This is a genomic window from Halomonas icarae (assembly GCF_009901955.1).
In the GTDB taxonomy this organism is placed as follows: Bacteria; Pseudomonadota; Gammaproteobacteria; order Pseudomonadales; family Halomonadaceae; genus Halomonas; species Halomonas icarae.
Window position 1 is genome coordinate 566,880 of record NZ_WUTS01000001.1, and the last position, 115,343, is coordinate 682,222.

The window sequence follows — 115,343 nt, forward strand, 5'->3', positions numbered from 1 at the left end:
GCATCGCGGTCGAGCAGATATTGAAAGCGTGCGGCGTCGCGCAACACGGCGATTCCGCCCTCGGCAAGTCCGCGGGACAGGCTCTCCAGGGTGTGATAGGCGGGAGCACCGGCGGCGCGGCAGGCATGCTGGCCGGCGACATGGCAGCGTTCCCGCGCCGCGGGGGATACCGGCCAGCTACCGCCGGCCATTCGGCCGGTCGTGGCAGGGTAGGCGAGGGTGATGGCCACCCCCGGCGTGCCGTCGGCGAGGCGTGCGTCGCTGTGGGTGAGTGTGCCGTGGCGGAGCTCATGGCGCAGCCAGCGGTAATCGCTGGCCTGCTGGACGGTGCCTCGGGCCTGGCTGGCGGTCTGGCTGGCGCCCTGCAGGGAGCGTAAGAGGGAAAGGGTTCGCAGAATCACGGTCATGCCTCGTGGTTGACGCTGCCATCTTCCCGGGCGCGGCGACCGAAGACAAGGCCCCAAACGAACACCGCCCGGCGCAAGGCCGGGCGGTGATGTCGAACGGTGAGGCGCCGATCAGGCAGTCGCGGGCTGACCCACCAGCTCCTTGAGAGAGGCCTCGACGATATCCAGGCCCTCCTCGAGCACTTCATCCTCGATGGTGACCGGCATCAGGAAGCGAATGGTGTTGCCGAACATGCCGCAGGAGAGCAGGATCAGGCCCTTCTCCTTCGCCTTCTTGCAGAGAGCAGCGGCGAGATCGGGGGCCGGCTGACCATCCTGGCCATTGAGTTCGAAGGCGGCCATGGCGCCCAGATTGCGTGGGTGCACCACGGCGTCGAAGTCGCTGGTCCACTGGGCAAAGCGCTTGGCCAGCTTGTCGCCCAGCGCCTGGCTCTTGGCCAGGATGTTCTCTTCCTCGAACACCTCCATGACCGCCAGGGTGGCGGCGCAGGACACCGGGCTACCGGAGTAGGTGCCGCCCAGTGAGTTGCCACCGGAGGCGTCCATATGTTCGGCGGTGCCTACCACGGCGGAGATCGGCATGCCTGCGGCCATGCTCTTGGCCATGGTCATCAGGTCCGGCTTCACGCCGCTGTGCTCGATGGCGAACATCTTGCCGGTACGTCCGAAGCCACTCTGGACCTCGTCGACGATCATCAGGATGCCGTGCTCGTCACAGATCTCGCGGATCTTCTCGAGGAAGCTCTGCGGGGCGGGGTAGAAGCCGCCCTCGCCGAGCACCGGCTCGAGCACGATGGCGGCGGTATCCTTGGGGTTGGCGTCGGTCTTCAGCACCATCTTGAGGCGACGCACCGCCTCTTCCTCGCTGATGCCGTGCTCGGCCACCGGGTAGCCGGCGCGGAAGACGCAGCCCGGCATGGTGCCGAAGTCGGTGGCGTAGGGAGCGACCTTGCCGTTCATCGCCATGGTCATGAAGGTACGGCCGTGGTAGCCGCCATCGAAGCAGATGACGTTGTTGCGACCGGTGGCGGCACGCGCGATCTTGACCGCGTTTTCCAGCGCCTCGGCGCCGGAGTTGGCCAGCATCACCTTGGCCTCACCCCGCACCGGCGTGATGGCGGCGAGCTTTTCGGCCACCTTCACGTAGCCCTCGTAGGGCATCACGGTCTGACAGGTGTGCATGACCTTGTCGAGCTGGTCCTTGACCGCCTGCACCACCTTGGGGTGGCAGTGCCCGATGTTGAGCACGCCGATGCCGCCGGCGAAGTCGATGAAACGGTTGCCGTCGGCGTCCCACAGTTCGGCGTTCTTGGCGCGGTCGGCGAACTGCTCGGAGGGGCTGGCAGCACCGTTGGCGACATAGCGCTTCTTGAGCTGATTGAGTTCTGCGTTGGTCATGTTGCCTCCTGAATGTTGATCGGGCGAGCCGTTACAGGCCGCCGACACAGACGTATTTTAGTTCAGTAAATTCATCCAGGCCGTGGTGGGACCCTTCACGCCCCAGCCCTGACTCCTTGACACCGCCGAAGGGGGCCAGTTCGGTGGAGAGGATGCCCTCGTTCACCGCGACCATTCCATACTCCAGGCCTTCCATGGCATGCCAGATGCGGCGATAGTCGCTGGCATAGAAGTACGCCGCCAGGCCGAACTCGGTGGCGTTGGCCATGGCGATGGCCTGCTCATCACTTTCGAAGCGGAACACCGGTGCGAGGGGACCGAAGGTCTCCTCCCGGGCCACGGCCATCTCCTCGGTAGCATCGGCGATCACCGTGGGCTCGAAGAAGGTGCCTCCCAGAGCGTGGGGCTTGCCGCCACACATCAGGCGGCCACCCTTGTCCAGGGCGTCGGCGATATGCGCCTCGACCTTCTCTACCGCGGCAGCGTTGATCAGCGGCCCCTGCACCACGCCCTCCTCGAGGCCGCTGCCGACGCGCAGCTCGGCGACGCGAGCGGCCAGTTTATCGACAAAGGCGTCATAGACCCCGTCCTGGACCAGGAAGCGGTTGGTACAGACACAGGTCTGCCCGGAGTTGCGGTACTTGGAGGCGATGGCGCCTTCGACGGCGGCATCCAGGTCGGCGTCATCGAAGACGATGAAGGGGGCATTGCCGCCCAGCTCCATGGAGGCCTTCTTGACCGTGCCGGCGCACTGGGCCAACAGACGCTTGCCCACCGGGGTGGAACCGGTGAAGGAGATCTTGCGTACCCGTGAGTCGCCGGTCAGAACCTCGCCGACCTCGGCCGGGCGGCTGGCGGTGACCACGTTGATTACCCCGGCGGGGAAGCCGGCCAGCTCGGCCAGGCGCACCACGGCCAGGGCGGTCAGCGGCGTCGCCTCGGCGGGCTTGATGACCACCGGACAGCCGGCGGCCAGGGCCGGGGCACACTTGCGGGTGATCATCGCCAGCGGGAAGTTCCAGGGCGTGATGGCGGCGACCACACCAATGGGCTCGCGGAACACCAGGATGCGCTTGTCGACACCGTGGCTGGGGAGGGTCTCGCCGGCCACGCGCTTGGCCTCCTCGGCATAGAACTCCACGAAGGAGGCGCCGTAGGCCACTTCGCCGCGGGCCTCGGCCAGGGGCTTGCCCTGCTCCAGTGTCATCAGCCGTGCCAGGACCTCCTGGTGGTCCATGATGGCGTCGTACCAGGTGCGCAGTAGATTGGCCCGCTCCTTGGCGGTGCGCTTCCTCCAGGCCGGCCAGGCCGCATCGGCGGCGGCCACGGCTTCACGGGTAGCGTCGGCGCCAAGGTCGGGGACCTCGGTCAGCACCTCGCCACTGGCCGGGTCGGTGACCGCGTAGGATGCTTCACCGTCGCGCCACTCACCGGCGATAAAGGCCTTGGGAATCAGGATGTCGGGCAGCTCTGCCATGGGTCCTCCAGAGGGGTATGTCGACTTATTTTACGCAGTGTGCATTATTTAAAACGGATCGCCAAGCCTGCCGTGCCTCGGTACGGGGCACCAAGCGGGTCGGGAAAGGGGAAAAATGGCACGAGCCATCGGCGCCAGAGACGCTTTCCGTTACACTATGGCGCCTTGAATCATGGCGCCTCAGATCATGACGCCATGAACCTTATGGCGGCCAATGTCGGGCACGCCGTTCCACCCTGCCGCCGCGTGCGGCCCTTGCGACCCGATTTCGAGGTGAGCCTTGATCGATCTCCTGAACGCCTGGTGGGCCCAGCAGCTGGTGCTGTGTGGCTGGGCCTTCGATCCCGACCCGCTCAGCGTGTCACCCGAGGACGCCCGTGAGCGCCTGTCGACCCTGGCGGTGCCGGATCGCGGCGAGCTCGGCTGGCGACTGCTCGAGTCCCTGGACATCGGCGGTGCCGATGCCGACCCGGCGAGGCTGTTGGCGGCACTGGAACTGGCGGCCCTTGCCGGTGCCGCGGAGTGGCTGGAGCGGAATCAGGCGCGTGCCTGGGCGCACTGGCTGACGGGTGAGATCGTCGCCCATCATCGTGACCTGGATGCCTGGTTGGAGGCGCTGCGGCGAGCGCGTAGTGCCGAAGGTTGGGTGCGTGGCGACGATGGTTTCGCGGAGGCCTGTGACGCCTTGGCGGCTCTCGAGCACGAGGGGGACGGCATCACCTGGGAGCGCCTCGGCGAGTGGCTGGCGGTACATGATCGTCCCGAGGTGCTCTGGCCGAGTGACGGTGGTGCCATGGCATGGCGATTGCGCGCCGGCTTTGCCCCTGTGCTGACGCTGCCTGCCGGTGAGCATGACTGGGCGGGCGTGACCGAGTGGCTCGCTGAGGACTGGCAGGTGCATGGCCGGGACGACCTGGTTCGGGTCCTGCTGTGGCTGGGTGCCCAGGGGGATCGACAGGGCTGGGACCTCGATGCCACGCGGCTGCTGGCTCTCGATCTCGATGCGCGCCGGGCCTGGTACGAAGGACTGGAGGCGGGTGAACGGCGCTATGGTCGAACCCTGCTGATGTTCCTGGAGCAGGGAGAGCCGTTGGAGTGGGCCGCCTGGGACTGGTTGCGACTGGTCGACCTGGCCTGGTCGGGGGCGTGTCTGGGCTGGCTGCAGGACGAGGAGGCGTTGGCCTTCGCCTTGCATGCCGCCGATCTGGTGCAGCATCGCTATAGCGACTGGTCGGCGCTGGCCAGGGGGTTCCAGCGTGGTCGCAGCCTGTTCGAGGGGCGCAATCTGCTGGGTAGCTTCGAGGCCGATTGGCGGCTTCTGTTGCAGTCGCCCTTGAGCCCCTGGCGAGTGCCCTTGCAGGGCCTGGTGGATGACACCCTGATGGGGTCTGCCAGAGAGGCGATGCGTTGCTGGCGTGCCGATGCCCGGCACTGGGTGCTGGCGCTGGCATCGGTGCGTGAGCCGGAGCTTGCCGTGCGTCAAGGAGCGTCAGTGCCCGTCACGTCGGCGCGGTGTGCCGATGCGCGCAGCTACCTGGCTGAGCATCTCGACCTCTACCCCGACGAGGGAGTCGAGGCGCTGGTGCGCTACTGGCTGCCGGCCGAGGCCCATCATCTGAATCAGCTTGCCGCCGATGCCGCCCACGGGGCACTGCCGCCTGCCGAGACCCCCTTCGGACGGCCGGAGCCGGATGCCCTTGCCCAGCGTAATGCCCTGCGCCAGGCCAGCCGACATGCGGCCACCATTCATATGGCCGAGAAGTACGCCTTCTATCTGCAGATGGCCTTCGACAGTGAAGCCTTCGACGCCGAGGGCCTGGCGGCATTGGCCGAGGCGTTGCGAGGCTCGCTGTGTCGTTTCTATCCGGATGCCAGGCGCCTGCTGGAGGCCTGGATCTGCTGGGACTCGCTGCTGCCGGAGGAGGGGCAGCCGACACTCGCCCTGGAGATTCGCTGGCATCTGGAGGATCCCGGCAGCCTGTTCCACTGGCTCGACTGGCGGGTCGACGAGTGGCACGAGCCGGGCCCGCGTCCGAGGCTATCGCAGTTTACCGCGCTGTCGCTGGTGGGGCCGCTCAACAGCCCACCCTGGAGCCTGCCCCATCGCGAGAGCGAGCGTGAGGCGGTGGCCATTCGCGAGTGGGTCGATGGTCACTACGCATTGCACTCCGCCGAGGAGCTGGTCGAGTTCCTGAACTTCCTGCTGGAGAGTGGCGATCGCCAGGAGTATCAGATCAACTATGCCCCTTATACGCTCAACACGACACGCCTCGCCTCGGAGATCGCCACCCTGGAGAGCGGCGAGTGCAGCGAGGAGGAGCGCACCCATCTGCTGCGTCTGCAGCGGGTTCGCGATAACGAGGATGGCTGCAACGACACCGACCTGATCGCCTGGGATCTGGCCCAGGCGGTGGATCTGGCGGTTGCCGCCCGTCAATTGGGGTGGCTGGAGGCGGCGGACTTCGACCGGGTGCTGGAGCGAGCCCACGGCCTCGCGGCGTCTCACTACTCCGGTTGGGAGGCCTACGCTCGGGGTTTTTATGCGGGCTTCTCGTTCTTCATGGGAGAGACGCCTGAACGGGAGAGCTTCCTGGCTGGCTTGCGCCAGGCGCTGGTGGCCTGGCTCAGCGCTGCCCCCCCGTTGGCGGGTCCCTGGGCCAGCCTGGAGTTTCCCGGTGCACGGCCCCGCCACTGGGCGCCGATGCATATCGATACCCTGCCGGGCGACTCACGCCTGCTGCACTGAAGCGCGACGCGGACTCGTAGTCGCCAGCTGTGCGTTGCTGGTTTATAGTCGTGTTGTCGAATACAGGGCTCTACCTGTCGGGAGCCCCTTTATCACAGTGAGTCGCTGACAGGCTGCTATGGCAGTGCTACCGATATTGGCCGGTGGTACTGCCATAGTGTTGTTTTCGCTACCCGGCTCATGGAGGCCGGTGCAAGCGGCTCAGGGAAGAGGTTGTTGCTCTATGGCTGTCACTCCCTCCTATCGCGCCTTGCTGGTTGTCGTGTCATTGGTCGTGTTGACCGGTTGTGCCTCGACGTCTTCGCAGAGTGCGTCTCGCGATATTGGCGACCCCTATTTCGCCCGGGACCTGCCGGGACTGCCTGACGGGTGGGATCCCATGATGTCACCGGTGGACAACCCGATCCTCGAGGCGCGCCGACTCGGCAATCCGCCTCCCGCCCTGGTTCGTCAGGCCCTGCTGGCTCAGCATGATCGCTGGGAGGGCACGCCCTACCGCCTGGGTGGCACCTCCCGACATGGGGTAGACTGCTCGGCGCTGGTGCAGAATGTCTTTGCCGAGACCTTCCGGCTCTCCCTGCCGCGCACCACCGGTGAGCAGGTGCATGAGGGTCGCCCCGTCTCGCGTGACGAGCTGGCCCCGGGAGATTTGGTGTTCTTCCGTCCCCCCGGCATCTATCATCACGTCGGCATCTATATCGGCCAGGGCCGCTTCCTGCATGCTTCTTCGTCTCAAGGCGTGAGGATCTCGAGGCTGAATAACAGCTACTGGCGTCGTTACTACTGGCAGGCACGGCGTGCCTTGACGCCGAGCCATCTGGCCCAGCGACTGCTGTCCGACGTCGACGCCTGAGGGCAGGGCGCCCGACGTTCAGGAAGCCTCATGATTCAAATACGCAGTGCCGCCTGGTGGCGTGCGACCCTGGCATTGAGCCTGGGCTCGCTGCTGGTCTTCATCAATCTCTATGCCCCTCAGCCACTGCTGCCCGACCTGCGCGAGGCCCATGGTGTCTCGACCATGGTGGTAGGGCTTGTGATGTCGGTGGCGACGCTGTCGCTGGCGGCCGCGCTGCTGGTCTTCGGCCCGCTATCGGATGCCATCGGACGTGCCGGTATCATGCGATTTACTCTGCTGGCGGCGGGAGTGCTCTCCCTGGCCCTGGCCCTGGCACCCAGCTTCGAGATCCTGCTGGTGCTGCGTCTGTTGCAGGGCTTCGTGCTGGGCGGGCTGCCAGCGGTCGCCATTGCCTGGATGGGGGATGAGTTCGAGCCGGAGGCGATGCTGGCCGCGGTGGGGCTCTATATCGGCGCCAATACGCTGGGCGGCATCAGCGGTCGCGTGGTCGGAGGTGGCATGGGCGAGCTGGGAGGCAGCGCCGCCGCTTTCCTGACAGTGGGGATGATCACGCTGGTGGGGGTGGCGGTATTCTGGAAGCTGCTGCCCCCGGCGCGGGGATTCACGCCGCGGCGCTTCGAAATGCGTGCTGCCCTCGCGGATCTTCGTGGCCATCTAGGCAATCCGCTCCTGCTTTCGGCCTATCTGCTGGGTGGACTCAACTTCCTGATCTTCATCAACCAGTACAGCTACATCACCTTCCGGATGGCCGCGGCCCCCTTCAATCTGGGGTCGACCCTGCTGGGTCTGATATTTCTGACCTATCTGGGCGGCACCCTGGGCTCATCGCTCTCCGGGCGACTGGTGCGCCATCTCTCTCAGCCGGCCTGCATGATGATGGGCATCGTCATCTTCATGGCGGGTACCCTGGTCACCCTGGCCGACAGCCTGGTGCTGGTCCTGTTGGGGTTGACCCTCAATGCCTTTGGATTCTTCGTCGCCCACTCCATGGCCTCCAGCTGGGTAGGGCGCCATGCCGGGCAGGCTCGCGGCAGCGCCTCGGCGCTCTATCTGGTGTTCTACTATACCGGGGCCAGTCTCGGGGTCTTCTGGCTGGAGCCTTTCTGGAACCTGTACGACTGGAGGGGGGTGGTGCTGGCCTCCTGGCTGGTGCTGGGCGTGACGCTGACCATCACCGGCTTCCTCTGGCGACGACGACCGGATGGCAAGGTCGGCCTCTGACATGACGTTCGCCAGGTAAATTCGCCATGAGCATGTAAATTCGTCATGAAAAAGGGGCAGCCGATCGGCTGCCCCTTGTGATGCGGTAACGGTTACCGATGAGCTTAGTGCTCGTGGCCGCCCTCGCCGTGTACGTGGCCGTGCTCGACTTCCTCTTCGCTGGCTTCGCGCACCGAGGCGACCTCGACGTCGAAGTTCAGGGTCTGGCCGGCCAGAGGGTGGTTGCCGTCGACGGTGACGGTGTCGCCGCTGACCTGGGTCACGGTGACCATCAGTGGGCCGCCCTCGGTCTGGGCCTGGAACTGCATGCCGGGCTCGATGCTCTCGACACCCTGGAAGGCGTCACGCGGCACTTCCTGCACCAGCTGCTCCTGCTTCTCGCCGTAGCCCTCTGCGGGAGTCACGGTGGCATTGAGCTTGTCGCCGGCGGCGCGGCCCTCAAGCTCCTTTTCGAGGCCCGGAATGATGTTGCCGGCGCCGTGGAGGTAGGTCAGCGGCTCGCGGCCTTCCGAGCTGTCCAGCACTTCACCTGCGTCGTTGGTCAGGGTGTAGTGGAACGCGACAACGGAATTCTGCGCAATTTGCATTATTGAAGAACCTTTCGGTGAGTGCATGTCAGCGGCATGGTAACGCGACAGGCTCGATGCTGTCAGGGGGAAATGGGGCATTTTCAGGATTGGCGGCTTCATCCTGAGCCGTGTTCACTCGTGTCGGGACGCCCATTGGGTGCTTGCGTCGCCACGGTGGCGAGGCTAACCTAGCGGCCACCCGAATACCCCCATGTAACTCAATCGATGCCCGGAGACCTCCATGGCTGAAGTCGTGATCTGGTTGATAGCCTTTGCTGCGATCCTCTTTCTTTCCCTCAAGCGCTGGCCCTCGCTGAGCCGCTCCCTCGACGGCATGCTGCCCCAGCCAATGAAGACCGGCGGTGACAACAGCGTGGTCTGGAGCCTGGCCCTGGCCATGCTTGGTGCGACCGCCCTGGTGCGTCCCGTGGACGTTCTGATGACCGTCATCCTGCTGGCCCTGCTGGCACTGATTGGCGTCAAGCTGGGCAGCTGGGCCATGAACAAGGTGGATTTCCACTAAGCGTTCGCTCCAGCCGGCTACACTGGCGACTCGCCAGTGTAGCCGGTTGTTTCACCAGCTGGTTGCCCCATGAGAAAGGCCCGCGGATCGACACCGCGGGCCTTTCTTGTCAGGAGCTGATGATTCGGGTCAGCGCCACCGACCCCAAGCCATCAGTAGGGAGCGACGCTGACATTGCGTCCGCTGCCGATCAGGCGCACGCGCTGGCCGACCTGAAAGGCCTGGTCGGCCTTCTGCACCACCACGATGTTCATGCCGTCGTCACGACGAATCTCCATCTCCCAGGCGGTGACCCGGTTAGTGGACTCCTCGATCTTGCTGCCCGCCACGCTGCCGGCGATGGCGCCAGCCGCGGTAGCCAGGGTGCGACCGGAGCCGCCGCCGACCTGGTTGCCAAGCAAGCCACCGATCACGGCACCGCCGCCGGTGCCGAGGATGCCGCCTGCGCGGCTGTCGGCCTGCACCTGCACCTGACGCAGGGCCTGAATGGTGCCGAAGCGCACGGTCTGCTCGGCACCGACCTGATTGCTGCTGTAGACGTTGCCGCCCATGGAGGCGGTGTTGGCGCAACCGGTCAGGGTCAGTGCGCCGATGGCAAGTACGGGAAGAAGACGTTTCATGGGAATCATGCAAGACCTCCTGGGGCATTGATCGGGAGTTCACCGTTCGATGACACCCTGGGGTGTAAGGGAACAGTGTTCTATTAGGCCGCAGTCTACCTCGCGTTGCCATACATGGCCAGTGCCAAGCGGGTGCTTGCTGCCAATTCTAGCCCGCCAGAGGATGAGTCGCGTAGTTCTTGGCTCGGGTAACGGCGGCTTGTGGCATGGAGTCCGGGCATGAAAAAGGGGAGGCATATCGCCTCCCCTGAATCTCCTTGTGTTCAGCCGCTCAGCTGTTAACCGTCCACCCGGGCTAGAACTGGTTCATGGTGTTGTCCTTGCCACCGGCCTTGAGGGCCGCGTCGCCGTGGAAGAACTCCTTGTGGTCATCACCGATGTTGGAGCCTGCCATATCCTGATGCCTGACGGTGGCGATGCCCTCGCGGATCTCGCGGCGCTGTACGCCCTCCACGTAGGCCAGCATGCCCTCATCGCCAAAGTAGCCCTTGGCCAGGCTGTCGGTGGACAGTGCAGCGGTGTGGTAGGTTGGCAGGGTGATGAGGTGGTGGAAGATCCCGGCATCGCGAGAGGCATCGCGCTGGAAGTTGCGGGTCCACTCGTCGGCCAGCTTGGCGAGCTCGGTGTCGTCGTACTCCGGGCTCATCAGCTTGGCACGGTCGTAGGCGGAGAGGTCCTTGCCCTCTTCCTGCCAGGCATCGAATACCTGCTGGCGGAAATTCAGCGTCCAGTTGAAGGAGGGACTGTTGTTGTAGACCAGCTTGGCATCGGGCACCGCCTGGCGAATACGGTTCACCATGCCGGCAATCTGGCCGACATGGGGCTTCTCGGTCTCGATCCAGATCAGGTCGGCACCGTTCTGCAGGCTGGTGATGCAGTCCAGCACGACACGGTCTTCGCCGGTACCCGGCTTGAATTGATAGAGGCCGGAGGCCAGGCGCTTGACCTTGACCAGCCTGCCATTCTGCTTGATGACGACATCGCCGTTATTGATGTCCTCTGCCTTCTCGATGACGTCGCCATCGAGGAAGCTGTTGTACTGGTCGCCCAGATCACCCGGCTCGTTGGTCACGGCGATCTTCTGGGTCAGGCCTGCGCCCAGGGAGTCGGTACGTGCCACGATGACGCCGTCATCAACGCCGAGCTCCAGGAAGGCATAGCGAACGGCGTTGATCTTGGCCAGGAAGTCCTCATGGGGCACGGTGACCTTGCCGTCCTGGTGGCCGCACTGCTTCTCGTCGGAGACCTGGTTCTCGATCTGGATGCAGCAGGCACCCGCCTCGATCATCTGCTTGGCCAGCAGATAGGTGGCCTCGGCGTTGCCGAAACCGGCATCGATATCGGCGATGATCGGCACCACATGAGTCTCGTGGTTGTCGATCGCCTTCTCCAGTTCGCTCACCTTGGCGCTGTCACCGGCCTGCTTGGCTTCTTCAAGCGCCCGGAACAGGTGGTTGAGTTCCCAGGCATCGGCCTGGCGCAGGAAGGTATAGAGCTCCTCGATCAGACCGGATACGGAGGTCTTCTCGTGCATGGACTGGTCGGGCAGCGGGCCGAACTCGGAGCGCAGAGCGGCGACCATCCAGCCGGAGAGGTAGAGGTAGCGGCCCTTGGTGGTGCCGAAATGCTTCTTGATGGAGATCATCTTCTGTTGACCGATGAAACCGTGCCAGCAGCCAAGTGACTGGGTGTACTTGGCGCTGTCGGCATCATAGCTCGCCATGTCGTCGCGCATGATCTTCGCGGTGTACCTGGCGATGTCCAGACCGGTCTTGAAGCGGTTCTGGGCACGCATGCGAGCGGCATTCTCGGGGCTGATGTCCGCCCATTTGCCCTGCATGGCTTCACGAAGCTGGGACAGTGCCTTGATATCTTCCTGGTATGACATGGGGCCATCCTCTCTCAGGGGTGATCGCTGGGGATCGGTCGCTTGCCGGTGTTCGATGATGCTGCACCTGCGAAGTCATTGGAGTGTCATCGCTGCTGCCTTGGTCCAAGGCTGGCAAATTGGAACGAATGCAGGGGGGGGTGATGAAGAGCCCCGTCGACTTGCGCTCGTTGATTCGCCTTGTTCAGCACTATGGCCCATGACGATGCGCTGCAACAATCGCCCCTTTGGGTAAGGAAGCGTTGTAACCCGACTACACGGCGCCCCCTGGCGGGGGCTTTCCTGTAGTGATTTTTCGTTTGAACGGAGTAGAGGGCGACTCAGCGGTCGCGGAGGGAGAGACGCATGTTGCGGTGGGGGATACCGGCGTCGAGAAATTCCGGTCCGTGGGCCTCGAACCCCAGCCGGGCGTAGAAATCCAGGGCGTGGGTCTGGGCGGCCAGCGCCACGGCAGGCTGGCCTTGACGTCGTGCCGCCTCGATGGCGGCGCGCATCAGCGCGGCGCCGACCCCCTGGCCACGGGCGTTCGCAAGCACCGCCACCCGGCCGATATGGGCATCGGGCAGCAGCCGGGCGGTCCCCACGGGCAGGTCGTTCCACAAGGCCAGGAAGTGGCGGCACTCCTCATCGCGACCATCCCACTCCTCCTGCCGCGAGACGCCCTGTTCCTCGACAAAGACCTCACGGCGAATTTCGGTGGCATCGGCCCCCAGCTCATCCCAGCTGCCTTCGCGAATTTTCAGTGTTTGCTGTTGCAATATGACGACTCCTGGCGAAACGGTGCCTGCCCCTTGCCCCTTGCCCCTTGCCCCTTGCCCCTTGCTACTCCTCGAGCTCGCTCGCCCAGGCCAGGCTTCCGGCATCGAGGAGGGCGGTGAGCAGGATGTCGGCGCCTTCGTGAGCCAGTACCTCGGCATCCAGCGGCGTCTCCGAGGCGACCAGACGGGCCAGTGCAAGTTCACACTCGGCGCCGTCGCCGTCGGCGAACAGCGTGGCACGCCCCTCGCCTAGGTCCCGCCAGGCCAGGCGTGACCCCGGGCTGCGCAGTAGCTCCTCGCCCTGCTGTAGTGCGGCGACAAGCTCGGCCGGGTCGGTGGCCTCCTCATTGGGCACCAGCTGATCGACGTACTTCGGTTGGGTCATGACCCGACCGAACCACTGGGCGATACGCGCGGGATCGTCCAGGGTGTCGAGGAGGAGATGGCGCATGCGCTCGATGGCGGCGTCGTCGAGCTCGCCGGGATCGGCGGGTGGCGTCATGCCGCTGTCGGAGTAGCGCAGCGAGTCGGGGAGCTTGTCACCCAGGAAGTCGGCGAAGGAGGCCAGCGACTCGTCGGCCGAGGGGGCGCGGAAGCCCACTGAGAGGGTCAGGCAGTCGTCGGACTGGCTGACGCCATGGTGGGCCCAGCCCGGTGGCAGGTAGAGCATGTCGCCAGGCTCCAGCACCCAGTCATCACCTGGTTCCACCGTGAAGTTCTCGAGGATGCGCAGATCGATGCCGGGGATGATGGAGGCATCATCGGCGACCCGACCGCCCAGCTGCCAGCGGCGACGCCCCATGCCCTGAAGCAGGAAGACATCATACTGGTCGACGTGGGGGCCGACACTGCCGCCCGGCGGGGCGTAACTGATCATGATGTCGTCGAGGCGCCAGCGGGGCAGGAAGGTGAAGCGTTCAAGCAGCTCCGCTACCTCTGGCACATAGTGGTCCACCGCCTGCACCAGCAGGCTCCAGTCGCGGTCGGGGAGAGCCGCGAAGGTCGCATCACTGAAGGGGCCATGAGTGACCCGCCAGGGGCGTGCCTGGCCCTGATCGTCACGGCCATGCTCCTCGACCAGACGTGCTTCGATACCCTCCTCGCAGGCGAGCCCGGCCAGCTCGTCGGGCGAGAGCGGGCACTGAAAGTCGGGGAAGGCGCCGCGAATCAGCACCGGCTTCTGCTGCCAGTAGTCGCGCAGGAATTCGGTGCTGGTTAGATCGCCGAGCATGGTGAGCGGGGTCTCGGGGCTCATAGGCTTCTCGCCTGCTCGGCGGCATTGCCGATATAGGTGCCCGGGGTTAGCGCCTTGAGCTCGGCCTTCACGGGAGCGGGCAGTTCCAGTGTATCGATGAAGGCTTTGAGCCCGGCCTGGTCGATGCGCTTGCCGCGGGTCAGCTCCTTGAGCTTCTCGTAGGGCTTTTCGATGCCGTAGCGGCGCATCACCGTCTGGATCGGCTCGGCGAGCACCTCCCAGCTGGCATCGAGATCCTCGGCGAGGCGCGTCGGGTTGGCCTCGAGCTTGCCGATACCCTTGAGCGATGCCTCGTAGGCGATCAGGCCGTAGGCCAGGCCAACGCCAAGGTTCCTGAGTACCGTGGAGTCGGTGAGGTCGCGCTGCCAGCGCGAGATGGGCAGCTTCTGAGCCAGGTGGCCGAGAATCGCATTGGCGAGCCCGAGGTTGCCTTCGGAGTTCTCGAAGTCGATGGGGTTGACCTTGTGGGGCATGGTCGAGGAGCCGATCTCGCCCTCGACGGTCTTCTGCTTGAAGTAGCCCAGCGAGATATAGCCCCAGATGTCGCGATCGAAGTCGACAAGAATGGTGTTGAAGCGACACACCGCATCGAACAGCTCGGCGATATAGTCATGGGGTTCGATCTGGGTGGTGAAGGGGTTGAAGGTCAGCCCCAGGCCCTCGACGAAGGTGCGTGCGTTGGCCTGCCAGTCCACTTCGGGGTAGGTGGTCAGATGGGCGTTGTAGTTGCCCACCGCGCCGTTGATCTTGCCGAGGATCTCGACGCCTTCGATCTGCTTCAGTTGGCGGCGCAGGCGGTAGGCGACGTTGGCCATCTCCTTGCCCAGGGTGGTGGGGCTCGCCGTCTGACCGTGGGTACGCGAGAGCATCGGCAGGTCGGCATGCTCATGCGCCAGGCGGGCGATCTGGTCGGCCACCTCGTGCATGGTCGGCAGCAGGGTCTTGAGGCCGTCGCTCAGCATCACCCCGTGGGAGAGGTTGTTGATATCTTCGCTGGTACAGGCGAAGTGAACGAATTCGCTGATGGCGTGCAGCTCCGACACCTCGGCGATACGCTCCTTCAGGAAGTACTCCACCGCCTTCACGTCGTGGTTGGTGGTGCGCTCGATGGTCTTGATGCGCTCGGCATCCTCCACGGAGAAGTCGCGGATCAGCTCTTCGAGGAAGGCGGTGGCCTGGGCGGAGAGCGGCGGGACCTCGGTGATGCCGGGCTGTTCGGCCAGGCGCTGCAGCCAACGGACCTCGACGATGACACGAGCGCGAATCAGGCCGAACTCGCTGAAGTGTTCGCGCAGGCGCTCGGCCTTGGTGCCGTAACGGCCGTCGACGGGGGAGAGGGCGGTGAGAGCGGACAGGGGCAGCTGGGACTGGGCTTGCATGGGCATATTCCGATTCGTGAAGGCGTTGAGCATCGTAGGGGTGGGCGGCTCAGGCGAGCCGGTCCAGGGATTTCTTCAAGGCGCCGCGCTGAACGATCAGCTTCCAGCGTCGGCCGCCCTGCTGGTGCCACAGCAGGGCGAACCGGATGCCGGCCAGCAGGCAGGCGCGCACCCGCTCCGGCATCATGCGACTCTGCAGCAGCGAGGGGTCGCCCTGGACAACGATACGGGTCTTGAAGGTGGAGAGTGTCTCCTGGTAGGCCTCGCCGAGGCTGGCGATGACGTTCTCGTGGGTGTCGCCGAAGTGCTCGGCCTGGCCCTGGATACGGGTCAGCTTCTCGCCGAGGGCATCCATCATCGCCGTGTTCTGACGCAGCTTGTTCATCAGCAGCAGCAGTGTGAAGCCATAGCGCAGCACCACCGGGTTGGCCTGCTTGCGCCCGACCACCCCTTCGAGCGCCTCGAGGCCATGGCGCAGGTTGTTGGGGTGGCCACCGTAGATCGCTTCAAAGCTGTCGGGGTTGGTGTCCAGGGTGGCGCGGATCAGGGTGTCCCAGGCGCGGGGGTCGACCTGACCGGTGCGTGCCAGCTCGTCGACCTGGCTGGCCGCCTGGAAGACCCCGGCCAGGGCCAGGGCCTGACGTGTCGTCGGGTCATTCGGGACGCGGTGGATCGGGGTGGAGGCGCTCATGAGGCCACCTCCGCAGCGTTCCAGGCATCACGAATGACACCACCACCGAGGCAGATCTCGCCATCGTAGAGGACCAGCGACTGCCCCGGCGTCACCGCGCGCTGTGGATCATCGAACGCTACCACCACGCTGCCATCCTCCTGGCTCTGGAAGGTGCAGGGCACATCGGCCTGACGATAGCGGGTCTTGGCGGTAAGCCGGCCCTTGGTTGCCGGTGCCACGCCTGCTACCCACTCCATGGGCTCGGTGGCCAGGGTGTCGGTGTAGAGCAGCCGATGATGCTTGCCCTGAACGGCTATCAGCACGTTGCGCTCGAGGTCCTTGGCCGCCACGTACCAGGGCGCGTCGGGGTGATTGGCCAGTCCGCCGATGCCAAGTCCCTGGCGCTGACCGAGGGTGTAGTACATCAGGCCCATGTGCTCGCCGATCACCTCGCCCTCCGGGGTTTCGGTTATCCCAGGCTGCGCCGGCAGGTACTGCTGTAGGAAGTCGCGAAAGCGGCGCTCGCCGATAAAGCAGATGCCGGTCGAGTCCTTCTTGCGTGCCGTGATCAGATCGTGGCGCTCGGCGATGGCGCGCACCTCGGGCTTCTCCAGCTCACCCACCGGGAACAGGGTGCGGGCGATGGCGGCCTCGGGCACGGCGTGCAGGAAGTAGCTCTGATCCTTGTTGGGATCGAGCCCCTTGAGCAGCCGCGGGCGGTCGTCGCCGTCGAGATGACCTCGAACCTGCCCTCCACGCACATAGTGGCCGGTGGCGATCTTCTCGGCGCCGAGCATCTCGGCGTACTCCAGGAACACCTTGAACTTGATCTCGCGGTTGCAGAGGATATCTGGATTCGGTGTCCGCCCGGCCTGGTACTCGGCCAGGAAGTGCTCGAAGACGTTGTCCCAGTACTCGGCGGCGAAGTTGGCGGTGTGCAGGGGGATGCCGAGCTTCTGGCACACGGCCTCGGCGTCCGCCAGGTCCTCCTTGGCGGTGCAGTATTCGGTACCGTCGTCCTCGTCCCAGTTCTTCATGAACAGGCCTTCGACCTGGTAGCCCTGCTCGAGCAGCAGCAGAGCCGAGACGGAGGAGTCGACGCCGCCGGACATGCCGACGATCACCTTGCCTGGGGTGGCGGTCATGGGCGCCCTCGAAATCGGTGAGACATAAATGGGGCGAGATTATACCTGAATCGAGCGGGAAGCTCGAAGAGAGGCACTCCGCGCGTAGCGTGGGTCAGCGCTCGTGGATCACATCCATCGGGTAGAAACGTCCGGCCAGGGCGTCACGGATACGCCGCAGTACCAGGGGGCTTCTGAGGCGTCCCTCGCGCTCCAGCGCCTCGATCTGCTCCAGGGTCAGCCAGTGTACGGCGAGGATGGCGGGGTCGGGTTCATGTCCCATGTATGCCAGTGCCATGCCCAGGAAGGCATGGCTGTGAAAGGTTAGGCCATCCGGGGTCTCGAGGATATACATGCCCAGGTAGTCGCTGATGCCGACCCGCCAGGCGGTCTCTTCTTCCACCTCGCGCAGGGCGGCATCACGAATCCGTTCACCGTGTTCCAGGTGGCCGGCGGGCTGGTTGAACAGCGTCTGAGGCCCGCCGCGGTCTTCCTCCACCATCAGGAAGGCGCCGGCGCGTTCCACCACGCAGGCCACGGTCACATAGGGGTGCCAGCGGCTCATCGTCTGCCTCCTCGCTTGTGGCCGGGACGCCGCCCGGGAGGTCCACCACGTGGGTCGCGGGTTCGACCATGGCGGTGTCGTTTTGTCGTTGCGGCTGGGGCGTGCAGCGTCTCGCGGCGCCACTCTCCCGGCGCCAGGCCATCGAGTCGCCAGGGGCCGATGGCTACCCGCACCAGGCGCAGGGTCGGGTGGTCGACATGGGCCGTCATCCGGCGCACCTGCCGGTTGCGCCCCTCATGGATAGTCAGTTCCAGCCAGGTCGTGACGGGGTGGCGCCTGGGGTCCAGCGGTGGATCGCGTTCGGCGAGTCCGCTCTCTGCCAGGCGACGAACCTTGGCGGGCAGGGTCATGCCGTCGCCGAGCTCGACGCCCTGGCGTAGCGCCTGCAGGGCCTTGTCTCCGGGGTCACCCTCTACCTGCACGCGGTAGACCTTGGCTTGCTTGTGGCGTGGATGGCTGATGCGGTGGATTAGCTCCCCATCGTCGCTGAGCAGCAGCAATCCCTCTGAATCGTGGTCGAGACGGCCGGCGGGGTAGATTCCGGGCACGTTGATCACGTCGGCGAGGGTGGCGCGTCGCTCTCCCGATGGTGGAGCACGGTCGGTGAACTGGGAGAGCATGCGGTAGGGTTTATGGAGCAGGTACAAGTTCATGGCAGCCCCTCTGCTTTTAAGTGCCAAGTGCCGAGTGCCTGATGCCGGAAGTGGCCGGTGTCATAACGCGACGGCTCCCCTCCGCCGGAGGGCGGAAGGGAGCCGAAGCGTCATCCGCCCCATCCCTGTCGGTTCGTACCGATAGAAGGAGTAGGGCGGCGAGTCACCGTGTGACGGTAGCTCAGCCCTTGGCGACCATCGCCAGGGCCTCGTTCAGCGTCTTGCTGGGACGCATGACGGAGCGCGCCAGCTCGGCATCGGGATGATAGTAGCCCTTGATATCGACCGGCTGACCCTGCACGCCGTTGAGCTCCTCGAGGATGGTCTGCTCGTTGGCCTTGAGGGTCTCGGCCAGGCGCCCGAAGCGCTCCTTGAGGCCGGCGTCCTGGTCCTGGGCGGCCAGGGCCTCGGCCCAGTACAGCGCCAGGTAGAAGTGGCTGCCGCGGTTGTCCAGCTCGCCCACCTTGCGTGAAGGTGACTTGTTGCTCTCGAGGAACTCGCCGGTAGCCTTGTCCAGCGCATCGGCCAGCAGGGTCGCGCGCTCGTTGCCGAACTGCTTGGCGAGGTGCTCCAGGGAGGCACACAGGGCAAGGAACTCGCCGAGGCTGTCCCAGCGCAGGTGGTTCTCCTCGAGGAGCTGCTGCACATGCTTCGGTGCGGAGCCGCCGGCGCCGGTCTCGAACAGGCCGCCACCCTCCATCAGAGGAACGATGGAGAGCATCTTGGCACTGGTGCCGAGCTCGAGGATCGGGAACAGGTCGGTCAGGTAGTCACGCAGGATGTTGCCGGTCACCGAGATGGTGTCGAGGCCACGCACCACACGCTCCAGGGTGTAGCGCATGGCGCGGACCTGGGACATGATCTGGATGTCCAGGCCCTCGGTGTCGTGCTCCGCGAGGTAGGTCTTGACCTTCTTGATCAGCTCGTTCTCGTGGGGACGATAGGGGTCGAGCCAGAAGACCGCCGGCATGCCCGAGTCGCGGCAGCGGTTTACGGCGAGCTTGACCCAGTCGCGGATCGGCGCATCCTTGACCTGGCACATGCGCCAGATATCACCCTCCTCGACATTCTGGGAGAGCAGCACTTCACCGGTCTCCAGATCGGTGATGTTGGCGACACCCGCCGCCGGGACCTCGAAGGTCTTGTCGTGGGAGCCATACTCCTCCGCCTTCTGGGCCATCAGGCCGACGTTGGGCACGGTGCCCATGGTGGCCGGGTCAAAGGCGCCATGCCACTTGCAGAAGTTGATCATCTCCTGATAGATCCGGGCGAAGGTGGACTCCGGCATGACCGCCTTGACGTCCTTGAGGCGGCCGTCGGCGCCGTACATCTTGCCGCCGGCACGGATCATGGCGGGCATCGAGGCATCAACGATCACGTCACTGGGCGAGTGGAAGTTGGTGATGCCGCGTGCCGAGTCGACCATCGCAAGCTCGGGGCGCTCGTCGTGACAGGCGTGAAGGTCGCGGATGATTTCGTCGCGCTGGGCCTCGGGCAGGGTCTCGATCCTGTCGTAGAGGTTGGCCATGCCGTTGTTGACGTCGACGCCAAGCTCGTCAAACAGCTCGCCATGCTTCTCGAAGGCATCCTTGTAGAACATTCTCACGCAGTGGCCGAACACGATGGGGTGCGAGACCTTCATCATCGTCGCCTTGACGTGCAGCGAGAACATCACGCCGGTCTTGCGTGCGTCCTCGATCTCCCGCTCGTAGAACGCGAGCAGCGCCTTCTTGCTCATGAACATGCTGTCGATGACTTCACCCTCGAGCAGCGAGACGTGGGGCTTGAGCACGATGGTCTCGCCGCTCTCGGTGATCAGCTCCATCTTCACGTCACGCGCACGGTCCAGTGTCATCGACTTCTCGCCATCGTAGAAGTCGCCTCCATGCATGTGTGAGACGTGGCTGCGCGAGGCCTGGCTCCACTCACCCATATGATGGGGGTACTTGCGGGCATACTCCTTGACCGCCTTGGGAGCGCGACGGTCCGAGTTGCCCTCGCGCAGCACCGGGTTGACGGCACTGCCCATGACCCTGGCATAGCGCGCCTGGATCTCTTTCTCTTCTTCTGTGCTGGGCTCGTCCGGGTAGTCCGGGAGGGGGTAGCCCTGGCCCTGCAACTCCTTGATGGTGGCCCGAAGCTGCGGCATGGAAGCACTGATGTTGGGCAGCTTGATGATATTGGCTTCAGGGGTCTTGGCCAGGGCACCCAGTTCGGCCAGGTGATCCTCTACACGCTGCTCCTCCGCCAGATAGTCGGGGAACTGGGAGAGGACGCGGGCGGCCAGGGAGATGTCGCGGGTTTCCACTTCGATGCCGGCGGCGTCCGTGTAGGCGTCGATGATCGGCAGCAGCGAGTGGGTCGCCAGCGCAGGCGCCTCGTCGGTGAACGTGTAGATAATCTTGGGCGTTTGGGACATGGGCGTAGATCTCTCTGGTCACTGCGTTGGCGGGAAATGGGGGCATGCATTACAGGGCGCCCTCCAGTGAGGCCGGTACTCTATCATGATTGTCGACAAGTGTCCCGGCAGGCCTCCAGGCCTTGCTCGGTCAGGGGGCGGGAAGGGGCTGTGTTGACCGCACGGGTCCTGTACGCCACTCGGTAGGCTCGATGCTATACTTCGCTCTCCACTGAACCGACCAAGCGGGGAGTTCTCATGGAGTTTCAGAAGATTGTCACGCCTGACGGTGGCCAGAAGATCACCGCCAATGCCGACAACAGCCTGAATGTACCGAACGAGCCGATCATCCCGTTTATCGAGGGTGATGGCATCGGTGCCGACGTCACTCCGGCAATGATGATCGCCATCGATGCCGCCGTGCAGAAGGCCTACAACGGTGAGCGCAAGATTCACTGGATGGAGGTCTATGCCGGCGAGAAGGCCACCCGCGTCTATGATGCCGATACCTGGCTGCCGGAAGAGACGCTGGAAGCCGTCAAGGAGTATATCGTCTCCATCAAGGGGCCGCTGACGACTCCGGTGGGGGGCGGTATCCGTTCGTTGAACGTGGCACTGCGCCAGAAGCTCGACCTCTATGTCTGTCAGCGACCGGTTCGCTGGTTCGAAGGGGTGCCGAGCCCGGTGAAGCAGCCGGGCGATGTCGATATGGTCATCTTCCGCGAGAACTCCGAGGACATCTACGCCGGCATCGAGTGGAAGGCCGGGTCGCCCGAGGCCGACAAGGTGATCAGGTTCCTGCGTGAGGAGATGGGAGTCACCAATATCCGTTTCCCGGAGGAGTGCGGCATCGGGGTCAAGCCGGTCTCTGTCGAAGGCACCAAGCGTCTGGTGCGTCAGGCCCTGCAGTACACCATCGATAATGATCGCGAGTCGCTGACGCTGGTGCACAAGGGCAATATCATGAAGTTCACCGAGGGCTCCTTCAAGGACTGGGGGTATGAGCTGGCCAGGGAGGAGTTCGGTGCCGAGCTGCTCGACGGCGGCCCCTGGATGACCATGAAGAACCCCCAGACCGGCAGGGATATCGTCATCAAGGACGTGATCGCCGATGCCATGCTGCAGCAGATCCTGCTGCGCCCTGCCGAGTATGATGTGATTGCGACCCTTAACCTCAACGGTGATTACCTCTCCGACGCCCTGGCGGCGGAGGTGGGCGGTATCGGCATTGCGCCGGGCGCCAATCTCTCCGACACCACCGCCATGTTCGAGGCGACCCACGGCACCGCGCCGAAGTATGCCGGCCTGGACAAGGTCAACCCCGGATCGTTGATCCTCTCCGCGGAGATGATGCTGCGGCATATGGGCTGGGTCGAGGCCGCCGATCTGGTGCTCAAGGGTATGGAGAAGGCGATTGCCAAGGGGGAGGTGACCTATGACTTCCATCGCCTGATGGATGATGCCAAGCTTCTCAAGTGCTCCGAGTTCGGTCAGGCGGTCGCCGATAACATGTAAGGCGACCCTGCAAGGCAGGCCCCCGTCCGCCGCCTGGTGGACGGGGGCCTTGCGTTGTGCCTGACGGTTCGAGGAGGTCGATGAACCCCGCCGGCGCGGCGACGTCCAATCGTCAGGACGTTCTGTCAGGTCCGGCACAGTCGAGACGAATGATGCCCCCTATGTTTGTGCAGATGTTGGCAGTAGGAGTGCACGGCGGCATGACACGGCCCCCGGGTACCGACGAGGGTGGCGACCTGGCGGTGCAGACCGCCGATCCGCAACTGGCGACACCGCCGATGTACAAGGTGGTGTTGCACAACGATGACTTCACCCCCATGGAGTTCGTGGTGGAGGTACTGCAGTCGTTCTTCCATCTGGATAGTGAGACCGCAGTGCAGGTGATGCTGACGGTCCATACTCAGGGCAAGGCCACCTGTGGCATCTTTACACGCGATATTGCCGAAACCAAAAGTCATCAAGTCAATCAATATGCTAGAGAGTGTCAGCATCCGCTGCTGTCGGATATAGAAGCGGCGGACTGACCACCCCGGACATGGTTGCGACGGGTGTGATATCGCCTGCCGTTGGTGAGCAAGCTTGCAACGGTGGCGATTGTGCCCGATGTTGATGATGCCGGACCGACAAAGATCCGACGCAATGCCCTGGGCGGCAAGAAGGGGACTGCCATGCTGAGCAAAGAACTTGAACTGACCCTGAACACGGCCTTCACCGTGGCACGCTCGAAGCGCCACGAGTTCATGACCGTGGAGCACCTGCTGCTGGCGCTGCTCGACAACGCCTCGGCGGCTGATGTGCTGCGCGCCTGCGGGGCCAATCTCGACAAGCTGCGGTCCGACCTGCAGGACTTTATCAACTCCACGACGCCACTGATTCCCGAGGATCATGCCGATCGTGAGACCCAGCCGACGCTGGGCTTCCAGCGTGTGCTGCAGCGGGCAGTATTCCACGTGCAATCCTCCGGCAAGAGTGAGGTGACCGGCGCCAACGTGCTGGTGGCGATCTTCTCCGAGCAGGAGAGCCAGGCGGTCTATTTCCTCAAGCAGCAGAATGTGGCGCGCGTCGATGCCGTCAACTATATCGCTCACGGCATCTCGAAGGTGTCCGGCCATGACCAGGCACCGTCATCTCCCTCGTCGGAGTCGGAGGAGGCCGAGGAGGGCGGCGAGGCCGCTTCCAATCCATTGACCGGCTATGCCACCAACCTCAATGAGCAGGCTCGGATGGGCAAGATCGATCCGCTGATCGGTCGCGAGCACGAGCTGGAGAGGGTGGTCCAGATCCTTGCCCGGCGCCGCAAGAACAACCCGCTGCTGGTGGGGGAGGCGGGGGTGGGCAAGACCGCCATCGCCGAGGGATTGGCAAAGCGAATCGTCGAGGAGGACGTACCCGAGGTGATTGGTGACGCCGTGGTCTACTCCCTGGACATGGGAGCGCTTCTGGCCGGCACCAAGTATCGTGGCGATTTCGAGAAGCGCCTCAAGGCGCTGCTCGCCGAACTGCGCAAGCAGCCCAACGCCGTCCTTTTCATCGACGAGATTCATACCGTGATCGGTGCCGGGGCCGCCTCGGGCGGGGTGATGGATGCCTCCAACCTGCTCAAGCCGATGCTCTCCTCAGGTGAGCTGCGCTGCATCGGATCCACCACCTTCCAGGAGTATCGCGGCATCTTCGAGAAGGATCGAGCACTGGCCCGCCGTTTCCAGAAGGTGGATGTGCCGGCGCCGTCGGTGGAGGACACCATCCGTATCCTCAAGGGGCTGCGCTCGCGCTTCGAGGAGCATCACCAGCTCAAGTATACCGATGGTGCCCTGGAGAGTGCCGCGCGGCTGGCGGATCGTTATATCAATGACCGCCACCTGCCCGACAAGGCCATCGACGTGATCGACGAGGCGGGGGCGCATCAGCGCCTACTGCCGCCGGAGGTGAGTGTCGACTGCATCGATACCGATCAGATCGAGGCGGTGGTGGCCTCCATCGCGCGGATTCCGCCGAAGAGTGTCTCCAGCTCCGACCGCAAGCTGCTGGCGAACATCGATCGCGACCTGAAGATGCTGGTATTCGGCCAGGATGAGGCGATCGACAGTCTCGCCGCGGCGATCAAGCTGTCGCGGGCGGGTCTCAAGTCGCCCGACAAGCCGGTGGGCAGCTTCCTGTTCGCCGGACCCACCGGTGTGGGCAAGACCGAGGTCGCTCGCCAGCTCTCGCATATCATGGGGATCGAGTTGGTGCGCTTCGACATGTCGGAGTATATGGAGCGCCACACCGTGTCACGGCTGATCGGTGCTCCGCCAGGATATGTCGGCTATGACCAGGGGGGCTTGCTGACCGAGGCGATCACCAAGCAGCCGCACTGTGTGCTGCTGCTCGATGAGATCGAGAAGGCGCATCCCGAGGTCTTCAACCTTCTGCTTCAGGTGATGGACCATGGTCGACTCACCGATAACAACGGCCGCGAGGCGGATTTCCGCCATGTGATCCTGATCATGACCTCCAACGCCGGAGTCGAGCAGGCCACCCGGCGGTCCATCGGCTTCCAGACCCAGGATCACTCGACTGACGCCATGGAGGTGATCCGCAAGACCTTCTCGCCGGAGTTCCGCAACCGCCTGGATGGCATCATCCAATTCCACGCACTGCCCCCCGCGGTGGTGCGCAGTGTGGTCGACAAGTTCCTGGTGGAGCTGCAGGCCCAGCTGGACGAGAAGCGTGTTCAGCTCGATGTGGACGAGGAGGCTCGAGTGTGGCTGGCGGAGCGGGGATACGACCCGGACATGGGGGCTCGTCCCATGGCGCGCCTGATCCAGGAGAGGCTCAAGAAGCCACTGGCGGAGATGATCCTGTTCGGCGAGCTATCCGAGCACGGTGGGCTGGTCCACGTCAGCGTGGAACAGGGGGAGTTGCACCTCGATACCGAGTCGGAGATGGCCGACGCCCCATAGGCAGGAAAGACAGGCGGGCACTAGCCCGCCGTTCATCCACAACGCAGCGCCCTGTCGAGAGACGGGGCGTTGTCATGCAGGCGGCAGGGGAGGCCGAGTCGCTCGACCGCCGGTATCAGCGGGAGCGGTAGACGATGCGGCCCTTGGTCAGGTCGTAGGGAGTCAGCTCGACCTTGACCTTGTCGCCGGTGAGGATGCGGATGTAGTTCTTGCGCATCTTGCCGGAGATATGAGCGGTTACCACATGCCCGTTCTCGAGTTCGACGCGGAAGGTGGTGTTGGGAAGGGTATCGACGATCACGCCTTCCATCTCGATATGGTCTTCACGTGCCATATAGGCGATTCCTCGCTGTTGGTGGATCATGTCCTATGGCCCAAAGGGGGCATGGGAAAAGAATAGCGCGATATTGTGCCGCATGCCGGCCGGCAAGGCAAAGAATGGGTGGTTGACAACCTCAGCTGGGGATCAGCCGCTGCCAGCGGCGCCCCTCCAGACGCTCCAGCGGCTGGAAGGCCTGCTTGTAGGCCATCTTGCGGCACTCGCGGATCCAGTAACCCAGATAGAGGTGAGGGAGTTCACGCCGTCGGGACAGCTCGACAAGGCACAGGACCGCATAGGTCCCCAGGGAGCGACGCTCCAGGTCGGGGGCGGGGTCGAAGAAGGTATAGATTGCCGAGAGGCCATGCTCGAGCTGATCGAAGGCCGCTACCGCTATCAGCCGTCCCGCCAGGCGGAATTCCAGTAGTCTGGCATAGGGCTGGTCGAGCGTCAGGAAGGTGCGATACTGCTCGTGGCTTGGCGGAAACATGTCGCCATCGGCATGACGCGTACGGATATAGTCGGCATAGAGGGCATAGTGCTCGGGATCGTAGATGGCCGGTCGCAGGTGGAGACTCAGGTCATCATTGCGCCGCATCAGCCGCCGCTGGGTTCGGTTGGGCGAGAATTCCTCCACCGGAATGCGTACCGAAATACAGGCGCTGCAGCCCTCGCAATGTGGGCGATAGAGGTGGCGCCCGCTGCGCCGGAAGCCTAGCAGTGCCAGTGCGTCGTATACGCCCTGGCCCGGGGACTCCTGTGGGTCCAGGAACAGAGTGGTTGCCTCGCGCCCCTCCAGATAGCTGCAGGCGTGGGGCACGGTCAGGAAGAAACGCAGGTCCCGGGTCGGTTGTTGAGGGGTGTTGCTGCTCACGGCGGCTCTCCCTGGCGCTGGGCGGTCAGTCGGAATCGCTGGCAGGCCCGGCGAATGGGGCGAAGGACCAGCAGGCGGGCACCCAGTGATCGGGCGAGGTAACATCGCTGCCGGGGCTGCCCAGCCACTCTTCAAGATAGCCGATGAATGTTGCCCGAGCGATCTCACGGGCACCCAGTCTGGCCAGGTGGGGGGTGTGCATCTGGCAGTCGATGAGTCGGCCGCCGCCCGCGGACATCGCGTCGGCCAGCTTCACCAGGGCGACCTTGGAGGCATCGGCCGTTCGCGAGAACATCGACTCGCCGAAGAAAACCGGCCCCAGAGCGACACCATAGAGCCCGCCGACCAGGCTGCCATCGCGCCACACCTCCACCGAATGAGCCGCGCCGATGACGTGCAGGCGGGCATAGGCGGCACGCATCTCTTCGTCGATCCAGGTGCCAGGCAGCCCATCTCGAGGGGCGGCACAGGCCTCGATCACGGCGTCGAAGGCGCGGTTGGCGGTCACCGTGAAGCCGGCATTGCGTACCCGCTTGGCCAGGCTGCGAGATACCCGGATCTCGTCCGGAAACAGCACCATGCGCGGGTCCGGGCTCCACCAGAGGATAGGCTGATCGTCGCTATACCAGGGGAAGATGCCGTGTCGATAGGCGCACAGCAGCCACTCGGGAGTGAGGCTACCCCCGGCTGCCAGCAGGCCGTCGGGATCGTTCAGTGCCTCGCTCAAAGGAGGAAAGTGGACGGGCGAGGGGGGCAACCAGGGCAGCATGGGGTCGGCATCCTTGTGATCGAGATGGCAGTGTGCCGCTCACGCCGGCACCGCTCAAGCCGGGACCTCTCGAGTTCAGCCCACTGTGATGCGGCGCCTTCGCTCGGTATGATTGGTGCCACGCATTCGCACGGCGCCAGGCGTGGCGCAAGGGGGATGATTCGTTGAGTGTCGAGAAGCAGACCGCGTCGCGGGTAGACCGCGCGACCAATGCCAGAGAATCGGCGAAGCGCTTCGGGGTAAAGCTGCAAGGAGTGGCGCGTGAGGGCGTGGTGATCGTGTTGCTGGCGGTCTGCGTGTTCCTGCTGCTGGCCCTGTTCAGCTATGAGGGAAGTGATCCCGGCTGGTCACGCAGCGGGCCCGAGGAAGGCGTCGTGAACTGGATGGGACCGGTGGGTGCCTGGTTATCCGACGTGCTCTACTCCCTGTTCGGCGTCAGCGCCCTGTGGTGGCCCGGTATGCTCGGTCTCGCCGCCTGGCGCCTGTTGCGCTCCCGGCAGGCACGACTCGTCTGGGATGCCACCGCGCTGGCAGTTCGTGGTGGTGGGTTGATCCTGCTGCTGCTGGGAACGACCACTCTGGGCGCCCTGCATTTCTATCGCCCGGAGGGTCCCTTGCCCTACTCCACGGGGGGGATCCTCGGCGAAGGGCTGGTGGGAGCGTTGCTGCCCATGGTGGGTGTTGGGGGCAGCGGTCTGATGGCTCTGGTGGCGCTGCTCTGCGGCTTTCCACTGTTCACTGGGCTCTCCTGGTTCAGCGTGATGGATGAGCTGGGGCGTGGGGCCCTGCGCCTGTGGGCCTGGCTGGCAGAGCGGTTTGCCTTTACCCGCCGGGGCTCCACTTCGCCAGGCAAGCCCGAGAAGGAGGTCGCGGCGAAAGAGGAGGTCGAGGCGAGGGAAACAGCCGCTCCGGCATCCGATGCCAGTCCCGAGATGACGGATGGCAACGGCGGGCGAACGCGCTGGTGGCGCCGCTTGCTGCCGCTGTCGCGTGGTGGTCGAGTCGGCCCGACAGTCGCTACCACCTCGCGTCGTGAGCCCGGTTTGGGCGATGATGGCAGCACCGACATTCCCTGGGAGGTGCCCGAGCGTACACCATCGGCCAAGCAGCCCGGCGCCGCCTATACGTCACAGATCGCCACTCCCACGAGGTCTCGCGCACCCGTGGCCTCTGTATCCGAGGCATCTTCGCCCGAGATTTCTTCAACTGAGCCCTCTTCATCTGAACCCCAGAAATCCCGGCTCTCTTCTCCTGATCCCCATTCGTTCACCGCCCCCGAGGCGACGAGTGTGGCGAGAAGTGTGCCGAAAACAGAAGCCTGCCGTGAGCCGAAAGGCGTGCCGGAGAGTGTTCCCGAGCCCATGTTGCCCGAGGACGGGGAGCCGGCAAGGGCCTGGCAGGGACCGGCCCTGAGAGCCAGTCGCACCGATGACACGATGCCTGGCGAGTCAGCCCCGGCACCGGAAAGGTCGGCAAGAAAAGATTCGGAAAGGCATGATCCGAAAGGCCATGGTCGGGACGCCGATGGCACAGACAACAGTCGACCGGCGGGTACGGCGAGTGATAGAGCGGTGTTTGACGGCTCGACGAGTCATAGTCCGGCAAACACTAGCCCGGCGAACACTAGCCCGACAAACGAGACAGCGACGGCCGGTGGAGGCACGCCACATCGGCCCGCGCCGAAAACCCGCCAGCGGCACGAGCCGGTGCTGAGCGGTGGTCATTTCGATGGTGACGGCACGGACGATGATGAGCCGAGGCTGACCTGGGACGAGCCGGCGGTAGCCGAGGAGTCCGGGGAGTGCGCAGGCGTTGTGACCCCAGTGGCGAGTGAGGGTGCCGCTGTCTCGCAGATGGTTGAGGCCTCGGCGATGCCCCGGGATGCTGCGGCCCCACACCAGGTAGCACAGCCACCCGAGCCAGAGCCGGCGAGCGGCGATGATGAGTCGGAAGCGCCACGGGTAGCCACCGCGGAGCAGGCCAGGGACGCCGCCGAGGAGGAGGGCATGCGGCTATGGACCGTGGAGCACCTGCAGAGCCAGCGCCCAACACTGGATGATTTGCCCGAGCCCGATGGTGATCTGCCCAGCCTGCGCCTGCTGACTCCCCCGGAGCCACAGAAGCAGAACTATACCGGCGAGCAGCTGGCGGAAATGGCTGAGCTACTCGAAGTAAGGCTGCGCGAGTACGGGGTCAAGGCCGAGGTGGTGGAAACCTGGCCGGGGCCGGTAATCACACGCTTCGAGATCAAGCCGGCTGCCGGGGTAAAGGTTTCCAAGATCAGCAATCTGGCCAAGGACCTGGCACGTTCGTTGATGGTCAAGAGTGTGCGTGTGGTGGAGGTGATCCCCGGGCGGCCTACCGTCGGCATCGAGATCCCCAATCCCAACCGAGCGATGATTCGCCTGCGCGAGGTGATCGACTCAGATCGTTACCAGCAGGCCGACTCGGCGTTGACCCTGGCCCTGGGGCAGGATATTGGCGGCGGCCCTGTGGTGGCCAACCTGGGCAAGATGCCCCACCTGCTGGTGGCCGGTACCACCGGTTCGGGCAAGTCGGTAGGCGTCAACGCGATGTTGATCTCCATGCTGCTCAAGGCGACACCCGAGGAGCTGCGCCTGATCATGGTCGACCCCAAGATGCTCGAGCTCTCGGTCTATGATGGCATTCCCCATCTGCTCGCCCCGGTGGTCACCGACATGAAGGAGGCCGCCAACGCCCTGCGCTGGTGCGTGGCCGAGATGGAGCGACGCTACAAGCTGATGGCCTCCATGGGGGTGCGCAATATCGCCGGTTTCAATGCCAAGCTCGACGAGGCGGAGCGTGCCGGTGCCCAGGTGGCGGATCCCCTGTGGGAGCCGCAGCCCTGGGAGATGCATGAGAGTCCACCGGTACTCGAGAAACTGCCCTATATCGTGGTGGTGATCGACGAGTTTGCCGACATGTTCATGATTGTCGGCAAGAAGGTCGAGGAGCTGATCGCACGGCTGGCTCAGAAGGCGCGAGCCGCCGGCATTCACCTGATTCTCGCCACCCAGCGCCCCTCGGTGGATGTGGTCACCGGCCTGATCAAGGCCAACGTACCGACGCGCATGGCCTTCCAGGTCTCCTCACGGGTCGATTCGCGTACCATCCTCGACCAGGGCGGCGCCGAGAACCTGCTGGGCCATGGCGATATGCTCTATTTGCCGGCAGGCTCGGGCATGCCGTCCCGTGTCCACGGCGCCTTTGTCGATGACGATGAGGTCCATCGGGTGGTGGAGGACTGGAAGCGTCGCGGTGAGCCCGTGTATATCGAAGAGATCCTCTCCGGTGGCGTCTCCGCCGACGCCCTGGCCGGACTGGAGTCCGAAGGTGGCGACGGTGACGACGCCGAGCAGGATGCGCTCTACGATGAGGCGGTGGCCTTCGTCACCGATTCACGACGCGCCTCCATCTCGGCGGTGCAGCGTCGCTTCAAGATCGGCTATAACCGTGCCGCTCGACTGGTGGAGGCGATGGAGATGGCAGGTGTGGTCTCCACCATGGGGACCAATGGTGCCCGAGAGGTGCTGGCGCCGCCGCCGGCGGGTGACTAATCAGTGTCTGCATACGGCGACGCTGGTGTGACACCATGCAGCTATCGTGAAGGCACCGCCGGGGAGGCAACCCGGCGGCATGCCAGCGGTCTCAATGACAGGAATTCACCGGCACCGTTCAGGGAGATGCCCATGACCGTCAAGAAGAGCCTCGCCACCCTCGTCGTTGGTCTCGCCATGCCGCTATCGGCGCTGGCCAGCGAAGGCGCTGAGCGGCTCAGTCGTATACTGGAGCCGATGCAGACCTATGCGGCCACCTTCGAGCAGCAGATACTCGACGCCGGTGGTGAGCGGCTCCAGGAGGCGCGCGGAAGCATGTGGCTGTCGCGACCCGGCAGGTTCCGTTGGGAGGTAGACGCCCCTTACCAGCAGCTGGTGGTCTCTGATGGGGACGACGTGGTGCTCTATGACCCCGACCTGGAGCAGGCCACCGTGCAGGCACTCGACCAGCGTGTGACCCATACCCCGGCGCTGCTGCTCTCCGGTAGTGCCGATGAGCTGGTCGAGAGCTTCAACGTCACGCGTAGCCAACAGGGCAGCGCCGAGCGTTTTACCCTAATGCCCAGGGATCCCGATACCCTGTTCGAGGAGCTGGAGATGACCTTCCGCGGGGAGCGACTTGTAGGGCTGGAGATGACTGACAGCACGGGGCAGCGCACCGCCATTGTCTTCCGTGATGTGCGCATGAACCAGAGCATCGATGATGGCCGCTTCGCCTTCGATATCCCTGACGGGACCGATGTGATTCGCGATACCCACTAACCCGACTTCGCCAGGCCAGGAGCTGTAAGCTGGAAGAGCGTCGCTTCGCTCCTGGAAGCTTGTAGAAAGGGCCTGACACGTTTGGCAGCGAACTCATGCTGCCTTCCAGCTTCCAGCTAGGTGTCGGTGCCGTCCGCCTCGGCATCGAGCTGCTCCCGCCAGGCCATGATCTGCGCATAGCGCTTCTCCTGACCGTACTCGGTGGGCCGATAGAAGTGCTCGCGAGGCGTCGCATCCGGCCAGCAGTCGTGACTGCTGCCGGCGGGGTAGCCGTGGGGCTCTTGGTGGGCATAGCGGTATCCCTGCCCATGACCCAGGGACTCCATCAGCTTGGTGGGGGCGTTGCGCAGATAACTCGGCACCTCGAGCCGGGGCTGGCTGGCGGCAAAGGCCTTGGCCTGGTGCCAGGCCCGGTCGATGGCGTTGCTCTTGGGGGCCACGGCGAGGTGGATGGCGGCATGGGCGATGGCCCGCTGTCCCTCGTAATCCCCCAGGCGCAGATAGGCGTCCCAGGCGGCCATGACCAGCGGCAGGGCGCGGGGGTCGGCGTTTCCCACATCCTCTGAGGCGATGGCGGTCAGCCGGCGGACCACATCCAGGGGGTCGCCGCCACCCTGGATAAAGCGTGCCATGTAGAGGAGGGCGGCATCCGGACGTGAGGAGCGCACCGACTTGTGGATCGCCGACAGCAGGTCGTAGAAGTGATCGCCCTGCTTGTCGAAGGCGCTGGCCTGGTACCCCAGTACCGCTTCCAGTGCTTCCCGGCGAAGTATCTCGCTGCCCTCCGGGCCGGCCTCGGTAAAGTCGCAGGCGCTCTCCAGCAGCCCCAGGGCGCGGCGAGCGTCGCCCGCGGCGGACCGGGCGAGGACCCTGAGTACATCGGGCTCGGGCCGGATTCGGCGTGTTCCCAGGCCTCTCTCCTCGTCGTCCAGGGCGCGCTGCAGCACCTCCATCAGCTCCTCCTCGGAGAGTGATGTCAGAATGTGCACCCGGGCCCGGGAGAGCAGGGCCGAGTTGACCTCGAAGGAGGGGTTTTCCGTCGTGGCGCCGATCAGCGTCAGCAGCCCCGATTCCACGTGAGGAAGCAGTGCATCCTGCTGGCTCTTGTTGAGACGGTGGATCTCATCGAGGAACAGCAGGGTCGCCAGCCCCTGAGCCTGGCGTGCCTGGGCGCGCTCCACTACGGCCCGGATCTCCTTGACGCCGGCCATCACCGCGGAGAGATGCTCGAGATCGGCACCCGACTCGACGGCCAGGATCTCCGCCAGGGTGGTCTTCCCGGTGCCTGGCGGCCCCCACAGGATCATCGAGCGCACAAGGCCACTCTCGGCCATGCGTCGCAGTGGCTTACCGGGGCCCACCAGGGCCTGCTGGCCCACATACTCGGCGAGGCCGCGCGGGCGCATGCGCCAGGCGAGGGGGGCGTCGTCGTCGCGGTCGCTTGCGAAGAGGTCCATGGCGTCTCCTTGCGTTGATGGGGAGGGGGCAGGTCGGCGTCACTACTGCTAGAGTGGGTTAGCGTCGAGGGCGCCGAAGGGGCCTCGAGATGAACCTAGCCCCGGATGGCGTATCCAATGGAGAGTGCCTTCTCCCCAGGTTTCCTTCAGGAGGGCCCGACATGCCAATGTTGCCCCAGTTGCGTCAGGATCATGCCAATATGGCGCGCATGTTGCACGTTCTGCAGCTCAAGCAGAAGACCCTGGCGGCCGGAGAGCGCCCCAATTTTCAGCTGGTGCGCGAGGTCGTCGATTATATCCTCGATTACCAGGAGGGTTTCACTCAGCCTCTCGAAAAGGTCTGCACCGAGCGACTCATGGAGCTGGATCCTTCCAGTGTCGAGGTCACCGAACGCCTGGCTCGGGACTACCGGGCTCTGCAGTCGCGGCTCAAGCGGCTATCCAATGATATCGACATGATCCTGATGGATGCCGTGGTCCCCATGGAGCACTTCGCCGAGGATCTCAATGCCTACCTGAAGAGCCACCGTGCCTATCTTAGGGATGAGCGTGAGCGTCTGTTTCCGCTGATCCAGGAGAACTTCGATGACGCGGACCTCGAGGCCCTGGCGGCGGCGCTGCCCGAAGGCGCTCAGGCACAGGTCAAGCGCCTGGAGGAGGCCTATCCCGAGCTGTATGCCGAGCTGCGCGATGCTCCCGAGCCAGTAACCTGAATTTGGCATTCCCCTTGATAGGCCGGCCCTTGATAGGCCGGTGCTTCGGCTCATCCCCGCTGTGAGGTAGATGTGAGGTAGATGTGAGGTAGAATGGCCGGCATTTCAGCGGCCTCTCCCTTGCCATGTCCAGCCCGTTCCTGATATTTCCGCCATCACCCAGCTCCTGTTGTTGCCCCCCCGGGCGACGGGGGGGTGGCTGATGGCGGGACCGATTCTGGTGTTCGATTCCGGAGTAGGCGGACTCTCGGTCGTGGCCGCATTGCGGGCGCGGATGCCCCACGCGGCCCTGGCCTACGCCTGTGACAATGCCATGCTGCCTTATGGGCGTCGTCAGGATGCCTGGCTCGTGGAGCGTATTCTGGCGGTGTGCGAGGCGGCCGTGGCGGCCAGTCGCTGTGCGGCCCTGGTGGTGGCCTGCAATACCGCCAGCACCCTGGCGCTGGATGCCTTGCGTGAACATCTGAGGGTACCGGTGGTGGGAACGGTACCCGCCATCAAGCCGGCAGCCATGGTCAGCCGAAGTCGCCATATCGGGCTCTTGGCCACCAGTGCCACGGTAGCGCGCCCCTATACACTCCGCCTGATCGAAACCTTCGCCGCTGATTGTCGAGTCAGGCGAGTCGCGGCGGACCCCCTGGTGCGCGAGGCGGAACGTTACCTGGCCGGAGAGTTGCCCGACAGCGCTGTGATCGCCTCGGCCCTGGCCCCGCTGTGGGAGGAGCCCGAGCTCGATACCGTGGTGCTGGGCTGCACCCACTTCCCGCTGCTGCGCGATCTCCTGTCGGCCGCCGCGCCGCGTGCGGTGAGCTGGGTCGACTCCAGCGATGCCATCGCCCGGCGCACGGCCCAGGTGGCATCGGACGTGGCACTCGGGAGTGGCCCGGGGCAGAGCTTTGCCAGCGCCCCCGACATGCCCCTGGCCGGGGTCCTGTCGCGATTCGGCTTCAGCGGCCCGCGGCCACTTGCGCTTGGCTGATCATCCACGCCCAAAACGTCTTTCCCTTTCAATCATTTACATCCTTACTTATCTGGAGGCTTCGTGGCCATTCCTGTCGTCGACCCCGACCACTACGACCAGCAGCTCGAAGCGAAACGCGAGCGTATCGTCCGAGACTTTTCCCGCTTCGCACCGCCGGCACTCGAGGTCTACCCTTCGCCGCCGAGCCACTATCGCCAGCGCTGCGAGTTTCGCATCTGGCACCAGGGCGATGACCTCTTCTACGCCATGTTCGAAATTCAAGCGTCCGAGGAGGACGCCGAGAATCCCAAGAAAAGGAAGAAGACGGTCATCCGCCTGGATGACTACCCGGTCGCCAGCCGGCAGATCAACGACCTCATGCCGCGCCTGCTCGATGCCATTCGTGACAACGACCCGCTGCGCCGCCGGCTGTTTCAGGTCGAGTTCCTCACCACCCTCTCCGGCGAGGCGCTGGTGACGCTGATCTACCATCGCCAGCTGGACGACGCCTGGGAGGCCGAGGCGCGTCGTCTGCAGGAGCGCCTCGGGGTAATGATCATCGGTCGTGCCCGCAAGCAGCGCTGGGTGCTTGAGCGTGATCATGTCTGGGAGCGTCTCGAGGTGGAAGGGCGTGAGTTCGTCTATCAGCAGGTGGAGAACAGCTTTACCCAGCCCAATGCACAGATCTGCCGCTCGATGCTGGCCTGGGCGCGGGACGTGACGCGGGGCAGCGAGTCCGCAGACCTGGTGGAGCTCTACTGCGGCAACGGCAACTTCACGGTGGCGCTGGCCGAGAACTTCCGGCGCGTGCTGGCCACGGAGATCTCGCGCACCTCGGTGGCCAGCGCCAGGCAGAATCTGGCCGCCAATGGTATCGACAACGCCACCGTGGGGCGCATGTCGGCCGAGGAGTTCGCCGCGGCCTTGAGGGGAGAGAAGGGAGGGCGTCGGGTCGCCGAGTGGGCGCTCGATGACTATGCCTTCAGCACCGTGCTGGTCGACCCGCCTCGCGCCGGTCTCGACGATGCCAGCTGCCGCCAGCTGAGCGGTTATTCGCGTATCGTCTATATTTCATGCAATCCGGAGACATTGGCGAGCAATCTGGAGCGCCTGACCGAGACCCATCGAATCACGCGATTCGCGCTGTTCGACCAGTTTCCCTGGACCCACCACTGCGAGTGCGGTGTGCTGCTCGAGCGACGCGACTGACGAATCCGTGATATCTCGGCGTAATGCATTTTCGACATGCTCCATGAGCAGATCATCAAGTGACTAGGTCGCACTCCGGGTGTCGCGTAAGCTGACGACAGGGCCCCACCGGGGTCGTGTCGAACACTTCCCGGCCGCAGGAGCGGCCGCCGGTAGCCGAGGTGATGGATGCAGCACGTTGCGAATGACGAAGCCAGACAGGATCTGCTAAAGCAGCTTGATGAGCGCCTGAGCGCCAAGCTGGATGCCGCCAAGGCGGAGGCGGTAGGGGCCTTCGCCGCATACTTCTATGCTGCGGTTCCGCTGGATGACCTGGAGGATCGCCGGCTCGACGATATCTACGGCGCGACCCTCTCGGTGTGGCACTTCCTGCAGCAGTTCAACCCGGCCGAGCCCAAGGTGCGGGTCTTCAATCCGGACTTCGAGGAGCATGGCTGGCAGTCGCCGCACACCTTCGTGGCGGTGCTGCACGAGGACATGCCTTTCCTGGTCGACTCGGTGCGCATCGAGCTCAATCGCCGTGGCATGACCGTGCACGCCATCCATAATGCCGTGCTGGCGACGGAGCGGGATCGCGGCCACCGCCTGCTGTCGGTGACCTCGCCCAAGGACAGCGCGGCCCCGGCCCAGCGCGAGTCGCTGATCGTTATCGAGATCGACCGTCACTCCGATAGCGATGAGCTGCAGGAGATGCAGGCCAGCCTCGAGGAGGTGCTGGTCGATGTGCGTACCGCGGTGGCTGACTTCGACCCGATGCGTGCCAAGGTCGAGGAGGCGCTGTCGGAGCTGCGCACCTGCTGCCCGCCGCAGACGGACCCGGATGACCATGCCGAGGCAATCACCTTTCTGGAGTGGATGCTCGAGGACAATTTCACCTTCCTGGGCTATGACACCTACTCGGTGAAGGGGACGGCGGACAAGGAGACTCTCGAGAAGGAGAAGGGGAGCGAGCTTGGCGTCTTTCGTCTCGACCAGCCACGCTACCGGGAGCGTATCCGCACCGAGCTTGGCATCGAGAATGGCCACTATGTGCTGGTGCCGGAGCTGCTGACCTTCTCCAAGAGCGCCCACCACGCCAGGATTCATCGTCCCACCTATCCCGACTATATCTCCATCGATCGCTATGACGAGCAGGGGCGCCTGATCGGTGAGCATCGCTTCCTGGGGCTGTTCACGGCCACCGTCTACAACGAGTCGCCGCGCAACGTGCCGATCCTGCGGCGCAAGCTCAAGGCGGTGATGGAGATCGCCGGCTTCAGCCCCAAGGGGCACAACGGCAAGCAGCTGCTGCAGATTCTCGAGGTCTACCCCCGCGATGATCTCTTCCAGATCGATACCGAGGAGCTGGCGCAGACGGCGCTGGGAATCCTCAGCATTCGCGAGCGTCGTCGCGTCCGGTTGTTCGTGCGCGAGGATCTCCCCGGTCGCTTTTACTCCTGCCTGATCTTCGTGCCCCGGGATGTGTTCTCCACCGAGCTGCGTCTGCGCATTCAGGAGATGCTCTGCGAGGAGCTCGACGCCACCTTCGGCGATTTCAACACCTATCTCTCCGAGTCGGTGCTGGCACGCATCCAGTTTATCCTGCGCTTCAAGGGCGACCGTCCGGTCGAATACGAGATCAAGCGTCTCGAGACCAAGCTGGCCAAGCTGGCGCGCAACTGGCGTGATGATCTGCACAACGCCTGTATCGATGGCTTCGGCGAAGAGCAGGCCAACCGCCTGATGGACCGATTCCGCGATGCCTTCCCGGCCAGCTACCGCGACGACTTCAGCGCACGTACCGCGGTCTATGATCTGCACCATATTGGTGAGCTCGACGAGGGGGAGCCATTGGCGCTGTCGCTCTACCGGCTGGTGGAGGAGGAGGGCAGCGGGGTCAATCTCAAGCTGTTCCATCGTGGCGCCCCGATTCCGCTCTCCGATGTGCTGCCGATGATGGAGAACCTGGGGTTAAGGGTGCTCGGCGAGCGTCCCTACGAGATCGGCGCCCGGGATTCCAGCTACTGGATCCATGACTTCAACCTCGAGCATCACACCAGTACCGAGGTCAACCTCCAGGAGATGCGCGAGCCCTTCTGCGAGGCCTTTCTGCGTATCTGGGCAGGAGAGGCGGATAACGACGCCTTCAACCGCCTGATCATCGGCGCCAATCTCGACTGGCGTGAGGTGGCGATGCTGCGGGCCTATGCCCGCTACCTCAAGCAGATTCGCTTCGGGGTCTCTCAGGACTACATGGCCAATACCCTGGCCAGCCATCCGGAGATCACCCGCGAGCTGGTGACGCTGTTTGAGCTGCGCTTCGACCCCGCCGACCGTCCCGGCGAGGGTGAAGAGGAGGCCTGCGTAGAGCGCATTCAGCGGCTTCTCGACGATGTGGCCAGCCTCAATGATGACCAGCTGCTGCGTCGTTACATGGAGCTGATTCTGGCTACCCTGCGCACCAACTACTACCAGCGACGCGAGGATGGTGGCGTCAAGGACTATATCGCGGTCAAGCTTGAGCCCTCGAGAGTCACCGGCATGCCCAAGCCGCGTCCCGCCTTCGAGATCTTCGTCTGCTCGCCGCGGGTCGAGGGGGTACACCTGCGCGGTGGCAAGGTGGCCCGGGGCGGGCTGCGCTGGTCGGACCGCCACGAGGACTTCCGTACCGAGGTGCTGGGGCTGGTCAAGGCCCAGCAGGTCAAGAACTCGGTGATCGTGCCGGTGGGTGCCAAGGGCGGGTTTGTCTGCAAGCGGCTGCCCGAGGGCGACCGCGAGGCCTTTCAGCGCGAAGGGGTCGAGTGCTACAAGACCTTTATCCGGGCGCTGCTCGATGTGACCGACAACCTCAAGGGCGGTGACGTCGTGCCGCCGCGTGACGTGGTGCGTCATGACGGCGATGACGCCTACATGGTGGTGGCCGCCGACAAGGGAACCGCCACCTTCTCGGATATCGCCAACGAAATCTCTGCCGAGTATGACCACTGGCTGGGGGATGCCTTCGCCTCCGGCGGTGCCAATGGCTACGATCACAAGAAGATGGGAATCACCGCCAGGGGGGCCTGGGAGTCGGTCAAGCGTCACTTCCGGGGCCTGGGCGTGAATACCCAGGAGGACGAGTTCAGCGTGGTGGGCATCGGCGACATGGGCGGCGATGTCTTCGGCAACGGCATGCTGCTGTCGGACAAGATTCGACTGGTGGGCGCCTTCAACCACCTGCATATCTTCGTCGACCCCGAGCCCGACGCGGCGGTCACCTTCGCCGAGCGCAAGCGCCTGTTCGAGATGCCTCGTTCCAGCTGGGCAGACTTCGATGTCTCGCTGATCTCCGAGGGGGGCGGGGTCTTCAAGCGCAGCGCCAAGTCGATCCCCATCTCCAGGCAGATGAAGTCGCGGTTCGGCATCCGTGAGGAGAGACTCTCCCCCAACGAGCTGATCAGCGCCATGCTCAAGTCCGAGGTGGACCTGATCTGGAACGGTGGTATTGGTACCTACGTCAAGGGTAGTGACGAGACCGATGCCCAGGTGGGCGACAAGGCGAACGATGGCCTGCGGATCGATGGCCGTGAGCTCAACTGTCGAGTGGTGGGCGAGGGTGGCAACCTCGGCATGACCCAGCGTGGTCGCATGGAGGCCGCCGCCCGGGGCGTGCGCATCAATACCGACTTCATCGACAACGCCGGCGGGGTCAACTGCTCCGACCACGAGGTCAATATCAAGATCCTGATCGATGAGGTGGTCAAGCGCGGCGACATGACCGAGAAGCAGCGCAACCAGCTGCTCGCCGACATGACTGACGAGGTCAGTGAGCTGGTGCTGCTCGGCAACTATCGCCAGACCCAGGCGCTCGACCTCGCCGAGTTGCTGTCGAAGCAGGGGGTTGGCCCCTTCCGGCGCTTCATCAGCGAACTGGAGGCCGCCGGTCAGCTCGATCGTGAGCTGGAGTTCCTGCCCGCCGATGAGGAGCTCCAGGAGCGGGCCGCCAATCAGCAGGGCATGCTGCTGCCCGAGCTGGCAATGCTGATCTCCTATGCCAAGAGTGTGCTCAAGGATGATCTGATCGTCTCGGACGTTCCCGACGACCCGGTCATCGAGCGTTATGTCGAGCGCATCTTCCCGCGGGTACTGGTGGAGCGCTATCGCGACGAGATGTACGAGCACCGCCTCAAGCGCGAGATCGTTGCCACCCAGCTGGCCAACGATCTGGTCGATCACATGGGTGTCGTTTTCGTGCGCCGATTGATCGACTCCACCGGGGCCGGTCGAGCCGAGATCGCCCGGGCCTACGTCATCGCGCGAGAAGTGTTCGGGCTGGACGAGATCTGGACGCAGATCGAGGCGCTGGACAACCGGGTGCCCAGCGGCGTGCAGTACGCCATGATGCTTGACCTGATGCGACTGATCCGTCGCGCGACACGCTGGTTGCTGCGCAGTCGCACCGGCCTCGATACTCGCCAGTGCATCGACTTCTTCGCGCCGCGCCTGGTGGCGATCCGCGATGGCATCGGTGAGCGCCTCAGCGGCGAGGAGCGAGAGTCCTGGGAGGCGCGTCGAGGCGAGCTGGTGGAGGCCGGAGTACCGGAATCCCTGGCGGCCAATGTGGCCGCCGCCGGTAGCCTCTATGCGGGGCTTGGCATCATCCAGGCCGCCCGCCAGACCGACGTCGCACCCGAGCAGGTGGCCGAGGTCTTCTATGCGATCGGCAACCGTCTGCAGCTCCCATGGATGATCCGCCGGATCACCGAGCTGAAGGTGCGGGACAGCTGGCAGGCCCAGGCCCGCGAGACCTTCCGTGACGATATCGACCGCCAGCAGCTGGCGTTGACCGTCAGTGTGCTGCAGATGGAGGAGGGAGCCGATGACTCCTCCGCTCGGGTCGAGCAGTGGCTCGAGCGGCACGATGCCATGCATGCGCGCTGGTGCCGCCTGCTCGAGCAGGTCGGAAGCGGCGGACAGGGCGGCTTCCCGCTGTTTGCCGTGGCGGTCCGCGAGCTGGTGGACCTGGCCGAGAGCAGCCGCGACGCCTGAGACACACCTTCACCCACCGCAACCGAGAGACCCCGCCATCAGGCGGGGTCTCTCGTTATGGTGTGGGGAGATGGCGGGCGAGATGGTGGGGCGAGCAGAAGTGGCCTGGCCTTGGAGGCGGGAGCCTAGAGCAGGAAATAGGTGGCCAGGCCTTGGAGGCGGGAGCCTAGAGCAGGAAATAGGTGGCCAGGCCTTGGAGGCTGGGAGCCTAGAGCAGGAAATAGGTGGCCAGGCCCAGAAAGGACATGAAGCCCACCACATCGGTCACCGTGGTCAGAATCACCGAACCCGACAGCGCCGGGTCGATACCCACACGCTTGAGTAGCAGCGGGATGAGAATGCCCGCGACACCCGCCGCCAGCATGTTGATCGTCAGGGCGGCGGCGATGATCACGCTGATGGCGATACTCTTGAACCACAGCAGGGCCAGTACCGCCACGACCAGTGCCCAGAGCACGCCATTGAGGATGGCGATGCCGATCTCCTTGCGCAGCAGCCAAGCGCTGTTGGTATTGCTGATCTGCCCCAGGGCCAGGCCACGTATGGCCAGGGTCAGGGTCTGGCTGCCGGCGATGCCGCCCATGCTGGCGACGATTGGCATCAATACCGCCAGGGCGACAATCTGGTCCAGGGCATTCTCGAAACGTCCGATCACCCCGGCGGCCAGGAAGGCGGTGAGCAGGTTGATGCCCAGCCAGACGGCGCGCCGCTTGGCGCTGGGCAGCACGGGGGCGAACAGGTCCTCCTCCTCGTCGAGGCCGGCCATGTTCATCAGCGCCTGTTCGGAATCCTCGCGGATGACGTCGACGATATCGTCGATGACGATGCGACCGAGCAGCAGGCCCGATTCGTCCACCACGGGCGCCGAGGCCAGATCGTGCGTCTGGAACAGGGTGGCCACGTCACGCGACTTCATGTCGACTCGGATGCTATCGACCTCGTGGTCCATCAGGTCGGCCACCGCCATCTCGGGCGGGTGACTGATCAGCCGTGCTACCGGCAGGGTGCCCTGGAACAGGCCGTCACGGTCGACCACCATCAACAGGTGGGTGTTGTCGGGGATCGACTCCTTCCAGCGCAGGAAGCGGCACACCGTCTCGAGACTGACGTCGCTGCGCACCGTGATGGTATCGGTGCGCATCAGCCGACCTGCGCTGTCCTCCTCGAAGGAGAGGGTCTCCTCCAGGCGTTCGCGCTGCAGGGCGTCCATGGAGCGCAGCATGTCCTCGGCCACCTGCTGGGGCAGGTCCTCAAAGATCTCAGCCAGGTCCGTGGTGTCCATGCTGGTAGCAGCGGCCACGATCTCCTCGTGGTCCATATCATCGAGCAGGGTGCTGCGTACTTCATCATGGACGTGCAGCAGCACCTCGCCGTCGACCTCCCCCGGAACCCGTTTCCAGAGCTGGATACGAGCCACTGGCGGCAGCGACTCCAGCAGCAGGGCAATCTCGGCGGGTTCCAGATCGGCCAGCACGGCGTCGACGTCGTCGAGACGGTTCTCCCCCAGGGCGCGATGGATCCGGGACAGGCGGTGTTCGAGGGTTTCGGTGGTGTCGGCCATGTCAGTCTCCCTGGCTCCTCGGCGGTGTGGCAGTGATGCCGCACCCTTGGCGGCCTACAGTAGATCATAAAATTGGCAGCGGCTGTGACGTCGTTTCTGGCGTGAGGCACTGCTATACTCTCGCCCGCTCGCGACCACCACCCGCCGGAGATGCCATGTATTCCCTCGCTCGCTCGCTGCTCTTTCGCCTGGACGCCGAAACCGCCCATGGCGTGGCCTTGAAGGGGCTGGATCTGGCCAACCGCCTGGGCGTGGCGGCACGCCTCGGGGGCGAGCGGGTGGAGCACCCGGTAGAGCTCATGGGACTGCGCTTCCCCAACCGGGTGGGGCTTGCCGCCGGGCTCGACAAGAACGCCGATCATCTCGATGCCCTGGGTGCGCTGGGGTTCGGGTTCGTGGAGGTGGGGACCGTGACGCCCCGGCCTCAGTCCGGCAATCCGCGCCCACGGCTGTTTCGCCTGCCGGAGGCGGGCGCCATCATCAACCGCATGGGGTTCAACAACGCCGGGGTCGACCACCTGGTGGCCAGGGTCAGGGCCAGTCGCTTCGACGGCGTGATCGGCATCAATATCGGCAAGAATCTGACGACCCCGGTCGAGCAGGCGGTAGATGACTACCTGGCATGCCTGGAGAAGGTGCACCCTTACGCTCACTACATCACCGTGAACATCTCCTCACCCAACACCCCTGGGTTGCGTAACCTGCAGTTCGGTGATCACCTCGATGGTCTGCTGTCGGCGCTACGCGAGGCGGGTTCGCGTCTCGATCGTGACAGTGAGCGCCGGGTGCCCCTGGCGGTCAAGATCGCGCCAGACATGGATGCCGATGAGGTGGGGCTGGTATCCCAGTGTCTGGCGGCGAATGAGATCGATGCGGTGATTGCCACCAATACCACCGTCTCGCGAGAGGCCGTCGAGGGTCTGGCCCATGCCGACGAACAGGGGGGGCTCTCGGGTCGGCCGGTGTTCGAGCCCTCCAATCGCGTTATCCGCGAGCTCCGCCGCCGTCTTCCCGAGATGCCGATCATCGGGGTGGGTGGCATCGATAGCGGCGAGGCGGCGGTGGCCAAGTGCGAGGCCGGCGCCGATCTGGTACAGCTCTATTCGGGGTTCATCTACCGCGGCCCGGCGCTGGTGGCGGAGTGCAACCGAGCCTTGCGTGACGCGCGCTGATAGAGAGGTGTGCTGGATAGAAGTATGCTGGATAGAATTGCACGGAATGCAAAAAGCCCGCGGCTCGCCGCGGGCTTGAGGAAGCGTGAATCTCGCTTGATTCAGGTTTCGGGTTCACACCACCATGGGGTTCTTGTGGATGCCGGAAATGCCGGTCATGCCGTCCCATTGATCCCCACGACCTTCACGCCAACCGCTCATCCAGTATTCACGAAGATTGACGTCCTGACTGGGACAGTCATCACGGGAGCGTCCTGAGACACCTGCCTTGTAGCCATGCGTATAGGCACGCTGGAAGCGATCACGTTTCTGTCGTTTCATTGGACTACCTCTTGATAAGGTATCTAACTGGCTCGGGAGTGACTCGCGCCGAGCCGTAACAAGCCTCGAGCCCAGTAATGTGGTAAGGCGGGCTCGATGACAGCAAACGCATGCGTGTTCTTAGTAGCTACTGCCCTATTGATAGCCCAACTCGCTCCGCGTTGTCGACCAACGATTTGTAACAACTCGTTCACCTGCCTGACATGGTGCACATTTATCCTTCTGCCTTCGCGGTGATTGCCGATGACTCCGACTCCATCCGACCCTTCCCTTGATCTACAGGTAACCTGCCCCCGTGGCCTCGAGGAGCTGCTGAGCGAGGAGCTGGAAGCCCTCGGTGCCGTGCCCGTCAAGAGCACGGTGGGAGCGGTAAGTGCGCGAGCCGATCAGGTCACCGCCTATCGGGTCTGCCTGTGGTCACGTCTGGCCAGCCGGGTGATCCTGTGTCTGGTTCGCGATGAGGGCATCGACACGCCCGAGCAGCTTCGAGAGGCGGTAGCTGCGATCCCCTGGGAGTCGCACCTGCCCCTCTCCGCCAGCCTGGCGGTGGACTTCCATGGTCGCAGCGAGGCGATCCGTCATACCCGCTTCGGCGCCCAAACGGTGAAGGATGGTGTGGTGGATCGCCTGCAGGCCCGCGGCCTGCCGCGCCCTTCGGTGGATCTCAAGCAGCCCGATCTGCGCTGTTACGCCAACCTGCATCGCGGTCGCCTGGTGGTGGGCATCGACCTCTCGGGCGTGAGTCTTCATCGTCGTGGCTATCGCCGCGATGTCGGTCATGCGCCGCTCAAGGAGAACCTGGCCGCGGCACTGCTGTTGCGTGCCGGCTGGCCCGAGCTGGCTCGCCAGGGCGCCCCGCTGGTGGATCCACTGTGTGGAGCGGGCACACTGTTGATCGAGGCGGCGATGATGGCGGCCGATATGGCCCCTGGTCTGGCGCGTGACCGCTTCGGCTTTCACGGTTGGGCGGGCCACGACGAGGGGGGCTGGCGAGAGCTCAGGCGCGAGGCCGAGGCGCGGGCGAGCATCGGCCGCAAGCGCTGTCGCTCGCGATTCTACGGCTTCGACCAGAGTCCGACGGCGCTTGCCGCCGCCAAGGCCAATGCCATGCGTGCCGGTATCCCGGCGCTGATTGAGCTTCGCGGCGCGGGGCTCGGTGAGCTGACATGCCCCCAGGGCCTCGAGGAGGCGTCACCGGGGCTATTGATCACCAACCCACCCTATGGCGAGCGCCTCGGCGAGCTGCCCGAGCTGGTGACCCTCTATGCCCGGTTGGGCGAGAGGGTGCGTGATGCCTTTCCTGGCTGGCAGTTGGCGGTTTTCACCGGTAATCCCGATCTCGGCCATCGCATCGGCCTGCGCGCTCACAAGCAGTACGCACTGCGCAATGGCCCTCTGGAGACCAAGCTGCTGCTGATGGCGGTGCCCGAACGGCAGGATGGGCAGGCGGAGGCTACGCCGGCGCGCTCGCAAGGGGCGCAGATGTTCGCCAATCGGCTGGAGAAGAATCGTCGGCGCCTGAAGAAGTGGCTCAAGCGCAGCGGCGAGCAGTGCTATCGCCTCTATGATGCCGATATGCCCGAGTATGCGATGGCGGTGGACGTCTACGCCGACTGGGTGCATGTGCAGGAGTATGCCGCACCGAAGTCGGTGGATGCCGATCAAGCCCAGAAACGGCTGTTCGAGGCATTGGCGGTGATCCCCGAGGTGCTCGAGGTGGCCCCCACACGGGTGGTGGTCAAGCGGCGGCAGCGTCAGAGCGGCCGTGCCCAGTATGAGAAGCAGGCCGCCACCGGCGAGCGTTTCGAGGTTCAGGAAGGGCCGGCCAGGCTGTGGATCAACCTGCGCGACTACCTGGACACCGGCCTGTTCCTCGACCATCGTCCGGTTCGCCGAATGCTTGGCGAGATGGCGGTGGGCAGGCGCTTCCTCAACCTCTTCTGCTATACGGGGGCCGCCACCGTGCAGGCGGCGCTGGGTAGCGGGGAGGCAGGCGGTGCCTCGGAGAGCGTCAGTGTCGACCTCTCCAACACCTACCTGCAATGGGCGCGAGATAACTTCGCCCTCAACCGTCTCGATCCGGGCCGGCATCGCGTGGTGCGCGAGGATTGCCTGCGCTGGCTGGAGCGTGCCAACGCCGAGTTCGATCTGATCTTCATGGATCCGCCCACCTTCTCCAACTCCAAGAAGATGGAGGACACCCTGGATATCCAGCGCGACCATGGCCGGCTGGTTCGCCTGGCCATGGCGCGCCTGGCGCCGGGCGGGACGCTGGTGTTCTCCAACAACCAGCGCCGCTTCAAGCTGGATGCCGATCTGGTCGAGCACTATGCGGTGAAGGAGATCTCGGGACAGACCTTCGATCCCGACTTTGTGCGCAATCCCGATCTGCATCATGTCTTCCTGATCCGTCATCGCGAGGACGGGGAGGCGTCGGCATGATCCAGCTGACTCTCTACACGACGCTGGGGTGCCATCTCTGCCAGCAGCTGGAGGGGCTGCTGGCTCAGCTATCTCGTGAGCCGGTGGCGCTCGAGCGAGTCGAGATCAGCGAGGATGATCTCCTGCTGGCTCGCTACGGGGTGCGCATTCCGGTACTGGTGGATGCCGTAGGCAACGAGCTCGACCGCGGCTTCGAGGCAGAGCGCCTGGCGACCTGGCTCGAGGCGCGTGGCTGGCTGGATGACAAGGCCTGGCAGGCGCTGCGTTGTGGGCTGAATGGTGAGGACGAGGCACCTGAAGCCTGTGGTTCGATAATGCGCGGTGGGCGGCGCTATCTGAGCTAAGCCGGCTTGAGCTTGAAGAGCGTCGCTTCGTTCCTGGAAGCGAGAAGCTTGAAGAAGGGGCTTGGCCCCCTGATGGGCCAACTCATGCTGCCTTCCAGCTACGGCTCAAGTAGGGATAGCTGGCTCATGGCTTCTCGTCCCTCGGGGCTGTGATCCTCCACTTCCAGCACCTTGCGAAAGCCTCGTGATGCCTGGATGGTGGCCTCATCGGCCAGCCACATCAGGGTTTGCTCGCGGTCATCGGCCAGCTGGTGCTTCAGCCCGCCGAACTGGGTGCCGATCTGCCCCCAGGCGCGGCTGAAGATCCAGTCGCCAAACATGTCCTGGTGGATATGCACCAGGACATAGTCATGGTCGGTTTCCCAGCGAATGATCATCGAAGCTCCCGAGCTGCTCTGTGCCGGCTTGGACGGCGAGGTGATAAGGTAGGACGTATTGTAATGCCTTGTCGGAGTGGAACAACGCCCATGAAGATCCTCGTCGATGCCAATGTGCCTGCCGCGGAGACGTGCTTCGCGGCACTGGGCGAGGTGGTGCGTCTGCCGGGCCGCGAGATCGATGCCGCGTCCCTGCGGGATATCGATGCACTGGTGGTTCGCTCCATCACGCGGGTCGACGAGACGCTGCTCGCCGAGGCATCACGCTTGCGCTTCGTGGGCACCTGCACCATCGGGACCGATCATGTCGATACCCGGCTGCTGGCCGAACGCGGCATCACCTTCGCCAGCGCCCCGGGCTGCAACGCCGAGGCGGTGGTCGACTACGTGCTGATCAGCCTGCTGACGCTCGCCGAGCGGCAGGGCTGGCGGCTTGCCGAGCGCCGGGTGGGCGTCGTCGGAGCCGGCAATGTGGGCGGGCGGCTGCTGGCGCGTCTCTCGGCCATGGGCATTGATTGTCTGGCCTGCGACCCGCCCCGGGTTGAAGCAGAGAGTGTCGAGGCGGAGCGTGCTGGTAGGGTGGACGCCGAGGAAGAGGCGCCGGCCGGCTTCGTGAACCTGGATACCCTGATCGACGAGTGCGACGTGCTCTGCCTGCATACCCCTCTGGTTCGCCAGGGTCCCCATGCCACCCACCATCTGCTGGATGCCGAGCGCATCGCCGCTCTGGCACCGGGGTCGTTGCTGCTCAACGCCGGGCGCGGTGATTGCGTTGATGGCCAGGCCCTGCGCGCCCGCCTGAGCGGAGAGGGAGATTTCAGCGCGATTCTCGATGTCTTCGAGAATGAACCGGGCGTCGACGCCTCGCTGGCCGACCTTGCCGAAGTCGCCACACCGCATATTGCCGGCTACAGCCTCGACGGCAAGCTGCGCGGTACCCACCAGATCACTCGTGCGCTCTGTCGCGCCTTCGGCCTGCCGTGCCGGATGACCCTGGAGGAGCTGCTGCCGACGCCACCGCTGCGCTCCCTCGAACTTGGTGAAGGGCTCGAGCAGGAGGAGGCGCTGCGCCTGGCCATGCGAGCCGTCTACGACCCGCGCCGTGATCATGACTCTCTGAGGCGTGCTAGTCGCCGGCAGGGCATGGCCAGAGGTTTCGACGCCTGCCGGGCCGACTACCCCCTGCGCCGTGAATTCGCCACCCTGGAGGTGGCCCTGGCCGAAGAGGATCGGCACCTGGCCACATTGATGGCGGGGGCGGGGTTTCGTGTGAGGCGACGGCTTGAGTGACAGGACAATGTTTTCCTCCTAACGCAGAGGGCCCGCCATTGGCGGGCCCTCTGTGGTTGTGCATTGGGGAGGCTTACTGTCGGTAGGCGGCCTCCTTGAGGGCGCGGATGCGATCATCCAGTGGGGGGTGGCTGGCGAACAGGCGCTCCACCAGCGAACGGGTCTGCCCCTTGGTGATGGCCATGGCACGCAGGGTATCGGGCATCTGGTCGGGCAGCTCGGTCTCGGCCTTGAGGCGGGCGAGGGCGTTGATCATCGCGCCGGAGCCGGCCAGCTCGGCACCGGCAGCGTCGGCGCGATACTCGCGGAAGCGCGAGAACCAGGCGACGATGGCGGAGGCGGCGATGCCGAAGATGATCTCGGCGACCATCACCACGGCGAAGTAGCCCATGAAGCCCAGGCCACCCTCGCCATCGCTGCGGGCACGCAGAAACTGGTCGACCAGCTGGGCGACCACCCGGGCGAAGAACATCACGAAGGTGTTCACCACACCCTGGATCAGCGCCAGGGTGACCATGTCGCCGTTGGCCACATGGCCGATCTCGTGGGCCAGTACCGCGCGCACCTCTTCCGGACGCATTCGGTTGAGCAGGCCGGCGGAGACCGCCACCAGGGCATCATCCTTGTTCCAGCCCGTGGCGAAGGCGTTGGACTGCTGGGCCGGGAAGATACCGACTTCCGGGGTCTTGATGCCGGCATCCCGGGCCAGCTCCGCCACGGTGTCCACCAGCCACTTCTCGGTGGCGTTGGAGGGCGTCTCGATGACCACGGTGCCGGTGCTGCGCTTGGCCATCCACTTGGAGATGAACAGCGAGACCATCGAGCCGGCCATGCCGAAGATGAAGCAGAAGATCAGCAGGCTCTGGAAGTTGATGCCCTGGCCGCTGAGGTAGCTGTCCACGCCCAGCAGGCGCAGGGTGACACTGGCCACCAGCAGTACTGCCAGGTTGGTGGCCAGGAAGAGCAGGATTCGCATCATGTCGGTGGATCTCCATCGATCATCGAAAGGAAGCCGCCCGATGTGGGCGGCAGGAACAGACTATTGCTTAGATACGACCGGGCGGTGCGGGTTTCAAGCCCTGAATTCGCTCGGCTCGTTAGGGAGTTACTGGCGATAGCGCGACAGGAAGCGGGCGAAACGGTCCAGGGCATCGCCGAGCTGGTCGGCCCAGGGCAGGGTGACGATCCGCACATGGTCGGGGTCCGGCCAGTTGAAGGCGGTCCCCTGGACCAGCAGGATCTTCTCCTGCAGCAGCAGGTCGAGCACCAGCTGCTGATCGTCCTGGATGTTGTAGACCTTGGGGTCCAGGCGCGGGAAGGCATAGAGCGCTCCCTTGGGCTTCACGCAGGAGACGCCGGGGATGGCGTTGAGCCTTTCAAAGGTGATATCGCGCTGGGCCCGCAGGCGGCCGCCGGGCAGGATCAGGTCGTTGATCGACTGGTAGCCACCGAGGGCGGTCTGGATGGCATGCTGGGCCGGCACATTGGCGCACAGGCGCATGGAGGCGAGCATGGTCAACCCCTGGATGAAGTCGGCGGCACGCTGCTTGGCGATGTTGCCGGATAGGATCATCCAGCCCGAGCGGAAACCGGCACAGCGGTAGCTCTTGGAGAGACCGTTCAGGGTGACGACCAGCTGGTCCTCGCCGGCCAGGGCGCCGGTGGAGACGTGTTCCACATCGTCGTAGAGGATCTTGTCGTAGATCTCGTCGGAGAACACCACCAGATCGTGCTGGCGGGCGATCTCGAGCAGTTCACGCACCACCTCCGGGGGGTAGACCGCCCCGGTGGGGTTGTTGGGGTTGATGATCACGATCGCCCGGGTGTGGGCGGTGATCTTGGCGCGGATATCGTCGAGGTCCGGTGCCCAGTCCGCCTGTTCATCGCACAGGTAGTGCACGGCATGGCCGCCGGAGAGGTTGGCGGCGGCGGTCCATAGCGGGTAGTCGGGCGCCGGTATCAGTACCTCGTCGCCGTCGTTGAGCAGTGCCTGGAGCGTCATCACGATGAGCTCGGAGACGCCGTTGCCGATATAGATATCCTCGATTCCCACACCCGGGATTTCCCGGCGCTGGCACTCCTGCATGATCGCCTTGCGCGCCGAGTATAGCCCCTTGGAGTCGCAGTACCCCTGGGCCGTGGGCAGGTTGCGCATCACATCCTGCAGGATCTCCTCGGGGGCCTCGAAGCCGAATGGCGCGGGGTTGCCGATATTGAGCTTGAGGATGCGCTGGCCCTCCTCTTCCAGACGCTTGGCGTGGTCGAGTACCGGACCGCGGATGTCGTAGCAGACATTATGCAGCTTGTGGGATTTGCGAAGCGGAGGGGTGTCCATGTCGTTCGGTGTCCTGGTCGGCGAGGGCGATAGGATTAGGGGGTGTCTGGATCGGCGTCATCGCCGCCGTCCGGCTCCAGGGCGGGCTCGGGCGGGATATCATCCGGGGTTTCCAGGGTCAGGCGACCGAGTTTGCCGTCGCGCAGCTCATGCAGCAGCACCTCGGCGCCACGGTGCAGGTCCACTTCGCCGCCGGGACGCAGGCCACCGCGCTTGGCGGCGATCTCGGCCAGGATCGCATGACCGTCGAACCCGGCCACGGCGAGCAGGTCCACTCGCGCCGGGCCATCGGCCTCTACCCGGTCGGCATCGGGGTTGGCCTGGTAGCCGGGCAGCGCCTTGAGCCGGTAGCGTGCAGTGAGGGCCTCGGGGTAGCGCCTGGCCAGTTCGGCGGCGGTGACCATGGCGACATCCACGTAGTCGATGGCAGTGTCACGGATGGCACCGCTCGCCGCCAGGCGGTAGGCGCTGGCCTGGTCCTCGATCTTGGGCCAGAGCACCCCGGGGGTGTCGATAAGGGCCACGCGCCCGTTGATGCGAACCTTCTGCTGGCGCTTGGTCACCGCGGGCTCATTGCCGGTCCTGGCGATGCTCTTGCCGGCCAGGCCATTGATCAGGGTCGACTTGCCGACATTGGGGATGCCCATCACCATCACGCGCACGTCTCGGTCGGCGCGAATCTGGCCGGCAAGCTCGTGGCAGAGCCTGGGGATGCGCTTGAGTTCCTTGACCCTGGTGGTGGTCACAGCGAGCGCTCGCATATCGGGCTGGGCATCGAAGTGGGCGGTCCACTCCCGGGTTCGCTCCGGATCGGCCAGGTCGGCCCGGGAGAGGATCTTGAGCACCGGCTTGTGGCGCGTCAGCTCCGCCAGCATGGGGTTGGCGCTGGAGTAGGGCAGGCGGGCGTCGAGGACCTCGACCACCACGTCGATCTCCGGCAGCGCCTCGGTGATCTGGCGCCGCGCCTTGTGCATGTGTCCCGGGTACCAGCCGAGCATGGGCCTCTCCTGCCTGTAGAAATCGGCCGCCCATGTTAGCAGATACACGGCCCTGTCAGGGGATGCTCAGGCCGATTGCGAGGCCTACTCGCCGGCGTGGAAGTCGAGCGCCACGGAGTTGATGCAGTAGCGCAGGCCGGTGGTGTCGCGCGGGCCGTCGGGAAAGACGTGCCCGAGATGGGCGCTGCAGCGCGCGCAGGTCACCTCGGTGCGGCGCATGCCGTGGGAGGTGTCGAAGTGCTCCTCCACGCAGGAGGGGGTCATGGGACGGTCGAAGCTTGGCCAGCCACAGCCGGCGTCGAACTTGTGCTCGTTCTCGAACAGGGGCGCGTTGCAGCAGACACAGTGGTAGATGCCGTGCTCGTCGGTGACCTGGTAGTCGCCGCTGAAGGGAGGTTCGGTGCCCTTCTCGCGGGTGACGCGGTACTGTTCCGGGGTAAGCGTCTCGCGCCATTCGGCGTCGGGCTTGTCGATCTTCAAGGGCATGGGGCTCTCCTTGTCATCGGGGTGATGTCTCCATTGTGGCATGCACCTGGCCAGGTGGGGGAGCCCCCTACCGGCAAGGATTCACGCCCCCTCAACGCAGACGCCCCCGGTAGGATGCCGGGGGCGACTGGCGTCGAGCGTGGAATGTGGCGGTGAAACGTTAGACGTTGAAACGGAAGTGGATCACGTCGCCATCCTTGACGATGTACTCCTTGCCCTCCAGTCGCCACTTGCCGGCGTCCTTGGCACCCTGCTCGCCACCCAACGTGACGAAGTCCTCGTAGGCGACGACCTCGGCGCGGATGAAGCCCTTCTGGAAATCGGTGTGGATCACGCCGGCGGCCTCGGGGGCGGTGGCACCCACCTTCACGGTCCAGGCGCGCACCTCCTTCACTCCGGCGGTGAAGTAGGTCTGCAGACCGAGGAGGGCGTAGCCGGCACGGATGACGCGATCGAGACCGGGCTCTTCCATGCCCATCTCGTCGAGGAACATGGCGCGCTCCTCGTTGTCCAGCTCGGCGATCTCGGCCTCGAGCTGGTTGCACACCGGTACCACCACGGCCCCTTCCTCTGCCGCGATGTCGCGGACCACGTCCAGGTAGGGGTTGGACTCGAAGCCGTCCTCGTTGACGTTGGCGATGTACATGGTGGGCTTGAGGGTCAGGAAGCCGAAGCCCTTGAGCAGATGCTGCTCCTCCTCGTCCAGCCCGAAGCTTCTCAGCGGCATGCCCTCGGCCAGGTGGGGCTGGATGCGCTCGAGGATCGCCTTGGTGGCGATGGCCTCCTTGTCACCGCCCTTGGCCACGCGGACCAGGCGCTGGATGGCGCGCTCCACGGTGTCGAGGTCGGCCAGCGCGAGCTCCATGTTGATGATCTCGATATCGGCACGCGGGTCGACCTGGTTGGCGACATGGATCACGTTGTCGTTATCGAAGCAGCGCACCACATGGGCGATGGCCTGCGTCTCGCGGATATTGGCCAGGAACTTGTTGCCAAGACCCTCGCCCTTGGAGGCGCCGGCGACCAGACCGGCGATATCGACGAACTCCATCGTGGTCGGCAGCACCTTCTGCGGCTTGACGATCTCCGCCAGCTTGTCGAGTCGCGGGTCGGGCATCGGCACGATGCCCACGTTGGGCTCGATGGTGCAGAAGGGGAAGTTCTCGGCGTCGATGCCGGACTTGGTCAGCGCATTGAAGAGGGTCGACTTGCCGACATTCGGCAGGCCGACGATACCGCAGTTGAAACCCATGGGATCATCCTGGAAAGCGTGTACGCGAGTGAAAAGTAGCGAGTATTCTACTCGACCGAGCGGTAAGCCATAAGCGGTCAGCCGTAAGAAGGCCCATCCGGCCAGCAAAGGGGTGACTGACAGCGTGTACCCTCAGCCTATGCTGGCCTGTCAGCCGGCGGCTGAAAAGCTGTGCAGCCGGTTCATGGCCTTGGTCCAGTGACCGTCGATGGCATCGGGCAGGGTGGCCAGGCTCTCGTCGATGGCGGCCTCGATGGCGATATGCTCGGCCTTTCCGGGGCGGCCCAGCACGTAGTTCGTGACCTGGCGCGAGTCGCCGGGGTGGCCGATGCCGAGGCGCAGGCGGTGGAAGTCCCGCGTGTTGCCCAGGGCGCTGATGATATCGCGCAGGCCGTTATGGCCGCCATGGCCACCGCCGGTCTTGAGCCGGGCACTGCCCGGCGGCAGGTCGAGCTCGTCGTGAACGACCAGCAGCTCATCGGGTGCCAGCTTGTAGAATTGACAGAGGGCCGCCACCGCACCGCCGCTGCGGTTCATGAAGGTGGTGGGGTTGAGCAGATGGAGATCACGCCCCTCGAACTGGACCCTGGCATGCAGGCCCAGGAACTTGCGGTCGGCGCGCAGCTCGCCGCCGGCGCGGCGCGCCAGGGCCTCCACCAGCCAGGCCCCGGCATTGTGGCGGGTGGCCTCGTAGTCGGCGCCGGGATTGCCCAGCCCGATGATCGCTCTGACCTGACTCATGTGTCACCTCCAAAAAAAATCAAGCGCCGGGGCGCTTGATCATCAGCAGAGGGGCCGCGTCTGGCGCGGCCCCGGAGCGGGTAAGGATTACTCCTCGCCCTGCTCGCCTTCTTCGCCGCCTTCGGCATCTTCCGCGTCATCACCCGCGGAGCGCACCTTGGCCTTGACGATGCTCAGGATCGGACCGTCGTGGTCTTCGCCCAGCGCCAGTGCCGGGATGGTGACGCCGGCCGGCAGGCTCAGGTCGGAGAGGTGTTTGATGGCACCGACCTCGAGATCGCTGATATCGAACTCCAGGTAGTCGGGCAGGTCCTTGGGCAGACAGCTGATCTCGACGTCGGAAGCCAGCTGATGGAGCTCGCCGTCCTGGTCCTTGATGCCCACACAGGCTTCTTCACCGGCGAGGTGCAGCGGCACACGGGTGGTGAACTCCTGGTTGGCTGCCACACGCAGGAAGTCGGCGTGGGTGATCAGCGGCTTGAAGGGGTGACGCTGCAGGTCGCGTACCACGACCTGCTCGCTCTTGCCGTCGACGACCAGGTTGATGATGGAGGAGAAGAACACCTCTTCCTCGATCGCCTTGTAGAAGGCAGCCTTCTCGACGGAGATCGGCTGTGGCTCCTTCTCACCACCATAGATGATGGCGGGAACCTGCTCGTTCGCACGACGCAGGCGGCGGCTCGCACCTTTCCCCAGGTCGTTACGAACGCTGGCATTAAGAATAAAATCGGACATGGAATTGCCTCTTGCTTGAAGTAGGAAAGCGTCAGGGACCGCGACCAGAGCCCTGACACTTCCGGGTGCCCCGAAGGGCGCTTTCCGGCGCCTGTCGTGCCGAGATGGAACTAACTAAGTGGAGCTCTCTCAGTGGAACATGGCGCTGACGGATTCCTCGTTGCTCACCCGGCGGATCGCCTCGGCGATCAGGCCGGCGACGCTCAGCTGGCGGATCCTGCCGCTGCGGCATGCCGTCTCGGAGAGCGGAATGGTATCGGCGACGACGACCTCGTCGAGCACCGAACCGACGATATTGTCCACCGCCGGGCCCGAGAGAATGGGGTGGGTAGCGTAGGCCACCACGCGCTCGGCGCCGTGATCCTTGAGCGCTTCGCCGGCCTTGCACAGGGTGCCGGCGGTATCGATCATGTCATCTACCACGACGCAGTTGCGCCCTTCGATCTCGCCGATGATGTGCATCACCTGGGCCTGGTTGGCCGCGGGGCGACGCTTGTCGATGATGGCAAGATCGGCATTGAGCTGCTTGGCGATGGCGCGGGCACGCACCACGCCGCCGACGTCAGGAGAGACCACCACCAGGTTCTCGTAGTTCTGACGCTCGATGTCATCGAGCAGGATCGGCGAGCCGTAGACGTTGTCGACCGGCACGTCGAAGAAGCCCTGGATCTGGTCGGCGTGGAGGTCCATGGTCATGACACGGTCAACGCCGGCCTTGACCATCATGTCGGCGACGATCTTGGCCGAGATCGGCACACGGGCGGAGCGCACGCGACGGTCCTGACGGGCATAGCCGAAGTAGGGCACCACGGCGGTGATCCGCGATGCAGATGCCCGGCGCAGGGCATCTATCATCAGGATCAGCTCCATCAGGTTCTCATTGGTCGGCGCACAGGTGGACTGCAGAACGAACACGTCCTTGCCGCGCACGTTCTCGTTGATCTCAACCGCTATCTCGCCGTCGCTGAACTGGCCGACCGTGGCATTGCCCTGGCGGGTGTCCAGACTCTCGGCGATCTTGCGGGCGAGTTCGGGATTGGCATTCCCGGCGAAAACCATCAATTTTGACACGCGCAGCCACCTATGCAGTGTGTTGGGTCATCGGGGGGGGATCGTCCGTGATCAGCGATCCAAAGCGTCATGCAGCGGAGAACGGTTCAGACTGCGGGCCTTGAAGGCTTGCCAGCGGCCATCGATCTCACCCAGCAGCCGGTCGGCTTCCTGTTCGTCTGCCAGACGGGCGAAGACACAGGCACCGGTGCCGGTCAGCATGCTGGGGGCACGTCGAGCCAGCCAGTCCAATGCCGAGGTTACCGCTGGATAGAGCGACCTGACTGTTGCCTCGCAGTCGTTGCGCCAACTGGACGCTCCCCCCTGCAGGGCGCGCGCCATGGTAATAGGGGGGGTGTGGCGTGTCAATTCAGGAGCCTTGAAGACTGCCGGTGTCGCCACCTCGATGCCGGGGTGAACCACCACGAACCAGGGCGTGTCGAGATCCACCGGGGTGAGGCGTTCGCCGACGCCTTCGGCCCAGGCGGCATGGCCGTGCACGAAGACCGGCACATCGGCACCCAGGGTCAGACCCAGCTCGGCGAGAGTGTCGAGCGACAGCCCCAGGCCCCATAGGGCATCGAGCCCAAGCAGGCTGGTGGCGGCATCCGAGCTGCCGCCGCCCAGGCCACCCCCCATGGGCAGCCGCTTCTCGAGATGAATGTCGGCGCCCAGGGTGCAGCCGCTCCGCTCCTGTAGCAGGCGTGCCGCGCGCACGATGAGGTTCCGCTCGTGGGGGACACCGGCAACTTCCGGCGCAAGGCGGATCTCTCCGTCTTCGCGTCGGGTGAAATGCAGGGTGTCATCGTGATCGAGGAATTGAAACAGCGTCTGCAGCTCGTGATAGCCGTCGGGACGGCGGCCGGTGATATGCAGCATGCGGTTGAGCTTGGCGGGGGCGGGCAGGCGAAGGCTCACGCCTTGGGTGCTGTGTTCAGGCATCGTCGATCACCGGGCGCCACTCGTTGATCACCAGGGTGACGCGTAGATCCCCGTAGTGCATTACCAGCCGGCGTGGCAGCCACAGGCCGTCGGTATGGGTCCAGTCTCGGTAGTCGACCTCCCAGCCGGCCTGTCGTAGTCGAGCCGGGAACCCCAGCTCGTCCTTCTCGAGTCGATAGGGATGACCGTCACCCGGCAGGCCACGCACCCAGTCGGACAGGGCGCCGAGTGGCAGCGACCAGCCCAACTGCTGCTCCATCAGCGCCTCGGGGGTTTCGGCCTCGAATCGTCCCTCCGAGGTGGTCATCGAGAAGCGACCCTCGCGCCCCTCCAGGGTGCTGCGGCCGCTGCCGAAGGGCCCGCTGATCAGCAGTCGGTAGTAGTGGGGGTGCTGGCTCCAGTCGAGGTTGGCGCTGGTGGAGTCCTCGGGAGTGCGCAGTCCGGCCTTGCCGGCCAGCCGCCAGGTATCCAGTGCTTCGAGGCGCTGCTGCTGAGTCTGCCACTGCCCCAAGGCACGCTCCCCTTCGGGGAGTGGTGCCTGGCGTGCACAGCCGGCGACCAGGGTCAGCAGCAGGGTGGCGATGACAAGCGGCGAGTAGTGACGTTGCATGGTGGTCTCGTGGTCAGTTGGGTGTGGCGGCGGGAGCCAGCTCGGGGATCCGGCGCAGCAGGTCGTCGATCAGTGGGTGCTCATCGAGGCGATCGAGGATCCCGCGGATCAGCTCCCGGGCCTCGTCGCGTCTCTCCAGGGTCCATAGCACCTCGGCCAGGTGGGCGGCGATCTCCTGGTCGGGCATGGCGCGATAGGCTCGCTCGAGCCAGGGAAGGGCGCCCTGGGGGTCACCTTCGCGGTAGTGCACCCAACCCAGGCTATCAAGAATCGCCGGGCTGTCGGGGTCGAGGGCATGGGCTCGCTCGATCAGTTCGCGGGCCTCGTCGAGCCGTGCCCTGGGTCCCTGGTCGACGAGGGTATAGCCCAGTGCGTTGAGTGCCAGGGCGCTATCGGGGTTATGCTCGATGATGCGCCGGAGATCACGCTCCATGCCATCCAGGTCATCCGCCTCCCAGGCGCGCATGCCGCGCAGATAAAGCAGCTGTTCGTCGGCAGGCGCGCGTGTCAGTTCGCGGTCGAGCAGGGCATCGGCCGCGTCGCCGAGCCCCTCACGATCGAGCAGCTCCACCTCCAGGGCGACCATGTCGCTATGGCTGTCGGCATGACGCAGCCGCTCGCGGCGCAGGAAGACGCGTGCATCGTTCAGTCGGCCATTCTCCATCAGCATCTCGGCGGCACGCAGACGACTGAGCAGAAAGGCCTCCTCCGCCGGTACCTGACGGTAATAAAGCAGGGCGTTGTCGATCTCGCCTTCGTCACGGGAAATATCGCCCAGCAGCAGGAGCGCCTCGGCCGAGGGCTCGGGACGCGCCGCTAAAGGAAGAAGCAGGCGCCGCGCCGGCTCTCGGTGTCCCTCCTCCAGGTAGAGGCGCGCCAGGCCGATGCGCAGTGCGTTATCGCCGGTGTGCTTCTCGAGCAGGGCTTCGGTCTGCACCTCGGCAGCGGCGACATTGCCCAGACGAAGCTCGCTTTGCGCCAGCAGAAGAATGAAGCGCGCATCGTCGGGCGAGACGGCGAGGCCGCGGCGCGCGGCGGCGCGAGCGGCGTGGGGGTCGTCCGCCGCCTGGGCCAGCCGGGCTCGGGTCAGCCACAGGGCCGGCAGCTCCGGAGCCCGGGCATCGAGACGCGCCAGGCGTCTGCTGGCGGCGGCGGTTTCCCCGGCGGCCACTTCGAGCATCGCGGTGGCGAGCTCGGCATCATGGCGGCGGGCATCCTCGGGGGCCGTGTCCAGATGGTCACGCAGCCGGGCCAGCAGGGGTGCCGGGGCGGCGTTGGTGGCCAGGGCGGCCTCCACCAGCGAAGAGATCTCGCTGTCGCCGCCTTCTCGAACCAGTGCCAGTCGCTGGCGCAGCGCTTCATCCCAGTCGCCACGCTGCACGGCGAGGCCGGCCAGCAGCCGGGCCGGGGCGACGCTGTCGGGGGCCAGCCCCTGCCACTCCCTGGCGGCACGGTCGAGCAGCTCGCGCTCATTGCCGAAGCTTGCGGCCAGCGCCGCCCGCTCTGCCAGGCCGGCGCTGCGGTAGCGTTGGCTGGCTGTGAGGTAGCCCTCGGCGGCACGCCGGTAGTCGCCGCGCTGTCCGGCCAGCTCCGCGGTGATAAGGCCGGCCAGGCCCTCGGCGTCCAGGCCCTGCTCGATAGGCGGGGCACCGACCAGCGGGTCCTCCATCACCTGGGGCGCACCATCGTCGAGCGGCCACGACTGGCAGCCGGCCAGCAGCAACGCCAGTGCCGACGTCGCCAGCGATTGAGGTATCAGGGAGTAAAGGGCGCGGGCCATGGGTGTCTCGCTTGTGGTGCGGTGGTCTCAGCATAACGGCTCGGCCGGCGCGGGCAAAGGCACGCCCTGTCGTCGGAACAGCCTTGTGCGGTGCTGTCATCCGGGCTAGCCCGGATGGGCCGCCATCGGCTGTCGGATGTGATAGAATCCATGCGCCTCGATTGCGAGGTCTTAATGGCCGCACACCCCACGTTCAAGATGCCCGACGCATGACGCTGCTTGCCCTTGGAATCAATCACCGTACCGCCACCGTCGAGGTGCGCGAACAGGTGGCCTTTGCCCCCGCCGAGCTCGATGCCGCGCTAGGTGAGCTGCGCGGCCTGCCCGAGGTCAAGGAGGCGGCTGTCCTCTCGACCTGCAATCGCACGGAACTCTACTGCGTGACAGAGTCCGCAGGCGAGGCAGCCGTTCTGGAGTGGCTGGGCCGCTTCCACGGCCTGCCGGTCGAGGATCTCACCCGGTGTGCCTACCATTATCTGGACAACGAGGCCGCCCGCCACCTGATGCGCGTCGCGGTAGGCTTGGACTCGATGGTGCTGGGCGAGCCGCAGATCCTCGGTCAGCTCAAGGACGCCTATCAGGCCAGCCGCCTGGGGAAAGGACTCGGCAAGGAGCTGGAGTGCCTGTTCCAGCACACCTTCGCCGTGGCCAAGCAGGTGCGAACGGAAACCGGCATCGGCCGCAATCCGGTCTCGGTCGCCTATGCGGCGGTCAGCCTGGCGAGCCGAATTTTCGATGACTTCGGCCGTGCGCGAGCACTGCTGATCGGCGCCGGCGAGACCATCGAGCTGGTGGCCCGTCATCTAAAGGAGGCGGGTGTCAGCCAGCTGACCGTGGCCAACCGCACCCGAGAGCGCGGCGAGCAGGTGGCCGCGCCCCTGGGTGGGCAGGCGATCACCCTGGACGCCATCCCCGAAGCCCTGGCCGAGGCGGATATCGTCATCTCCTCCACCGCAGCCCCGCTGCCGATTCTCGGCAAGGGCATGGTGGAGCGGGCGCTGAAGAAGCGTCGCCACCGACCGATCTTCATGGTCGATATCGCCGTACCTCGGGATATCGAGCCCGAGGTGGGGCAGCTCGCCGACATCTTCCTCTATACGGTGGACGACCTTCAGGAGGTGATCGCCGAGAACCGCCGTCACCGCCAGGTCGCGGCCGACCAGGCGGAGTCGCTGATCGAGCACGGCGTGGGCGCCTGGCAACACGACCGACGCATCCGCAGCGGGGGCGAGCTGATTCATGACTATCGCTCCCGGGGTGAGGCGCATCGCGACCACTCTCTGGAGCAGGCGATGACGCGTCTGGCGCGTGGCGAGGACCCCGAGGCCGTGGTTCGACGACTGGCTCATCAGCTGACCAACCGGCTGCTGCATGGCCCCACCGTGGCGCTGCGCGAGGCTGCCTCTGCCGAGCGCCACGATCTGCTCGAGGCGGCCAGCGCGCTGCTGCTCGAGGCGACCCCCGATACGACCACCCGATAGGATCGACGAATGAAAGCTTCCCTGCGCCAGCGTCTCGACGACTTCGGCGAGCGCTTCGAGGAGCTCGCCGCCCTGCTGGCGGCGCCCGAGGTGATCGGCGACCAGGCCCGATTCCGCGACTACTCCCGTGAATACGCCGAGCTCGAGGCTCTGGTGGAAACATGGCGTGAGTATCGTGCCGTGGAGGGCAATATCGAGGAAGCCGAGCTGCTCGCCTCCGACAGCGACCCCGAGATGCGCGAACTCGCCGAGATGGAGCTGAGCGAGAGTCGCGAGAAGCGCGACGCCCTGGAGGGAGAGCTCAAGCGCCTGCTGGTGCCCAAGGATCCCGATGATGGCCGCGGGGTCTTCCTGGAGGTCCGGGCGGGCACCGGTGGTGACGAGGCGGCGCTGTTTGCCGGTGACCTGTTTCGCATGTACTCGCGCTACGCCGAAAAGCATGGCTGGAAGGTGGAGGTGGTCAGCGCCAACCACGGTGAACAGGGTGGCTACAAGGAGGTCATCGCGCGCATTAAGGGGGAGGGGGCCTATGCTCGGCTCAAGTTCGAGTCCGGCGCCCACCGCGTGCAGCGTGTGCCGGCCACCGAGTCCCAGGGGCGCATCCACACCTCGGCCTGTACCGTGGCGGTAATGCCCGAGGTGGATGCGGTGGGCGACATCGATCTCGACCCCAGCGACCTGCGTGTGGATACCTTCCGCTCCAGCGGCGCCGGCGGCCAGCACGTCAACACCACCGATTCGGCGATTCGCATCACTCACCTCCCGAGCGGTGTGGTGGTGGAGTGCCAGGAGGAGCGTAGTCAGCACAAGAATCGCGCCAAGGCGATGTCGCTGCTGGCCGCGCGTCTCAAGCAGCACGCCGTGGATAGCCAGCGTCAGCAGCAGGCCGATACGCGGCGAAGCCTGGTCGGTTCCGGGGATCGCAGTGAGCGCATCCGCACCTACAACTTCCCCCAGGGGCGGGTCACCGATCACCGCATCAACCTGACCCTCTACAAGCTCTCCGAGGTGATCGGTGGCGAACATCTCGACGAGGTGATCGAGCCCCTGATCCACGAATACCAGGCCGAACAGCTCGCCGCCCTGCAGCAGGAGGCTTGAAGTGCGGGGAGGAGCAGTGACCCTCGATGCCCTGCTGGCCCATTCCTCGGCCAGGCTGAGCGCGGCTGGCTCCCCCACGGCGCGCCTCGACGCCGAGGTTCTGCTCTGCCATATATTGGGCGTCGAGCGCACCTGGCTCTATACCTGGGGCGATCGTCGGGCCGATGTTGAGGCGGCGGCGCGCTTTCGAGCGCTGGTGGCACGTCGCGAGGCGGGGGAACCGGTGGCCTATCTTACCGGCGAGCGGGAGTTCTGGGGCCTGCGCCTGGCGACCGACCCCAGCACGCTGATCCCGCGACCCGACACCGAGACCCTAGTCGAGTCCGCCCTGTCGCTGGCGGAAGAGCCCGAGGGCAAGCTGCTCGACCTGGGCACCGGCAGCGGGGCCATCGCCCTGGCCTTTGCCAGCGAGCGCCCCGCCTGGCGAGTGCTGGGCCTGGATATCCGTCCCGAGGCGGTCGCCCTGGCGCAACACAACGCCACACGACTCGCCCTTGCCAACGTCGAGTTTCGCGAGAGCGACTGGTTTGCCGCTCTGAAGGATGAGGAGTGCAAAACACGCTTCTCTCTTATCGTCTCCAATCCGCCCTACATCGCCGAGGATGATCCCCACCTGGCCATGGGGGATGTGCGTTTCGAGCCACGTTCGGCGCTGGTGGCCGATGGCGATGGACTGGCAGACCTGAACCACCTGGTGACGATGGCGCGGGAGCACCTGCTGCCCGGCGGCTGGCTGCTGCTGGAGCATGGCTGGAGCCAGGCCGCGGCGGTGCGCGAGGCACTCGTGGCGGCAGGTTACCGCGAGGTAGCCAGCCGCCGGGATCTCGGCGGCCATGAGCGGGTCAGCCTGGGGCGACTATCGCCTTGATTGGCCGACTGGCCGTGGAGGGTAGAGCCAATTGAGGCGCTCTCGGCGAGTCAGACCAAGCGTTGATAGCCGTCGATGCTTTGCTGTGGTACACCTTTTGCAGATGATATTTCCGTTAGCTGCCGTTATGCAGGGTGAATCCTGGTAGATTCTGCTGTCGCGGCGGCGCTAATGCCCCTTCGACGGTGTCCCTCACTCCATGAAAGCCAAGACTCGTACCCTCGATCGCATCGACCTGAAGATCCTGCGCTGCCTGCAGGAGAACGCCCGCATCTCCTATGTTGACCTCGCCAGCCAGGTGGGGCTCTCCACCACCCCTTGCCTGGAGAGGGTCAAGCGGCTGGAACGTTCGGGGGTGATCCGTGGCTACCGGGCGGTGCTTGATCCCCGGGCCCTCAAGGCCAATCTGCTGGTGTTCGTCGAGATCAGCCTGGAGACCCAGTCACCGGCGGTATTCGACGAGTTCCGTCGTGCCGTGGCGCGCCTGCCGCAGATCCAGGAGTGCCATCTGGTCTCGGGGCAATTCGACTATATCCTCAAGTGTCGTATTCCTGAGATGTCCGCCTATCGCCAGCTGCTGGGTGATGTGGTGCTGACCCTGCCTGGGGTCAAGGAGTCCAAGAGCTATGTGGTGATGGAGGAGGTCAAGGAGGAGTTCTCCCTTCATATCCCCGATATCGAGGAGCTTGAACACAAGTGAGCCGCGCCATGAATGACCAGGAACTGCTGCGTTATAGCCGCCAGATCATGCTGGAGTCCATCGACATCGAGGGGCAGGAACGCCTGCTCGCCAGCCATGTTCTGGTCGTCGGCGCCGGTGGGCTCGGTTCGCCGGTGGCCCTCTATCTGGCGGCTGCCGGGGTCGGGCGGTTGACCCTGGCCGATGCCGATGAAGTCGAACTCTCCAACCTGCAGCGCCAGATCGCCCATGGCGAAGCGGACCTCGGGCGCAACAAGGCGGAGTCGGCGCGCCAAGCGGCGCAGGCGCTCAACTCGAGATGTGGCATCGAGACGCTCACCGACCATCTGCAGGGGGAGAGCATGGCGGCGGCGGTGGCCGGCGTCGACGCGGTACTCGACTGCACCGATCGCTTCTCCAGCCGTTATGCGATCAACGCCGCCTGCCGCGCGGCCGGGGTGCCGCTGATCTCCGGCGCGGCGATCCGCTTCTCGGGCCAGCTGGCGGTATTCGATCATCGCGACCCCGACAGTCCCTGCTATGCCTGTCTCTATCCGCCCGATGGGCAGGGCGATCAGGCGCTCTCCTGTGCCGAAAGTGGCGTGGTGGCACCGCTGGTGGGACTGGTCGGAAGCTTTCAGGCACTCGAGGCGATCAAGCTGCTGAGCGGCGCCGGGGCGACTCATCAGGGGCTCTCCACCTTCGATGGCCTGAGCGGGGAATGGCGCCGCTTCGGCATCTCCCGCGACCCCGCCTGCGGCACCTGCGGCGATCGAGCGTCTGCCCCGCGATGGTGACTTCCTGACGCTGTTGGCAACGCGCCGGGGTCCGGTGCCTCGTCGGCGGATGATCCGGGGCTGAGCTGGTGCTGAGCCGGAGCTGAGAAGGTGGCCCTTCATGTGACGCCCCGGGGCTTGTGGCGTGGCTGGTCGGGGCAAGGTGTTATTGAATACTTGACATCAACGTGTCGCCTGGTATCAAACTGACACTCAGTCAGCACCCTCATGACAACAACGACAATATCCCATCAGTGCCCAACCCCGGGGAGCCTGCATGACCGACCACGCCGCACCGCCGAACTCCTGGTATCGAGACTCCATCGCCGTTGACCCTGGCCCCTGCCTACCCCTTGAGGGGGAGGTCCGCGCCGATGTCTGTGTGGTCGGTGGAGGGATCACTGGCTGTTCGGCGGCCCTGGAGCTGGCCGAACGGGGCTATTCGGTGGTGTTGCTGGAAGCCGGAGAGATCGGGCACGGCGCCTCGGGACGCAGCGGCGGACAGATCCTGCCGGGCCTGGGCACCGACATGGCCACGGTGGAGAGGGCGCTGGGGCGAGAGGCCGCCCGTGATATATGGAATCTGGGCCGCGAGGCGGTGTCACTGACCGCCGAGCGTGTCGAGCGTCACGCCATTCCCTGTGACCTTGAGTGGGGCTATCTGCATGCGGCGGTCAAGGAGCGTCATGTGCGCGAGCTGGCCGAGTATCGCGACCGCATGGCCCGCGACTATGACTATCACGACCTGGAGATGCTCGAGGGCGAGGCGCTGCGCGAACGGGTGGTCACCGATGCCTATCCGGCCGCCTTGTATGAATCCGCGGCCGGCCATCTGCATCCGCTCAACTACACCCTGGGCCTGGCCCGTGCCGCACGCGATGCAGGGGTGTGTATCCACCAGCATAGCGCCGCCGTGGCAATCGAGCGCAACCAGCCGGCCAGCGTGCACACCACCAACGGCCGGGTCACCGCCGATTTCGTGGTGCTGGGGACCAATGCCTACCAGGCCGGCCTGGCGCCGGAGCTCTCGGGGCGGGTGATGCGTGCCGCCAACTACATGATCGCCACGGCCCCGCTCAGCGAGTCCCAGGCGGCCCGGGTGCTCCCCTACAATGATGCCCTGTCGGATGCCAACTTCGTGCTCGACTACTATCGCCTCTCCGGCGATCGGCGGCTGATCTACGGCGGCGAGGTCAGCTATGACGGCCGCGAACCCAAGGGCATCCAGGCGCGCATGGATGCCAAGATCGCGAGGCTCTTCCCGGTGCTCGAGGGGATTCCCATCGAATATCGCTGGGGGGGTGACGTGGCGATCACCTTGAATCGTGCACCGGACTTCGGCCGCCTGGGTAGTAATCTCTACTACGCCCAGGGCTACTCCGGTCACGGCATGGCTCTCGCGGGGCTGGCCGGGCGGCTGATGGCCGAGGCCATCGCCGGCCAGGCCGAGCGATTCGATGCCTTCGCCGCCATGCCTCACCGGCACTTTCCCGGCGGCTCCCTGCTGCGCACCCCTCTGTTGGTGCTGGCCACCACCTTCTATAAGCTTCGTGATCGGCTCTGATGGGGAGACACGATGTTATGGCCCTCGACGCCACAACGAGCGATGCCATCACGACCGACTCCATACCAGCCGATTCCATAACAGCCGATTCCATAAGAACAGAGAGCAAGCCGATGACCGATACTCTGACCCTGGAGGCCGCCGATACCTCTTCAACCGAGATGGAGGAGTCGACTCGCGATGCCTCTTCCATCGAGATGCAGGGGCTGCACAAACGCTTCGGTCGCAATACCGTGGCGTTGGATGGTGTCGACCTGGTGATCGAAGCGGGGGAGTTCTTCACCCTGCTGGGCCCCTCGGGGTGCGGCAAGACCACCCTGCTGCGCATCCTCGCGGGCCTCGAGGAGGCCGATGCCGGGCGCCTGGCCATCGGCGGCCGCGACGTTACCGAGGTGCCGCCCCATCAGCGCAGCGTCAATACCGTCTTCCAGTCCTATGCGCTCTTCCCGCATCTCTCCGTGCGGGAGAACCTGGCCTTCGGGCTCAAGATGCGCGGCATGCCTCCGGAGCAGCGCGAGGCACGCGTCGCCAAGATCGCCGAGTTCATCCAGCTGGGTGATCTGGTGGAGCGGCGCGTCGACCAGCTCTCCGGCGGGCAGCGCCAGCGCATCGCCCTCGCCAGGGCGCTGGTCAATGAGCCCGACGTGCTGCTGCTCGATGAGCCATTGTCGGCGCTCGATGCTGGCCTGCGCAGCCAGCTGCAGGTAGAGCTGTTGCGGGTCCAGAAGCGCCTGGGCATGACCTTCGTGTTCGTGACCCATGACCAGGATGAGGCGATGGTGATGTCCGACCGTATCGCGGTACTCAACGGCGGGGTGATCCAGCAGGTCGGACCACCCCGGGAGGTCTATGAGCACCCGGCCAATGCCTTCGTTGCACGGTTCATGGGCCATGACAATCTCTATCCCATCAGCGCCCGGGATGGCGACCGACTGACCACGCCCCTGGGCGTGCTCAGGGGCGAGGCGGTCGGTGAGGGCGATCTGCTGTTGATTCGTCCCGAGACCCTGGACCTGCTGCCTGGCGAGCAGCAAGGCGACAATCGTCTGCCGGCCACCGTGACCGAGCGGCTCTATCGAGGCAGCCATGCGGAATATCGGCTCGAGGTGGGTGAGACCACGCTGCAGGCGACCCTGAACAACCGCGGTCGACGCCTGCCCGAGGTAGGCGACCGGGTCACCGTATCGGTGGCGCCGGAAGACCTGGTCACCCTGAGTGAATAAGGAGCCATCCATGTCCTATGCCGGCGTGATTCCATCGGCCCGCAGCCGGGCCATGGTGCGCGAGAGTCGCCACCTGCTGTTGACCGTGGCACCGGGTGCCATCTGGATCATCATCTTCCTGGTGCTCCCCAGTGCCTATCTGATGGGGGTGGCCTTCATGACCAATGGCCCCTACGGGCTGCCCGAGATGCCGCTGTCGCTCGGGTCCTTCGAGCGCCTGGCCGGTTTCGGCTTTCTCGGCTGGAGCCCGGGTAACCTCTATACCCTGCTGCGCTCTCTCTGGCAGACCCTGGTCTCCACCGGACTGGTGGTGCTGGTGGCCTACCCCATCGCCTATTACATCAGCACCTGCCGCGAGAAGTGGCGACCGATCATGCTGCTGCTGGTGGTGGTACCCAGCTGGACCAATCAGGTGATCCGTACCTTCGGCTGGATGAACCTGCTGGCACCGGGCACTCCGCTCTCCAGCCTGGCCGAGGGACTGGGCCTGATCGCGCCCAACATGGGGCTCTATCCCTCCAACTTCGCCGTCACCCTGGGGCTGGTCTATAACTTCCTACCGTTCATGGTGCTGCCGCTCTACGCCGCCTTCGAGAAGCTCGACACTGCCCAGGTGGAGGCCGCTCAGGATCTTTACGCCTCGCCGGTGCGTGCCTTCTGGCACGCGGTCTTTCCCCAGACCCTGCCGGGGCTGCTGGCCGGCGTCGTGCTGGTGGCGATCCCTGCCTTCGGCATGTACGTGATTCCCGAGCTGTTGGGAGGCGGCAAGGGCATGATGCTCGGCAACCTGGTGGCCAGCCAGTTCTCGGGCGGGGCCAACTGGCCGCTCGGTGCGGCCGGCGCGATCCTGATGCTGATCGCTACCTTCATCGGGCTGTACGCCATGCGTCGCATCGGCAAGCGTCTGGGTGGCGGGGAAGAGGTGGTGATATGAGAAAGCGCACACTCAAGCGAAGCCTGACTGGCTTCTGGTGGTTCACCCTGGCCTTCCTCTATCTGCCGCTGGCCGTTGTCGCCCTGTTCTCCTTCAACGCCTCCAACAGTGCCGCACGCTTCACGGGGTTTTCCTGGCGTTGGTACGAGCGGTTGCTGGGCAACGAGGAGATCCTCTCGGCCTTCGCCAACAGCATGGTGCTGGCGATCGTCTCCTCTGTCATCGCGCTGGTGGTCGGCTGTCTGATCGGCTATGGCATGTACCGCCACCGCCATCGCAAGCTGGGCTGGCTGATCGTGCTGATCTATCTGCCCATCGTGCTGCCGGATATCGTCTTCGGCATCTCGGAAATGGCCTTCTTCGTGCAGGTCCACCGCCTGACCGGCTTCCTGCAGCCTGGCCTGGGGACCATGATCATCGCCCACGTCACCTTCCAGATTCCCTTCGTGGCGCTGATCGTCTACTCGCGCTTCGTGGGCCTGGACCCGACGCTGTTCGAGGCGGCCAAGGACCTCTACGCGACGCCCACCAAGCGCGTTATCCACTTCATGCTGCCGACCATCAAGCCGGCGCTGATCTCGGCCTTCTTCCTCTCCTTCACCCTTTCGGTGGATGACTTCGTCATCAGCTTCTTCACCGCGGGACCGGAGAGCGCGACCCTGCCGATCTATATCTGGGGCGCGATCAAGAAGGGGGTGTCGCCGGAGATCAATGCCATCGCCACCCTGATGATCGCGGCGGTCGCCATTGTCGCCGTCATCAGCCTGATCTTCAGCCGTCGCCGGCAGGCGTGAGCCGGCACTTGCCTTCACAGGGAAACCAGGAGAGTCATCATGACAATCAACAAGAGTGCACTCGCCCTATCCATCGGTGCCGCGCTGCTGGCCGGCAGTGCCCAGGCCCAGGAGAACAAGCTCTACCTGTTCAACTGGACCGAATACATGGACCCCGAGATCATCGAGGCCTTCGAGGCGAAACACGATGTCGAGGTGGTTCAGAACTACTTCAACTCGCTGCCGGAAATGCTCTCCAAGCTTCAGGCGGGTGGTGTCTCGCAGTACGACATCATCGTGCCTTCCAACTACTATGTGCCGAGACTGATCAAGACCGGGCTGGTGCAGCCGCTGGACAAGTCGAAGATCCCCAACTTCGATAACCTGATGGACCAGTTCAAGGACCCGATCTTCGATCCGGGTGCCGAGTACACCGCGGCCTATCAGTGGGGGACCACCGGGTTGGTCTACAACAGCGAGACCTTCCCGAATGCACCCAAGAGCTGGTCGCTGCTCTTCGACCCCGAGGTCAATCCCGAACACCCCTTCGCACTGATGGGCGATGGCCAGGTCAATCTGGGGGGGGCCTGTGCCTATCTGGGGCATGGCTACGACTGCACCGACCCGGAGGGCTGGAAGGAGGCCGCGCGACTGCTGATCGAGACCAAGAATCGCGAGACCTTCAGCGGCTTCAGCGACGGTACGCCCCAGCTGCAGCAGCTGGCCCGGGGGGTGACCCATGCCGGCCTCACCTACAACGGTGACTACCTCTACTTCAAGGAGGAAGACCCCGAGACCTTCGCGTCGCTGCAGTTCATGATTCCCGACGAGGGCGCCGAGATGTGGGTCGACTCGATGATGATCACCGCCGAGGCCCCGAACCCTGACCTGGCGCACCAGTTCATCGACTTCATTCTCGACGCCGAAGTGGGTGCCCAGCTCTCCAACTTCAACTACTACGCCAGCCCCAACGCCGCGGCGGAGCCCTATCTGGATGAAGTGCTGACCCAGCCCCCGGTGCAGCCCAGTGAGGCGGATATGGAGCGTCTGCGCTTCACCCCGAGCCTTGAGGGCGAGTCGCTGCAGGTGTTCCAGCAGCTGTGGTCGGAAGTGCAGTCGCGCTGAGTGGATGGCCCCGGTGAGCGGGGCCGCCTTTCCATAAGCAAGGACATTCCCCATGAGTAACCGACAGGAACAGCCGCTTCTCAACGACTGGTTCCAGAAACATGGCATTACCGAGGTCGAGTGCCTGGTCAGCGACCTGACCGGCATTCTCAAGGGCAAGATCATGCCTGCCGGCAAGTACCTCAACGGTGGACGACCCCGTCTGCCCGATTCGATCTTTATTCAGACCGTGACTGGGGGCTATCCCGACGACGAGGATATTCGCTTCTGGAACCAGACCGAGCGGGACATGGAGCTGGTGCCCGACCCCGGAGCCATCTACCTGGTGCCATGGGCCGAGGATCCTACCGCGCAGATCATTCATGACTGCTTCTACCTGACCGGCGAGCCGGTGGATCTGGCACCGCGCCATGTGCTCAAGCGGGTGCTAGGGCTCTACGCCGAGCGTGGCTGGAAACCGGTGATCGCGCCGGAGGTGGAGTTCTATCTGGTCAAGACCAACACCGACTCCGACTACCCGCTGGAGCCGCCCATCGGGCGTACCGGGCGCCAGGAGAGCAGTCGCCAGTCGTTCTCCATCGATGCGGTCAACGAGTTCGATCCGTTGTTCGAGGAGATGTATGACTACTGTGACGCCATGAGCCTCGATCTGGACACCCTGATCCACGAGGAGGGAGCGGGGCAGATGGAGGTCAACTTCCAGCATGGGGACCCGCTGGCACTGGCCGACCAGGTGGTGATGTTCAAGCGCACCCTGCGTGAAACCGCACTGCGCCACGGCATGTATGCCACCTTCATGGCCAAGCCGATGGCCAATGAGCCCGGTAGCTCCATGCATATTCATCAGAGCCTGCTGGATAGCGAGTGCGGCCATAACCTGTTTGCCGGCGACGACGGCCAGCCCAGTCGGCTGTTCCACCACTTCATCGGTGGCCTGCAGAAGTATCTGCCGGCGGCGATGCCGCTGCTGGCGCCCAACGTCAACTCCTATCGTCGCCTGATGCGTACCGACAGCAGCGGCTCGGCACCGATCAACGTGGAGTGGGGCATGGATAACCGCACCGTGGGGTTGCGGGTGCCGGTATCGACACCCGAGGCGACCCGCGTGGAGAACCGGCTGGCCGGTGCCGATGCCAATCCGTATCTGGTGATGGCGGCCTCGCTGGCCTGTGGCTATCTGGGCATGCTGAGCCAACTCGAGCCACGTCCGCCGATGACCGGTTCGGCCTGGTCGGGCGGCCACAAGCTGCCCGACGATATCGGGCCGGCACTGGGTCTGCTGCAGGACTGCCAGGCCCTCTCCGATATCCTCGGCGAGCGCTTCACGCACAGCTATCTGGCGGTGAAGCGGGCCGAGCATCGCGCCTACTTCCAGGTCATCAGCTCTTGGGAGCGGGAGCACCTGCTGCTCAGGGTCTAGGCTAGTGGCCGAGGGCCTGACGCCCTCGGCGATTCGAAACAGGGAGATTGACGATGCTGATACCAAGACACTGGACCCCGCTTGCGGGGCTGGGCCTGCTGGCCGTGAGTCTTGTCGCGGCGGCCGAGGATGGCAAGCTGCGGCTGTTCAACTGGTCCGACTACATGGACCCTGCGATCATCGAGGATTTCGAGGCGGCGACCGGCCTCGAGGTGGTGCAGAACTACTACAACTCCAATGCCGAGCTTTTCTCCAAGCTGACTGCCGGCGGTGACGCCCAGTACGACCTGATCGTGCCCTCGGACTACTTTGTGCCGCGGCTGATCGAGGCCGGCCTGATCCGACCGCTGACGGTCGAGGGGAAAGAGCTCGAGGGGCACGACAATATCCTAAGCGAGTTCCGCGGGCCGAGTTATGACCCCGAGGGGATCTACACCGTGCCCTACCTGTGGGGCGCCACCGGTATTGTCTACAACACCGAGACCTGGCCTTCGCCCGAACCTAGTTGGGGGCTGCTCTACGACCCCGAGGTCAATGACGACTATCCCTTCGCGCTGCTCAAGGGGGACGCCCAGTTCACCTTCGGCACCGCCTGCGCCTTCCAGGGGGCCGGCTTCGACTGTGTGGGCCAGGAGCCCTGGGTGGCGGCCGCCAGGCAGATCATCGAGACCCGCAACCGCGACAACTTCGTGGGCTTCACGGATGCCACGGCGGCCATCGAGCAGGTGGCCAACGGGGTGATCCACGCCGGCGTGGCCTACAATGGCGACCTGGCCAACAAGCGTGCCGAGGATCCCGAGATCTACGGCAAGCTGGGGTTCTTTATCCCCCATGAGGGTTCCCAGCGTTGGGTCGATGTGCTGGCGATTCCGTCGCGTGCCCCCAATGTCGAGGCCGCCCAGGCCTTTATCGAATATCTGCTGCGACCCGAGGTGGCTGCGCGTCTGGCCAACTACAACTTCTACACCACGCCCAACGAGGCGGCGCTGGAGCTGGTCAACGATGCCCTGCGCGAACCGCCGGTGATGCCGGATTCGGCGGCGCGGGAGCGACTGCACTTCACCCCCTCGGTGAGTGGCGAGGAGCTGGAACTGCTGCAGGAACTCTGGAACGAGGCGCGCAGCCGCTAAGGTCACCGCCATCCACAGGGGATGCCGCCGACGGAGTGCTTGTCGGCGGTTTTCTTATGGTGAGTATCATGAGTCTTGATTGTTGTTATTATGCCGTTTTGGCCGGTAAAGTCGCGGCATGGTGTCAAATAAAGTTACCAGCAAGGGGTCGCCATGTCCGTCTCGTTCGAACGCGGTCACGCCGCATCATGGTATGCCGATACCGCCAATCCGACACCCGAACGCCCCGCCCTCGAGGGTGATATCGACTGTGATGTGTGCGTGGTGGGAGCCGGCTTCACGGGAATCTCAGCCGCCCTGCATCTGGCGGAGCGTGGGCTTTCGGTGGTGGTGCTGGAGGCGGTCAGGATCGGTTACGGTGCCTCGGGGCGTAATGGCGGCCAGATCGTCAACAGTTACAGCCGCGACATGGATGTGATCGAGACCAGGTACGGGGCCGAGACCGCCCGGGCCCTGGGCGACATGGCCTTCGAGGGCAACCGCATCATCCGCGAGCGCGTGGCCCGTTATGACATCGACTGCGATCTGCGCGACGGCAACCTCTTCGCCGCCTGTAACGGTCAACAGCTCAAGGGGCTGCGCGAGCATCAGGCGCTGTGGGAACGCTATGGCTACCGGGAGCTCGAGCTGCTGGAGGGTGAGGCGCTCAAGCGCGAAGTGATAAGCGACCGCTATACCGGTGTGTTGGTCGATCATGGCGGTGGCCACCTGCATCCACTCAACCTGGTGCTGGGCCAGGCGGCCGCCGTGGAGTCCCTGGGTGGACGTATCTTCGAGCACTCGCCGGTCACGGAGCTGAAGCATGGTGACCCGGCGGTGGTGTCGACCGCCAGGGGGCGGGTGCGTGCCGGGCGGGTGGTCATGGCCGGCAATGCCTATCTCAAGGGTGTGCTGCCGGAAATCGAGGGCAAGTCGATGCCCTGCGGTACCCAGATCATCACCACCGAGCCTCTGGGCGAGGAGAGGGCACGTGGGCTGCTGCCCAACGGCCTGGCGGTGGAAGACTGCAACTATCTCCTCGACTACTACCGCCTGACCCGCGACAACCGGCTGCTCTATGGGGGAGGGGTCAATTACGGCGGTAGCGACCCGGCAGATATCGAGAGTGTCATACGGCCCAAGCTGCTCAAGACCTTCCCCGAACTTGCCGACGTCGGGATCGACTACGCCTGGAGCGGTACCTTCCTGATGACCCTCAACCGGATGCCTCAGTTCGGGGTGATCAATGGCAATGTCTACTATGCCCAGGGCTACTCTGGCCACGGTGTGACCTGTACTCACCTGGCCGGCAAGCTGATCGCCGAAGTGATGCACGGTCAGGGAGAGCGCTTCGACGCCTTTGCCGGGCTGCCGCATCTGCCGTTCCCCGGTGGACGCCTGCTGCGGGTGCCGCTCTCCGCCCTGGGAGCCTGGTATTACCAGGCCCGTGACAAGCTCGGGCTCTGAGCCGTGATGTCGTCACGAGGGGCGCCGGGACCGACAGGGGTCGATAAGGTGAGAGGGTGTCAATACAGGCCCACGGTATTACCCTCGTCATCGATATCGATTCGGGTGGCAGCCGGCGAGGCGTTGAGCCCGGGCATGGTACGGATATCGCCGGCCAGGGCGTAGACGAAGCCGGCGCCGGCCGAGAGGCGCACCTCGCGTACCGGCAGGCGCCAGCCGTTGGGGGCGCCCAGCAGGCGTGCATCGTGAGACAGCGACATATGCGTCTTGGCGATGCACACCGGCAGCACGCCGTAGCCTCTTGCCTCCCAACTCGCCAGACGCTCCCGTATGCCCGGGGCGAAGTCGACGCCGTCCGCGCCATAGAGCCGGGTGGCGATGCGCTCGATCTTGTCCACCAGGGGCAGCTCATCGGGGTAGAGGTAGTGAAAGGCGTCGGTGTCAGCGGCGACCCCCTCCGTCGCCTCGACCAGCGCCTCGGCCAGCGCCACGGCTCCTTCACCGCCGTCGCGCACATGGGTGGAGAGTTCGGCGCGTACCCCCACCGAGGCACATAGCTCGCGAATGGCGGCCACTTCGCTCGGATGGTCCCCGGGGAAGGCGTTGATCGCCACGACCGGTGTCAGGCCATGGGCCCGCACGTTGTCGATCTGCTTGAGCAGGTTGGCGCCTCCCGCCATGACCTCTCCGGGGGCCTCGGCCAGCAGCGAGGTCGGCAGCGGCTGGCCGGGAATCACCCGGTGCTGGCCGCAGTGGTACTTCATGGCGCGCACCGTGACCACCAGCACCGCGGCGTCGGGGGTGAGCCCCGAGGCACGACACTTGATATTGAAGAAGCGCTCTCCCCCCATGTCGGCGCCGAAGCCGGCCTCGGTAACCACGAAGTCGGCGGCATGCAGGGCGATGCGGTCGGCGACGATGGAGGAGTTGCCGTGGGCGATATTGCCGAAGGGGCCAGCGTGGATCAGCGCCGGTGCATGCTCCAGGGTCTGCAGCAGGTTGGGCTTGAGTGCCTCCTTGAGCAGCACCGTCATCGCACCGGCGGCGCCGATCTGCTCGGCGGTGACCGGCTCGCCGTCGCGGTCGAGCCCCACGATCAATCGCCCCAGTCGTTTCCGCAGGTCGGCCAGCGAGTCGGCCAGCGCCAGCACCGCCATCACCTCCGAGGCGGCGGTGATCTCGAAGCCCCCCTGACGAGGCACGCCGTCGCCGCGACCGCCGAGGCCCAGCACCAGGTGGCGAAGCGCTCGGTCGTTGAGGTCGATCACCCGCTGCCAGCAGATGTCCCGAGGGCTGAGCTCCGGTGCGAGGCGGTGATGCAGATGGTTGTCGACCATGGCCGCCAGCAGATTGTGTGCCGCGGCGACGGCATGCAGGTCACCGGTGAGATGCAGGTTGATGCGCTCCATGGGCAGCACCTGGCTGTGGCCGCCGCCGGTGGCGCCACCCTTGAGCCCGAGGGTCGGCCCCATGGAGGGTTGGCGCAGGGCCACCGCCGCGCAATGGCCAAGGCGCTGGAGTCCCTGCACCAGGCCGATGGCGGTGGTGGTCTTGCCTTCACCGGGGGGCGTCGGTGTCATCGAGGTGACGACGACATAGCGCCCGCGAGGAGACTCGGCCAGTGCCGTCATGGCCGTAAGGTCGATCTTGGCGATGCCGCGCCCGTAGGGCTCCACCGCCTCGCCGGGCAGGCCCAGGCGGTGCGCGATCTCCTCGATGGGCCAGAGCCGTGCCGCCCTGGCGATGCTCAGGTTGTCGTTGGGTTGCGCGGGGGTGGGGTCGGTCGCTTGGGTCGGCATGGCGATTGCTCCTGGGGAAACGCCGGTCGTCGGGTTCAGTATTGTCCGCCTCTTTCGCTTCTCTTACCTGGCGACGTCGAGGGTCTATGGCTCAGCGACACGGTGATCGTGATTGTCACTCGCTTGCCCGAAACGACGAGGATAGGCTATCTCTGATGTCCAAGCGTCATCGCCTGCCTTTCGGGAGCCAGTGAGTATGTCAACCACCGCCGTGGCAGGTTGCCACTACAATATCGGGTTTCTGCTGCTGCCGGGCTTCTCTCAGCTCGCCTTCGCCTCGGCCCTGGAGCCACTGCGGATGGCCAACCATCTGGCCGGCCACCGGCTCTATACCTGGCACCTGGTGAGTCATGATGGGGGTGAGGTGCATGCCAGCAACGGCCTGGCCACGCTGGTGGACCAGGCGCTGGAGCCGATGCCGGCCCTGGACCTGATGCTGGTGTGCAGTGGGGTAGGAGTGCAGGCGCACTGCGAACGTCCGGTGCTCACCTGGTTGCGCCGCCTGGCCGAGCGCGGCACCCCGCTGGGAGCGCTGTGCACCGGTAGCTATGTGCTGGCGATGGCGGGGCTGCTCGACGGCTACCGCTGTACCCTGCATTGGGAGCATATCGGGAGCCTACACGCGGCGCGGCGCTTTCCCGCCGTGACCTTCTCCTCGCAACTCTTCGTCATGGATCGCGACCGCTTCACCTGCTCGGGGGGGATTGCCCCGCTGGACATGATGCTCAACCTGATTGGTCGCCAGCAGGGCCTCGGCCTGGCCGAGGCGATTGCCGAGGAGTTCATTCATGAGCGCATTCGCGGGGTCGACGACCGTCAGCGCACCCCACTGCGGGTGCGTCTGGGGCATAGCCACCCCAAGCTGGAGGAGGTGGCCACCCTGATGGAGGCCAACCTGCAGGAGCCGCTGGCACTGGATGAGCTGGCGCGTTATGCCGGCCTGTCGCGGCGTCAGCTGGAGCGGCTGTTCCAGCGCTATGTGGAGGTGCCTCCGCTGAAGTACTACCTGGCCCTGCGCCTGGCTCGGGCGCGACTCCTGCTGCTGCAGACCGATATGCCGATCACCGAGGTGGCGCTGGCCTGTGGTTTCATTTCGCCGCCTCACTTCACCAAGTGCTATCACGACCACTTCGGCCACTCGCCGAGCGGCGAGCGCAAGCGGCGGGCGCTGCGCCAGGCCGAGTTGACGATATCCCACGAACGGAGTCTGGAGGAGTAGGCCGCTCAACTGCGTGGTCGCTCGCCCAGCGGGTCGTATAGCGCCCGGTAGCCCACGGCGGCCACGCGCATGGAGTAGTGCTCGCCGAAGTACTCCAGCAGCAGTCGACGGCCCTCTTCGGCATAGGCCCTGGGCAGATAGCCCAGCGCGATATTGCACTCGAGCGAGGGGCCCCAGGCGATGCTGGTGGTATAGGAGCGCCGTCCCAGGGTATCCACCGGCACCTCACCGCTCTCGGGGTCGAGCAGTGGTGCCTGGCCGACCGGAAAGCGCGGTATGCCACTGCTGTCGTGGTGATCCTCCATCACCAGGGTGCAGAGGGTAGCCGGCTGATGCTCTCGACCACGTTGCTCGAGATGGGCGCTCTTGCCGTGGAACTCTGCACTCTTCACCTTGGGGCGGGCCAGGCCCGCCTCCAGGAGGTTGTAGTCGGTGAGCAGGTCGACATTCTGGAGGCGCAGGCTCTTCTCCAGGCGACGGCTGTTGGCGTAGGTGTCTATCCCCACCGGCGTGACGCCGGCCTCGAACAGTCGGTCCCAGAGCGCCAGCCCGTAGCTGAAGGGGACGTATAGTTCCCAACCCTGCTCACCCACATAGGAGATTCGGAAGGCCCAGACCGGCAGGCCCTGGACACGGATCTCGCGGGTGGTGGCGAAGGGGAGGTGGACATCGTCCAAGGCCTCTGGCAGATCGGCGAGTGCCTGCAGGGTGCGTCGGGCGTTGGGGCCCCACAGACCCAGGGTGGCCAGGCCGTCGGTGCGGTCCTCCAGGTGCCAGCGGCTCAGTCCCCACTCCTCGCCATGGCGGATGATCCACATCAGGTCGCGGTGGCCGGTATCGCCACCACAGATCACCCGCCAGCCGTTCGGCGCCAGGCGCACGATGGTGAGGTCGGAATGCACGCCGCCGGCGTCGTCGAGGAAGTGGGTGTAGACCCCCTTGCCGATGGGGGTGTCGCCACCGATGCGCGCCACCGATAGACGCTCCAGCAGTGCCTCGGCATCGTGTCCCGAGATATCGTAGATGGCGAAGTGGGAGAGATTGACCATGCCCACGTCATCGCTCATGGCGAGCTGCTCGGCATTGGCGACACGCCAGAAGTGGCGGGCATCCCATTCGGCGGGGCGCTCCGGGACTCGTTCCAGATAGGCGGCCAGACGCGTTTCGTTGGCGGCATAGCCGTGGGCGCGCTCCCAGCCAGCGGCCTCCATGAAGTAGCCCCCCAGCTCCTGCTCCCTCGACCAGAAGGGGCCGCGCCTGAGATTGCGGCCGCTGGCGAAGGGCTCCCGGGGGTGTACCGGCGGGTCGTAGATCTTCTGGGCGATCTCCCGGCAGCGTCCATGGACGTGGTGCGGGGTCTTCTGCACCGGATAGAAGCGAGCGATATCGACGCTGCAGGGGTCCATGTCGGGCCGGCCCCGGGTGATCCACTCGGCCAGCAGCTTGCCCATGCCAGGGGCGTCCTTGACCCAGACCGCCTCGCAGAACCACAGGCCGCGGGTTTCCGGCGACTCGCCTACCAGCGAGCCACCGTCGGAGGTGACCGAGAGCAGGCCGTTGAAGGAGTGCTTCTCGTCCAGCCCCAGTTCGCCGAGCACCGGAGTGAGCGCCATGGCGCGCTCCAGCGCCTCGGCGACCTGGTCGATCTCCAGGTCGCGCATCGAGGGGGAGAGCCGGGCCCGGTGGCGATCGAGGATGGCATGCGGCTCCACCAGGCGTGGTTCCCTCGGCTCATAGTAACCCAGTTCGAGCTGACCGCCCTCGGTGCTGGCCGGGTCACCGGTATCGCGCAGATAGGCGGAGTTGCCCTGGTCGCGCAGCAAGGGGTAGCCGATCTCCTTGCCACTGCCGGCGAAGGTGTCGAAGGGACCGAAGAAGATCAGCGGGTGTTCCAGTGGCATCAGCGGCAGGGCGGCGCCGCCCATGGCAGCGGGAATCGGTCCCCAGATACCGGCGGTAACGATCACCAGAGGCGTCGAGACATAGCCCTTCAGCGTCTCGACGCCGTGAACCCGTCCATCGCGGACATCGATATCCAGCGCCGGGGTCTCGGCGAAGGCGTGCAGATGGCCGCTGGCAACGGCCTTCTCGATCAGCTCGCCGGCAACGCGCTGGGAGCGTGGTACCACCAGCCCGGCGTCGGGATCCCAGAGGGCGCCGAGCACCAGGTCGCGCTCCAGCAGCGGGAAGCGTGCCACCGTCTCGTCGGCATCGATCATGCAGGCGTGGGTACCGAATGCCTTGCCCGAGGCGACCTTGCGCTGGAGCTCGGCCAGGCGCGCGTCGTCGCCGACCCTTGCGATCTCCAGCCCGCCGGACTTGTGATAGTGGCCCATTGCTTCAAAGAAGCGCTGGCTGTAGGTGGTGGTATAGCAGCTCAGGCGGTCGTGGGAGGTCATGTAGCAGAAGTCGGAGGCGTGAGCGGTGGAGCCGACGTCCGAGGGCAGGGCGGCGGTCTCCAGACCCACCAGATTGGTCCAGCCCAGCTCGATGAGGTGGTGGACCACCGAGGCACCGACGATGCCGCCCAGGCCGATGATCACCGCGTCTGCCTGCGAGGGTAGGGTTGCCATGGTCAACCTCCTGAGAGCACCTGAGTTTCTGCCAGCATAAGGCAGCCCCGGCAGGTCACGCTGTCCCGCGACGACGCCTCCTTGTCCGCTGGCGACAGGCTGCCGCCGGGGCTGTCGCCTACGGCTAAGAGTGGGCCGCCCATGGCGAGATGGGTGGCCCCGGTCGGGTCTAGTGTCGAAGGCATGGGGCCGGCGCGGGGCCGGTACCTGTCACAGCGACCCATGAGGTGAGCGTCATGTCCCAGGTCATCGAAAGCGTCGAGCACGCCCGGGAAGCACCGGAGATTCTGCTCTATCCGCGTATCCGCAAGTCACCCTTCTTCTATGCCTCGCGGCGCCATGGGGTGCGAAAATATAGTGTCTACAATCACCACTATCATCCACGGCTCTATACCGACCCCGTGGACGAGTACTGGGCCCTGGTGCAGGGTGTGACCCTGTGGGATGTCGGGGTCGAGCGCCAGATCGAGATATCGGGGCCCGATGCCTTCGCCTTCACCCAGCGGTTGGTTCCCCGTGACATGCGCCACTGCCAGGTCGGGCAGTGCAAGTATGTCTTCGTCACCGGCCCCGATGGTGGCATCCTCAATGACCCGGTGCTGCTGCGCATCGAGGAGAACCGCTTCTGGCTGTCGCTGGCCGATAGCGACATCCTGTTGTGGTGCCAGGGGCTTGCCGTCAACTCGGGACTCGATGTCACCCTGCGCGAGGTGGATGTGGCACCGGTGCAGGTCCAGGGCCCCAGGGCCAAGGCGGTGATGGTGGACCTGTTCGGCGAAGCCGTGCTGGCGATGCCCTACTATCACCTGATGGAGGCGGAGCTCGACGGCATGTCGGTGGTGATCTCGCGCACTGGCTATTCGGGCGAGGTCGGCTACGAGATCTATCTGCGCGAGGCCAGTCGCTTCGGCGAGGCCCTGTGGCAGCGCGTGTTCGAGGCCGGACGTCCCCACGGCATGCAGGTGATCGGCCCCTGCCATATCCGTCGTATCGAGGGGGGGATCCTCGCCTTCGGCTGCGACATCTGGTACGACACCAACCCCTTCGAGGTGGGAATGGGATACGACTGGATGGTGGACCTGCGCGGGGATGATGACTTCATCGGTCGTTCCGCCCTGGAGCGCATCAAGGCCGAAGGAGTATCGCGCAAGCTGGTGGGGGTGGAGATCGACGGGCCTAGCGTGGGCTACTTCATCGATGGCAGCATGATCGACGTCTTCCCGGTCTTCACACCGGGCGGCGAGCGTATTGGTCAGGTCACCTCGGCCACCCGCTCGCCGCGCCAGGAGCGCAATATCGGCTATGCCATGGTACCCATCGAGCATGCCGAGCTGGGTACGGAACTACGGATCGAGGCCAATACCGGACTGCAGGATGCCGTGGTCGTGGAGAAGCCCTTCCATGATCCGACCAAGACCATTCCCAAGGAGTAAGAACATATGACGTCGATCCGCTTCGAGCTGATGCCCCTCGTCGGCATGCAGGAAGCGGCGCTATCCCTGCCCGCAGGCGCCACGGTCACCGTGACCTGCTCACCACGCCACGGCCTCGAGAGGACCCTCGAGGCCACCGAGTGGTTGGTCGATAGAGGGTTTTGCGTGGTGCCGCATCTGGCGGCCCGACGGGTACGGGATAGCGCCCACCTGGAGTCGCTGCTGGAGCGCCTGGTGGCCCTGGGTGTCGATGATATCTTCGTGGTGGGTGGCGATGGAGAGAGCCCGCTGGGCGACTACTCCCATGGCCTCGCTCTGCTCCAGGCCATGGAGGGCCTGGCACAACGGCCGGCGCGGGTGGGGGTTCCCGTCTATCCCGAGGGGCATCACGCCATCGACGGGGATGCCCTGGAGCGTGACCTCGTCGCCAAGGCGTCTCTGGCCGACTATGCCGTGACCCAGCTCTGCTTCGAGGCCGAGCCGCTGCTGGCCTGGCGCAGGCGTCAGTCACGGCTCGGGCTTGCCCTGCCGGTCTATGCCGGCATCCCCGGGGTGATGGAGCCCAAGCGGCTGCTGGCCATCGCCATGCGTCTGGGTCTGGGGCCCTCGATGCGTGCCCTGCGTCGCCAGTCGGGCTGGCTGAGACGACTGTTGAGCCCTTCGGACTTTCGTCCCGATGCCCTGCTGGAGAAGGTGGAGCCGCTTCTCGGTGATGGCGTCGACGGTTTCATCGGCCTGCACGTCTATACCTTCAATCGGGTCGAACCCACCCAACGTTGGCTGGAGGCGCGTCTGCGCCTGATGGCCGGCCGGCCAGAGTCGACGTCGTCTGTGGCTGATCCCGTCACCTCGGCCGGCGAACCCCTGGGCTGAGATTGAATGTTTCTTTCTGGCGACAGGTGGGGAAGCTCTGTGGAAGTCGTCGCCGCTGCCGCCTCGAGGGTACTCCTCGCCCTATACTGTGCCGGGTCGGGCAGCGCCGGATCGCGCTTCCCCTCTCATCGCCGCATGCCATTCGGGTCACGCTCGCCTTGAGCCCGAAAGTGTTTTCAGTGAATGGTATTCCGCTCTTATCAGGAGATGACAGATGAGCAAGACGTCGATCGTTGTCGGCGCGACGCTGGCCGTGCTGGGGATCGGGGGGCTGGCGTTCGGGGCCTGGCAGGTCCAGCAGCCACGTGGGCCGGTGTATGCCGAGATCCTGGCGGTCGAGCCCGTGACCCGAACCGTGGAGCGGCCTCGAGAGGTCTGCGAGGACGTTGAGCGGGTAGTGAGCGAGGAAGTCCCGGTCGAGGTGCCGGTTCAGGTTCCGGTGGAAGCGCCGACCCCGTCCGGTGCGGCGGCCAGCCGCGACCCTCACCGCATCGTCGGCAGTGCCGCCGGCGCTCTCGTCGGAGGACTGCTGGGCAATCAGGTCGGTGGTGGCAGCGGCAAGAAGATCGCCACCGTGGCGGGTGCCATCGGCGGCGCCCTGGCCGGACGAGAGGTTCAGGAGCGCGTCGAGGCGAGCCAGCATGTCCAGGCCGGTGGCCAGGTGCAGTACGAGACCCGCTATGAGACGCGTTACGAGACCCGCCAGCGGGTGGTGGTCGAGGAAGAGTGCCGGACGGTCGTGGAACAGCATGAGGAGTCGCAGGGCTATGAGGTCACCTACCGCCTCGATGGCGAGGAGCTGTCTCGGCGCCTGGAGACGCCTCCCCAGGCCGAACGTCTGCCGGTGATCGATGGCGAGGTGCAGTGGCAGGCCGAGTCCGACGCCACGGCCGAGGCATCCACCGAGGTGTGAGCCAAGGGCGCTGCCGCGGCACGGTGTGTCACGCTCCCACCAGGCCCTATCTATCGTTCAGTAACCATACCGCCCCCGAGCGAAAGGCTCGGGGGCGGTATGGTGTATCCAGGTGCCAGGGAGCTGGCCTGAGGGGTCAGGTCATCAGTATGCCCAGGGCGAGGAAGCCCAGGGTGGTCACCAGTGCCCCGATCAGGGCGTAGGGGATCTGCGTCAGCGCATGTTGCATCGGCTGACAACCGCTGCCCTGGGAGGAGAGCACCGAGGAGTCGGAGAAGAAGCAGGCGTGGCTGCCAAAGCTCGAGGCGGAAAGCAGGGCACCGACCACCAGCGGCAACGGGGCGCCCATGCTCTGCGCGATGGGGACCACGATGGGGATCGAGATCACGAACACCCCCCATGAGGAGCCGGTGGCAAACACCACGACGGCCATGGAGAGGAAGACGATGGCCGGCAGCATGGCGACCGTCAGATAGGGGGTAAGAGAGTCGATCATGAACGCCGTCATGCCGAGCTGGTCGTTGATCTCGCGAAGCACGAAGCCGACGGCGACGATGGCGAGCGGCAGCATCATGGTCCTGAAGCCGTCCATGATCGCATCCATCAGCGTGGCGAAGGTGGCCAGTCGCTGGATCAGGTAGAGCAGGATGGTAAACATGATGGCCACGATCACGCCCTTGAGAAGGTCGATCTCGAACCAGGCGCTGGCGCCGATCAGTACCGCCATCGGCAGCAGGAAGTTCATCACGCCGACCCATGGCCGCGTGATGGGCACATCATCCTCCCCGAGCGCGACCTCCGGGGCGTTGTCGGGGATCGGCTGGCCGTTTCTGGCACGCTCCTCGGCGGCCTTCATCGGGCCGATATCGGGCATGATGCCGATGGCGACGAGCAGGACCAGTCCCATGGCCACCCAGCCATAGAGCATGAACGGGATCGACTGGATATAGAGCCACATTCCCGGGCCATCGGTGGCACCGTTGGTTTCGAGTAGCTCGGCGAAGTAGACCGCCCAGGTGGAGATCGGTACCAGAATACAGACGGGAGCCGCCGTCGAGTCGACGATATAGGCCAGCTTTTCCCGGGAGACACCGAATCGATCGGTGAGTCGCTTCATGGCGGCCGAGGTGGCCAGCGCATTGAGGTAGTCGTCGATGAAGATCAGTACGCCCAGCGTGGCGGTACTCAGCAACGACTGGCGGCGAGTCTTGACCAGCCGCGTCATGAAGTGACTGAAGCTCAGGGTGCAGCCCGACTTTTCCAGCATGGCAATGAAGCCACCCATCAGGCCGCACACCAGGATCAGCCAGGCGATGGTCTCATCCATCATGACCGCCATGGAGATGTCGGACAGCTCGCCGATGAAGTCGTCGGGTTGCAGCATGATCAGCCCCGAGAGGGCGCCGATGGCCAGCGCCTCCAGGGTGCGGTGGGTCGCGATGGCGACCACCAGCACGATCAACGACGGGACGAGGCTGATCCAGCCGAATGGCGTGCCGGGCTCATGGTTGAGGGTCAGGCCCCCGACCGTGAGCAACAGGGCAGTGACCAGGGCGAAGGTCTTGCCGGTACCGCGGCGGTCCGGCAGGGAAGGGGAGAAGGGGTGGCGCGCGGCCTGGTTGGAGCTCATGGGATTACCTCCCGGTCGGCAGTAGGGCGACGGGTCGACGTTGCTGTTGTGGTTGTCTCTCGTCGGAGCGGAAGAGAGTTAGACGTGACGCAGGTACCAGTCGATTTCCAGCTGACTGACCTCTTGCATGGCTTGGCTGCGCTCGACACGCCGATTGGCCAGAAAGACCGTCAGAAAGTCCTGGCCCAGTGCCTCGCGCAGCGACTCGCTCTCCTCGAGCAGGTCAAGGGCCTGGCGCCAGCTGTTGGTCAGGCTGGGGGCGAACTGATCGTAGGCGTTACCGGTCACCGCCGGGGGAGGCGTGAGCTCTCCGGCGATGCCATGCTCGATACCGGCGAGCAGGGCGGCCAGCAGCAGGTAGGGGTTGGCATCGGCACCCGCCACGCGGTGCTCCAGGCGCCGGGCGGCGTTGGGGCCGGAGGGAATGCGAATCGCCACCGAGCGATTGTCGAAGCCCCAGGTGGGGGTCATGGGCACATAGAGTCCCGGCTGGAAGCGTCGGAAGGAGTTCAGGTTCGGGGCGAACAGCGCCACGCTGGCCGGCATCTGCTCGAGTAGTCCGGCAACGGCATGCTTGAGGGTCGTGCTGCCCAGCACATCGCCATCGGCGGCGGCGAAGACGTTGTCGCCTGAGTCGTCGAGCAGGCTGATATGCACGTGGGTGCCGTTGCCCGCCTCCAGACCATAGGGCTTGGCCATGAAGGTGGCCTCGAAACCGTGATGCTGTGCCACCCCCTTGATCAGACGCTTGAGCAGCACCGCGGCGTCGCAGGCGGCCAGGACGTCGGGTCCATGCTTCAGGGTGATCTCGAATTGCCCCGGCGCACACTCCTTCAACATGGTGTCCAGCGGCAGCTGCTGCGCCTCGGCGGCAGCCTGTACGGCCTCCAGGAAGTCGGCATATTCGTCGAGCTCGTTTACCGAGTAGAGCTGACTCTGGCTGGCACGCTCACCGGTAACGGGAGAGCGTGGGGGCTGGATCATCCCCCCCTCGGCCCGTTCGCGGTCGACCAGGTAGAACTCCATCTCCACGGCCACGACCGGGGTCAGCCGGCGAGCCTCCAGGCGCTTCAGTTGGCGCTCCAGCACATGCCGCGGCTCGGCGAAGAAGCCGCTACCGTCGGCTTCCTCCATGGCCATCAGCAGTTGTGCCTGGCGTCCCTGGCGCCGCCAGGGCGTGGGCATCAGGGTGCCCGGGAGGGGGCGGCAGACACGATCGGCGTCCCCGCTGTCCAGGCCCAGGCCGGTCTCCTCGACGGTGTTGCCGAGAATATCAAGAGCGAACACCGAGGCGGGCAGGTTGATGCCCTGGGTGTAGGCCTTTTCGAGATTCTCTCGTGACACTCGCTTGCCGCGCAACACGCCATTGAGGTCGCTGATCAGCAGGTCGATGCTGGTGATCTCGGGATGCTGCTCGAGAAAGGTGTTCGCTTCGTCGGCATTGGGAGCGGTCATGTTGGCACCTGTTGTGTTGTCGTCGTGTTCATTTTTCAGACCGGCGACCGCTGTTGTCAAATTTTATATACCGTATAGATCGAGCCTTTAGTCGAATAAAACAATAAAATTCTTATTAAATGGTTTTAAAAACATGATGTTGTATTGAATTTGCGCGCCTGGGTGTTGGGTGGTAGCTTGTTGATGAAAGAGCAACACTCATCCCGCTGGTGAGAATTCTCGACTCGTCCTGAATAACACTCAACCAGCATGACGAATCAGAGGTCGCATGATGACGATGAAGAGACACCCCTATGCCGGCGATGGCAGCCATACCACGAGTTATTATGCTGCCTCTGCCAATCCTGCACCGGAGCGGCCCGAACTTGTCGGTGACCACCGGATCGATGTCTGTATCGTCGGTGCGGGTTACAGCGGCCTCTCGACCGGTCTGCATCTGGCGGAAAAGGGCTACAAGGTTGCCATCATCGAAGGCGCGCGAGTCGGCTGGGGGGCATCGGGGCGCAATGGCGGTCAGATCGTCAATGGGTTGAATGCCAGCCTGCAGACGATCAAGAAGCGCTACGGCCAGGATACGGCGACCTTCGTAGCCGGCCTGGTGCAGGAGGGGGGCGAGATCATCCGCGAGCGGGTGCGCACCTATGACATTCAGTGCGACCTGAAGGAGAGAAACATCTTCACCGGCCTGACCGGCGCCCACATGAAAGAGCTGGAAGAGCGCATGAATCTGTGGGCCAGCTACGGTATCAAGAACCAGGAGATGCTGGACAAGGAACAGCTGCGCGAGCATGTGAACTCCGATCTCTATGCCGGAGGCTTGATCGATCATTCCGGGGGGCATATGCATCCGCTGAACCTGGCCCTGGGTGAGGCGGCGGCGTTCGAGCGTAACGGTGGGGTGATCTACGAGATGTCGCCGGTGGTCGAGGTGGATCACGCCTCGCCACAGCCGGTGGTCAGAACCGCCAAGGGCTCCATGACCTGTCAGACCCTGGTCCTGTGCGGGAATGCGTACCTGGGCAAGGTGGTACCGACGCTGACCTCGCGGGTAATGCCGGTCTCCACGCAGGTAATGGCGACCGAGCCGCTGGGCGAGGAGCGGGCTCACGACCTGCTGCCGACCGATGCATGCGTCGAGGATATCCGCTATATCCTCGACTACTACCGCCTGTCGGGCGACAAGCGGCTGCTGTTCGGTGGTGGCACGGTCTATGGAGGCTCGGACCCCCGCGATATCAAGGCCAAGCTTGAGCGGAACATGGACAAGGTGTTTCCGCAGCTCAAGGGAGTCAAGATCGACTACGCCTGGAGCGGTAACTTTGCCCTCTCGTTCAGCCGCGTGCCACAGATGGGACGCATCGGCGATAATACCTACTTTGCCCATGGATACAGCGGACATGGCGTCACCGGGTCACATACCTTCGGACGTATCCTCTCCGAGGCGATCGACGGTGACCTGACCCGGTTCGATGTCTTCGAGAAGGTGCCATGGCTCCCGTTCCCGGGCGGGCGTCTGCTCCGCGTGCCCTATTCGGTGATGGGGTCATGGTGGTACGGCCTGCGCGACAGGCTCGGTGTCTGATATTCGAGGAGCGCTCCCGGCGTGACCTCGCCGGCCAGCAACCTCTGATCGACGCCGGGTGTCGATGAGAGGGAACAACCCTGAGGAGAATCTCATGCAAAACCGTCCCCTGGTGGCAGTGATCGCCTGTCGTCGTGAGGTCGAGGGTCATCCGGCCCATATGGTGACCGACAAGTATCTGACGGCACTGCGCACCTACGGGCTGGACCCGGTGGTGTTGCCGGTATGGGAAGATACCGACCCCGACCATGCCCGGCGATTGCTGTCCCACTTCGATGGCCTGCTGCTGACCGGCAGCCATACCAACGTGGAGCCCGCACGCTACGGCGCCAAGAGGGCGCCGGAGAATACCCGTAATGACAAGGACCGTGATGCCGCGGCCATGGCCTGGCTGCCGGCCAGCCTGGAGCGAGGCATGCCCCTGCTGTGTATCTGCCGCGGCTTTCAGGAGCTCAATGTGGCCTTCGGCGGCACGCTTTATCAGGCGGTGCAGAATCAGCCAGGCAAGCTCGACCACCGTGAGCCCGAGGGCGATGCCGAGCAGCAGTATGCGCCGACCCATGAACTCTCCATCGAGCCGGGTGGGGTGCTGGCCGGCCTCTATCCCGAGCGCGGTGCCCGGGTCAATTCGCTTCATCAGCAGGGCATCGACCGGCTTGGCGATGGCCTGAGCGTCGAGGGCGTCGCGCCGGATGGTCTGATCGAGGCCATTTCCGTGCGTGATGCCAGTGCCTTCGCGCTGGGGGTCCAGTGGCACCCGGAGTGGCAGCCCACCAGCCATCCCCTGTACGACGCCATCTTCCAGGGCTTCGCCGCGGCCTGCGTCAACTCGCGCTAGTCACTATGAGAAGCAGGCTGGCGCGATGTCGCAAGCCTCACATGCACCAAGCTAACATTCGCCAATTCACAGAGCCCGCGGCCATGGCCGCGGGCTCTGTGGTTCTATTGGAGGTTCCATTGGAGGTTCTAGGGGGATGGCGCCAGAGTCGTTATCGGGACGCCTGGTCCGGGAGGTCGATGGCTGTCTGGGCAGTGGCGGGCTGTCGCTCGGGACGCCTGCCGACGACCAGCAGGGTACCCAGCAGTATCAGGGCGCCGACCGCCAGTCCCAGCCACCAGCTGATGCCGTAACCGACCGCCAGGTTGCCGAAGATCAGCGCCACCGCCCCCACCAGCAGGGCATAGGGAAGCTGGGTGCGGACATGCTCGACCAGATCGCAGCCACTGGCCATGGCGGAGAGCAGGGTGGTATCTGCCAGCGGCGAGCAGTGGTCTCCCCAGACCGCGCCGGCAAGCACCGACGCCACCGAGGCGTAGAGGATGGGCATGCCTTCCGCCGTGCCGTTCATGCCGTTCTGCTCCAGCACGGCCCAGGCCAGGGGCACGACCAGCGGCATCATGATGCCCATCACGCCCCAGGAGGAGCCGGTAGCGAAGGCCGTAAAGCCGGCCAGCACGAAGATCACCGCGGGCAGCCATGCCGGGCTGAGGCTCTCCCCGAGGGCCGCCACCAGGAAGTCGCTGGTCTGCAGCGAGGCGTTCACGTTGGCCAGTGCCCACGCCATCATCAGGATGGTGATCGGCAGCAGCATCGACTTGACGCCCTCGAACCAGTAGTGGCTGGTCTCGGTCATGGCCATCAGGCGCTGGGCCTGGGTCATGATGACGGCGACCACGCAGGAAGCCAGGGAGCCCCACATCATCGAGCTGAAGGAGTCGCCCTCGCCGAAGATGTCGCGCAGTGAGTGGGAGCCGGGCCCCAGGGCCTCGAGGCCGGTGGTATAGATGCCGCCGAGGGTGATGGCGGCAAGCACCAGCATCGGCACGATGGCGTTCATGGCCCGAATCGGGATATTGGGCTTGGTGTTGATCTCCGCCTCCTCGACGATCGCCTCGCGGTCGCTCAGGGTGGTGCGACGGCCGCCCGCGTCGAGGGCTCGACGCTCGGCGGTGAGCATTGGACCGAAGTCGCGACCCAGCCAGGTGGTCATGAACACGAAGGTCAGGGCCAGGATCGGGTAGGCGTTGTAGGGAATGGCGTTGACGAATACCGAGTAGGCCGACTCGTTCCAGTCACTGATGTTGCTCATCGCCTCGCTGATCAGCCCCACCTGAAAGCCGATCCAGGTGGTCACCAGCATGATGGCGGAGACCGGAGCCGCGGTGCTGTCGATGATATAGGCGAGCTTGGCCCGGGAGACCGCCATCTTGTCGGTGATCGCGCGCATGGTGTTGCCCACGATCAGCGCGTTGGCGTAGTCATCAAAGAAGATTGCGATCCCCAGCAGGAAGGTCGAGGTCTGCGCCTGGCGTCGCCCGCGTATGACCCTAGAGATGCGCTGGGCGATACCCTGGGTGCCGCCGTTGCGGGAGACGATGCCCACCATGCCGCCGATCAGCAGGCAGAACAGCACGATCGACATGTGCTCACTGTCGCTGGCGGCCTCCAGGACATGCACATTGACCGAGTCGCCGAAGGCGCTGGAGAGCGCGCCGAAATCCATGCCGTGCATGATCCAGCCGCCCAGCAGGATGCCGACGAAGAGTGCCAGGATCACCTGGCGAAACGCCAGCGCCAGGACGATCGCCACCAGGGCCGGCAGCAGCGATAGCCAGGCGGGAATCGCCGTCAGCGTCTCGCTGGCCAGCGTGCTCCCGGTGGCATCCACCAGCTCGAGGCTGGCGGCGCTGTCGTTCAGGGTGAGCCCCTCGACCAGGGCGCTGGCGCCATCGTCACCGACCACCTCGAAGGTCCGGTCGTCGAGGCGCAGTGTGACGGGACCTTCGGGGAGCTCTTCCAGGGTCAGATCGAAGGCGACGCCCTGCAGGATCGTTTCGGGCGCACTGAGTGTTGCCGCCTGACTGGGCAGTGCGCCGAGACAGAGTGTCAGTAGTAGGGCCAGACGCATCGTCCAGCTGCTCAGGATCGTGGTCATGTTCGCTCCGGATACTTGTAGTTGATGGCGCCGAGCGAGTGTGCCAGGCGTCAATGAAAAATGACCTAGAGGGGTGGGAGCGTCAAGGTGTTTGTCATAACTTTAGTAGAATGTCGATTTTTTTACATATCAATATCTTCATATAAAACATATGGTTAATAAGCGTTTTTCGGCATGTTTTGGAAAAGGGTTGGCAGATCCGGTAGGGGAGGGTATGTTGATTAAACAATAACATCTTCCACCATCGATCCCGGAGGGCTTCGTCATGTCAGCCTCGAAGACTGGCCAGCTGCAGCGCCTCGACCGCGCGCATCATCTGCACCCGTTCACCGACTTCAAGTCTCTGGGGGAGGAGGGCAGCCGCATCATCGAGCGCGCCGAGGGCGCCTATATCATCGACTCCGAGGGCAATCGCATCCTCGATGGCATGGCGGGGCTGTGGTGTGTCAATCTCGGTTATGGTCGTGAGGAGCTGGTCGCGGCCGCCACGGAGCAGATGCATCAGCTGCCCTACTACAACAACTTCTTCAAGACCACCCACCCACCGGCTGTGCAGCTGGCGGAAAAGCTGGTCTCGCTGGCGCCCGAGCATATGAATCGTGTCTTCTTCACGGGCTCCGGCTCCGAGGCGAACGACACGGTGCTGCGCATGGTGCGTCGCTACTGGGCGCTGAAGGGCAAGCCCGAGAAGCAGTGGGTCATCGGTCGTGAGAACGGCTACCATGGCTCCACCGTGGCCGGCATGAGCCTTGGCGGCATGGCACCCATGCATGAGCAGGGGGGGCCCTGCGTGCCGGGCATCACCCATGTGCGACAGCCCTACTGGTTCGGCGAGGGGCGACCGGCGGGGCAGGACCCGAACGACTTCGGTATCGAGTGTGCCGCGGCCCTGGAGGCGAAGATCCGCGAGCTGGGTGAGGAGAATGTAGCGGCCTTTATCGCCGAGCCGGTGCAGGGGGCCGGTGGTGCCATCATTCCGCCGCAGAGCTACTGGCCGGCGGTGAAGGCGGTGCTCGACAAGTACGACATCCTGCTGGTGGTCGATGAGGTCATCTGTGGCTTCGGCCGCCTGGGGGAGTGGTTCGGTAGTGTCCATTATGATCTCACGCCTGATCTGATGCCGATCGCCAAGGGGCTCTCCTCGGGCTATCTGCCCATCGGTGGGGTGCTGGTCGGGGATCGCGTGGCCGATACCCTGATTGAAGAGGGGGGCGAGTTCTTCCACGGCTTCACCTACTCGGGACACCCCGCCTGTGCGGCGGTGGCGCTCAGGAATCTGGAGTTGATGGAGGCCGAGGGTGTGGTCGAGCGGGTGCGTGACGACCTGGGGCCCTATCTGGCCCAACGCTGGGGAGAGCTTGGCGACCATCCGCTGGTCGGCGAGGCGCGCTCGCTTGGGCTGGTGGGAGCCCTTGAGCTCGTGGATCCCGAGACCGGTGAGCGCTTCGACAAGGCGCTGGGGGCAGGCAACCTGTGCCGCGACCATAGTTTCGCCTCGGGGCTGGTCATGCGTTCTGTGGGCGATACCATGATCATCTCGCCCCCCCTGGTGATCAGTCACGAAGAGATCGATGAGCTGGTCGACAAGGCGCGCGCCGCCCTGGACGCTACCCAGCGTCAGCTGGCTGTCACCACAACCGACAAGATCAAGGAGAGCCTGACGTGAGTGATTCCGAGATGCTCAAGAACGAAATGCCCCAGACCCTGGCCGGCTGGCGCCAGCGTGCCGCGGACCTGACCTTCGAGACTCGCGCCTTTATCAACGATGTCTTCGTCCCGGCGGCTGGTGGAGAGACCTTTGAGACGATCAACCCGGCCACCGGCGAGGTGCTGGCGAAGGTGGCGAGCTGTGATGCCGCCGACGCGGATGTGGCCGTCAGTCATGCGCGTGCCGCCTTCGAGGGGGGCGCCTGGTCACGGCTGGCCCCCGGCAAGCGCAAGCGGGTACTGTTGCGCCTGGCCGACCTGATGGAGGCCCACAAGGCGGAGCTGGCGCTGCTCGATACCCTCGACATGGGCAAGCCGATCCAGAGCGCGCTGGGTGACATGGCAGGCGCCATCGGCTGCTTCCGTTATCAGGCGGAGAGCATCGACAAGCTCTACGGCGAGGTAGCCCCCACCGGCGAGGAGGCCCTTGCCCTGGTGCTCCGCGAGCCGCTGGGCGTGGTGGCCTCCATCGTGCCCTGGAACTTCCCGCTGATGATGACCGCCTGGAAGGTGGCCCCGGCGCTGGCGGCAGGCAACAGCGTGATCCTAAAGCCCTCGGAGAAGTCTCCGCTGTCGGCCCTGCGACTGGCCCAGCTGGCTCAGGAGGCGGGGGTTCCTCGCGGTGTCTTCCAGGTGTTGCCGGGCTTCGGGCATACCGTGGGCAAGGCGCTGGCGCTCTCCATGGACGTCGACTGCCTGGCCTTCACCGGCTCCACCGGGGTAGGCAAGCAGCTGATGCAGTACGCCGGCGAGTCCAATCTCAAGCGGCTCTACCTGGAGTGCGGTGGCAAGAGTCCGAATATCGTTTTCGCCGATTGCAAGAATCTGGATCGTGTGGCGCATCACGCCGCCGAGGCGATCTTCCACAACCAGGGTGAGGTCTGCATCGCCGGCTCCCGGCTGCTGGTGGAGAATTCAATCCGCGAGGCCTTTATCGACAAGGTGGTGGCCTGCGCCAAGACCATGCAGCCGGGCGACCCGCTCGATCCAGAGAGCTTTATGGGCGCCATGGTCGATGAGACCCAGTACCGTCGGGTGCTCGAGTTTATCCGCCAGGGCCAGGAGGAGGGGGCTCGCCTGCGTGCCGGTGGCCAGGCCCTGGACGGCCCCGGGCTCTTCATTACCCCCACGGTGTTCGATGGCGTGACCCCGGAGATGGCCATCGGGCGTGAGGAGATCTTCGGGCCGGTGCTCTCGGTATTCGGCTTCGACAGCGAAGAAGAGGCCGTTAGGCTTGCCAACGACAGCGTCTATGGCCTGGCCGCAGGCCTCTGGAGCCAGGATATCGACCGCATCATGCGCGTGACCCGGCGCCTGGAGTCGGGCCAGGTGTTCGTCAACAACTGGGCCGGCGGCGACCAGACCATGCCCTTCGGCGGGGTCAAGCAGTCGGGCAACGGCCGCGACAAGTCTCACCATTCGCTGCAGGAGTATTCGGAGCTCAAGAGCGTGTGGATGTCGCTTTCGACCTGAGAAGCGCCCCCCCTTCACGACACGGCGAGGCCGGCACCCGGGTGCCGGCCTCGCCCTTTTCATGTACGAATTATCTTCAGAGTAAAGCTTTTGTATAGCCTTGTGCCGCCAATGGGCGTAGCCTGTCAGGACATCCCCCTGGCAGGAGAACCCCCATGTTCGGACTCTTCAAGACGGATCCGGCGAAGAAGCTGCAGAAGGCCTACGAGCAGAAACTCGAGCAGGCGATGCAGGCCGCTCGCAATGGCGACATGCGAGCCAACGCCTCCCTCACCGAGGAGGCGGAGGCGTTGCGTGCTCAGATCGACAAGCTAAAGCAAGAGTGAGCTTTGGGCCCTAGAACGCTCGCGCCGGGGTGGCGCAGCTGACCAGGCGGCAGGGTTCGTCGCCCGGGTTGCGAAAGCGGTGGGGCACGTTGGTCTCGTAGTAGTAGGCTTCGCCGGCCTTGAGCGTGCGGGTCTCTGCGCCGATGGTGATCTCGATCTCGCCCTCCAGCACCACGCCGGCCTCTTCACCCTGATGGGTGATCATCTCGCGGCCGGTATCGGCCCCGGGGGGGTAGGTCTCGACCATGAAGGAGAGCGCACGATCACGACGGTCGGCGCCCACGAGCTTGAACACCACGTCCCCTGAGCCCACATCGGCCAGCTCCTCGGCCGAATAGAAGACGCGTCGTCCCGACTCCAGCTCCAGGGTGAAGAAGTCGCCGACGCTCATGGGGATGGCATCGAGGATCTTCTTCAGCGAGCTGACCGAGGGGCTCACCTTGCCCTGCTCGATCAGCGACAGGCTGGAGTGGGTCACGCCGCAGCGCTTGGCCAGCTCGCGCTGGGAGATGCCGCGCAGGGTGCGCAAGGCGCGCAGCCGTTCGCCTACATCATCGGCCATGCCGGACCTCCTTGGCTTGCTGGAGCATCCCGGGCATCAGCACAGGGCGTCCAGCTTGTCTTTGAGCAGCGCGTTGACCTGCTGTGGGTTGGCGGTGCCGCGAGACGCCTTCATCACCTGCCCCACGAAGTAGCCGATCATCTTGCCGCGTTTCTCGGGTTCGGCGTCGCGGTACTGGGCCACCTGGGCGGGGCTGTCGCCGATCACCTGGTCGATCATCGCCTCGATGGCGCCGCTGTCGGTGACCTGCTTGAGTCCCTTGGCCTCGATCACCTCATCGGCGCTCACGCCCTGGCCATTCCAGAGCGCCTGGAATACCTGCTTGGCGGCCTTGCCGTTGATGGTGTCGTCCATCACCCGACTGATCAGTCCGCCGAGCTGAGTGGCGCTGACCGGACTGTCGTGGATCGATAGCCCCTCACGGTTGAGTGCGCCGGAGAGCTCCCCCTGCACCCAGTTGGCGGCCTGCTTGGCATCGCCGCAGGTGTCCTTGACCACTTCGAAGTACTCGGCCATTTCGCGGCTCGCCGCGAGCACACCGGCATCGTAGGCGGAGAGCCCCAGCTCGCCCTGGAAGCGGGCGCGCTTCTCGTCGGGCAGTTCCGGCAGGCTCTCGCGCAGATGGTCGACGTAGGCCGCGTCGAGCACCACCGGCAGCAGGTCCGGGCAGGGGAAGTAACGGTAGTCGTTGGCCTCCTCCTTGGTGCGCATGCTGCGAGTCTCGTCGCGCTCGGGGTCGAACAGGCGGGTTTCCTGGACCACCTCGCCGCCATCCTCGATCAGCTCGATCTGGCGCTCCACCTCGAACTCGATGGCGCGCTCCACGAAGCGGAAGGAGTTGACGTTCTTGATCTCGGCGCGGGTGCCGAACTCGGCCTGTCCTCTGGGGCGCACCGAGACGTTGACGTCGCAGCGCATCGAACCTTCGGCCATATTGCCGTCGCTGATGCCCAGATAGGTCACGATGGAGTGGATCGCCTTGAGATAGGCGGCGGCCTCCTTCGCCGAGCGCATGTCCGGCTCGGAGACGATCTCCAGCAGGGGCGTGCCGGCACGGTTGAGATCGATACCGGTCATGCCATGGAAGTCCTCGTGAAGGGACTTGCCGGCATCCTCCTCGAGGTGGGCGTGGTGGACCCGGATGCGCTTGGTCGTGCCATCATCCAGGCCGATCTCGACCTCGCCGGGGCCCACGATGGGGTGATACATCTGGCTGGTCTGGTAGCCCTTGGGCAGGTCGGGGTAGAAGTAGTTCTTGCGGTCGAATACCGAGACCTCGGGGATCTCGGCGTGGATCGCCAGCCCGAACTGCACCGCCATGGCCACCGCTTGCTCGTTGAGCACCGGTAGCACGCCGGGCATGCCCAGATCCACGGCGCAGGCCTGGGTGTTGGGGTCGGCGCCGAAGGCGGTGGAGGCGCCGGAGAAGATCTTGGACTGGGTGGCGAGCTGGACGTGAACTTCCAGACCGATCACGGTTTCCCATTGCATCAGGCGTTCTCCTCGGCAAGCTCGGGGCGACGCAGGTGCCAGTCGGTGGCCTGCTGGTAGCGGTGAGCGACATTGAGCAGGCGCTGCTCGGCGAAGTGGGTGCCGAGTATCTGCAGCCCCACCGGGCGCTTGCCCACGAAGCCGGCCGGCACGCTGATGCCGGGAATACCGGCCAGGTTGACGGCGATGGTGTAGATATCCTGGAGGTACATGGAGACAGGGTCCTTCTGGGCGCCGAGATCGAAGGCCGGGGTGGGGGACGTTGGCCCCATCAGCACATCGACCTCCTCGAAGGCGTCGAGGAAATCCTGGCGTATCAGCCGGCGTACCTGCTGGGCCTTCTTGTAGTAGGCGTCGAAGAAGCCCTCGGAGAGGGTGTGGGTCCCGATCAGGATGCGTCGCTTGACCTCCTCGCCGAAGCCCTCGGCCCGTGACCGCTTGTACAGGTCGATCAGATCAGAGGGGTTTTCGCAGCGATGGCCGAAGCGCACACCATCGTAGCGCGACAGGTTGGACGAAGCCTCCGCCGGGGCGATCACGTAGTAGGCGGGGATGGCGTAGTGCGTGTGCGGGAGGCTGACCTCGCGAACCGTGGCGCCCAGTGATTCGTAGACCGCCACTGCCTCGCGCACGGCGGCTTCCACCGCGGGGTCGAGGCCGTCGCCGAAATACTCCCTGGGCAGGCCAATCTTCAGGCCGGACAGCGGAGCAGCGAGGTCGGCGGTGTAGTCGGGCACACCGCGGGCCACGCAGGTTGAGTCTCTGGGGTCATGGCCGGCGATGGCATTCATCAGCAGCGCACAGTCTTCGGCGGTTCGCGCCATGGGGCCCGCCTGATCGAGGCTCGAGGCGTAGGCGATGATGCCCCAGCGCGATATGCGCCCATAGGTGGGCTTGAGTCCGGTGATGCCACAGAAGGCAGCGGGCTGGCGGATCGAGCCGCCGGTATCGGTGCCCATGGCGGCAGGCGCCAGGCCCGCGGCTACCGCGGCGGCGCTGCCGCCGGAGGAGCCACCGGGTACGGCGGTGGTATCCCAGGGGTTCTGCACCGCACCGAAGGCGCTGCTCTCGTTGGAGGAGCCCATGGCGAACTCGTCCAGGTTGGTCTTGCCGAGGCTTACCGTGCCGGCGGCCTTGAGCCTCTCCACCACGCAGGCGTCATAGGGGGCGACGAAGTTGGCCAGCATCTTCGAGCCGGCGGTGGTCAGTACCCCATCGCTGCAGAACAGGTCCTTGATCGCTACCGGCAGGCCGGTCAACGGGCCGGCCTCGCCACGAGCGCGGGCGGCATCGGCGTGGTCCGCCGCTTCCAGCGCCGCGTCCGGCGTGACGGTGATAAAGCTGTTGAGAGCGCCATCGTGGCGCTCGATGCGGCCGAGCTGGTGTTCGGTCAGCTCGCGGCTGGTGAACTCGCCCGCCGCCAGGCTGGCGGCGAGTTCGGTCAGTGTCTTGTCATGCATGGGCCGGAGGCTCCGTAGGCAGTGGCTTACTCGACGACGCGGGGTACCAGATAGAGGCCATTTTCCACCGCCGGGGCACAGCGCTGGAAATGGTCGCGACGGTCGGTCTCGGTGACCTCGTCGGCGCGCAGCCGCTGGGTCGCATCCAGCGGGTGGGCCAGGGGCGCGATGCCCTCGGTGTTCAGCGCCTGGAGGTGGTCGACCATCTCGAGGATGCGGCCGAGGTCGTCCAGGTAGTGGGTGGCGTCTTCGTCGGAGAGGCCGAGCCGGGCAAGATGCGCGGCCCTGAGCACGTCAGCGTGTTCAAGCGCCATGAGTCGGATGTCCTCGATGAAAAAAATCAGGCCGCTGAAGGTACCATATTCGGCGTCGCGCGGGCAGGGTCTCGGTGCGCCCTTGCCCCGGGGTTTTGCTTGCTGCTGAGGGGGCGCGGTGATACCGTTTGCCTCCGCACAGGGCTCCCGGACTGCACTAGGTAACGACTTCCATGTTCAAACGCTTGAGGGGACTGTTCTCCAGCGATCTTTCGATCGACCTGGGAACGGCCAATACGCTGATTTACGTCCGCGGCCGAGGCATCGTGCTCGACGAGCCATCGGTCGTGGCCATTCGCCAGTCCGGCAACATGCGCAGCGTGGCCGCCGTGGGCTCCGACGCCAAGCGCATGCTGGGCCGCACCCCCGGTAACATCACGGCCATCCGGCCGATGAAGGATGGCGTCATCGCCGATTTCACCGTTACCGAGCAGATGTTGCAGCACTTCATCCGCAAGGTGCATCAGAGCACCTTCCTGACGCCCAGCCCCCGGGTACTGGTGTGCGTGCCCTGCATGTCGACCCAGGTGGAGCGTCGCGCCATCAAGGAGTCCGCGGAGGGCGCCGGTGCCCGGGAGGTATTCCTGATCGAGGAGCCGATGGCGGCCGCCATCGGCGCCGGTCTGCCGGTGGAGGAAGCCCAGGGCTCCATGGTCGTGGATATCGGTGGTGGCACCAGCGAGATCGCCATTATCTCCCTGAACGGCGTCGTCTACTCCGAGTCGATCCGCGTCGGCGGCGACCGCTTCGACGAGGCGATCACGGGCTATGTGCGTCGCCACTACGGCAGTCTGATCGGCGAGGCCACCGCCGAGCGCATCAAGGAGGAGATCGGCTGTGCCTATCCGGGCGGCGAGCTTCGCGAGATCGATGTGCGCGGCCGCAATCTGGCCGAGGGCATTCCCCGCAGCTTCACCCTGAACTCACACGAGATCCTGGATGCGCTTCAGGAGACCCTGGCCTCCATCGTCGCCGCGGTGAAGAATGCCCTGGAGCAGTCTCCCCCGGAGCTCGCCTCGGACATCGCCGAGCGTGGATTGGTGCTGACGGGGGGCGGTGCACTGCTGCGTGACCTCGACAAGCTGATCGCCGAAGAGACCGGTCTGCCGGTGATCGTGGCCGAGGACCCGCTGACCTGTGTGGCGCGGGGGGGCGGCAAGGCCCTCGAGATGATCGACAAACACACCTTCGAGCTGCTGTCCAGCGACTGACCCGGGAGACGCGTCATCAAGCCGCTGTTCTCGCAGGGATCGCTGCCCATCTATCGTCTGCTGGTCTGCACGATCATGGCGCTTGCGCTGATGGTTGCCGATCTTCGCCTGACCCGCATGGAGGAGGTGCGTGCCCAGCTCAGCACGGCGGTGGCGCCGATCCAGTGGATCGTCAGTCTGCCCAGTAGCGTGCTGAGCTGGGGAACCCTGGCACTCTCCGATCAGCGTGACCTGGTCGACGAGAACCGGCGGTTGCGTGAACAGCTCCTAACGCTCTCCCATCGAGTGCAGCGCATGGCGGACCTGACCGCCGAGAACGTGCGCCTGCGCGAGCTGCTGGTCGCCGCTCGCCAGCATGATATGCCGTTTATGACCGCCGAACTGCTGTCACTGGACCCGGACCCTTTCGCCCACCAGATGGTGCTGGATCGCGGTCGCCGCGATGGGGTCTATGTCGGGCAGCCGGTGATGGATGCCGCCGGGCTGGTAGGGCAGGTGACCTCGGTGCTCGCCTACTCCAGCCGGGTGCTGATGGTGGCCGATGTCAGTCATGCGGTGCCAGTACGCATCAATCGCAATGGCCTCCGTTATATTCTTCAGGGCAGCGGCCGTTATGATCGCCTCGATGTTCGACATGTTCCCGACACCGCCGATATCCGCAAGGGGGATCTGTTGGTCACTTCCGGCCTGGCCGGGCGCTTTCCCCCGGGCTATCCGGTGGCGAGGGTGAACGCAGTGGTGCATGATCCGGGCGAGCCCTTCGCCCGGGTAACCGCGGCCCCGGTGGCGCAGCTGCAGCGCTCGCGTCACTTCCTGTTGCTCTTCCCGCCGAGTCGACCGCGCTTCGATGACCCCGGCTGGGAAGGTGATGTCAGTTTGAGCGCCATCCAGGCCGCCCGCGCGGTGAGCGATGAGGCCGATACGCGTCGGGCTACCGCCCATGATGGCCACGAGGAGGCACGCTGATGGCCGTCCCGTCCGCCGCCAACCTGGCGCTTCCCTGGATCTGGTGCTCCCTGCTGCTGGCGCTCTGCCTGCAGGTGATGCCGCTGGCCGAAGGCTGGCAGATCTGGCGGCCTGACTGGCTGGGCCTGATGCTGATCTACTGGTGCATGAAGACACCCTCTCGGGTGGGTGTCCTTCACGCCTTCGTGCTGGGCATCCTGCTCGACCTGATCGAGGGAGCCGTGCTGGGGCAGAACGCCCTGCTGCTGTCGCTGCTGGCCTTCCTGTGTGCCCTGGTCTATCCGCGATTTCGTGCCTACTCGCTGCTCCAGCAGGCTCTGATGGTGCTGGTGCTGCTGGGCTTTATGCAGCTGGGTGAGCAGTGGTTGCGAACCCTGCTGGGACCCTTCTCCATTCATCTCTCCTTCCTGACGCCGGCGCTGATCGGCGCGCTGCTCTGGCCCTGGTTCGCCACCCTGTTCAATGCACTGGGGCGGCGGCTTACCGGTGGCTGATCGGAGGCTATCCATGTCCGTCATGACTCCCCCTGTTCTCTGTCTGGCCTCTGCCTCTCCGAGACGACGTGATCTGCTGGTGTCCATCGGTGTGTCCCTGGAGATATGTCCAGTGGATATCGACGAGACCCCGGCTCCGAGTGAGGGGGCCGAGGCCTATGTCACCCGCCTGGCCCGCGACAAGGCGCTGGCCGGTGCCGAGCGCTCTCACCTGCCGACTCTTGGCTCCGATACCGCCGTGGTGCGTGATGGTGAGATTCTCGGCAAGCCCGAGGGGCCAGAGCACGCCGCCGCCATGCTGCGCTCCCTGGCCGGCCGCGAGCATCAGGTGCTCACGGCGGTGGCGGTGATCGGCCCCGCGGGCCTGCTCGAGCGCTGTGTCGCCACGCGGGTCGTGATGCGTGAGATCTCCGATGCCGAGATCGCCGCCTACTGGGCCACCGGGGAACCCGCCGACAAGGCGGGTGGTTATGCCATTCAGGGGCGTGCGGCGGTGTTTATCGCACATATCGCCGGCAGCCACTCCGCGGTGGTGGGACTGCCGCTCTACGAGACCGCCGAGCTGCTGCGCCGTCAGGGGGTGGCACTTTGGGACGGGACGCTCGGGCCGTGATGCGCGGATTGCGATCGGCAGCCTCTCGCCGGAATCGCCTTGTCGAGTGGTGCTGCCATCGGCGATCGCCCTGTCATGATGAACGGATCAACGCCTTGGAGGCTTGACACTATGTCATAATGGCCGCAAGGCATTCTGGACAAGGATTTCCGCATGAGCGGCGAAGTACTGATCAATCTGACGCCGATGGAGACCCGCGTCGCCGTGGTGGAAAACGGCGTACTGCAGGAGGCCTTCATCGAGCGCTCCTGCCGTCGCGGCATCGTCGGCAATATCTACAAGGGCCGGGTGGTCAGAGTCCTCCCCGGCATGCAAGCGGCATTCGTGGATATCGGCCTCGACCGCGCCGCCTTCATCCATGCCCATGAGGTGATGCCGGCCGGTACGCCGGCCGAGGAGCAGCTCTCCATCGGGCATCTGCTCCACGAGGGGCAGGCGCTGGTGGTGCAGGTGACCAAGGATCCGATCGGCTCCAAGGGGGCGCGGCTGACCACTCACCTCTCGGTACCCTCGCGTTATCTGGTCTACATGCCGGATGCGCCCCACCATGGCGTCTCCCAGCGTATCGAAGACGAACGCGAGCGCGAGCGCCTGCGCAGCCTGATCGAGGAGGCCCAGGCCCAGCAGAGCCTGGAGGTGACTGGTGGCTTTATCGTGCGCACTGCCGCCGAGGGAGTGGGCGTCGAGGAGCTGGCCGCCGATATGCACTTCCTGCTGCGGCTATGTCGCAAGGTCAGCGAGCGCAAGGTCACCTCCTCGGCGCCCAGCGTGATCTACGATGACCTGCCGCTGTTCATGCGCATCCTGCGGGATGTGATGCGTGACGATATCGAGAAGGTGCGCATCGACTCCCGGGAGAACTACGTCAAGCTGGTGGAGTTCGCCGAGGAGTTCATGCCCGATGCGGTGGAGCGTATCGAGCACTATGCCGGCGAGCGACCGGTCTTTGACCTCTACAGCGTCGAAGACGAGCTCCACAAGGCGCTGGGGCGCAAGGTGCAGCTCAAGTCCGGTGGTTACCTGGTGATCGACCCTACCGAGGCGATGACCACCATCGATGTCAATACCGGCGGCTATGTGGGGCATCGTAACCTCGAAGAGACCATCTTCAAGACCAACCTCGAGGCGGCGACCGCCATCGCCCGCCAGCTTCGTCTTCGTAACCTTGGCGGCATCATCATCATCGACTTCATCGACATGGAGGATCCCGAGCACCAGCGTCAGGTGCTGCGCATGCTCGAGAAGTCGCTGGAGCGGGATCACGCCAAGACCAAGTGTACCGGTGTCACCGAGCTTGGCCTCGTGCAGCTGACCCGCAAGCGTACCCGCGAAAGCCTGGAGCAGACTCTCTGCGAAGCTTGCCCGACCTGCGGCGGTCGCGGAACACTCAAGACCCCGGAGACGGTCTGCTACGAGATCTTTCGCGAGATCCTGCGTGAGGAGCGGGCCTATAGCGCCGAGACTTACATGGTGCTGGCGTCCCAGGCGGTGGTGGACCGTCTGCTCGACGAGGAGTCGGCGGCGGTGGCCGATCTGGAAGAGTTCATCGGCAAGCCCATCCGCTTTCAGGTGGAGACCCACTACTCCCAGGAGCAGTACGACATCGTGCTGATGTGAGCCCATGCCCGTGACCCGCCAGGTGATGCGCTGGACCCTGACCCTGCTGGCCCTGGGGCTGGCAACAGTGGCGATCCTGACGCTGTTGGCGCGGCTGGCGCTGTGCCTGGCCGATGGCCAGACATCACGGCTGGAGGCCCTGCTGTCGGCGCGCTTCGCGGCACAGACCCGGATCGACTCCCTGGAGGCCGGGCTGGTGCGCTTCGACCCCTACCTCAAGCTTGGTGCACTGAGCCTGCGCACCCGTGATGGCGACCGACCGCTGCTGGAGGTGCAGGGGGGGCAGCTGCGCCTGGATACCTGGCAGAGCCTGCGTGAAGGGCTGCCGGTGGTGGAGAGCGCGCGTCTCGAGGGCATGACCCTGCACCTCTACCAGAGCGCGCAGGGGGGGGGGCACTGGCCCGATCCCGCCGAGCTCCCCCCCGAGCTTCAGCCCGAGGGGGAGTTCGCTCTCGAGCGTCTCGACTTCTGGGTCGGGGTGCTGCTGCGCCAACGGGCCTGGGCCGAGGATGTACGCGTGGTGTTGCATGGCCAGGAGCGACGCGTCGCCTTCGAGGCGCCACGGTTGCTGATGACCGGTGATGCCCGCCGTGCCCATCTCGAGGGCAGGTTGCGCCTGGTGGGCGACGCCGATGTGGCCATGCAGGTAGCCCTCGAGGTGCTGCCGGGCGAGGTCGGATTCCGTGACTTCAGTGCCGCCCTGCAGGCCGACATGCACCTCGATACCCTGGTGGAGCTGGCCGCGGTGCTGGGGCGTGATCAGCCGCTGCATCTCGACGAGGCGCGGGGTGAGGCTCGTCTGTGGGGGCGCTGGCACCGTGGCCGCCTGGCCGATGCCCGCCTGGCGCTGGATGTCGAGCGGTTGGCCGTCAGCCATCGCGACGCCAAGGGCGAGCGTCATCAACTGGCGCTGGATAGCGTGACCGGGCGCGGCCAGTGGTTGAGGGGGGAGAGCGGTTGGCAGGCCTGGTTTCAGGGTAATGCCGAGAGTCCCGAGAGGAGCGAACCGGACGAACTGGCGTCGCGCTGGGGACCTGCCTTGCCCTACCGATGGCATCTGAACGGCGATGGCGAGGAGTGGTGGCTCAATACCAGCGCCTTCGACCTGGGATCCCTGGCTGCCTGGCGCGATCGGGTGCCGCTGCCCGAGGCTCTGGCTCGGGCGGTGGACAGCCTCGATCCACGCGGCCGGGTGGCCGGTTTCGGGCTTGGCTTCCGGGAGGGGCAGTGGCAGGCCCGGGCGTCCCTGCATGGTGTCGAGGTATCGCCCTGGCAGCAGGCCCCAGGGGGCGGCCCCCTGGACATGTGGGTCGAGGCGCGGGGCGGTCACGGCCTGGTGCGCTTCAGTGGCAACGAGACATCCACCCTTCACTTCCCCGAGGTCTTCGCCGCCCCCATGGCACTCGATCACGCCTCCGGAGAGGTGCGCTGGGTCTACGATGGCCCCCGTAGCATGGTCAGTGGACGTGATCTGCGGGTGGGATGGAACGGTGCCGAGGTCATCGGTGGCTTCGGTCTCTCTGTGGGGCAGGGGGATCGGGGAGGCTTCGGCCTGACCCTGGCCCTCGAGGAGGTCGATGCCGTGGAGACACCGCTTGTCGAGTGGCTGCCGGTAGCCATCCTCGATGATGATCTGCGCGACTGGCTTGCCGATGGTGTGGCGGGTCGAGTTCCCGAGGGCGCACTTCGCCTGCATGTACCGCTCTCCGGTGACGACGATGATCAGGATGATCAGCCATCGCCGAGTTTTGGCCTCGACCTTGCCATTCGCGACGGCCGTCTGCCCATGGCGCCGGGGTGGCCGATGCTGGAGGGCATTGAAGGGCGAATGCGGCTCGATGACACCTTTCTCGAGGCCGAGGTGAAGCATGCCGAGAGTCTCGGCGTGAAAGCGAGTAATGGCCGGGTACGGCTTGCCGACGAACGCCTGGAGGTCGCAGGCAATCTGGATGCCAGCGCCTCCGCGCTGCGACGCTTCCTGATGAGCATGCCGGTAGAGGGCAGGGCAATCATGGAAGAGTGGCAGGCCGAAGGACATGCCGAGGGCGCCCTGCAGCTCGAGCTGCCTCTGGAACGACCCGAGGCGCTGGACCTCTTGATCGAGACCCAGGCGAGTCTTGAGCTTCTCGAATATCGGCCGTTGAACCTGCAAGTCAGGGAGCTGCGTGGTCCCTTGACCTGGCGGCAGCAGGGCGCCGAGGGTGGGCTCACGGGACGGCTCGAGGGGCGCCTGCTCGGCGGACCCCTGCGTGCCGATATCGATACCTTGAATGGCGGGCTAGACCTCGCCGGGGCCGCCGAGGCCGAGGCGCTGCTCGAGCTGGGGGGCGCGTCGCTCCTTGCCGAGCGGCTGACCGGGCGTTTCGATTGGCGTGGCCGGCTGGGTATCGACGACGAGGTTTCTCTTCGTCTGCAGAGCTCACTCCAGGGGCTGGCCGCCGATCTTCCGGCGCCGCTGGGCAAGCCGGCGGCACAGTCTCGCCCGTTGCGGCTCGACATGAATCTGACCCATGGCTACCTGGATGGACGACTGGGGGAGGCACTCAAGCTGCGCTGGCGCTCGCTGCCCGGTGACGAGCGTAGCCAGGGACAGGTGTGGCTAGGCCGCCAATCCGCGCCGGCCTGGCCCTCCGAGGCGGGATGGTGGATCGATGCCTATCTGCCGCGCCTCTCTCCGGCCGCATGGAGCGAGCCGCTTGCGGGGGTGGCAGGAGGTCGTGACACAGGGGGGGCAGGCCTTGACCTGCGCGAGGTGCGTGTGGCCAGCGACTGCCTGCAGCATAAGGATCGCTGCCTCGGCTCCTTCTATACCACCGCTCGCCCGCAGCCTGGCGGCGGCTGGCATCTGGCTCTGGATGGCAGTCTGCTCGAGGGCAGTCTCGACTATCGGCCCCGGCTCACCGAGCCACTGGACATCGGCCTGAGTCGCCTCTCGCTGGATGCGTTGATGCCCACCGGCCAGCAGGTCGGCTCATTGCTCGACGAGATAGCCACGCCTCCGGAGCCGAAGCCGCTTCCCGTCTGGGTCGCCGACCTGCCCGGCGGGCGCCTGCGCATCGCCGATATCGAGCGTCAGGGCCGGCGCCTAGGGCCCCTGACCGCGCGCTGGCAGGCGACGCCCGAGCGACTCAGCATCGCTCCCCTGGGGCTTACCGTGGGAGAGATCAGTGCCCATGGCGAGCTGGTCTGGGAGGCGGCGGGTCCCGAGGCCAGCCTGACCCGTGCGCGCCTGGAGCTGGTAGGACGGGACCTGGGAACGGCGCTGGAACGCCTGGCTCAGGACCCGGTGATCCGTAGCGGCGAGACAAGGGTCAAGAGCCAGTTGGCCTGGCCAGGGACGCCCTGGCAGTTTGCCCTGGAGCGCTCCCGGGGCAGCGTCGAGGCGGAGCTGCGTGATGGCCGTTTCGTCAAGCTGGAGTCGGCCCCGGCTCGTCTGGTGGGGCTGCTCAATATCGATAACCTGGTGCGCCGTCTGCGGCTGGATTTCTCCGATATGACCGGGCGAGGAACGGCCTTCGACCGTGTCACTGGCGCGGCGACCCTGTATGGTGGCAGTCTCGAGACGCGGGGGCCGGTCCAGATCGTGGGCCCTGCCACTCGCTTCACTCTCGATGGCAGCGTCGCGTTGGCACGCCGGGAACTCGACATGCAGTTGGGCGTCACACTGCCTGTCAGCCGAAATCTGCCACTGGCGGCGGTTATCGCCGGTGCTCCGGTGGTGGGTGGGGCCCTGTTTATCGCCGACCGCCTGTTTGGTGATGCCATCGACAGTGTTACCCGAATTCATTATCGCGTGCGTGGTCCCTGGACCGCGCCGCGGATTTCAGTGGAAAGCGCCGAATGACCCAAGCGAGACACGCATTGATTGATGAAGCCGCCGGCATCCTGCTGACCCCCGGTGGTCTCTCTCTGGATGACCTGGACACCGGCCTCGGCCACGCGATGGGGGCGGGTATCGACTACGCCGACCTCTACTTCCAGCGCAGCTGGCATGAGGGCTGGGTGCTGGAGGATGGCGAGGTCAAGGAGGCCAGCTACAACATCGACGGCGGGGTGGGCGTGCGCTCGCTGGCCGGCGAGAAGACCGGCTTCGCCTACTCCAATCAGATTACCGCCGATGCGCTTGGCGAGACCGGGCGTACCGCGGCCGGCATCGTGCGTAGCGGCAACCGGCTGCCCTTGGGCACGCCGGTTGCCGTCGGTCCCCCGGCGCGCTATGCCGGGGTCGATCCGCTCGCCGGGCTCAGCGCCGAGGAGAAGGTCGCCATGCTCAAGGAGGCGGATCGCGTGGCCCGAGCCGCCGACCCGTCGGTTAGCCAGGTCAGCTCCTCGCTCTCGGGGGTTCATGAGGTGGTGCTGGTGCGCGCCAGCGATGGCACCCTGGCGGCCGACATCCGCCCCCTGGTGCGCTTCAACGTGAGCGTGATCGTCGTTCGCAATGGTCGACGCGAGCGTGGCAGCGCCGGTGGTGGTGGCCGCTATCCCATGTCGCGCCTGCGCGACGAGGGTGTCGCTGAACGCTTCGCCAAGGAGGCGGTGCGTCAGGCGCTGGTCAACCTGGAGGCCGTCGATGCCCCGGCGGGCCAGCTGCCGGTGGTGCTGGCGCCTGGCTGGCCGGGCATTCTGCTCCATGAGGCGGTAGGTCACGGCCTGGAGGGGGATTTCAATCGCAAGGGAAGCTCAGCCTTCGCCGGCCGTATGGGCGAGCGCGTCGCCGCACCGGGTGTGACAGTGGTCGATGACGCCACCCTGGCCGACCGTCGCGGGTCGATGAGCGTCGATGATGAGGGAACTCCGGGTCAGCGTACTCCGCTGATCGAGGATGGCATCCTCACTGGCTATATGCAGGACAAGTTGAACGCTCGGCTGATGGGCATGACGCCCACCGGCAATGCCCGTCGCGAATCCTTCGCCCACCTGCCGATGCCGCGCATGACCAATACTGTCATGCTCGCCGGGCAGGATGACCCCGACGACATCCTCAAAAGCGTCAAGCGTGGCCTCTATGCGGTGAGCTTCGGCGGTGGCCAGGTGGATATCACCTCGGGCAAGTTCGTGTTCTCGGCGAGTGAAGCCTATCTGATCGAGGATGGCCGGATCACCGCCCCGGTGAAGGGGGCGACGCTGATCGGCAATGGCCCCGAGGCCATGGGGCGAGTCTCGATGATCGGCCATGATATGGCGCTGGATCCCGGTATCGGCGTGTGTGGCAAGGAGGGGCAGGGCGTGCCGGTGGGTGTCGGCCAGCCGACCCTCAAGCTGGACGAGCTGACCGTGGGTGGCACGGCATCCTGATTGAGCGAGGGGCGCCGGGGGTAGGCCGACGAGGAGGTCCGAGGACCAGGGGTGGCCGAGGTAGCGTCCAAGGATGGGTCTACAGCGCCTCCTCGTCGGTCCGGCGGCCCGGGCCTGCCGCCGGACCAGTCCCGAGCGGCGTTAAAGCCCTGCGGTATCGCGGATCAGCTTGAACAGCTTGCGTGAACTGGCCGGTGGCTTGTCCTGGGCACGTTCGCGCTGGGCGTTGCGGATCAGCTGGCGCAGGGCCTGGCGGTCGGCGTGGGGGTAGTCGGCCACGAAGGCCTCCACCGCGGCGTCGCCCTCGTCGACGAGGCGATCGCGCCACTTCTCGAGGCGATGAAAGGCGTGGTCGCGGCGCAGCGTCTCCTGCTCGATCTCGTCGTGAACGGCACGGATCGCCGCGAGGTCCTCGCGACGCATCAACTTGCCGATGTACTGCATGTGTCGCCGCCGTCCCTCGTGGGAGCGGATGCGTGAGGTCTCCTCCACGGCGGCGAGCATGTCGTCGGAGAGGGGAAAGCGCGCTCGCTCGCCGGGTGTCATGGCGATGATCTGTTCCCCCAGCGTCTGCAGCGCCTGCATCTCGCGCTTGAGCTGGGACTTGCTGGGGCGTTCGTCGTTGTCCGGCTGCTGAAGGATCTGGTCGAGCAACTCGCGGGGAGATTCCTGGGACATGCCGCTTCCATCGGTTGGGGCTGGGTGTCCCGACAGTATACCAGCCCGTTTCACCGGGCTGAGAATGAACATTACAGGCGTGGCTCGCAGCCCCGCCGAAGGAGGATTAGAGATGACTCAGGCTTTCGATGCCGCCGCCCAGCAGACCCTGCTGGAGAGCCGTTCCCGACAGGCCGTGGAACTGGCCCGGAAGCTGGGGGCCGACGCCTGCGAAGTAGGCGCCAGCGTTGACCAGGGTGTCGGCGTCAGCGTTCGCGAAGGCGAGGTGGAAACCGTCGAGCTCTCGCGCGATCAGGGCATTGCGGTGACGGTCTATCTCGGCCAGCGCAAGGGCAGTGCTTCCTCCACCGATGCCGGCGAAGCCTCCATCCGTGCCGTGGTCGAGAAGGCCATCGCCATTGCTCGCTATACCGGCGAGGATCCCGCCGCCGGCCTGGCCGACGCCGCGCTGATGGCAACTCATCTGCCGGACCTCAATGTGCACCACCCCTGGGCCTTGACCACCGAGGAGGCGGTCGAGCTGGCGCTGGCCTGCGAGGCCGCGGGCCGCGGCAAGGCCGGGATCAAGAGCTCCGACGGCGCCTCGCTCTCCAGCGGCGAGGGGGTAAGGGTCTATGCCAACAGCCACGGCTTCCTGGGCAGCCAGCGTGGCAGTCGCCACTCACTCTCCTGCATGCTGATCGCTGAAGACGATGCCGGCATGCAGCGTGACTACGACTTCACCAGCGCCCGGAACCCGCGCGATCTGCTGGCACCTGAACGGGTCGGCGAGAGTGCCGCAGAGAACACGCTGCGCCGCCTGGGAGCAAGGCGTCCGGCTACCGGGCGGATGCCGGTACTCTTCGACCCGAATCTGGCCGGCGGGCTGGTCGGCTCGTTGATGAGTGCCATCGCCGGCGGCGCGCTGTTCCGCCAGGCAACCTTCCTCTGCGACCGTCTCGGCGATGCAATCTTCCCGGAGTGGTTCAGCCTGCAGGAGAAGCCCATGGAAACCGGTGCCATGGCCAGTTCGCCCTTCGACAACGATGGCGTTCAGACTCGTGACAATCTCTTTATCGACAAGGGGCGACTGGCCAGCTACATGCTCTCGGCCTATAGCGCGCGTCGCCTCGGCATGCAGACCACCGCCAATGCCGGCGGGGCTCGCAACCTGCGGATCACGGCGCCGCTGGCATCACGCGATGAGCTGCTTGCCCGCATGGACAGGGGGGTGCTGGTCACCGAGCTGATGGGGCAGGGGGTCAATGGCGTCACCGGGGACTACTCGCGGGGGGCGGCCGGCTTCTGGGTCGAGAATGGCAGGATTCAGTACCCGGTGGAGGAGTTCACCATTGCGGGAAACCTGGAAACGATGTTCAGGGGGCTGGCTGGCGTGGGCAGCGATATCGATACCCGCGGCAGTATCCATACCGGCAGCTGGCTGGTCGACGAGATGACGGTGGCCGGTGCTTGACCCCTTCGGGGAGTTATACGCCATGAGCTTTAAGCGGTAAGAGAACATCACTGCCACCGGCAGAGTCGATGATATCCTCTCGGCTTACGGCTTACGGCTTACGGCTTACGGCTTACGGCTTACGGCTTACGGCTTACGGCTTACGGCTTACGGCTTACATCGTTCAGTCATCCTCGTCGAAGCGGGCGTCGAACAGGGCCTCGATGGCGTCGAGGGCCTGTTCGGCGTCCTTGCCTTCGGCACTGACGGTGAGCTCGGTGCCGCAGGGAGCGGCCAGCATCAGCAGCGACATGATGTTATTGGCTTCCCCCCGCATCGGGCCGTTGGCCACCTGAATGCGGGCAGTAAAGGGCTGGCAGCACTGGACCAGCTTGGTGGCGGCGCGGGCATGAAGCCCACGCTTGTTGGTAAGGGTCAACCTGCGTTGCGGCACGCTCAACTTCCTTGATGAGGTGGGGTCTCGGGGCCGGGCAAGGTGTCCTGAGTGCCCAGTTCGCGATGGCGCAAGCGTACCCGCGTCTGCTGCTGGGCGAGCTGCCTGGCCAGGCGCTCGGCGAGATAGACCGAGCGGTGTTGCCCTCCCGTGCAGCCGATGGCCACGGTGAGATAGCTGCGATGGCTGGACGCGTATCTGGGCAACCAGCGTGTCAGCCAGTCGTGGATGTCGGTGAGCATCTCCTGCACCACCGGGTAGTCCTCGAGAAAGGCGACGATCTCGGCATCCTGGCCGTTGAAGGGCCTGAGGCGTGGGTCCCAGTAGGGGTTGGGAAGGCAGCGCGCATCGAACACAAGGTCGGCGTCCAGGGGGACGCCGCGCTTGAAGCCGAAGGACTCCACCGTGAGGGTCAGCTGCTCGGGGCGATGATGGGCTACCTGGTCGGCGATACGGGCGCGTAACTCATGGACCGTCAGTCGTGAGGTATCGATTACCAGGTCGGCCAGGTCGCGAATCCCGGAGAGTGCCTGCTCCTCGGAGTCGATCGCCTCGGCGAGCGTCATCTCGCTCTCGCGAGTCAGCGGGTGTCGACGCCGGGTGGCGGAGTAGCGCTCGATCAGGATGCGTGCGTCGGTGTTCAGGTAGATGACCTGGCAGTCGATACCGCGTTCACGCACCTCCTCCAGGAGGCTGGGGAAGCGCTCCAGGGCCTGGGGGAGGTTGCGGGCATCGATGCTAACGGCGATTGAGGTGCGCTGGGACTCGGGGTTGCTCAGTTCGTCAACCAGCGAACCCAGCAGCATGGCCGGCAGGTTGTCGATGGCGTAGTAGCTGAGATCCTCCAGCGCTTGCAGGGCGATTGACTTGCCCGAGCCGGAGCGGCCGCTGATGATCACGAGTCGCATGGAGGTCTCCTGGTCGTTCTGGCTGAGGGGTGCTCGTTACCGCTCAACCCTGTCGTCGAATGGCCTCGATAAGGCTGTCGTGGAGGTCGCGCTGACTCGAGCTGCGGCGCAGGCGCGTGCGGGTATCGACGTCGTTCATGATGCCGGCCAGCTGGGCCAGCAGGGTCAGGTGGGCCGCATCGGCCTCTTCGGGAACCAGCAGCACAAACACCAGATCGACGGGCTCTCCATCGATGGCGTCGAAATCCACCGGCTCCGTCAACTTGAGAAAGCCGGCGATGGGCGCCTTGCAGTGCGGACTGCGCGCATGTGGAATGGCCACGCCGTTGCCGATGCCGGTGCTACCGAGACGCTCGCGGGCAATTAGCCTCGCGAAGACTTCCTGGCTGTCGAGGCTGGGCGTGTTCTGCGCAATGAAGGTGCTGAAGAACTCCAGCACCCGTTTCTTGCTGCCCCCGGGCACATCGAAGAGGGTGCGCTCCGGGGGAAGAATGGTTTCGAGTGAGGACATCGTGGGTTCAGCGGGCACCGGCGCCCTGGGCGCGAGCCTGGGCCTTTTCCTTGTGCTTGACCAGCTGGCGGTCCAGCTTGTCGGCGAGCGAATCGATGGCGGCGTACATGTCGACATCCTGGGCTTCTGCATGCAGCTCGGCACCGGCAACATGCATGATGCAGGCGGCGGCCTGGCGCTCCTTCTCGACAGATAGGGTCACCTGCACGTTGGTGATGTTGTCATAGTGGCGCTCCACGCGAGTCAGCTTCTCGTTGACATAGTCACGCAGGGCATCGGTCAGTTCCACATGAAGGCCGGTGATATTCACTTGCATGACACGCTCCTTGCTCGATGGTTGTGATTCGATTGTAACCCTTTTTCATGTCTTGCATACCCCCTGTCGGTCCCGGGGGAGATTCCCGCCATGTTCAAGGGGTTGGGCCGGTCGAGCAGGGGGTGATGGTGCCCTGCCCCATGTGCTCAGCGCAGGCGCTTGCGCTCGCTGGAGGAGGGGATGCCCATGGCCTCACGGTACTTGGCAATCGTCCGCCTGGCGACCTGGATGCCGGCCTCATCTAGCAGGGTGACCAGGCGGCTATCGGATAGCGGCTTGCGTGGCGGTTCATCCTGAATCAGCTTGCGGATGCGTGCACGAATGGCGGTGCTGGAGTGGCGATCGCTCTCGTTGCCGACCTGGCTGGAGAAGAAGAACTTGAGCTCGAAGACCCCGCGAGGAGTGTGGATGAACTTCTGGGTGGTGACTCTCGAGATGGTGGATTCATGCATCTCCACCGTCTGGGCGATATCGGCCAGGGTGAGTGGCTTCATGGCTTCTTCACCCTGCTCCAGGAAGTTGAGTTGGCGCGCCATGACTTCGCGACCCACTCGCAGCAGGGTGTCGTTGCGGCTGCTAAGGCTCTTTATCAGCCAGCGCGCCTCCTGGAGGTGCTCCTTGAGGAAGGTGTTGTCGTCACTCTTGTCGGCGCGGCGGACCAGTGCCGCGTAATCGGGCTGGATGCGCAGCCGTGGGATCGCCTCGGGGTTGAGTTGGACGTGCCAGCCACGTTGATCGTGGAAGGCAACGAGATCGGGAATCACGTAGTCGTCGGTGACGCTTGAGAAGGCGCTGCCGGGACGAGGATCCAGGCTGCGCACCAGGGCGATGGAAGCGTCGAGCGCCGTGTCATCCACCCCCAGGCGCCGCTTGAGCAGGCGGCGGTCATCGTTGCCGAGGGCCTCAAGGAACTGTCGGACCAGGCGTCGTGCCTGGGGTAGGTGCGGCGTATCGTCGGGGAGGGCGGCGAGCTGAAGCTGCAGACATTCACTCAAATCGCGGGCGAAGATCCCCGTGGGTTCGAACTGCTGCAGATGGCGCAGGACTCGCTCCATCTCCTGGCTGCGCAGGTCGGACAGTCCCTGCTGTCTCAGGCCGTCTCGAATCTCGTCGAGGGGAGCCGTTAGGTAGCCGGCATCGTTGACGGCGTCGATAAGGCTCTCGGCGATCTGGCGCTCCCGTGGGTCGAGGTCGCTCATCGCCAGCTGCCAGGAGAGATGACCGTGCAGGCTCTGGCCTTCCGCCTGGCGCTCGAAATCGGGTCCCTCTCCGCCGCTGGGCGCCGCCAGGTCCTGGTAGGTATCCGACCAGTCGCTGTCGGTGGCGAGCTGCTCGGGAATCTCGCTTGCCCAGTCGTCCTGCGCAGGCTCCTGGGTGGCCTGCTCACCGAACTCATCGTCAAGCTCCAGCAGCGGGTTGCTCTCCACCGCCTGCTGGACCTCCTGGCGTAGATCTAGGGTGGAGAGCTGCAGCAGGGCGATGGCCTGCTGCAACTGGGGGGTCATGGTTAGCTGGGTGCCGATCCGTAGTTGCAGAGATGCCTTCATGGCCATGGCAGGCGTCCTCCTGGCATGTCGGAAAGCCTTACCCTAGTGCCTGGCAGGGCATCGTGCAATACGACCTTAAGCAATAATCATGCCATTGGGTGAACGCTATCGCGCTGGCCTGCTGCTGCCACAGCCGTCACAACCGTCTCCAGGCGCGAGGGCGCTTGCGTCAGAGGCGGAAGTCGGCACCGAGATAGACCTCGCGCACTTTTTGGTTGGCAAGGATCGACTCGGCATCGCCCTCGGCGATGATCTGACCGTCGCCGACAATGTAGGCGGTGTCGCAGATGTCGAGTGTCTCGCGGACATTGTGATCGGTGATCAGAACGCCGATGTCGCGAGCCTTCAGCTGACGAATGACCCCCTTGATCTCGCCCACCGAGATGGGATCGACGCCGGCGAAGGGCTCGTCGAGAAGAATGAAGGCGGGCTCGGTCGCCAGGGCCCTGGCGATCTCTACCCGGCGGCGTTCGCCGCCGGATAGGCTCATGCCCAGGTTGTCGCGAATATGGGTGACATGGAACTCCTCGAGCAGCTGCTCCAGGCGCGCTCGACGTCCGTCGCGATCGAGGTCGCGGCGGGTCTCGAGGATCGCCATGATGTTGTCGGCCACCGACAGCTTGCGGAAGATCGAGGCCTCCTGGGGCAGGTAGCCGATGCCGGCCCGGGCCCTCTCGTGCATGGCGGCGTGGGAGAGGTCCAGCTCGTCGATGGTCACCGTGCCCGCGTCGGCGCGCACCAGCCCCACGATCATGTAGAAGGAGGTGGTCTTGCCGGCGCCGTTGGGGCCGAGGAGTCCGACGATGCTGCCTTGCCGGATCGACAGGCCGATGTCCTGTACCACACGGCGGCGCTTGTAGCTCTTGGCGAGATGGCGGGCGTGAAGGGTCTTCATGGTTCCCCTTGCTGCTGTTCCGGCTGGAGGGTCATGCGAATGCGCTGGCTGCCTTCGACCCCCTCGGCATCGGCGCGGGCCTGCACGACCCGGCGATCGAGGAAGTACTCCAGGTAACCGCCCTCGAAGGTGTCCCCCCCTTGGTGGAGTTCGGCGCGGTCGATCAGCTCAACACGACGCTCGGCCACATGATAGACAATGGTGCGCCCCCACCCCTTGATGACGGGCTCGGCGGGGTTCGGCTGCTGCTCGAGATAGGCTCGGTCGCCGATGGCGGTGGCCCGGGAGAGTTCACCTGCCGCGTTACGGCGGATCTCCACGCGATTCCCCGTCAGGCGCATGCTGCCCTGGCGAATATCCACGTTGCCGGTATACACGGCGGTGCCGGCGCGGTCGTCAAGGTCGAGACGGTCCGCCTCCACCAGAATGGGCGCACTGGCATCCTGATTGTGAGTCTGGCTCTGTGCCAGGCTGGCAGGGGCAAGAGGCAGCAGCGTCAGCAACAGGGCTCCGGTCAACAGTGAGGATAGGGGGCGCTTCATGACGAGGACTCCTCGAAGGTCTCGGGCGGGTGGTGGCCGCGCACATTGTCGGTCAGGCGTGCCCGGTTGTCATGGACCCAGGCATCGAAGCGCTCGCCACGCATATGCTGTGGAGGCTGGCGCAGGGTGGCAGGGGTGGTGCTCCAGGCGTGACCGGTGTCGGCATCATAGTGCAGGGTGTCGGTCTCCAGTGACCACCGCTCGGCGGGGGCGAGCAGCCTGGCCTCGCCCTCGAGCCGCAGCGGATTGCCCCCGGGCCCCAGCCGGCCGCTGTCGGCCTCGGCAAGCCAGAGCCGGCCGCCACGGTCGTGGAGCTTGATATGTGGTGTCTCGAGGCGGGTCACATCATCCTTGGGGGTGTGGACCAGACGGGTGGTCGTTACCTGCTGGTGCAGGCGCCCCTCGGCATCGAAGCGTGTCAGATGCGCATTCTCGAGATAAAAGTCGGGCTCCCCGGCGGCATCGCGCGGTATCTGCTGGATGGTGCCGGGGTCACGTAGATCGAGCAGCGCCAGCCCGCCTCCCAGTGCCAGCAGCAACAGGGCC

97 protein-coding genes (2 of these 97 cut by a window edge) are annotated in these 115,343 nt (G+C 65.1%); 47 read left to right on the forward strand and 50 right to left on the reverse strand.

Annotated elements, in window-relative coordinates; translation table 11 throughout:
- From GRB80_RS02635 to GRB80_RS02645, 3 genes are all read right to left on the reverse strand, one after another.
- Positions 1-401, reverse strand: the 5' portion of a protein-coding gene (locus tag GRB80_RS02635) for a hypothetical protein (protein WP_161422463.1). The gene continues 196 nt to the left of window position 1, outside the view; 401 of the gene's 597 nt are visible here — the first part of the coding sequence; it begins with the start codon at positions 399-401; its stop codon lies off the left edge, out of view.
- A gap of 117 nt (positions 402-518) precedes the next feature.
- On the reverse strand, positions 519-1,805 hold the full coding sequence (gene gabT / locus GRB80_RS02640; protein ID WP_132044905.1) for a 4-aminobutyrate--2-oxoglutarate transaminase: 1,287 nt from the start codon (positions 1,803-1,805) through the stop codon (positions 519-521).
- Positions 1,806-1,836: 31 nt separating this feature from the next.
- Entirely contained in the window at positions 1,837-3,282 is a 1,446-nt protein-coding gene (locus GRB80_RS02645; protein WP_161422464.1) for an NAD-dependent succinate-semialdehyde dehydrogenase, read from the reverse strand.
- A 280-nt stretch (positions 3,283-3,562) separates the two neighbouring features.
- Between GRB80_RS02645 and GRB80_RS02650 the strand changes: the two genes are divergently transcribed.
- From GRB80_RS02650 to GRB80_RS02660, 3 genes are all read left to right on the forward strand, one after another.
- On the forward strand, positions 3,563-6,028 hold the full coding sequence (locus GRB80_RS02650) for a DUF1266 domain-containing protein (protein WP_161422465.1): 2,466 nt from the start codon (positions 3,563-3,565) through the stop codon (positions 6,026-6,028).
- Between the two features lie 379 nt (positions 6,029-6,407).
- Positions 6,408-6,881 carry a C40 family peptidase gene (locus tag GRB80_RS02655; protein WP_309663491.1) on the forward strand — a complete coding sequence of 158 codons (474 nt, stop codon included), beginning with the start codon at positions 6,408-6,410 and terminating at the stop codon, positions 6,879-6,881.
- 30 nt (positions 6,882-6,911) lie between these two features.
- Positions 6,912-8,105 carry an MFS transporter gene (locus GRB80_RS02660; protein WP_161422466.1) on the forward strand — a complete coding sequence of 398 codons (1,194 nt, stop codon included), beginning with the start codon at positions 6,912-6,914 and terminating at the stop codon, positions 8,103-8,105.
- A 104-nt stretch (positions 8,106-8,209) separates the two neighbouring features.
- Here the strand turns inward: GRB80_RS02660 and GRB80_RS02665 are convergent, their stop codons facing one another.
- Entirely contained in the window at positions 8,210-8,692 is a 483-nt protein-coding gene (locus GRB80_RS02665) for an FKBP-type peptidyl-prolyl cis-trans isomerase (protein ID WP_132044915.1), read from the reverse strand.
- 223 nt (positions 8,693-8,915) lie between these two features.
- Between GRB80_RS02665 and GRB80_RS02670 the strand changes: the two genes are divergently transcribed.
- On the forward strand, positions 8,916-9,197 hold the full coding sequence (locus tag GRB80_RS02670; protein ID WP_132044917.1) for a hypothetical protein: 282 nt from the start codon (positions 8,916-8,918) through the stop codon (positions 9,195-9,197).
- A gap of 152 nt (positions 9,198-9,349) precedes the next feature.
- On the opposite strand, the gene GRB80_RS02675 is transcribed toward GRB80_RS02670, so the two are convergent.
- From GRB80_RS02675 to GRB80_RS02720, 10 genes are all read right to left on the reverse strand, one after another.
- Positions 9,350-9,817, reverse strand: coding sequence for an outer membrane lipoprotein (locus GRB80_RS02675; RefSeq protein WP_132044963.1), 468 nt, complete (start codon positions 9,815-9,817; stop codon positions 9,350-9,352).
- Between the two features lie 295 nt (positions 9,818-10,112).
- Positions 10,113-11,705, reverse strand: a complete 1,593-nt coding sequence (locus GRB80_RS02680; RefSeq protein ID WP_132044919.1) for an isocitrate lyase — start codon at positions 11,703-11,705, stop codon at positions 10,113-10,115.
- Between the two features lie 320 nt (positions 11,706-12,025).
- Positions 12,026-12,463 (reverse strand): GNAT family N-acetyltransferase, encoded by a 438-nt coding sequence (locus GRB80_RS02685; RefSeq protein WP_237561907.1) that lies wholly within the window; start codon positions 12,461-12,463, stop codon positions 12,026-12,028.
- Between the two features lie 64 nt (positions 12,464-12,527).
- Positions 12,528-13,718 carry a cupin domain-containing protein gene (locus GRB80_RS02690; RefSeq protein ID WP_161422468.1) on the reverse strand — a complete coding sequence of 397 codons (1,191 nt, stop codon included), beginning with the start codon at positions 13,716-13,718 and terminating at the stop codon, positions 12,528-12,530.
- The gene (purB, locus tag GRB80_RS02695) at positions 13,715-15,079 is read right to left on the reverse strand and encodes an adenylosuccinate lyase (RefSeq protein ID WP_161424215.1); all 1,365 of its coding nucleotides are present in this window, start codon (positions 15,077-15,079) and stop codon (positions 13,715-13,717) included. Before purB ends, GRB80_RS02690 begins: the two co-directional genes overlap by 4 nt.
- Positions 15,080-15,146: 67 nt before the next feature.
- Positions 15,147-15,788, reverse strand: coding sequence for a high frequency lysogenization protein HflD (gene hflD / locus GRB80_RS02700; protein ID WP_161422469.1), 642 nt, complete (start codon positions 15,786-15,788; stop codon positions 15,147-15,149).
- Positions 15,785-16,915 carry a tRNA 2-thiouridine(34) synthase MnmA gene (mnmA, locus tag GRB80_RS02705; RefSeq protein ID WP_161422470.1) on the reverse strand — a complete coding sequence of 377 codons (1,131 nt, stop codon included), beginning with the start codon at positions 16,913-16,915 and terminating at the stop codon, positions 15,785-15,787. The genes hflD and mnmA overlap by 4 nt, the downstream gene beginning before the upstream one ends.
- Before the next feature lie 94 nt (positions 16,916-17,009).
- Positions 17,010-17,459, reverse strand: a complete 450-nt coding sequence (locus tag GRB80_RS02710) for an NUDIX domain-containing protein (RefSeq protein ID WP_161422471.1) — start codon at positions 17,457-17,459, stop codon at positions 17,010-17,012.
- A complete protein-coding gene (locus GRB80_RS02715; protein ID WP_161422472.1) occupies positions 17,456-18,112 on the reverse strand; it encodes a pseudouridine synthase in 657 nt (218 codons plus the stop codon). The genes GRB80_RS02710 and GRB80_RS02715 overlap by 4 nt, the downstream gene beginning before the upstream one ends.
- A gap of 181 nt (positions 18,113-18,293) precedes the next feature.
- The gene (locus GRB80_RS02720; RefSeq protein ID WP_161422473.1) at positions 18,294-20,531 is read right to left on the reverse strand and encodes an NADP-dependent isocitrate dehydrogenase; all 2,238 of its coding nucleotides are present in this window, start codon (positions 20,529-20,531) and stop codon (positions 18,294-18,296) included.
- Positions 20,532-20,768: 237 nt separating this feature from the next.
- On the opposite strand from GRB80_RS02720, the gene icd reads away from it, so the two are divergent.
- The 3 genes from icd (at position 20,769) to clpA (ending at position 24,967) form a co-directional block, all read left to right on the forward strand.
- Positions 20,769-22,025, forward strand: coding sequence for an NADP-dependent isocitrate dehydrogenase (gene icd / locus GRB80_RS02725; RefSeq protein ID WP_161422474.1), 1,257 nt, complete (start codon positions 20,769-20,771; stop codon positions 22,023-22,025).
- 200 nt (positions 22,026-22,225) lie between these two features.
- A complete protein-coding gene (clpS, locus tag GRB80_RS02730) occupies positions 22,226-22,549 on the forward strand; it encodes an ATP-dependent Clp protease adapter ClpS (RefSeq protein ID WP_132044937.1) in 324 nt (107 codons plus the stop codon).
- Positions 22,550-22,693: 144 nt separating this feature from the next.
- The gene (clpA, locus tag GRB80_RS02735; protein ID WP_161422475.1) at positions 22,694-24,967 is read left to right on the forward strand and encodes an ATP-dependent Clp protease ATP-binding subunit ClpA; all 2,274 of its coding nucleotides are present in this window, start codon (positions 22,694-22,696) and stop codon (positions 24,965-24,967) included.
- A gap of 115 nt (positions 24,968-25,082) precedes the next feature.
- Here the strand turns inward: clpA and infA are convergent, their stop codons facing one another.
- The 3 genes from infA to aat form a co-directional block, all read right to left on the reverse strand.
- The gene (infA, locus tag GRB80_RS02740) at positions 25,083-25,301 is read right to left on the reverse strand and encodes a translation initiation factor IF-1 (RefSeq protein WP_027961652.1); all 219 of its coding nucleotides are present in this window, start codon (positions 25,299-25,301) and stop codon (positions 25,083-25,085) included.
- Positions 25,302-25,422: 121 nt separating this feature from the next.
- Positions 25,423-26,160, reverse strand: coding sequence for an arginyltransferase (locus GRB80_RS02745; protein WP_132044941.1), 738 nt, complete (start codon positions 26,158-26,160; stop codon positions 25,423-25,425).
- 25 nt (positions 26,161-26,185) lie between these two features.
- On the reverse strand, positions 26,186-26,929 hold the full coding sequence (gene aat, locus GRB80_RS02750; RefSeq protein ID WP_132044943.1) for a leucyl/phenylalanyl-tRNA--protein transferase: 744 nt from the start codon (positions 26,927-26,929) through the stop codon (positions 26,186-26,188).
- A 164-nt stretch (positions 26,930-27,093) separates the two neighbouring features.
- On the opposite strand from aat, the gene GRB80_RS02755 reads away from it, so the two are divergent.
- Entirely contained in the window at positions 27,094-30,507 is a 3,414-nt protein-coding gene (locus GRB80_RS02755) for a DNA translocase FtsK (RefSeq protein ID WP_161422476.1), read from the forward strand.
- A 132-nt stretch (positions 30,508-30,639) separates the two neighbouring features.
- On the forward strand, positions 30,640-31,269 hold the full coding sequence (gene lolA / locus GRB80_RS02760; protein WP_161422477.1) for an outer membrane lipoprotein periplasmic chaperone LolA: 630 nt from the start codon (positions 30,640-30,642) through the stop codon (positions 31,267-31,269).
- A gap of 116 nt (positions 31,270-31,385) precedes the next feature.
- Here lolA and GRB80_RS02765 read toward each other — a convergent pair whose 3' ends face one another.
- Positions 31,386-32,726, reverse strand: coding sequence for a replication-associated recombination protein A (locus tag GRB80_RS02765; protein WP_161422478.1), 1,341 nt, complete (start codon positions 32,724-32,726; stop codon positions 31,386-31,388).
- Between the two features lie 167 nt (positions 32,727-32,893).
- On the opposite strand from GRB80_RS02765, the gene GRB80_RS02770 reads away from it, so the two are divergent.
- The 4 genes from GRB80_RS02770 to GRB80_RS02785 all read left to right on the forward strand — a co-directional run bounded on the left by GRB80_RS02770 (position 32,894) and on the right by GRB80_RS02785 (position 40,616).
- Positions 32,894-33,439 carry a hemerythrin domain-containing protein gene (locus tag GRB80_RS02770; protein ID WP_132044967.1) on the forward strand — a complete coding sequence of 182 codons (546 nt, stop codon included), beginning with the start codon at positions 32,894-32,896 and terminating at the stop codon, positions 33,437-33,439.
- Positions 33,440-33,641: 202 nt separating this feature from the next.
- Entirely contained in the window at positions 33,642-34,418 is a 777-nt protein-coding gene (gene murI, locus GRB80_RS02775) for a glutamate racemase (RefSeq protein ID WP_132044951.1), read from the forward strand.
- Between the two features lie 63 nt (positions 34,419-34,481).
- Positions 34,482-35,609 (forward strand): tRNA (uridine(54)-C5)-methyltransferase TrmA, encoded by a 1,128-nt coding sequence (trmA, locus tag GRB80_RS02780; RefSeq protein WP_161422479.1) that lies wholly within the window; start codon positions 34,482-34,484, stop codon positions 35,607-35,609.
- Between the two features lie 168 nt (positions 35,610-35,777).
- Positions 35,778-40,616 carry an NAD-glutamate dehydrogenase gene (locus GRB80_RS02785; RefSeq protein ID WP_161422480.1) on the forward strand — a complete coding sequence of 1,613 codons (4,839 nt, stop codon included), beginning with the start codon at positions 35,778-35,780 and terminating at the stop codon, positions 40,614-40,616.
- Between the two features lie 208 nt (positions 40,617-40,824).
- On the opposite strand, the gene mgtE is transcribed toward GRB80_RS02785, so the two are convergent.
- Positions 40,825-42,177 (reverse strand): magnesium transporter, encoded by a 1,353-nt coding sequence (gene mgtE, locus GRB80_RS02790; protein ID WP_132042246.1) that lies wholly within the window; start codon positions 42,175-42,177, stop codon positions 40,825-40,827.
- Positions 42,178-42,332: 155 nt separating this feature from the next.
- Between mgtE and GRB80_RS02795 the strand changes: the two genes are divergently transcribed.
- Positions 42,333-43,349: a quinone-dependent dihydroorotate dehydrogenase gene (locus tag GRB80_RS02795; protein WP_161422481.1), complete on the forward strand. Its 1,017-nt coding sequence runs from the start codon at positions 42,333-42,335 to the stop codon at positions 43,347-43,349.
- Between the two features lie 114 nt (positions 43,350-43,463).
- Here the strand turns inward: GRB80_RS02795 and rmf are convergent, their stop codons facing one another.
- The gene (rmf, locus tag GRB80_RS02800) at positions 43,464-43,670 is read right to left on the reverse strand and encodes a ribosome modulation factor (RefSeq protein WP_132042248.1); all 207 of its coding nucleotides are present in this window, start codon (positions 43,668-43,670) and stop codon (positions 43,464-43,466) included.
- A gap of 243 nt (positions 43,671-43,913) precedes the next feature.
- Here rmf and rlmKL point away from each other — a divergent pair, with 243 nt between their 5' ends.
- Both rlmKL and GRB80_RS02810 read left to right on the forward strand, forming a co-directional pair.
- Entirely contained in the window at positions 43,914-46,112 is a 2,199-nt protein-coding gene (gene rlmKL / locus GRB80_RS02805) for a bifunctional 23S rRNA (guanine(2069)-N(7))-methyltransferase RlmK/23S rRNA (guanine(2445)-N(2))-methyltransferase RlmL (RefSeq protein WP_161422482.1), read from the forward strand.
- Positions 46,109-46,456, forward strand: coding sequence for a glutaredoxin family protein (locus GRB80_RS02810; protein ID WP_132042250.1), 348 nt, complete (start codon positions 46,109-46,111; stop codon positions 46,454-46,456). The genes rlmKL and GRB80_RS02810 overlap by 4 nt, the downstream gene beginning before the upstream one ends.
- A gap of 98 nt (positions 46,457-46,554) precedes the next feature.
- Here the strand turns inward: GRB80_RS02810 and GRB80_RS02815 are convergent, their stop codons facing one another.
- On the reverse strand, positions 46,555-46,833 hold the full coding sequence (locus GRB80_RS02815) for a hypothetical protein (protein WP_132042251.1): 279 nt from the start codon (positions 46,831-46,833) through the stop codon (positions 46,555-46,557).
- A 90-nt stretch (positions 46,834-46,923) separates the two neighbouring features.
- On the opposite strand from GRB80_RS02815, the gene pdxB reads away from it, so the two are divergent.
- Positions 46,924-48,123 carry a 4-phosphoerythronate dehydrogenase PdxB gene (gene pdxB, locus GRB80_RS02820; RefSeq protein WP_161422483.1) on the forward strand — a complete coding sequence of 400 codons (1,200 nt, stop codon included), beginning with the start codon at positions 46,924-46,926 and terminating at the stop codon, positions 48,121-48,123.
- 73 nt (positions 48,124-48,196) lie between these two features.
- On the opposite strand, the gene htpX is transcribed toward pdxB, so the two are convergent.
- The 11 genes from htpX to GRB80_RS02875 form a co-directional block, all read right to left on the reverse strand.
- On the reverse strand, positions 48,197-49,102 hold the full coding sequence (gene htpX / locus GRB80_RS02825; RefSeq protein WP_132042253.1) for a protease HtpX: 906 nt from the start codon (positions 49,100-49,102) through the stop codon (positions 48,197-48,199).
- Between the two features lie 126 nt (positions 49,103-49,228).
- A complete protein-coding gene (locus GRB80_RS02830) occupies positions 49,229-50,458 on the reverse strand; it encodes a pyridoxal phosphate-dependent aminotransferase (RefSeq protein ID WP_132042254.1) in 1,230 nt (409 codons plus the stop codon).
- 35 nt (positions 50,459-50,493) lie between these two features.
- The gene (gene ylqF, locus GRB80_RS02835) at positions 50,494-51,456 is read right to left on the reverse strand and encodes a ribosome biogenesis GTPase YlqF (protein ID WP_161422484.1); all 963 of its coding nucleotides are present in this window, start codon (positions 51,454-51,456) and stop codon (positions 50,494-50,496) included.
- Positions 51,457-51,540: 84 nt separating this feature from the next.
- A complete protein-coding gene (gene msrB, locus GRB80_RS02840; protein WP_161422485.1) occupies positions 51,541-51,942 on the reverse strand; it encodes a peptide-methionine (R)-S-oxide reductase MsrB in 402 nt (133 codons plus the stop codon).
- Between the two features lie 160 nt (positions 51,943-52,102).
- A complete protein-coding gene (gene ychF / locus GRB80_RS02845; RefSeq protein ID WP_161422486.1) occupies positions 52,103-53,194 on the reverse strand; it encodes a redox-regulated ATPase YchF in 1,092 nt (363 codons plus the stop codon).
- Positions 53,195-53,344: 150 nt separating this feature from the next.
- Positions 53,345-53,935, reverse strand: coding sequence for an aminoacyl-tRNA hydrolase (gene pth / locus GRB80_RS02850; RefSeq protein WP_161422487.1), 591 nt, complete (start codon positions 53,933-53,935; stop codon positions 53,345-53,347).
- Positions 53,936-54,022: 87 nt separating this feature from the next.
- Entirely contained in the window at positions 54,023-54,670 is a 648-nt protein-coding gene (locus tag GRB80_RS02855; RefSeq protein ID WP_161422488.1) for a 50S ribosomal protein L25/general stress protein Ctc, read from the reverse strand.
- Positions 54,671-54,799: 129 nt separating this feature from the next.
- A complete protein-coding gene (locus tag GRB80_RS02860) occupies positions 54,800-55,741 on the reverse strand; it encodes a ribose-phosphate pyrophosphokinase (protein WP_195689480.1) in 942 nt (313 codons plus the stop codon).
- 51 nt (positions 55,742-55,792) lie between these two features.
- The gene (gene ispE / locus GRB80_RS02865) at positions 55,793-56,662 is read right to left on the reverse strand and encodes a 4-(cytidine 5'-diphospho)-2-C-methyl-D-erythritol kinase (protein WP_161422489.1); all 870 of its coding nucleotides are present in this window, start codon (positions 56,660-56,662) and stop codon (positions 55,793-55,795) included.
- Entirely contained in the window at positions 56,655-57,272 is a 618-nt protein-coding gene (gene lolB / locus GRB80_RS02870; RefSeq protein WP_161422490.1) for a lipoprotein insertase outer membrane protein LolB, read from the reverse strand. Before lolB ends, ispE begins: the two co-directional genes overlap by 8 nt.
- Positions 57,273-57,285: 13 nt before the next feature.
- Positions 57,286-59,052 (reverse strand): tetratricopeptide repeat protein, encoded by a 1,767-nt coding sequence (locus GRB80_RS02875; RefSeq protein ID WP_161422491.1) that lies wholly within the window; start codon positions 59,050-59,052, stop codon positions 57,286-57,288.
- Between the two features lie 209 nt (positions 59,053-59,261).
- Between GRB80_RS02875 and hemA the strand changes: the two genes are divergently transcribed.
- The 13 genes from hemA to GRB80_RS02940 all read left to right on the forward strand — a co-directional run bounded on the left by hemA (position 59,262) and on the right by GRB80_RS02940 (position 73,572).
- Positions 59,262-60,533, forward strand: a complete 1,272-nt coding sequence (hemA, locus tag GRB80_RS02880; protein WP_161422492.1) for a glutamyl-tRNA reductase — start codon at positions 59,262-59,264, stop codon at positions 60,531-60,533.
- Between the two features lie 9 nt (positions 60,534-60,542).
- The gene (gene prfA / locus GRB80_RS02885) at positions 60,543-61,634 is read left to right on the forward strand and encodes a peptide chain release factor 1 (protein WP_132042264.1); all 1,092 of its coding nucleotides are present in this window, start codon (positions 60,543-60,545) and stop codon (positions 61,632-61,634) included.
- 16 nt (positions 61,635-61,650) lie between these two features.
- Positions 61,651-62,502 (forward strand): peptide chain release factor N(5)-glutamine methyltransferase, encoded by an 852-nt coding sequence (gene prmC / locus GRB80_RS02890; RefSeq protein WP_161422493.1) that lies wholly within the window; start codon positions 61,651-61,653, stop codon positions 62,500-62,502.
- 199 nt (positions 62,503-62,701) lie between these two features.
- Positions 62,702-63,202 (forward strand): Lrp/AsnC ligand binding domain-containing protein, encoded by a 501-nt coding sequence (locus tag GRB80_RS02895; protein ID WP_132042265.1) that lies wholly within the window; start codon positions 62,702-62,704, stop codon positions 63,200-63,202.
- Between the two features lie 8 nt (positions 63,203-63,210).
- Complete coding sequence (locus GRB80_RS02900; RefSeq protein WP_161422494.1) at positions 63,211-63,978, forward strand: HesA/MoeB/ThiF family protein; 768 nt, start codon at positions 63,211-63,213, stop codon at positions 63,976-63,978.
- Positions 63,979-64,234: 256 nt separating this feature from the next.
- Positions 64,235-65,521: an NAD(P)/FAD-dependent oxidoreductase gene (locus GRB80_RS02905; protein ID WP_161422495.1), complete on the forward strand. Its 1,287-nt coding sequence runs from the start codon at positions 64,235-64,237 to the stop codon at positions 65,519-65,521.
- 113 nt (positions 65,522-65,634) lie between these two features.
- The gene (locus GRB80_RS02910; protein WP_161422496.1) at positions 65,635-66,744 is read left to right on the forward strand and encodes an ABC transporter ATP-binding protein; all 1,110 of its coding nucleotides are present in this window, start codon (positions 65,635-65,637) and stop codon (positions 66,742-66,744) included.
- A gap of 10 nt (positions 66,745-66,754) precedes the next feature.
- Positions 66,755-67,678: an ABC transporter permease gene (locus GRB80_RS02915; RefSeq protein ID WP_132042269.1), complete on the forward strand. Its 924-nt coding sequence runs from the start codon at positions 66,755-66,757 to the stop codon at positions 67,676-67,678.
- A complete protein-coding gene (locus GRB80_RS02920) occupies positions 67,675-68,472 on the forward strand; it encodes an ABC transporter permease (protein ID WP_161422497.1) in 798 nt (265 codons plus the stop codon). Before GRB80_RS02915 ends, GRB80_RS02920 begins: the two co-directional genes overlap by 4 nt.
- 39 nt (positions 68,473-68,511) lie before the next feature.
- A complete protein-coding gene (locus GRB80_RS02925; protein ID WP_132042271.1) occupies positions 68,512-69,576 on the forward strand; it encodes an ABC transporter substrate-binding protein in 1,065 nt (354 codons plus the stop codon).
- 52 nt (positions 69,577-69,628) lie between these two features.
- Positions 69,629-70,996 (forward strand): glutamine synthetase family protein, encoded by a 1,368-nt coding sequence (locus GRB80_RS02930; protein ID WP_161422498.1) that lies wholly within the window; start codon positions 69,629-69,631, stop codon positions 70,994-70,996.
- Positions 70,997-71,049: 53 nt separating this feature from the next.
- Positions 71,050-72,126, forward strand: coding sequence for an ABC transporter substrate-binding protein (locus GRB80_RS02935; protein WP_161422499.1), 1,077 nt, complete (start codon positions 71,050-71,052; stop codon positions 72,124-72,126).
- Positions 72,127-72,279: 153 nt separating this feature from the next.
- Positions 72,280-73,572: an NAD(P)/FAD-dependent oxidoreductase gene (locus GRB80_RS02940; protein WP_161422500.1), complete on the forward strand. Its 1,293-nt coding sequence runs from the start codon at positions 72,280-72,282 to the stop codon at positions 73,570-73,572.
- A gap of 59 nt (positions 73,573-73,631) precedes the next feature.
- On the opposite strand, the gene GRB80_RS02945 is transcribed toward GRB80_RS02940, so the two are convergent.
- Positions 73,632-75,371, reverse strand: a complete 1,740-nt coding sequence (locus GRB80_RS02945) for a formate--tetrahydrofolate ligase (RefSeq protein WP_161422501.1) — start codon at positions 75,369-75,371, stop codon at positions 73,632-73,634.
- Between the two features lie 196 nt (positions 75,372-75,567).
- Here GRB80_RS02945 and GRB80_RS02950 point away from each other — a divergent pair, with 196 nt between their 5' ends.
- The gene (locus GRB80_RS02950) at positions 75,568-76,590 is read left to right on the forward strand and encodes a GlxA family transcriptional regulator (protein ID WP_161422502.1); all 1,023 of its coding nucleotides are present in this window, start codon (positions 75,568-75,570) and stop codon (positions 76,588-76,590) included.
- A 5-nt stretch (positions 76,591-76,595) separates the two neighbouring features.
- Here the strand turns inward: GRB80_RS02950 and GRB80_RS02955 are convergent, their stop codons facing one another.
- Positions 76,596-79,163 carry a GcvT family protein gene (locus tag GRB80_RS02955; protein ID WP_161422503.1) on the reverse strand — a complete coding sequence of 856 codons (2,568 nt, stop codon included), beginning with the start codon at positions 79,161-79,163 and terminating at the stop codon, positions 76,596-76,598.
- A gap of 236 nt (positions 79,164-79,399) precedes the next feature.
- Here GRB80_RS02955 and GRB80_RS02960 point away from each other — a divergent pair, with 236 nt between their 5' ends.
- The 3 genes from GRB80_RS02960 (at position 79,400) to GRB80_RS02970 (ending at position 82,382) form a co-directional block, all read left to right on the forward strand.
- Positions 79,400-80,596 (forward strand): glycine cleavage T C-terminal barrel domain-containing protein, encoded by a 1,197-nt coding sequence (locus tag GRB80_RS02960; RefSeq protein ID WP_132042278.1) that lies wholly within the window; start codon positions 79,400-79,402, stop codon positions 80,594-80,596.
- A gap of 6 nt (positions 80,597-80,602) precedes the next feature.
- Positions 80,603-81,469 (forward strand): methylenetetrahydrofolate reductase, encoded by an 867-nt coding sequence (locus tag GRB80_RS02965; protein ID WP_132042279.1) that lies wholly within the window; start codon positions 80,603-80,605, stop codon positions 81,467-81,469.
- 214 nt (positions 81,470-81,683) lie between these two features.
- Positions 81,684-82,382, forward strand: coding sequence for a glycine zipper 2TM domain-containing protein (locus GRB80_RS02970; RefSeq protein ID WP_161422504.1), 699 nt, complete (start codon positions 81,684-81,686; stop codon positions 82,380-82,382).
- 136 nt (positions 82,383-82,518) lie between these two features.
- Here the strand turns inward: GRB80_RS02970 and GRB80_RS02975 are convergent, their stop codons facing one another.
- Entirely contained in the window at positions 82,519-84,012 is a 1,494-nt protein-coding gene (locus GRB80_RS02975) for a Na+/H+ antiporter NhaC family protein (RefSeq protein ID WP_132042281.1), read from the reverse strand.
- A 78-nt stretch (positions 84,013-84,090) separates the two neighbouring features.
- Entirely contained in the window at positions 84,091-85,467 is a 1,377-nt protein-coding gene (locus GRB80_RS02980) for a glutamine synthetase family protein (protein ID WP_161422505.1), read from the reverse strand.
- Between the two features lie 268 nt (positions 85,468-85,735).
- On the opposite strand from GRB80_RS02980, the gene GRB80_RS02985 reads away from it, so the two are divergent.
- Both GRB80_RS02985 and GRB80_RS02990 read left to right on the forward strand, forming a co-directional pair.
- Entirely contained in the window at positions 85,736-87,049 is a 1,314-nt protein-coding gene (locus GRB80_RS02985; RefSeq protein ID WP_237561908.1) for an NAD(P)/FAD-dependent oxidoreductase, read from the forward strand.
- Between the two features lie 94 nt (positions 87,050-87,143).
- Positions 87,144-87,887 (forward strand): gamma-glutamyl-gamma-aminobutyrate hydrolase family protein, encoded by a 744-nt coding sequence (locus GRB80_RS02990; protein WP_161422506.1) that lies wholly within the window; start codon positions 87,144-87,146, stop codon positions 87,885-87,887.
- Between the two features lie 151 nt (positions 87,888-88,038).
- On the opposite strand, the gene GRB80_RS02995 is transcribed toward GRB80_RS02990, so the two are convergent.
- Complete coding sequence (locus tag GRB80_RS02995) at positions 88,039-89,985, reverse strand: Na+/H+ antiporter NhaC family protein (protein WP_161422507.1); 1,947 nt, start codon at positions 89,983-89,985, stop codon at positions 88,039-88,041.
- Between the two features lie 265 nt (positions 89,986-90,250).
- Between GRB80_RS02995 and GRB80_RS03000 the strand changes: the two genes are divergently transcribed.
- From GRB80_RS03000 to GRB80_RS03010, 3 genes are all read left to right on the forward strand, one after another.
- Positions 90,251-91,651 carry an aspartate aminotransferase family protein gene (locus GRB80_RS03000; RefSeq protein WP_161422508.1) on the forward strand — a complete coding sequence of 467 codons (1,401 nt, stop codon included), beginning with the start codon at positions 90,251-90,253 and terminating at the stop codon, positions 91,649-91,651.
- Positions 91,652-91,677: 26 nt separating this feature from the next.
- Positions 91,678-93,165, forward strand: a complete 1,488-nt coding sequence (locus GRB80_RS03005) for an aldehyde dehydrogenase (protein WP_237562030.1) — start codon at positions 91,678-91,680, stop codon at positions 93,163-93,165.
- 155 nt (positions 93,166-93,320) lie between these two features.
- Positions 93,321-93,491: a DUF6435 family protein gene (locus GRB80_RS03010; protein ID WP_132042286.1), complete on the forward strand. Its 171-nt coding sequence runs from the start codon at positions 93,321-93,323 to the stop codon at positions 93,489-93,491.
- Positions 93,492-93,501: 10 nt separating this feature from the next.
- Here GRB80_RS03010 and GRB80_RS03015 read toward each other — a convergent pair whose 3' ends face one another.
- From GRB80_RS03015 to gatC, 4 genes are read right to left on the reverse strand one after another with little or no spacing between them, the layout of a single operon-like run.
- Entirely contained in the window at positions 93,502-94,053 is a 552-nt protein-coding gene (locus GRB80_RS03015; protein ID WP_132042287.1) for a cupin domain-containing protein, read from the reverse strand.
- 36 nt (positions 94,054-94,089) lie between these two features.
- A complete protein-coding gene (gene gatB / locus GRB80_RS03020; RefSeq protein ID WP_132042288.1) occupies positions 94,090-95,544 on the reverse strand; it encodes an Asp-tRNA(Asn)/Glu-tRNA(Gln) amidotransferase subunit GatB in 1,455 nt (484 codons plus the stop codon).
- Positions 95,544-97,004, reverse strand: a complete 1,461-nt coding sequence (gene gatA, locus GRB80_RS03025; RefSeq protein ID WP_132042289.1) for an Asp-tRNA(Asn)/Glu-tRNA(Gln) amidotransferase subunit GatA — start codon at positions 97,002-97,004, stop codon at positions 95,544-95,546. Before gatA ends, gatB begins: the two co-directional genes overlap by 1 nt.
- Positions 97,005-97,030: 26 nt before the next feature.
- Positions 97,031-97,318, reverse strand: a complete 288-nt coding sequence (gene gatC, locus GRB80_RS03030; RefSeq protein WP_132042290.1) for an Asp-tRNA(Asn)/Glu-tRNA(Gln) amidotransferase subunit GatC — start codon at positions 97,316-97,318, stop codon at positions 97,031-97,033.
- A 173-nt stretch (positions 97,319-97,491) separates the two neighbouring features.
- On the opposite strand from gatC, the gene GRB80_RS03035 reads away from it, so the two are divergent.
- The 7 genes from GRB80_RS03035 (at position 97,492) to tldD (ending at position 107,514) form a co-directional block, all read left to right on the forward strand.
- The gene (locus GRB80_RS03035; RefSeq protein ID WP_132042291.1) at positions 97,492-98,529 is read left to right on the forward strand and encodes a rod shape-determining protein; all 1,038 of its coding nucleotides are present in this window, start codon (positions 97,492-97,494) and stop codon (positions 98,527-98,529) included.
- A gap of 75 nt (positions 98,530-98,604) precedes the next feature.
- On the forward strand, positions 98,605-99,495 hold the full coding sequence (mreC, locus tag GRB80_RS03040) for a rod shape-determining protein MreC (protein ID WP_237561909.1): 891 nt from the start codon (positions 98,605-98,607) through the stop codon (positions 99,493-99,495).
- Positions 99,495-99,989, forward strand: a complete 495-nt coding sequence (mreD, locus tag GRB80_RS03045; RefSeq protein ID WP_161422509.1) for a rod shape-determining protein MreD — start codon at positions 99,495-99,497, stop codon at positions 99,987-99,989. The genes mreC and mreD overlap by 1 nt, the downstream gene beginning before the upstream one ends.
- A 13-nt stretch (positions 99,990-100,002) precedes the next feature.
- A complete protein-coding gene (locus tag GRB80_RS03050) occupies positions 100,003-100,602 on the forward strand; it encodes a Maf family protein (protein WP_374708617.1) in 600 nt (199 codons plus the stop codon).
- 153 nt (positions 100,603-100,755) lie between these two features.
- Positions 100,756-102,219, forward strand: a complete 1,464-nt coding sequence (gene rng, locus GRB80_RS03055; protein ID WP_132042294.1) for a ribonuclease G — start codon at positions 100,756-100,758, stop codon at positions 102,217-102,219.
- Positions 102,220-102,223: 4 nt separating this feature from the next.
- On the forward strand, positions 102,224-106,063 hold the full coding sequence (locus GRB80_RS03060) for a YhdP family phospholipid transporter (protein ID WP_161422510.1): 3,840 nt from the start codon (positions 102,224-102,226) through the stop codon (positions 106,061-106,063).
- Entirely contained in the window at positions 106,060-107,514 is a 1,455-nt protein-coding gene (gene tldD, locus GRB80_RS03065) for a metalloprotease TldD (protein ID WP_161422511.1), read from the forward strand. Before GRB80_RS03060 ends, tldD begins: the two co-directional genes overlap by 4 nt.
- A 141-nt stretch (positions 107,515-107,655) precedes the next feature.
- Here tldD and yjgA read toward each other — a convergent pair whose 3' ends face one another.
- Positions 107,656-108,192, reverse strand: a complete 537-nt coding sequence (gene yjgA, locus GRB80_RS03070) for a ribosome biogenesis factor YjgA (protein ID WP_161422512.1) — start codon at positions 108,190-108,192, stop codon at positions 107,656-107,658.
- A 112-nt stretch (positions 108,193-108,304) separates the two neighbouring features.
- Here yjgA and pmbA point away from each other — a divergent pair, with 112 nt between their 5' ends.
- Positions 108,305-109,645, forward strand: a complete 1,341-nt coding sequence (gene pmbA / locus GRB80_RS03075) for a metalloprotease PmbA (RefSeq protein ID WP_161422513.1) — start codon at positions 108,305-108,307, stop codon at positions 109,643-109,645.
- 163 nt (positions 109,646-109,808) lie between these two features.
- Here the strand turns inward: pmbA and GRB80_RS03080 are convergent, their stop codons facing one another.
- From GRB80_RS03080 to lptC, 8 genes are all read right to left on the reverse strand, one after another.
- Positions 109,809-110,078 (reverse strand): HPr family phosphocarrier protein, encoded by a 270-nt coding sequence (locus GRB80_RS03080; RefSeq protein WP_132042299.1) that lies wholly within the window; start codon positions 110,076-110,078, stop codon positions 109,809-109,811.
- A 2-nt stretch (positions 110,079-110,080) separates the two neighbouring features.
- On the reverse strand, positions 110,081-110,986 hold the full coding sequence (gene rapZ, locus GRB80_RS03085; RefSeq protein WP_132042300.1) for an RNase adapter RapZ: 906 nt from the start codon (positions 110,984-110,986) through the stop codon (positions 110,081-110,083).
- Positions 110,987-111,029: 43 nt separating this feature from the next.
- A complete protein-coding gene (gene ptsN, locus GRB80_RS03090; RefSeq protein WP_132042301.1) occupies positions 111,030-111,497 on the reverse strand; it encodes a PTS IIA-like nitrogen regulatory protein PtsN in 468 nt (155 codons plus the stop codon).
- A 7-nt stretch (positions 111,498-111,504) separates the two neighbouring features.
- Positions 111,505-111,813 (reverse strand): ribosome hibernation-promoting factor, HPF/YfiA family, encoded by a 309-nt coding sequence (gene hpf / locus GRB80_RS03095; RefSeq protein ID WP_132042302.1) that lies wholly within the window; start codon positions 111,811-111,813, stop codon positions 111,505-111,507.
- Between the two features lie 146 nt (positions 111,814-111,959).
- Positions 111,960-113,366: an RNA polymerase factor sigma-54 gene (locus tag GRB80_RS03100; RefSeq protein WP_132042303.1), complete on the reverse strand. Its 1,407-nt coding sequence runs from the start codon at positions 113,364-113,366 to the stop codon at positions 111,960-111,962.
- Between the two features lie 163 nt (positions 113,367-113,529).
- Complete coding sequence (gene lptB, locus GRB80_RS03105; RefSeq protein ID WP_132042304.1) at positions 113,530-114,255, reverse strand: LPS export ABC transporter ATP-binding protein; 726 nt, start codon at positions 114,253-114,255, stop codon at positions 113,530-113,532.
- Positions 114,252-114,797, reverse strand: a complete 546-nt coding sequence (gene lptA / locus GRB80_RS03110; RefSeq protein ID WP_132042305.1) for a lipopolysaccharide transport periplasmic protein LptA — start codon at positions 114,795-114,797, stop codon at positions 114,252-114,254. The genes lptB and lptA overlap by 4 nt, the downstream gene beginning before the upstream one ends.
- Positions 114,794-115,343: the 3' portion of an LPS export ABC transporter periplasmic protein LptC gene (gene lptC / locus GRB80_RS03115; protein WP_161422514.1), read on the reverse strand. 35 nt of this gene lie beyond the right edge of the window; the window shows 550 of its 585 coding nt (coding positions 36-585); its start codon lies beyond the right edge, outside the window; its stop codon occupies positions 114,794-114,796. The genes lptA and lptC overlap by 4 nt, the downstream gene beginning before the upstream one ends.

Excerpts from the sequence above, each read along its gene's own strand:
- gabT (WP_132044905.1), bottom strand. The coding sequence starts at position 1,805 with ATGACCAACGCAGAACTCAATCAGCTCAAGAAGCGCTATGTCGCCAAC.
- GRB80_RS02645 (WP_161422464.1), bottom strand. The coding sequence starts at position 3,282 with ATGGCAGAGCTGCCCGACATCCTGATTCCCAAGGCCTTTATCGCCGGT.
- GRB80_RS02655 (WP_309663491.1), top strand. The coding sequence starts at position 6,408 with ATGATGTCACCGGTGGACAACCCGATCCTCGAGGCGCGCCGACTCGGC.
- GRB80_RS02660 (WP_161422466.1), top strand. The coding sequence starts at position 6,912 with ATGATTCAAATACGCAGTGCCGCCTGGTGGCGTGCGACCCTGGCATTG.
- GRB80_RS02665 (WP_132044915.1), bottom strand. The coding sequence starts at position 8,692 with ATGCAAATTGCGCAGAATTCCGTTGTCGCGTTCCACTACACCCTGACC.
- GRB80_RS02670 (WP_132044917.1), top strand. The coding sequence starts at position 8,916 with ATGGCTGAAGTCGTGATCTGGTTGATAGCCTTTGCTGCGATCCTCTTT.
- GRB80_RS02675 (WP_132044963.1), bottom strand. The coding sequence starts at position 9,817 with ATGAAACGTCTTCTTCCCGTACTTGCCATCGGCGCACTGACCCTGACC.
- GRB80_RS02680 (WP_132044919.1), bottom strand. The coding sequence starts at position 11,705 with ATGTCATACCAGGAAGATATCAAGGCACTGTCCCAGCTTCGTGAAGCC.
- GRB80_RS02690 (WP_161422468.1), bottom strand. The coding sequence starts at position 13,718 with ATGAGCCCCGAGACCCCGCTCACCATGCTCGGCGATCTAACCAGCACC.
- hflD (WP_161422469.1), bottom strand. The coding sequence starts at position 15,788 with ATGAGCGCCTCCACCCCGATCCACCGCGTCCCGAATGACCCGACGACA.
- mnmA (WP_161422470.1), bottom strand. The coding sequence starts at position 16,915 with ATGACCGCCACCCCAGGCAAGGTGATCGTCGGCATGTCCGGCGGCGTC.
- GRB80_RS02710 (WP_161422471.1), bottom strand. The coding sequence starts at position 17,459 with ATGAGCCGCTGGCACCCCTATGTGACCGTGGCCTGCGTGGTGGAACGC.
- GRB80_RS02715 (WP_161422472.1), bottom strand. The coding sequence starts at position 18,112 with ATGAACTTGTACCTGCTCCATAAACCCTACCGCATGCTCTCCCAGTTC.
- GRB80_RS02720 (WP_161422473.1), bottom strand. The coding sequence starts at position 20,531 with ATGTCCCAAACGCCCAAGATTATCTACACGTTCACCGACGAGGCGCCT.
- icd (WP_161422474.1), top strand. The coding sequence starts at position 20,769 with ATGGAGTTTCAGAAGATTGTCACGCCTGACGGTGGCCAGAAGATCACC.
- clpS (WP_132044937.1), top strand. The coding sequence starts at position 22,226 with ATGACACGGCCCCCGGGTACCGACGAGGGTGGCGACCTGGCGGTGCAG.
- clpA (WP_161422475.1), top strand. The coding sequence starts at position 22,694 with ATGCTGAGCAAAGAACTTGAACTGACCCTGAACACGGCCTTCACCGTG.
- infA (WP_027961652.1), bottom strand. The coding sequence starts at position 25,301 with ATGGCACGTGAAGACCATATCGAGATGGAAGGCGTGATCGTCGATACC.
- aat (WP_132044943.1), bottom strand. The coding sequence starts at position 26,929 with ATGCTGCCCTGGTTGCCCCCCTCGCCCGTCCACTTTCCTCCTTTGAGC.
- lolA (WP_161422477.1), top strand. The coding sequence starts at position 30,640 with ATGACCGTCAAGAAGAGCCTCGCCACCCTCGTCGTTGGTCTCGCCATG.
- GRB80_RS02765 (WP_161422478.1), bottom strand. The coding sequence starts at position 32,726 with ATGGACCTCTTCGCAAGCGACCGCGACGACGACGCCCCCCTCGCCTGG.
- GRB80_RS02770 (WP_132044967.1), top strand. The coding sequence starts at position 32,894 with ATGTTGCCCCAGTTGCGTCAGGATCATGCCAATATGGCGCGCATGTTG.
- murI (WP_132044951.1), top strand. The coding sequence starts at position 33,642 with ATGGCGGGACCGATTCTGGTGTTCGATTCCGGAGTAGGCGGACTCTCG.
- GRB80_RS02785 (WP_161422480.1), top strand. The coding sequence starts at position 35,778 with ATGCAGCACGTTGCGAATGACGAAGCCAGACAGGATCTGCTAAAGCAG.
- mgtE (WP_132042246.1), bottom strand. The coding sequence starts at position 42,177 with ATGGCCGACACCACCGAAACCCTCGAACACCGCCTGTCCCGGATCCAT.
- GRB80_RS02795 (WP_161422481.1), top strand. The coding sequence starts at position 42,333 with ATGTATTCCCTCGCTCGCTCGCTGCTCTTTCGCCTGGACGCCGAAACC.
- rmf (WP_132042248.1), bottom strand. The coding sequence starts at position 43,670 with ATGAAACGACAGAAACGTGATCGCTTCCAGCGTGCCTATACGCATGGC.
- rlmKL (WP_161422482.1), top strand. The coding sequence starts at position 43,914 with ATGACTCCGACTCCATCCGACCCTTCCCTTGATCTACAGGTAACCTGC.
- GRB80_RS02810 (WP_132042250.1), top strand. The coding sequence starts at position 46,109 with ATGATCCAGCTGACTCTCTACACGACGCTGGGGTGCCATCTCTGCCAG.
- GRB80_RS02815 (WP_132042251.1), bottom strand. The coding sequence starts at position 46,833 with ATGATCATTCGCTGGGAAACCGACCATGACTATGTCCTGGTGCATATC.
- pdxB (WP_161422483.1), top strand. The coding sequence starts at position 46,924 with ATGAAGATCCTCGTCGATGCCAATGTGCCTGCCGCGGAGACGTGCTTC.
- htpX (WP_132042253.1), bottom strand. The coding sequence starts at position 49,102 with ATGATGCGAATCCTGCTCTTCCTGGCCACCAACCTGGCAGTACTGCTG.
- GRB80_RS02830 (WP_132042254.1), bottom strand. The coding sequence starts at position 50,458 with ATGGACACCCCTCCGCTTCGCAAATCCCACAAGCTGCATAATGTCTGC.
- ylqF (WP_161422484.1), bottom strand. The coding sequence starts at position 51,456 with ATGCTCGGCTGGTACCCGGGACACATGCACAAGGCGCGGCGCCAGATC.
- msrB (WP_161422485.1), bottom strand. The coding sequence starts at position 51,942 with ATGCCCTTGAAGATCGACAAGCCCGACGCCGAATGGCGCGAGACGCTT.
- ychF (WP_161422486.1), bottom strand. The coding sequence starts at position 53,194 with ATGGGTTTCAACTGCGGTATCGTCGGCCTGCCGAATGTCGGCAAGTCG.
- pth (WP_161422487.1), bottom strand. The coding sequence starts at position 53,935 with ATGAGTCAGGTCAGAGCGATCATCGGGCTGGGCAATCCCGGCGCCGAC.
- GRB80_RS02855 (WP_161422488.1), bottom strand. The coding sequence starts at position 54,670 with ATGTCCGATTTTATTCTTAATGCCAGCGTTCGTAACGACCTGGGGAAA.
- ispE (WP_161422489.1), bottom strand. The coding sequence starts at position 56,662 with ATGCCTGAACACAGCACCCAAGGCGTGAGCCTTCGCCTGCCCGCCCCC.
- lolB (WP_161422490.1), bottom strand. The coding sequence starts at position 57,272 with ATGCAACGTCACTACTCGCCGCTTGTCATCGCCACCCTGCTGCTGACC.
- GRB80_RS02875 (WP_161422491.1), bottom strand. The coding sequence starts at position 59,052 with ATGGCCCGCGCCCTTTACTCCCTGATACCTCAATCGCTGGCGACGTCG.
- hemA (WP_161422492.1), top strand. The coding sequence starts at position 59,262 with ATGACGCTGCTTGCCCTTGGAATCAATCACCGTACCGCCACCGTCGAG.
- prfA (WP_132042264.1), top strand. The coding sequence starts at position 60,543 with ATGAAAGCTTCCCTGCGCCAGCGTCTCGACGACTTCGGCGAGCGCTTC.
- GRB80_RS02895 (WP_132042265.1), top strand. The coding sequence starts at position 62,702 with ATGAAAGCCAAGACTCGTACCCTCGATCGCATCGACCTGAAGATCCTG.
- GRB80_RS02900 (WP_161422494.1), top strand. The coding sequence starts at position 63,211 with ATGAATGACCAGGAACTGCTGCGTTATAGCCGCCAGATCATGCTGGAG.
- GRB80_RS02905 (WP_161422495.1), top strand. The coding sequence starts at position 64,235 with ATGACCGACCACGCCGCACCGCCGAACTCCTGGTATCGAGACTCCATC.
- GRB80_RS02910 (WP_161422496.1), top strand. The coding sequence starts at position 65,635 with ATGACCGATACTCTGACCCTGGAGGCCGCCGATACCTCTTCAACCGAG.
- GRB80_RS02915 (WP_132042269.1), top strand. The coding sequence starts at position 66,755 with ATGTCCTATGCCGGCGTGATTCCATCGGCCCGCAGCCGGGCCATGGTG.
- GRB80_RS02920 (WP_161422497.1), top strand. The coding sequence starts at position 67,675 with ATGAGAAAGCGCACACTCAAGCGAAGCCTGACTGGCTTCTGGTGGTTC.
- GRB80_RS02925 (WP_132042271.1), top strand. The coding sequence starts at position 68,512 with ATGACAATCAACAAGAGTGCACTCGCCCTATCCATCGGTGCCGCGCTG.
- GRB80_RS02930 (WP_161422498.1), top strand. The coding sequence starts at position 69,629 with ATGAGTAACCGACAGGAACAGCCGCTTCTCAACGACTGGTTCCAGAAA.
- GRB80_RS02935 (WP_161422499.1), top strand. The coding sequence starts at position 71,050 with ATGCTGATACCAAGACACTGGACCCCGCTTGCGGGGCTGGGCCTGCTG.
- GRB80_RS02940 (WP_161422500.1), top strand. The coding sequence starts at position 72,280 with ATGTCCGTCTCGTTCGAACGCGGTCACGCCGCATCATGGTATGCCGAT.
- GRB80_RS02945 (WP_161422501.1), bottom strand. The coding sequence starts at position 75,371 with ATGCCGACCCAAGCGACCGACCCCACCCCCGCGCAACCCAACGACAAC.
- GRB80_RS02950 (WP_161422502.1), top strand. The coding sequence starts at position 75,568 with ATGTCAACCACCGCCGTGGCAGGTTGCCACTACAATATCGGGTTTCTG.
- GRB80_RS02955 (WP_161422503.1), bottom strand. The coding sequence starts at position 79,163 with ATGGCAACCCTACCCTCGCAGGCAGACGCGGTGATCATCGGCCTGGGC.
- GRB80_RS02960 (WP_132042278.1), top strand. The coding sequence starts at position 79,400 with ATGTCCCAGGTCATCGAAAGCGTCGAGCACGCCCGGGAAGCACCGGAG.
- GRB80_RS02965 (WP_132042279.1), top strand. The coding sequence starts at position 80,603 with ATGACGTCGATCCGCTTCGAGCTGATGCCCCTCGTCGGCATGCAGGAA.
- GRB80_RS02970 (WP_161422504.1), top strand. The coding sequence starts at position 81,684 with ATGAGCAAGACGTCGATCGTTGTCGGCGCGACGCTGGCCGTGCTGGGG.
- GRB80_RS02975 (WP_132042281.1), bottom strand. The coding sequence starts at position 84,012 with ATGAGCTCCAACCAGGCCGCGCGCCACCCCTTCTCCCCTTCCCTGCCG.
- GRB80_RS02980 (WP_161422505.1), bottom strand. The coding sequence starts at position 85,467 with ATGACCGCTCCCAATGCCGACGAAGCGAACACCTTTCTCGAGCAGCAT.
- GRB80_RS02985 (WP_237561908.1), top strand. The coding sequence starts at position 85,736 with ATGATGACGATGAAGAGACACCCCTATGCCGGCGATGGCAGCCATACC.
- GRB80_RS02990 (WP_161422506.1), top strand. The coding sequence starts at position 87,144 with ATGCAAAACCGTCCCCTGGTGGCAGTGATCGCCTGTCGTCGTGAGGTC.
- GRB80_RS02995 (WP_161422507.1), bottom strand. The coding sequence starts at position 89,985 with ATGACCACGATCCTGAGCAGCTGGACGATGCGTCTGGCCCTACTACTG.
- GRB80_RS03000 (WP_161422508.1), top strand. The coding sequence starts at position 90,251 with ATGTCAGCCTCGAAGACTGGCCAGCTGCAGCGCCTCGACCGCGCGCAT.
- GRB80_RS03005 (WP_237562030.1), top strand. The coding sequence starts at position 91,678 with ATGCCCCAGACCCTGGCCGGCTGGCGCCAGCGTGCCGCGGACCTGACC.
- GRB80_RS03010 (WP_132042286.1), top strand. The coding sequence starts at position 93,321 with ATGTTCGGACTCTTCAAGACGGATCCGGCGAAGAAGCTGCAGAAGGCC.
- GRB80_RS03015 (WP_132042287.1), bottom strand. The coding sequence starts at position 94,053 with ATGGCCGATGATGTAGGCGAACGGCTGCGCGCCTTGCGCACCCTGCGC.
- gatB (WP_132042288.1), bottom strand. The coding sequence starts at position 95,544 with ATGCAATGGGAAACCGTGATCGGTCTGGAAGTTCACGTCCAGCTCGCC.
- gatA (WP_132042289.1), bottom strand. The coding sequence starts at position 97,004 with ATGCATGACAAGACACTGACCGAACTCGCCGCCAGCCTGGCGGCGGGC.
- gatC (WP_132042290.1), bottom strand. The coding sequence starts at position 97,318 with ATGGCGCTTGAACACGCTGACGTGCTCAGGGCCGCGCATCTTGCCCGG.
- GRB80_RS03035 (WP_132042291.1), top strand. The coding sequence starts at position 97,492 with ATGTTCAAACGCTTGAGGGGACTGTTCTCCAGCGATCTTTCGATCGAC.
- mreC (WP_237561909.1), top strand. The coding sequence starts at position 98,605 with ATGGCGCTTGCGCTGATGGTTGCCGATCTTCGCCTGACCCGCATGGAG.
- mreD (WP_161422509.1), top strand. The coding sequence starts at position 99,495 with ATGGCCGTCCCGTCCGCCGCCAACCTGGCGCTTCCCTGGATCTGGTGC.
- GRB80_RS03050 (WP_374708617.1), top strand. The coding sequence starts at position 100,003 with ATGTCCGTCATGACTCCCCCTGTTCTCTGTCTGGCCTCTGCCTCTCCG.
- rng (WP_132042294.1), top strand. The coding sequence starts at position 100,756 with ATGAGCGGCGAAGTACTGATCAATCTGACGCCGATGGAGACCCGCGTC.
- GRB80_RS03060 (WP_161422510.1), top strand. The coding sequence starts at position 102,224 with ATGCCCGTGACCCGCCAGGTGATGCGCTGGACCCTGACCCTGCTGGCC.
- tldD (WP_161422511.1), top strand. The coding sequence starts at position 106,060 with ATGACCCAAGCGAGACACGCATTGATTGATGAAGCCGCCGGCATCCTG.
- yjgA (WP_161422512.1), bottom strand. The coding sequence starts at position 108,192 with ATGTCCCAGGAATCTCCCCGCGAGTTGCTCGACCAGATCCTTCAGCAG.
- pmbA (WP_161422513.1), top strand. The coding sequence starts at position 108,305 with ATGACTCAGGCTTTCGATGCCGCCGCCCAGCAGACCCTGCTGGAGAGC.
- rapZ (WP_132042300.1), bottom strand. The coding sequence starts at position 110,986 with ATGCGACTCGTGATCATCAGCGGCCGCTCCGGCTCGGGCAAGTCAATC.
- ptsN (WP_132042301.1), bottom strand. The coding sequence starts at position 111,497 with ATGTCCTCACTCGAAACCATTCTTCCCCCGGAGCGCACCCTCTTCGAT.
- hpf (WP_132042302.1), bottom strand. The coding sequence starts at position 111,813 with ATGCAAGTGAATATCACCGGCCTTCATGTGGAACTGACCGATGCCCTG.
- GRB80_RS03100 (WP_132042303.1), bottom strand. The coding sequence starts at position 113,366 with ATGGCCATGAAGGCATCTCTGCAACTACGGATCGGCACCCAGCTAACC.
- lptB (WP_132042304.1), bottom strand. The coding sequence starts at position 114,255 with ATGAAGACCCTTCACGCCCGCCATCTCGCCAAGAGCTACAAGCGCCGC.
- lptA (WP_132042305.1), bottom strand. The coding sequence starts at position 114,797 with ATGAAGCGCCCCCTATCCTCACTGTTGACCGGAGCCCTGTTGCTGACG.